Below are 111,924 nucleotides of genomic sequence, written 5' to 3'. Positions count from 1 at the left end.
GTGGTCGCCGGGCAGCATCGAATCGGGTACGCAGTGACCGAAATGCGTCGGGCAGCCCATGTCGACGGGATGGCGGGCGCAGTGCCCCAGGACCGGGGTGTCCTCGACGGGCGCGGTCAGCTGTCGGGCGGGGCTCGCCGTGTGGGTGTGCGTGGCGGCGAGCGCATCCGCGCAATTCAGCAGCGGCACAACGAGGGCGACCGCCGCAACCAGGATCAGCAGCGGGACGGCGAACCGCGTCCGACCCATGGAAGGACCTCCCGTCCTCGACACCACCGCACCGCGACTATTTTCGACTGCCCTGCTCGACCGCCCACGATACGTGGCCGTCATTCCCGCGCAACATACACCGACCCCAGGACCGGGGCTGTGACCGAGCACACCCGACCACTCCGCATGCCGCCGCCACACCCCGGCTACCATACCCCCCTAGTGTATTTAGTCAAACTGGTGGGCTACATCGGGTAGAGGCTGTGTTTGCGCGGATTCGGCGGAACCGTTGCCTCCTTCTCGCGCAGCAGGCGGAGGGCGTGGCGGATTTCCAGGCGGGTGCGGGCCGGCTCGATCACCGCGTCGACATAGCCGCGCTCGGCCGCGATCCACGGGGTGGCGACCGTGGTGTTGTACTGGTCGATCATGAACTCGCGCATGGCGTTTCGCTGCTCCGCCGGAACCCGCTGGAGCTGGCGCCTGCCGACGATGTCGACCGCGCTCTCGGCGCCGATCACCGCGATCCGGGCGGTCGGCCAGGCCAGGCTGATATCGGCGCCGAGCTGCTTGCACGCCATGAAACCGTATGCGCCGCCGTAGGATTTGCGCACTACGAGGTTGACGATCGGCACCGTCGCCTCGATGATCGCGCGGAATACCCGGCCGCCGCGGACGATCACCCCGTTGCGCTCCTCCTCGACCCCCGGCAGCACGCCCGGCGTGTCCACGACGAAGACCAACGGCAACCCGAAGGCGTTGCACAGCCGGATGAAATGCGTTGCCTTGTCCGAACATCGGGCATCGACGGCGCCGCCCAGCACCAGCGGCTGGTTGGCCACGACACCGACGGGATGACCGTCGACCCGGCTGAATCCGGTGATCAGGTTCGCCGCGGTGGCCGCGCGGATCTCCAGGAAATCGCCGTCGTCGAAGATGCGCAGCAGCACGTCGTGCATGTCGTAACCGGCCCGGTCGGAGTCCGGGATGATCGAGTTCAGCTCCAGGTCGGAGGCGGTGACCTCGGGCTCCAGGCCCGGATTCACGATCGGCGGGTGTTCCCGGCAGCTCGACGGCAGGAAGCTCAAATACCTACGGGCCCAGTCGAATGCCTCGCCTTCGGTGGCCGTCACGTGGTGGATGGTGCCGTTGGCGGCCTGGCTGTAGGCACCGCCCAGCTCCTCCATCGACACCTCCTCGCCCGTGACCGCCTTGATCACCTCGGGGCCGGTGACGAACATGTAGGAGCTCTCGGTCGCGACGAGCACATCGGTGTTCACGGGCCCGTACACCGAACCCGCCGCGCACTTGCCGAGCATGATCGACACCTGCGGGACGAAGCCCGACAGCCGTTCCTGATTGCGGCTCATATGCCCGAACCACGCCATCGAGGTCACCGCGTCCTGGATGCGGGCGCCGCCGGAATCGTTGATCGACACCACCGGGCAGGCCTTCTCGAAGGCGAACCGCAACGCGTGGGCGACCTTGCGCCCGAACATCTCGCCGACCGAACCGCCGAATACCGTTTGGTCATGGGCGATCACCACCACCGGCCGCCCGTCGATCAGCCCGCGACCGGTGACCACCCCGTCGCCGTACATCGCGTCCGAGGCGGCGGGGCGGCGCACCAGCGCGCCCATCTCGACGAACGTCCCGGGATCGAGCAGCGTGCGCACCCGTTCACGAGCACTGGGGATGCCCTTCTTCTTCCGCTTCTCGATCCCCGACTCCCCCGCGGGTTCCGCGGCGATCTCCAGGACATTCCGCAGCTCCTGCAACTTCTCCCGAGTACCGGTCATCGTCGACTACCCCTTCACCTCGCATGCCTGCGGGGACGATAGGAGCAGCGGACCGGCGGCAGCGTATACCCAGCGACCTTCTGGATACCTCACAGCCGCGGCGGCCGTCGCGTTGGCCACCTGCATCACGGCGCGGCTCAGACGTTCGGATAGGCCAGCTCGGCCCGGGCCTGCCGCAACGCCCGCGCCTCGACCCGCTCCCGCATCCACGAGGCCACGACGGGCCCGAACCGCCCCTCCCGCACACTCCCGCAAATCAGCGCGACCCGAACCGGTTTCGTATCCATGGACTACCTCCTGTGTCGATGATCGATACCGACCGTAGAACCGCGACCAAAGTTGAGGTCAACGATCGGGCGGCAAATTGGTCTGACCACTTGACCTCATACCAATTGCTGCTTAGGGTCGCCGTATGGCTTTGCGGCGGATCGATCGGCGGACGGTGCCCGATACCGTGTTCGAGCAGTTGGTGGGCGAGGTGCTGGGCGGAGAGTTGGCCCCCGGGGCGGCGCTGCCCGCCGAGCGGCAGTTGGCGGAGGCGCTGGGGGTGTCGCGGCCTACGGTGCGCGAGGCGCTGCAGCGACTGGCGCACAGCGGGCTGGTCGAGGTTCGCCAGGGTGGTGCGACCACAGTTCGCGACTTTCGCCGCTCCGCGGGGGTGGACCTGCTGCCGCGACTGCTGGTGCGCAACGGCGAACTCGACCACGCGGTGCTCCGCAGCGTGCTGGAGACTCGCCTGATAATCGGCCGGGAGGTCGCCGGACTGGCGGCCGAGCGCGCGGGCGCGACCATCGCGGCCGACCTCGACGACGCCGTGGAATCCCTTGCCGCCCAGCAGGAGCCGGTCGCCCAGCAATTGGAGGCGCTCGGTTTCTGGGACCACCTGGTCGATGCCGCCGACTCGATCGTGTTCCGCCTGCTGTTCAACAACCTGCGCTCGGTCTACGAACCGGCCATCGTCGCACTGGCCGGGGTGATGGCCGCCGAGGTCGGGCGGATCGACCACTACCGAGCCCTCGCCGACGCGGTCGTCGCGGGCGACGGCGCCGCCGCGCGCCGCGCCGCCGAGGGGCTGTTGCTGTCGGCGACAACGGAATTCGACGTCGTGATACGCCGCATCGAGGAGGACCGAAATGAGTGAGCAATCCCAGGACACCCGAGATCGGCAGCGCCGCAAGCAGGTCTCGCTGCGCGACGCCTTCGCCGTCTTCGTGCGCGGGCCGTCCTCCTGGATCATCGCCGGTCTGTTCGTCGCGGCGGTCGCGGCCCGGCTGGCGGTCGGTGACTGGCAGCCGACCGACGCGCTGGTTCCGGTGGTCATGCTGGCGCTGTTTCCGTTCGCCGAGTGGGTGATTCACGTGTGCGTGCTGCACTGGCGGCCGCGCACGGTCGGACGGGTGACGATCGATTCGCTGCTCGCCCGCAAACACCGCGAGCATCATGCCGATCCGCGCGTGACCGAGCTGGTGTTCATCCCGTGGCAGACCTTCCTGTGGCTGCTTCCGGTGCTGGTCGCCGTCGCGGCACTGGCCTTCCCGCGGATCGGGCTGGGCCTGACCTTCCTGGCCGTGCTCGGGGCGCTGGGCCTGGTCTACGAGTGGACCCACCACCTGATCCATACCGATTACACGCCGCGCACCCGAATCTTCAAGGCCGTCCGGCGCAACCACCGCCTGCACCATTTCAAGAACGAGCACTACTGGTTCACCGTCACCAGTTCCGGTACCGCCGACCGGGTGCTGGGCACCTGTCCGGATCCGGCCGCGATCACCAACTCCCCCACCGTCAAATCCCTGCACGCCCGCGCGGCCGCCGACTAGGACGCCGCCCGCGCTCAGCGGTGCCCCACCCCGAACCGTCGCCATTCGACGTCGAGTTGCCGAGCGCTGTGCCTGTTCACCACGAAACGCAGTGCCGCGCAGCCGAACCCACAGAGCACGGCGGTACCGACCACGATGGCGAACCCGGCGGCGATGCCGCCGACCGCGGCCGTCCCCGGCGGCGCGGGCGGCTGGGTCGGCGTGTGCCCGGCATCGAGCCACACGGTCATCTCCTGTCCGGGAGCGACGGTCTGGGTCACCGGGACGGCGGCGGCGCCGGTGCGGCCGTCGTATATCCAGCGCACCGGAACTCGCGAATCACCCCCTCGCGCACCCTCTTCCGTGGTTCCGGCGACAGTCGCGACAACCGGCGTCTTCGAGGCCTCGTCGGCGCGCAGGCGCTCGGCGTACCCGGTGTAGGTGGTCGTGCCGATCGCACCCGCGACGGGCACCGTGATCAGGCACAGCAGCACCGCGACGATCCGGGCCACGGCCAGGACCCGATCCGCCGGCCGCATCAGCGGGTTGCCGCTCCACGGCGCGGAACGCAGCATCCGGACTCCGATCGAGGGATATTCCGCCACCTCGATCACCTCTCTCGTCACTCGCTCCGGTCGCGCGAACCCGCATCGTCCGACCAGCGGCGCCGACGCACCGGCACCGATCGGAGCGCCCGGAACGTTCACCTATCCCTATGTCGTCCGGGGCCCGGTCGGCGCTACCGGCATTTCCCCACGAATCCGCCGCGGTCCGTCTGCCCTACCGTTAATCACGCGTACCCGGCGGTCGAGACCGCAAACGCCTAGCATGCGGCCCATGGGTAAGGGACCGCGCCTGGGCTTGCTGCATCCCACCCGGAATTCGGGTGAGGACGATTTCTCGTCCCTGGCCGAACGGAACCGACGTGTCGCAGGACAATTGGAGACGATCAGGAGGGTGACCGGGCCACCGGCGACGAGCACCTCGGCGGGATATCAGCAGGCGGCCGGCCACCTGGCGCTGCGCAGGGTGAGCCTGACATCGGTGTACCACCCTGGCCTATCGGCTCATCGCCGCTTCCTGGGTCAGCGGCTCCGGCAGCGGCTCGGCGTGCACGATGTGCAGGGTGCTGACGGCTCGCGTCAGGGCGACGTAGAGCCGTTGCAGGCCACGGTGTTCCGCCTGCGCGATGCGGACCGGTTCCGCGACGACCACGGTGTCGAACTCCAAACCCTTCGCCAGGGTGACCGGAACCAGCGTGAGGCGGGTGGCGTCGACACCGGCTCCATCCGTGCCGAGAACCGTGTATTCCAAACCACTTTCGGACAGGCTCCGGCACAAGGCAGCGATATCCCCGTCCGCCGCGACGAGTCCCACCGACCCCTCCTCCGCCAGCGCGGTGGCGCAGGCCTCGGCAGCCGTCTCGGCCATGTCACCAGCGGATGTCCGCGTGATACGCAGGGCGTCGACGGATTGCCGGAACGAGGACGGGCCACGCAGGTCCGGGGCGATATGCGGCAGCAGACGGGCGGCGTAGTCGATGACCTGGGCCGGGACGCGGTAGCCGCGAGTCAGCTCCTCGATCTGCCCGGTCGGCCGGTCCAGATGAGCGAGCACAGCGGACCAGTCCGCGACGGCCGAGGAACCGGTGGCCTGGGCCAGATCGCCCAGGACGGTGCATGAGCCGGTGACGCGGCGCGCGATCGCCCGCAACTGCATCGGGCTGAGGTCCTGGGCCTCGTCGATCACGATGTGACCGAGTTCGGCCGGTCGCTCGATCGCCGCACCGGCCTCATCGAGCAGCGCCAGATCGGCACTCGCCCAGGTCATTTCCTTCACGGTCCGGGGTCGCGGCGTGCGCAGAACGGCACGCTGCTCGGCGGCGGACAGGATGCCGTCGGCGGCGCGAGCGAGCTGGTAGGGATCGGTGAGGAGGTCGAAAACCACACGCTCGGAACCGATCTCGGGCCACATCCGGTGGACGGCACGCACGATCGCCCGATTCCGACGGAGCTGCCGCGGCGTGGCCGCCGTGGTCGGATATCCGGACCGCTCCATCTGGCGCAGCACCAGGTTGCCCAGGCGCTGGGCGAGCAGCTCGATGCCGACGCCGTAGTCGGTCCCGCGCTCGCGCACCTCCTCGAGTTCTTCGGCGATCTCGTCGGGGTCGACGTACCAGGTGCGCTGCTGATGCCGGACCCCGATCGTCTCCTCGAAGGGCCTGATCCGCGACCACAGCGAGCGGCGGATGACGCGGGCCATCCGCGCATCGCCCTTGATCCGCTCCACGTCCTCCTCGTCGACACGGGCGACGGTGACGCCCGCGCCGGTCAGCTCCTCGACGGTGGTTTGCAGAACCTCCACCTCGCCGAGGGCGGGCAGGACGTTGCGGACGTAGGAGAGGAAGGCCCGGTTGGGACCGATGACGGCGACCCCGCCCTCCCGCCGCAACCGGTCCCGCTCGGTGAACAGCAGATACGCCAGGCGGTGCAGACCTACCGCCGTCTTCCCGGTGCCCGGCGCCCCCTGAATACACAGCGTGCGTGACAACGGGGCCCGCACCAGACGCATCTGTTCGGGCTGGATCGTGGCCACGATGTCGCGCATCGGCCCCTTGCGCGGCCGTTCGATCTCGACGGCCAGCAGATCGCTCTCGCCCGCCGGTACGAGGCCGGGGTCGAGCGGTTCGTCCTCGAAGGCGGTCAGTGCGCCGTCGCGGTGGTCGAACCCGTACCGGCGGCGGACCCGGACCCGCATCGGGTCCCGCCGGTCGGCCTCGTAGAAGGCGCGCGACAGCGGGGCTCGCCAGTCGATGACCATGAGCTCGCCCGCCTTGTCCGTGACTCCGCGGCGCCCGACGTAGACGCGGTCGCTGTCGGGCGCCACCGACGGCGAACCGAGTTCGCGGACATCGTCGTAGACCGTGCCAGGCGGATAGTCCAGCCGCCCGAAGAACAGCGGCGCGTCCTCGAGATCGGACATCGACTCGATCTGCCTCCGGTGGAACCGCCGAGTCGCGAAGTTGTGGAACTTGTCGAAGACGTCGCCCTCGCCCATACCGGTGTCCAGGGCCGTGACGGCCTCTTCGCGCATCCGCGCCAGCTCCGCTCGGCAGCTGGCCAGGTAGTCGCGTTCGATGCGAATCTCGGGCTCGACGTGGTCGTTCTCAGCGTGGCGCATGGTCATGGCAACCCCCACCTCTAGGGACGTTAAAATCTAACTCGGTAAACTATAAGACCGAGTAAATTTGTTGACCAAATCGAGATTCGGTAGCCTGGCCCCATGGAGGCACTGCGCGAACGCAAGAAGCGCCGCACCCGGGACGCGATCCTGGCCGCGGCCTTCACCCTGTTCGAGGAGTCGGGTTTCGACGGCGTCTCGGTCGCGGAGATCGCCGCGGCCGCCGAGATTTCCAAGCCCACCCTGTTCGCGTACTTCCCGACCAAGGAAGACCTCGTCCTGCACCGGTTCCCGACAGATGGCCGGTGGCCCGCGCATATCGTCCGGGAGCGTCCGGCCGGAGTCTGTGCGCTGCGCGCCCTGCGCCGGAACTATCTCGAGCGGCTCGCGCAGCGCGATCCCCTGGTGGGCCTCGACGACAGCCCCGCGGCCGTCACCTTCCACAACCTGCTGTACTCGACGCCCACCCTCGTCGCGCGCATGACCGCCTACATGCTCGACCAGGAGCGAGAGCTGGCCGACGCGCTGCTCGAATCGGGTCGGCCGAGCGACGAGATCACCGCACACCTGCTCGCCGCGCAGGTATTCGCCACGCAGCGCGTACTGTCCGATCACAACGCCGCCGCGATCCGCTCCGGCCGCAGCGCCGACGAGGTCCACCCCACCGCGGTCGCCCGGGCGGAGATGGCCTTCGACCTCCTGGAGAACGGCTCGGCGGCAACGCCTTCCGCGTGACGCGCGGCTACCTGGTGGTCAGGTCCGGGTGTCGACCGACCTGCGGATCCTCGATGAATCCGTGACAACCGCAGCGCAGGTCGTGCGCGCAGAATGTCCAGGTGCCACTGTCGTGGCCGAAGCGCCCGTCCGCCCGTCCGCGACAGTCTCCGTTCACCGGATCGTGCGTGTAGTACATATGCCCGCAGAGCCCACATCGGTCGTGTAATACGTGTCTCGACGACACCACCACCCACACGATGTACGAGCATGCTGCGGCGACCACGGCAATCTCCAGCAGATGCGACGAATACATGTCTAGCCCTCACCTCATCGGGGCGCATGACACGGCATATGCGCCTCCTGTCATTCAGGGTGACCCATCGGGGACCCGCCCGGAGTGTCCGATTCGCACAACTTGACGATGTAGCATTGTCGGCGTCACACAGCGCTCGCGATCGGGCGTCGAAATCGTCGGGAGTTGCGGCCGGATACCCATGGTGAAGTTGGATCGCCTGATCAACATTCTGAGCAGGCACGGCACACGGCTGTACGGGGCGGCGGCGACCCGGGACATCGAGCTGTACAGCGTGACGGTGCACGACCCGATCCGCCCGCATTCGGCCGTCGGCGATGTCTTCCTCGCCGTGGGGATCGCGGATCTGGCCCAGGCCTTCGCGCTCGCGGCGGAGACTCGGGCCACGGTCGTCATCGCCCGCACCACCGAGCGCCCGAGGCGGGCGCTGCTCGATCAGCTCGAGGCCGCCGGGACCGCGCTGCTGCTCAGCGATCCGGCGGTGTCCTGGAGTCAGATCGCCTCGGTCGTCTACGGGTTGGTGCTCGAGGGTCGCGAGACCGAATCGGGACGGGGCCCCAGCGACCTGTTCGCCCTGGCCGACACCATCGCGGCCGCACTCGACGCCCCGGTGACGATCCAGGACGAACTGTTCCGGGTCATGGCCTACTCGAGCACACCGCGAGATACCGATCCGGTCCGCCTGGACACCATCCTCGGGCGGCGGACGCCGGACCGCGTGCGCACGCTGCTCGAACAGCAGGGCGTCTTCGAACACCTCGCCCGCAGCGATGCGCCGATCCATGTCGGACCGGCCCCGGAGCACGGGCTGCGCGGCCGGACGGTCGTGGCCGTGCGGGCCGGGCGCGAACTGCTGGGGTCGCTGTGGATCTCGTGCGACGAGGCCCCGGACCACACCCGCGGCCGGATCCTGAAGGACGGCGCCCACACGGTGGCACTACATCTGCTGCGCTCGCGCGTGAGCGCCGATCTGGAACGGCAGGTGGAGTCCGAACTCGCGATCCAGCTGCTCGAGGGCAGCGCGGACGCCGAGGCGGCGGTCGGGAAGCTGGGACTGCCCGCCGAGCATCTGCGCGTGATCGCCCTGCAGGCGCACACCGAACTCGAGCGGCACGCCGGAATCCTGCTCGCGTTCGAACGGGCCACCACCGGATTCGGCTGGTCCCGCGTCGGCCGCAGCACGTTGTTCGGCAATACCGTCTACACGGTGCTGCCCGCGGGCGACCCCGAACCGGCGTTGCGCTGGGTGCGCAACCTCGCCGCCGGACTGCCCCCGCACGTCCGAGTCGTCGCGGGTATCGGCGGGGTCGCCACCGTGCGGGAGGTACCGGCGAGCCGCCAGGAGGCCGACGAGTGCATGGCGCTGCACACCAGTCCCGCGGACGAGGCGGCGGTGTGTTATGACACGGCCTGGGACCGCGTGCTGATCCAGCGCTTGCAGTCGGTGGCCTCCAGCGGCCGCCTGCCGACGCGAGGTCCCTTGGCGCAGTTGGCTTTTCACGACGACCGCAACGACACCGACTACCTCCCGACCCTGAAGGCCTGGCTGGAGGCGCACGGCGATTCCGCGCTGGCCGCCGCCACGCTCGACATTCACCCCAACACCGTCCGCAACCGCATCAAACAGATGCGCCGCATCGCCGACCTGCCGCTGGACGACCCGCGCAAGCGAACCGCGATGCTGGTAGCGCTGTCCGTGCGCGTCCCCGACGATTCCGCCGGACGACCATAGCCCTCAGGACAGTTTCAGGCTGCGGCCGATGATCTCCTTCATGATTTCGGTGGTGCCGCCGTAGATGCTCTGCACGCGGGCGTCGGTGTAGGCCTTGGCGATCGGGTATTCGCGCATGTAGCCGTAGCCGCCGTGCAGCTGCAGGCACTTGCTGATCAGCTCGATCTGCTCCTCGGTGCTCCACCACTTGGCCATGGCGGCCTCCTCGGCGGTCAGCTTGCCCTGGTTGAGCAGTTCGATGCAGCGGTCCACGAAGACCTGCACCGCCGTGGTCTTGGTGGCCAGCTCCGCCAGTACGAAACGCGTATTCTGCTGCGCGCCGAGGGGTTTGCCGAAGGCCTTGCGGTCGCGCACGTATCGACAGGTGAGGTCCAGGCAGCCCGCCATCGCGGCGGCGGCCATCACGGCGATCGACAGCCGCTCCTGGGGCAGGTTCTGCATCAGGTGCACGAAGCCCTGGCCCTCGGTGCCGAGCAGGTTCTTGCCGGGAACCCGCACGTCGGTGAAGCTGAGTTCGGCGGTGTCCTGCGCCTTCAGGCCGATCTTGTCCAGGTTGCGGCCGCGTTCGAATCCTGGCATGCCGCGCTCGACCACCAGCAGCGAGAAGCCCATCGAGCCCTTCTCGGGGTCGGTCTGGGCGACCACGATGACGATGTCGGAGTTGATGCCGTTGGTGATGAAGGTCTTGGCGCCGTTGAGGATCCAGTCGTCGCCGTCGCGGACCGCCCGGGTCTTGATGCCCTGCAGATCCGAACCGGTGCCGGGCTCGGTCATCGCGATCGCGGTGATGATCTCACCGGTGCAGAAGCCGGGCAGCCACCGCTGCTTCTGCTCGTCGTCGGCCAACTCCAGCAGATACGGCGCGATCACATCGTTGTGCAGCGGGAAGCCCAGCCCCGAATACTGTCCGCGCGTGGTCTCCTCGGTGATGACCGAGTTGTAGCGGAAGTCCTTCACCCCGCCGCCGCCGAACTCCTCCGGCACCGCCATGCCGAGGAATCCCTGCTTCCCGGCCTCCAGCCAGACCTCGCGGTCGACGAGGCCCTGCTCCTCCCACTTCGCGTGGTTGGGCGCCACGTACTGCTCGAGAAACTTCCGGTACGACTCCCGGAACAGATCGTGTTCGGGTTCGAATAGAGTGCGCTCCACGCCAACCTCCTACGGTGACCACATCGGCCTCGTCGCCTGTCCCCCATACGGTACCCGGAAGTCGAATCGCCGTTCACTTCGAACCCTGTAAAACAGGTCCGAACCGCGTTACCTGCCGGAAGGTCGACGGCGTTGGCGACCTGAACCCCGGTAAACCTGACTACAGCCCCAGCGCCCCGCGCGCCCGGCCCAGCAGGGTGCGCCCGCGGTCGCGGTCCCGCTCGGCGAACAGGAAGGTCAGCTCCTCGTCGAGCGCCTTGCGCACCACCGCCTGCAATTCCTCGGCGGCCTCGTCGAGATCCTCGGCATCCGACCACGGCGTGGTCTCGATCGGGGTTCCGGCGGAGTAGTAGAACCGCTCCGGCTTCGGAATCCACGTCGGGCCGAGGCCCGTCACCAGCGGCGGGGTGAGATTCGGCTTCAACCCGATCGCCTGCACCAGCGAGCGCAGCGGCCGCATCGCCGAGTCCTGGCCGTCGAGGACGATATCGAAGGCGTCGTCGGCGCCGACCATGCCGATCGGCACGATGGGCGCCCCGGTCTCGATCGCCATCCGCGCGAAACCGGTGCGGCCTTCCCACTTCAGCACGTACTTCTCGCCCTTGCGGCGCACCGCTTCTCGCCCGCCGCCCGGGAAGACGAGCACCATCTCGCCCTGTTCGAGCAGCGCGCGGCAGTTTGCGCGGCTGCCGCGGACACACCCGATGCGATGCAGCGCGTGCCGCACCCCGGGGACGGTGATGAGGACGTTCTCGGCCAGCCCGCGAATGAGGCGGCCGCGGGTGCGCGCGATCTCCGGCCACAGCAGCGGGGTGTCGATACCCATGAAATTGTGGTTGCCTACCAGAAGCACGGGACCGTCGGCGGGTATGTTGTCGAATCCGTGGAATACCGGACTCGTCCACGCCCGCAACGGCGCCGTCAGGGCATCGAGCGCGCGAATATCGCTGTCGCGCAACGACATTCGTAGCGGCGCCCCATCCGATAGCCCGGCTTCGCCCCGACCCGGCGGGGCGGCATGATCTCCAGACAAAAGAACCCTCCCTGCAACTTGTTCTCGATGACAAAGCGTAACGAAAACAGCTGCCGGACACCGAGTCCACAAGATCATCTATAACAAGCGGGCGGTGTCAACCCCTACAGAGTAACGGCGACAGGACTTCGGCCCGGTAGTGTATCGGGGTTGGTGTGCCGCGGATTCGAGGAATAACCCCCGTCGTCGAATGACGGCGACTCAGCTCGGCAGGCCCGCCGTTCCCGCGTGCGCGTACTCGGCGAGCACCGCTGCCAAGGCTGCGGGGACTCGTGCCCGCACCCGGGTGCCGCCCTCCTCGTGTTCGGACTCGAGGATCCGGCCGTCGGCGTGCACACGGGCGAGCAGATCGCCGCGCGTGTAGGGCAGCAGCACGCTCACCTCGACGTCCAGGGCGCCCAAGGTGTCCCCGAGCCGGTCGCGCAGGGCGGTCAGGCCCTGGCCGGTGCTGGCCGAGACGAACACCGCCCGCGGCAGCTGGGCACGCAGGTGCGACAGTTCCGCCGGATCCAGCGCGTCGATCTTGTTGACCACCAGCAGCTCCGGCGGCGCCACGGCGTCGGACTCCCGCAGCACCTCGGTGACCACCTCGCGCACCGCCTTGATCTGCTCGGCGGGCAGCGGATCGGAGCCGTCGACCACGTGCAGCAGCAGATCGGCGCCGGTGACCTCCTCCAGCGTCGAACGGAACGCCTCGACCAGCTGGGTGGGCAAGTGCCGGACGAATCCGACGGTATCGGTGAACACGACCTCGCGGCCGTCCTCCAGCGCCGCGCGCCGGGTGGTCGGATCCAGGGTCGCGAACAGGGCGTCCTGCACCAGGATGCCCGCGCCGGTCAGCGCGTTCATCAGGCTCGATTTACCGGCGTTGGTGTAGCCGACGATCGCGACCGCCGGAATGCCGCTGTCGGTGCGCCGCGCGCGCTTGGTGTCGCGGGCGGTCTTCATCTCGCGAATCTCGCGGCGCAGCTTGGCCATCCGCTCGCGGATGCGGCGGCGATCGGTCTCGATCTTGGTCTCACCGGGGCCGCGCAGGCCCACGCCGCCGCCGCTGCCCCCGGCGCGGCCGCCGGCCTGCCGCGACATCGACTCGCCCCAGCCGCGCAGCCGCGGCAGCATGTACTCCATCTGGGCCAGCGACACCTGCGCCTTGCCCTCGCGGGAGGTGGCGTGCTGGGCGAAGATGTCCAGGATCAGAGCGGTGCGGTCGATGACCTTCACCTTGACGACCTTCTCCAGCGCCGTCAGCTGGGCGGGGGTCAGTTCGCCGTCGCAGATCACGGTGTCGGCGCCGGTCTCGAGCACGACGGCGCGCAGCTCGTCGGCCTTGCCGGAACCGATGTAGGTGGCCGGATCCGGCTTCATCCGGCGCTGGATCAGCGCGTCGAGCACCTGCGAACCCGCCGTCTCGGCGAGCGCGGCGAGCTCGGCCATGCTGGCCTCGGCCTGTGCCGAGGTGCCCTCGGTCCAGACACCGACCAGCACCACGCGCTCCAAGCGCAGCTGGCGGTATTCGACCTCGGTGATGTCGGTGAGCTCGGTGGACAGCCCGCTGACGCGGCGCAGCGCGCTGCGTTCGTCGAGCTGCAACTCGCCGACCGTCGGCTCCGGCGCCCAGCCGTTACCGGTCTTCTCGTCGTCGAGTTCCTCGACCGGTGTGAACTCGTAAGTCTCTGGTTTTCTCATACGCCTCCATAGTCCCACGACTCAACGGAAAGGCGCACCCGAGTTATTCCACCCACCGATGACAGACATACCGGACAGCCCCTTTGCGGTAACGAACACCCCACCCTGTCGTTCCGACATGCTTGTGGCCGGAATCAGACGTCGTACCACCAGGAACCGACCAGCCGCCCCGACGCGACCAGCACCGACGGTCCGCGCAGCCGGGCCGAGCCGCGCTCGAAGCCGACCGTGACCTCCCCGCCGGGCACCCGGACCCGTACCTCGCCGACATCGGACTCGAGATCGAAGCCCTCGCGCGCCAGTGCCGCGGCGGCCGCGGCGACGGTTCCCGTTCCGCAGGAACGGGTTTCGCCGACGCCGCGCTCGTAGACCCGCATATCCACCGCGCCGTCGCGCAGGGACGTGAGGATCTCGATGTTCACACCCTGAGGGAACACCTCCGGGTCGAATCCGGGCGGCACGGCCAGATCCAGCTGGGCCAGCCCCTCGGCCGTCAGCTCGGGATCCACGCAGGCCAGGTGCGGGTTCCCGACATCGATGCCGAGACCGGGCAGCCCGCGGCCCCCGATCGTCGCCGTCGACGTCCCGAGTCGGCGAACCGGCCCCATGGCCACGGTGACGTCGCCGTGCACCGCGTCAGCGGCGTGCACGGTGACCGGACGCGCGCCCGCGCGGCTGCCGACGACGAACTCGTCGCGCTTGTCCATCCCGGTCGCGACCAGGAAGTGCGCGAACACCCGCGTCCCGTTGCCGCACATCTCCGCGATCGAACCGTCGGCGTTGCGGTAGTCCATGAACCAGTCGTCGGCGGCGACGCCGGCGGGCAGTTCGTTCAGCACGCCGTTCTCGACGAGCGCCCCGGCCCGCGCGACCCGCAGCACACCGTCGGCGCCGATGCCGCGCTGCCGGTCGCACAGGGCCGCCACCCGCTCGGCGGGCAGCTCCAGCCAGGCGTCCGGATCGGGCAGCACGACGAAATCGTTCTGGGTGCCATGGCCCTTGGTGAACTCGATATCGGCCAGGGTCTCCCGCGCTTCGCTCCGCTCGGTCATCTCCACCGTCCTCACAACATCCGCCGCTGCCGGAAGATTTCGTACAGGGCCGTCGCGGCCGCGCACGGTGCTCGGACTCGTCGGCGATCACGATGATCGTCGCATTCGTGAAATCGTGTGCTTGCACCGGGAGGCTGCCGCGCGGCGGGCGGTACAGCAGCGCCTCCAGCGGCCGAGCGTGGGCGACGGCCTAGGTGATCGGTTCGGCACCCTGGATCAGGAAGCCGCCGTCGCGGTGCCGCTTGGTCCGATGGGTGAGATACGCCCGCCATTCCTGGACCGCGGCGTTTCGGCTGGTCACTGGCGGGCTCGTTCCTCGCTTACCGGGCGCGGGTCGACACGTAGGCCAGCGCCCGGTCCGCCAGGTGCGGGTCGGCGCCGTCCACCCAGCGGACCCGGGGGTCGCGGCGGAACCACGAGCGCTGCCGCCGCACGTAGCGCCGGGTGCCGATGAGGGTGCGTTCCTGCGCATGCTTCAGGTCGTATTCGTCGTCCAGGTACGCCAGGACTTGTGCGTAACCGATGGCTCGCCGGGCCGTCTGCCCCTCGCGCAGCCCGCGCTCGAGCAGTCCGCGCACCTCGTCGACCAGACCGAGCCGGAACATCGCCGCGGTGCGCTCCTCGATGCGTGCGTCGAGCGCGGCGGTCTCGCGGTCGACGCCGAGTATGACGGTCCCCCAGCGGGGCTCGCCGATCTGCGGCTGCGAGGCGGCGAACGGCCGCCCGGTCAGCTCGATGACCTCCAGGGCGCGCACCATGCGCCGTCCGTCGGTGGGCAGGATGGTGGCCGCCGCCATGGGGTCGGCCTCCCGCAGCGCGGCGTGCACCGCGGCCACGCCCTCCGCGGCCAGCAGCGCCTCCCACTTCTCCCGCACTCGTGCGTCGGTAGCCGGGAACTCCCAATTGTCCAGCAGCGCTTGGACATACATCATCGAGCCGCCGACGATCACCGGGGTGCGGCCGCGGGCCATGATGTCCTCCACGTCGGCGGCGGCCGTGCGCTGATAGGCCGCGACCGTGGCGGTCTCGGTGACGTCGAGCACGTCGAGCTGATGGTGCGGGATGCCACGGCGTTGCGCCACAGGCAGTTTCGCGGTGCCGACGTCCATGCCGCGATACAGCTGCATTGCGTCGATGTTGACGATCTCGCCGTCGAGCCGTTGCGCGAGATCCAGTGCCAGATCGGATTTCCCGGTGGCGGTCGGGCCGAGCACCGCGATCGGCGTGGTCGTCACGAGGACGCCCCGGGCCGCCAGACACTCACCTGATATCCCACTCCGAAAGGCGCTGCCGCGTACCGGGTTTCCACGTCCGGGTCGCTCCCGTCGGCCGCGAACAGTCCGGCCAGCACCTGGTAGGCGGCGCGGCCGCGCGCCTCGATATCCGCGCACAGCGCGGGGTCCAGCGCCGCCAGCGCGGACCGGTCGCCCGCGGCCAGCGCGGTGTCGATCCGCTGCTGCACGCCCTCGGCCCGCGGATCCAGATAGCCGGGCGCACGCGTGGACAAGGTGGCGGCGCCGTCGGCCACCACCAGCACGCCGCACGGCTCGGCGATCGCATCCATCTCCTTGCGGAGCGTGGCGCCCAGGTCCAGGCACTGCCGCGGGTCCGCCGCCGCATCCACGATCCGCGCCCGCGCCACCGCGTCGGCGGCCACCTGCCCCCGCAGCCATGCCCCGACGAGTACGGCGAGCGGCAGTTCGGGGTCGGCGGTGGCGTCGACGTGCGCGGCGTCCGACAGCGCGACGCGCACGTCCGCACCGAACCCTCGGAAGGTGCCGCCCGCGTCCGGGCCCAGCACGCGGTCCTCGTCGCCGACGCCCACCACCGTCCACGACCGCGCCCGGTTCGCCAGCGCCCGCCCCGCCGACACCACCGCCTCGCGCAGCGGAGGCACCTGCGCCGCCGGGTGCTCCGGGGCGTCGACCGGCAGCCCACCGCACAGTTCGGGAACCAGCACGGGTGGCGACGGAATCAGCACGGCGACGCGGAACACGCGTCCACCGTAGCGACAGCGCTGCCGGCCACGACGCGACAGCCGGGATTCCCCGGCGTCGACAGCACCGCGGCGATAAGCGGGTATGCGGCCCGGCCTGGGCGGACACGCCGACGATCGTGGAAAGGCCCGGAAACGACCGGTCGCTTTCCGGCGAGTCCGCCGCACCGTGGCACGTGAGCAGGGTGGGAGCGGCGTCGCCGCGGGGCAAAGCCACACACCGTAACGCGCGATCCGGCCCTCAGCAACCCGTCCGTGTCGCGCCACCCCCGGCAAGACACGGCAAATCCGTCGGCTGCCTGGTTGAATGGGATGAGCTAGGGCGTAACCAGGCAGCCGTGACGCGCGGCAGGGACGAGGAGCGATGACCGACACCAACGGAACCGAGAAGGCTACCCACCCGGATCCCGGCACCAGCCAGCGCGCCGATGCCGCCAAGCCCGGTCCCACGCCGCGTCCGTCGGCCGTGCCGAAGCCGGGCGCGCGCAAACCCGAACCCCCCAAGCCACATGCGGTCAAACCTGCCCCGGGGCCCGCGCAGGAGCACCCGCATCCGGTCGTCGTCCCCACAGTGAGCGATCCGAGCAAATGGGGCCGGGTCGACGAGGACGGCACGGCCTGGGTGAAGACCGCCGAGGGTGAGCGGGTCGTCGGCTCCTGGCAGGCCGGCGACGCGGCCGAGGGCCTGGCCCACTTCGGCCGCCGGTTCGACGATCTGGCCACCGAGGTCGCGTTGCTGGAGGCGCGGCTGGCCGCGGGCACCGACGCCCGCAAGACCAAGGCGTCCGCCCTCGCACTTGCCGAATCGTTGCCCACCGCGGCGGTGATCGGCGACGTCGACGGCCTGGCCCGGCGCCTGCAGGCGATCATGGAGCACTCCGACGAGGCCGCCGCGCACGCCAAGGAGGAGAAGGAGCGCACCCGCCACGAGCAGACCGAGCGCAAGGAGACGCTGTGCGCGGAGGCGGAGCAGATCGCGGCGGAATCCACCCAGTGGAAGGCCGCAGGTGACCGGCTGCGCGAGATTCTCGACGAGTGGAAGACCATCCGCGGCGTGGACCGCAAGGTCGACGACGCGCTGTGGCGGCGATTCTCCAAGGCGCGCGAGGCGTTCAACCGCCGGCGCGGAGCGCACTTCGCCGAATTGGACCGGGAGCGGGCGGCGGCCAAGGCGCGCAAGGAGGAGCTCTGCGTGCGCGCCGAGGAACTGTCCGGGTCCACCGACTGGGTGGGCACCGCCGCGGTGTTCCGCGAACTGCTGACCGAGTGGAAGGCCGCCGGTCGCGCCCCGCGCGAGGCCGACGAGCAGCTGTGGCGCCGCTTCAAGAGCGCGCAGGACGTGTTCTTCGCCGCCCGCAACGCCGCCGCCTCCGAGCGCGACGCCGAATTCGAGCAGAACGCGGCCGCCAAGGAGGACCTGCTGCGCCACTACGAGGACAAGATCCCGGCGCAACTCGATCCCGATTCCGCGGCCCTCGACACCGCCCGCGCGGCGCTGCGCGAGCTGCAGGACAAGTGGGACGCCATCGGCAAGGTGCCGCGTGAGCGCATCCAGGAGCTGGAGGGCAAGCTGCGCGCGATCGAGCGGCGGGTCCGCGAGGCGGTCGACACCCAGTGGCGGCGCACCGATCCGGAGGCGGTGGCCCGCGCCGCCCAGTTCCGGGAACGGGTGGCGCAGTTCGAGGAGCAGGCCGCCAAGGCCCGCGCGGCCGGTCGCACTCGCGACGAGGAGAAGGCCCTCGAACAGGCCAAACAGTGGCGAGAGTGGGCGGAGGCGGCCGAAGGGGCGGTCACCCGGCGCTAGGGAGTTTCCGAGATGGACATCCAGGAGATCAACAAGCGGGTGATCGAGCAGTTCCGCGCGGGCGGCGAGATCGACGGCATGCACCGCGACCGCCTGCTACTGCTCACCACCACCGGCCGCCGCTCCGGAACGCCACACACGACGCCGATGATGTTCCACCGCGACGGCGACCGAGTCGTGGTGATCGCCTCCAACCAGGGCGCACCCCGCCACCCGCAGTGGTATCTCAACCTGACCGCCAACCCGTCCGTCACAGTCGAACTCGGCGACGAAACCTATTCCGCCACAGCCCGACCGCTCACGGGCGCCGACTACGACAGGGTCTGGCAGGAAATCAAGCAGCTCTACCCCTTCTTCACCGACCACGAGGCCAAGGCGGGGCGCACTATTCCGGCAATCGCCCTGGAGCGCTGAGTAGTAGGTCCCCGACCGAGGCGCGCCTGAATCGTCTGCACGCTGGCCTGTGTCTGCAAGCCGCCCATCGAGCGAAACTCATTCGGGGAGTGGCAGTTTCGACGTCCACCAGGCACATCAGCGCATGCGGTTGGATTACGTCCAGATGACTGGGCGACCGCGTGATCACGGCATCGACATCGGCGGCACGCACCTGATCGACCAGCGGGATGACCCGCTACTGCTTGTCCTTGGGGTCGTCGCCGCGGAGCCAGGTGCGCTCGTGTTTTTCGCGTTCCGCGGCGGCCTGGCGGCGTTGTTCCTCGGCCTCCAGGTGCAAGGCGGTGCGGCTCCAGACGACCTTGATCCAGTGGAAGGTCAGGACGATGATCGCGAGGGTGGCGAGGATCAGGCCGATGCCCGGGCCCGCGCCCTCGTAGTTGCCCAGTCCGGGGGTTTGGCGGTGCCAGATCGACAGCACGCCGAAGACGCTGGCGATGGCGGATCCGGCGACCGCGATCCAGGCCAGCACCCACCGGCGGGTGACCAGCGCCAGGGACGAGAATCCGATGCCGAAGACGACGACGAACCATTCGAAGACTCGCGACGGCAGTCCGATGTGCTCGGCCTGGGCGGTGGCGTCGTAGAGCAACGCGTCCAGCCCGCGCGCGGCGCCGGCGTGCGGCAGCACCAGCGATAGCAGCAGCACGAACACCGCCACCGCCACCACCATGGCGCGCGCGCCCGGATCGATCTCGCCCGCGATCTTGCGCTCGACGGCCTCGAGGTCGTCACGGAACTCTTCGAATACCTTCGTCTCGGCCGGGTTCATCTGCTCCTCGTTCGGCTCGGCGGCCTGGCCCGCTGATTCGCCCTCGCGCGCGGACGCGCCCTCCACCGGAATACTACCGCCCGTCGTACCAACCTCGGCCGACCGGTCACCCGTGGACGCCGGCCGCGGGTCGCCGGTTTCGGAACTCGTCTCGCCGCGGTCGACGCCGCCGTTCTCCCCCGCCGCATGCGCGCCACCGCCCTGCCCCGCCTCTGTGCGCTCGGCCGGGCTCTCCCGCCGTGCCTCGTCTTCGCTGCGATCAACCACCGGTCACCACCGCTTCGTCGCCATATCGGATCATCCTCCGTGCGACTTCACCGTAGTCCGATGCTCTTGCGCTGCCCGCGGGCCGCCCGTCTCACACACTCGCAGCGGCCACCGCGGGGGTGCCATTCTCCCGACATCGGTCCGGCCACCGACTCCACCTCCGTCACCCCGGCACGCCACCTCCGTCACCCCGGCACGCCTTCTCTGTCATCCCGGCATGCCTTCTCTGTCATTCCGGCATGCTTTTGGCCGGAATCCACTGCGAGATCCCCGCCGAAAGCACGCCGGGAAATCAGAGGAGAGTCGCACCGGGCCGAGGTGGGTTGTTATGTGCCGCAGCCGGTGTCGCAGGTGGCGGAGGCGACCGGGGCGGGGGCGCCGATGGTGGGGAGGCCGAGGCCGACGCCTATGGGGGCAGTTTTGGGGGTGATGCCGCGTTCGTGGGCGTCGCCGGCGCGGGTGCGGCGGTGGGTGTGGACGGGGCTGTCGGCGATCAGGTGGTGGGGGGCGGCGCCGGTGATGTCGACTGTGACGATGTCGCCGGGGCGGATCGTGTTGTCGACGGGCGGACGGAAGTGCACGAGGCGGCCGTCGCGGGCGCGTCCGCTCATCCGGGCGGTGGCGGCGTTCTTCTTGCCCGCGCCCTCGGCGACCAGCAGTTCCACCTCGGTGCCGACCAGAGCGCGGTTGGCCGCCAGCGACACCTCCTCCTGCAGCGCGACGAGCCGGTCGTAGCGCTCCTGCACCACGGCCTTGGGCACCTGGTCGGGCATCGTCGCGGCCGGGGTGCCGGGCCGGATCGAGTACTGGAAGGTGTAGGCGCTGGTGAATCGCGCCTGCCGTACCACGTCCAGGGTCTCCTGGAAATCCTCCTCGGTCTCGCCAGGGAAGCCAACGATGATGTCGGTGGTGATGGCCGCGTGCGGCATGGCGGCGCGCACCTTCTCGATGATCCCGAGATAGCGGGCCTTGCGATAGGAACGGCGCATCGCCTTGAGCACGCGATCGGAGCCGGACTGCAGCGGCATGTGCAACTGCGGGCACACGTTCGGCGTCTCCGCCATCGCCTCGATGACGTCATCGGTGAACTCCGCCGGATGCGGTGAGGTGAATCGGACCCGTTCCAGACCGTCGATACCTCCGCAGGCACGCAACAACTTCGCGAACGCGCCACGATCGCGATGCTCGCCCGCGTCGGCGAAGTTCACGCCGTAGGAATTGACGTTCTGCCCCAGCAGCGTCACCTCCAGCACGCCCTGATCCACCAGCGCCTGCACCTCGGCCAGGACATCGCCGGGACGCCGGTCCACCTCCTTGCCGCGCAGCGACGGAACGATGCAGAAGGTGCAGGTGTTGTTGCAGCCCACCGAGATCGACACCCACCCGGCGTAAGCCGACTCCCGCTTGGCGGGCAGCGTCGACGGGAACGCCTCCAGCGATTCCAGGATCTCGACCTGTGCCTGTTCGTTGTGCCGGGCCCGTTCCAGCAGCACCGGCAGCGACCCGATGTTGTGCGTGCCGAAGACGACGTCCACCCAGGGCGCCTTGCGCACCACGGTGTCGCGGTCCTTCTGCGCCAGGCAGCCGCCGACGGCGATCTGCATACCCGGCCGCTCGGCCTTCACCGGGGCCAGATGCCCCAGCGTGCCGTAGAGCTTGTTGTCGGCGTTCTCGCGCACCGCACAGGTGTTGAACACCACCAGATCCGCGGTCGCGCCCGCGGCGGCCTTGACGTAACCGGCGTCTTCGAGCAGGCCCGACAGCCGTTCGGAGTCGTGCACGTTCATCTGGCAGCCATAGGTGCGCACCTCGTAGGTCCGCCCCGCCGCGGTGTCAGTGGTGGAACGCTGCCCGGCGACACGTACTCCAACCTGCGTAGACGAATTCACCCGTCCAGGGTATCGGCTGCCGGAAATCCCCGAACGACCCCGCCGACCTGGGGCTGACCGGGCGTGATACGGGTCACTGATGTCAAGCGATGGTTAAAGACAGGAGGCAACGGTGCGACGCATCTGCGAATATTGCGCATTTCCAGCACTTTCGCTCTAGGGTCTGTTTTCATGACCGACGCTGCCGACGCAACACCCGGCACTGCCACCGAGCCGACCACCGCCACCGACGCTGCCGCCGCGCCACCGATGATCTCGATGCGCGATGTGGACAAGCACTTCGGCGATCTGCACGTACTGCAGGACATCAATCTCGAGGTGCCCAAGGGGCAGGTCGTGATCGTCCTGGGTCCGTCCGGATCCGGTAAGTCGACGCTGTGCCGCACCATCAACCGTCTGGAGCCCATAGACTCCGGCGCCATCGCCATCGACGGCGTCGAACTGCCCGCCGAGGGCCGCGGCCTGGCCAAGCTGCGCGCCGACGTCGGCATGGTGTTCCAGTCGTTCAACCTGTTCGCCCACAAGACCATCCTCGAGAACGTGATGCTGGCGCCGATCAAGGTGCGCCGCATCGACAAGAAGCGGGCGCACGAGAAGGCCATGCAACTGCTGGAGCGGGTCGGCATCGCCAATCAGGCCGAGAAGTATCCCGCCCAGTTGTCCGGCGGACAACAGCAGCGCGTCGCCATCGCCCGCGCGCTGGCGATGAACCCCAAGGTGATGCTGTTCGACGAGCCCACCTCCGCCCTCGACCCTGAGATGGTCAACGAGGTGCTCGAGGTGATGGTGTCCTTGGCCAAGGAGGGGATGACCATGCTCGTGGTCACCCATGAGATGGGCTTCGCCCGCCGTGCCGGCGACCGGGTGCTGTTCATGGACAACGGCCAGATCGTGGAGGACCGTGCCCCGGAAACGTTCTTCACCGCGCCGGAATCCGAGCGCGCCAAGGATTTCCTCGGCAAGATCTTGAGCCACTGACCGGTGGCGACCACCTGAGTACACACCTTAGAGAGGGAATTAGATGAGGATCACCCGTGCGCTGCAATTCGGCATAGGCGCCCTGGCCGTCGCGATCGTCGCGGCAGGCTGTGGTGGCGGCAGTTCCAAGACTGCCTCCGAGCACGCCGCCGACGGCAAGCTCACCATCGGCATCAAATATGACCAACCCGGCATGGGCCTGCGTACCAAGGACGGTACGTTCTCCGGTTTCGACGTCGACGTCGCCAAGTACGTGGCGGGCAAGATGGGCGTCTCGGAGGACAAGATCACGTTCAAGGAGGCGCCCACCCCCCAGCGCGAGACGCTGATCCAGAACGGGCAGGTCGACTTCGTGGTCGGCACCTACTCGATCACCGACCAGCGCAAGGAGAAGGTCGACTTCGGCGGGCCGTACTACATCGCGGGCCAGGGTCTGCTGGTGCGTGCGGACAACACCTCCATCACCGGCCCGGAGTCGCTGACCGGCGGCAAGAAGCTGTGCTCGGTGAAGGGTTCCACCCCCGCGCAGAACATCCAGAAGAAGTACGCCAACGACGTGCAGCTGCAGGAGTACGACACCTACGCGCTGTGCGTGGAGGCGCTGAAGTCGAACGCGGTCGACGCGCTGACCACCGACGACATCATCCTGGCCGGGTTCGCCGCGCAGAACCCGGGCCAACTGAAGCTGGTGGGCAAGCCGTTCACCACCGAGAAGTACGGCATCGGCGTGAAGAAGGGCGACACCGAGTCGCGCGGCAAGATCAACGACGCGATCGAGGCGATGGTCAACGACGGCTCGTGGAAGGCCGCGATCGACAAGAACTTCGCGGGCACCGGCTTCGAACCGGCCGCGCCGCCGCAGGTCGACCGCTACTGATTCGCACTCGTCCGAGGGGCGGTCCTTCCCGGATCGCCCCTCGCCCCAAAAGATTCACTCCATGACGATCGGAGGGACACGTCCGCCGTGTTCGACATGATCTCCCGATACCAAGACCAGTTGCTCGACGCATTCTGGATGACCATCAAGCTGACCCTGCTGTCGGCTGTCGGGGCACTGGTCCTCGGCACCATCGTGGCCGCCATGCGGGTCTCGCCGGTGCCGGTGGCACGCTGGGTCGGCACGGCGTACGTGACCATCTTCCGCAATACGCCGCTGACGCTGATCCTGGTGTTCTGCTCGCTCGGCATCTACACCACCCTCGGCGTCAAGCTGGCCAGCGAGAGCAGCGGGCTGGACTTCCTGCCCACCAACAACTTCCGCTACGCCGTACTCGGATTGTCAATCTACACAGCGGCTTTCGTCTGTGAGTCGATCCGGTCCGGCATCAATACGGTGCCGATGGGCCAGTCCGAGGCGGGCCGCTCGCTCGGTCTGACCTTCGGCCAGAACCTGCGCTATATCGTGCTGCCGCAGGCGTTCCGGTCGGTGATCGCACCACTGGGCAGCGTGCTGATCGCGCTGACCAAGAACTCCACCATCGCCGCCGCGATCGGTGTGGCCGAGGCCGCCCTGCTGATGGCGGAGATGATCGAGACCGAGGCCGACGTCCTGGCCATCGGCGCGATCTTCGCCCTCGGCTTCGTGATCCTGACTCTCCCCACCGGGTTCGTCTTCGGTTGGCTGGCACAGAAATTCGAGGTGAAGCGATGAGCTCGGGCGCCTCCGTCCTCTTCGACGCGCCCGGGCCGAAGGCGCGGGTACGTCACAACCTCTACTCGGTGCTGGTCGCCGCCGTGATCGTCGCGGCGGTGTGGCTGGTCATCGACGCCCTCGGAAACAAGGGCCAGCTCACCGCCGACAAGTGGAAACCGTTCGTGGACGCGGAGGTGTGGGAGACCTACATCCTGCCGGGTCTGCGCGGCACCATCGTGGCGGCCGTGCTGTCGATCGTGTTCGCACTGATCATCGGCATGATCTTCGGCCTGCTGCGGCTGTCGGACCATCGCAGCGTGCGGATCGTGGCGGGGGCGATCGTCGAGTTCGCCCGGGCCATCCCGGTGCTGATCCTGATGATCTTCCTGTACGCGGTGATCGCCAAGTACGACCTCACCGACTCCAGCCAGTACGCGCTGACCGCGGTGGTGATCGCGCTGACGGTCTACAACGGCTCGGTCATCGCGGAGATCGTGCGCTCGGGCATCCGCTCGCTGCCCAAGGGCCAGTCCGAGGCGGCGGTGGCGCTGGGCATGCGCAAGGTCCAGTTGATGCGGATGATCCTGCTGCCGCAGGCGATCACGGCGATGCTGCCCGCGATCGTGTCGCAGATGGTGGTGGCGCTGAAGGATACGGCGCTCGGCTACCAGATCACCTACCAGGAGATCGTGCGGCAAGGTCAGCAGCTCGGCGCGGCCGAGCAGAACACCGTGCCGTCGCTGATCGTCGTCGCCGTCGTCATGATCGCGCTGAACTGGTCGCTGACCAGCTTCGCCACCTGGCTGGAGCGGCGCCTGCGGTCGCGTAAGAAGGGGCGCGCTGTCGTTCCGGCCGCCGCGGCCCTCACCGACGCGGCGCCGGGCATGGATCTGACCAAGTCGCGATAATTTCATCGATGTGTCGATCCGGGCCGCCGCCATCCACAGCGCCGTGGCCGCGGTGGGCACGCCGCCGGTGAGACCGAGTTCGCGGACCGGATCCTCACCGGCGACGATCGCGAAGACCGCGTCGAGCTCTTCGTGCCGTTGTGCCGCGGCGCTCAGCGCCGCGATCCCGCCGTAGGAGATGCCGGTCAGCGCGAGAGGGCGTTGCACCAGGGCTATCCGCGGATCCATTCCAGCACCTCGTCGTCGCGGTGTTCGCGCGGGCTGAAGAAGCTCCTCGGTAGCGGAAGCGGTGCGGCCACGGGAACGCCTCAATCGCCGCCCGCGTCCTCGTTGTCGATCCGCTCGCGGATTGCCCGCACGGACCGGTCTTTCGGCGTCCGCTGCGGCCAGCAGACCGCGATTATCAAGACGCCCAATGGAATACCGGTCACGAGGAGCAGACCGACCTGCCAACCGAGCCAATTCACGACGCCTCCGTCTGGCTCGAAACTCTTGTGCGCCACTCCATCGCGACTCCTGACCGCCGTTGGTGCGGCGACCCGGAGCCAGGTCCTTTCCGCCGATCCCGGGTGCCTGTTCCCACGCTAGGAACGCCCGCGGGCGCAAGCCACAGAGTTGACAAAAGTTGACGACGAATCGGTGGTCACCGTGGCCGCGAGCTGGGAAGATTACGAGGTCCTGGTTGGATCCCCGTAAAGGAGTGCCCTCGATGACAAGTCTGCGTCTTCTCGGCTCTGGATCCGGGAACAAGACGTGCCCCTGCCTGTACGAGACCGAATCGGGCGGCCTGGTGGTACAGGGCACCGGCGAGCGCGGGGCGGCCGCCGTCACCGTGCCGCACGTCCTGCTGGACTGGGTGGAGCCCGGTATGCGAATCACGGTGGACGCCACGGACATTCCCGGCAAGATCATCGTGCGCGGGGCTCCGGCGAGCGCGGAGATCATGCAGCAACTGATCCTCGGGGGCGATGAAACGGCAGTGGAGGTGCACCTATGCGAGTAATCGCGGCGGGCAACGACGACTCCTTCACCGGTCTCTTTCTCGCGGCACACCATTCGGCACGGCATCTGGAGGTCCGCGACAACTATGCCGTGTCCGAGGAGGCCGACGCGTTCCGGGCCTGGCGAGCGGACGGCCGCGTCGTCGAAACCGAGGCCGACCGCGAATGGACGAGCCTCGTGCGCACCCTCGCAGCCCGCGGCGTGACCGTGACCCGGCTGCGCATCGTGTCGATTCCGCCCAGCGAGTACATCCGGTGGCTCGTCGCGACGAGCACGCACAACATCGCGGCGGGTGAGGAGATCCGTTGGCTTCCGAGAGATCGGGCGGAAGGGCCGGTGCCACTGGACGATTGGTGGCTGTTCGACCGAAATACGGCCGGGTTCACCACGTTCGATGACAACGACGCGTATACCGGGCTCGCGGTAAGCGCGGACCCCGCGGTCGCGAAGGTATGCGTCGAGGCATGGGATCGGCTGTGGCCACAGGGCATCGATCACGCTCGATTCGCGAACAGCGAGTTCGCCCTGCGGTGAGCGATGTCGTCGCACAGGCGCAGGCGGCCCTCGGGGCTCGCCTGCGTGAGCTTCGCAGGGACGCCCGGCTGACCGGCAGGCAACTCGCCACCGGGTGCGGCTGGCACCCGACGAAGGTGTCGCATATCGAGAACGGCAGGCGCCGCCCCTCCGAGGCGGACCTGTTGGCGTGGTGCCGGGCGGTGGACAACACGCTCGTGTACGACGACCTGGTCGCCTCGTTGCGGAACCTGCGGTCGATGTATCTGGAATGGCGGCGCACGCTCACCGCGGGGCACGCCCACGCGCAGCGGCAGATCGGGCAGGAGTTCCGGGATGCCCGGCATATCCGGTGGTTCGAGGAATCCATCATCCCCGGCATCCTGCAGACCGAGGCCTACGCGCGGGCGATCCTGACCGGATGCTTGAGCGTGCTCCCCGGCGTTCGTGACGACGTCGACGCCGCCGTCCGCCAACGCACCGCCAACCGAGCGGTGCTGCGCACCGGCGACCGACGCTTCGCATTCCTGGTACATGAGGCCGCCCTCCGGCGAACGGTCGGCGGCGCACCCGTGATGCGCGAACAACTGACCCACTTGATCGACGACCTCGCCAACCCCCGCCTGTCCCTGGGCGTGATCCCGATGGCCGCCCGATGGGTATGCCCCACACACGGATTCACCATGTTCGACCGCTCCTCGGTCACGGTCGAAACCATCTCCGCGGAACTCACCGTGACCAGACCCAGCGAAATCGCCATCTACGAGGACACTTTCGCAGCCATGAACAGGGTCGCGATCCACGGCGCCAACGCAAACACCTTGATAGACAACATCTTACAGACCACCTGACCCGACCGAATTGGCAGCCGCAGGCCTCGGACGGTGCGTGCTACTCGCCTGGCTCGGCGGCGAGTTCCTCCTTCACCACCGTGTAGGCCGTGGACTGGTTGTAGCCGCGGCGGGCAAGCATGCCGACCAGGCGGCGGATTGTCTTCTCGCGGTCCAGGTTTCGGGGCATGGTGCGGAGTTTGCGGCGGACCAGTTCGGCGGCGCTGTCGTGGTCGTCCGCGGGGTTGTGGTCGGCAGGGACCACTCCGATATCGAGTGATTTCGACGCGTTGCGGGCCGAATCTGCTGTGCTGTCGTCGAACTCGATGTCCGACAGTTCCGCCTTCACCACGGTGTAGGCGGTAGATGGGTTGTAGCCGCGGCGGGCAAGCATGCCGACCAGGCGGCTCATTGCCTTGTCGCGGGTGAGGTGAGCGGGGAGCGAGTTGAGTGTGCGGCGGACCAGTTCGGCGGCACGGACGTTTTCGTCCTCGGCGGTGACGGAGGCGAGGGCGGGTTCGGCGTCGGCGGACGCCACGCCCTTGCGGCGCAGTTCCTGGGCGATCGCCTTCTTGCCTTTGCCGGAGTAGGTGTGGCGGGAATGCACCCACTGCTCGGCGAAGGCGGCATCATCGATGAGCCCAACCTCCGCGAGCCGGTTCAAGACCCGCTCGGCGACATCGGGAGTAAATCCCTTGGCCGCCAACTTATCCGCCAGCTCTGATCTGCTCCGCGCCCGATCGGTCAGCAAGCGGAGGCAGACATCCTTGGCCTGCGCCTCGGTGCCACCACCCTCGGGCACCGAACCAGACTTCTCGCCCCGCCTCCTACGCCCGCGGCGTCGACCGCGCGCCTCGTCGTCATCCGGCGGACCGGTTGCGGCCAGTTCCTCCCCCAGTGGCCCATCCCCGCTCGATTTCGCGCGTTTCGGCCGACGGCGGCCACGAGCAGGATCGGGAGCCTGGCCGCCACCCTCCAGCTGTTGGCGCAGCCGTTCCACCGCCTCGAGCCGAGTCGCGCCGGGGTCCTGCACAGGATCGGACCCCAGCGCGTCCCGGTCTGGCATCGGTTAGAAGTCGACGGGCGCCTCGGCGCCCGCGTCTGCGGTGACATCTGCTCCGATGCCGAGCTTTTCCTTGATCTTCTTCTCGATCTCGTCGCGCACGTCGTGGTTCTCGAGGAGGAACTTGCGGGCGTTCTCCTTGCCCTGGCCGAGCTGGTCGCCCTCGTAGGTGTACCAGGAGCCGGACTTGCGGACGAAGCCGTGCTCGACGCCCATATCGATGAGCGAACCCTCCTTGGAGATGCCGTGGCCGTAGAGGATGTCGAACTCGGCCTGCTTGAACGGCGGCGAGACCTTGTTCTTGACGACCTTGACGCGGGTGCGGTTGCCGACCGCGTCGCTGCCGTCCTTCAGCGTCTCGATGCGGCGCACGTCCAGGCGCACCGAGGCGTAGAACTTCAGCGCCTTACCGCCCGTGGTGGTCTCGGGCGAGCCGAACATGACGCCGATCTTCTCGCGCAGCTGGTTGATGAAGATGGCCGTGGTGCCGGAGTTGTTGAGCGCGCTGGTCATCTTGCGCAGCGCCTGGCTCATCAGGCGGGCCTGCAGGCCGACGTGGCTGTCGCCCATCTCGCCCTCGATCTCGGCGCGCGGTACCAGCGCGGCCACCGAGTCGATGACGATGATGTCGATGGCGCCGGAACGGACCAGCATGTCGGCGATTTCGAGCGCCTGCTCACCGGTGTCGGGCTGGGAGACCAGCAGCGCGTCGGTGTCGACGCCGAGCTTGCGGGCGTAGTCGGGATCGAGCGCGTGCTCCGCGTCGATGAACGCCGCGACGCCGCCCGCCGCCTGCGCATTGGCCACCGCGTGCAGGGCGACGGTGGTCTTACCCGAGGACTCCGGGCCGTAGACCTCGATGATCCGACCGCGCGGCAGGCCGCCCAGGCCCAGTGCCACATCCAGCGCGATCGACCCCGTGGGGATGACCGAGATGGGCTGGCGCGCTTCCTCTCCCAGGCGCATCACGGCGCCCTTGCCGAAGCTCTTCTCGACCTGCGCCAGTGCGAGTTCGAGCGCCTTGTCGCGGTCGTAAGCCTGTGGTGCCATCGTCTGGTTCCCCTTCTGGACGGGTGCGTCTCGTTATGTGGTTGGCGCCCACGTTAGAGGGCGGCACCGACAAGTTCTGCCGCACAGCTTAGACGAACACGTGTTCGAGGCAAGCGACGCGCCCGGAGATCAGCAGATGAGGTTCACCGCGGCGGCAGGATCGAAGGACACGTGGACATGGTCGTAGTGATTGGCGGTCGAGCCGCCGCGGTCCTCCATGACCGACCAGCCGCCGCCGTCGTTGTGCCGCTGCCGCCAGATCACGTAGTTCACGCCGAGGCGCTCCTTGTCGGCCAGGACGAAATCCGCGATCGCATCGCCCTGCGCGGCATCGGCGATCATGAAGTCCAGCGCCAGACCGGCGCCGTGGTCGTCGTTGCCGCGCCCCTCGGCGCCACCGATCTCGGCGACGGCGAAGGTCTTGCCGATCAGGTGGCCCACCTGCGCCACGTGGGGGCGAGTCCCGGCGAGTTCGGTCGGGCACAGGGAGTACTGCCGGGCCTGCTTGGCCAGCAGCGGGCCGTCACCGGCTGCCGCCGGGAGCGCCGGTGCGACCCGGGCCTGCGGCGGGGCGGGCGCCGGGGACGAGTGCGCGCCGACCGCGGACAGCGATTCGATCGCTGCGGCATCCTCGGCGGCCGAACTCGGCCGGGTCACGATCCAGACGATGGCGACGACAACGGCGACGACGGCGATAGCACCGACCGTCGGCAGGTTCGGACTCCGACCGGTAGCGGGTTTGCGATGTTGACCAGGCACGACGCCGACCACCACCTACACTCGGGAGCAAGTCACGAATAGATTACGGAGTTATCCCGAAAATATCACACCAGAGCCGACGGGGTGCCGGTACCGCAAGCTCAGGCGCGACTCGCCTGCGGCACCAGGGTGACGCGGTCGGTGTGCAGCAACGCCTGCGCCTGTTTGAGCACCCGCAGCGCCGGGGTGATCTCGATGTCGGTGATGCCGTCCAGCTGACCCAGCCGCTCGGTGACGTAGCGGTACAGGTGCGCGATATCGCGGCAGACGACCGAGTTCAGCAGATTCGTCGACCCGGTGGTGGCCGCGACGAAGGTGGTCTCCGGATGCGTCGCGAGTGCGCGCCCGACCGCGTCGAGTTCGCCGGGACGCACGCGCAGCCACAGCATCGCCCGCGTCGCGTAACCCATCCGCTCGATCGCGAAATCGAGATCGAAATACAGCACTCCGGCCTGCTCGAGCTCCGCCATCCGCCGTGCGACCCGAGTTGCGCTCCAACCGGTTTCGGCCGCCAGCTGGGCATACGAGGCGCGCCCGTCCCGGGCGAGCACGGCCAACATGACCTCGTCGCCCGCCGACAGATCGACCGCCACCTCCGGTCCGGCATCGCTGCCGCACCCGCGTTCCGGTCCCAACTCCTCTCGCTGCCACGCGGTGAGGAGGCGGCCGTGGCGCGGCCACTCCTCGTCCAGCGGGAACCGATACATGATCTCGTAGGCCGACATCCCGCTCACCTGGCTGGCCCGCGGAAGGGTGTTGAGCAGCAACCGATCTCGCTGATCGCCCGACCGCGGTCGGCTCACGCACGTCACCTCGGAACCGGTCGACAGCAGCGTCACCCAGCTCACATCGGGCAGCCTGGCCAGCGACTCGGCCAGCCGCAGCGCCTTGTCGGGCGTGGACCGCAGCCGCAGCATCCAGCGGGTGCTGCCCAGCGGCACCGCGTTCACCAGCCCGGAGATGTGGAGCATGTCGCGCTGGCGCAGCGATCGGTAGCGCCGCGCCACCGTCTGTTCGGAGACACCGAGGATCGCGGCGAGCCGCGCGAACGGAATACGGGGGTCGGTGACCAGGCCGTGCAGGATCTGCTTGTCGAGCAGATCCAGGACGGAGGATTCATTGATCTCTTCGAGGTCCATAGTCGGATTCCAACGTCCATAGGCGGCTGGGTAGGTAGATATTCAAGCATGCCGCACGCTTGGCGTCGATATCGTTCGCTCACTACTTGGAGGTCGCCATGCGAAAATGGCTCCCCTTGTTCGCGGCGTGCCTCGGCACGCTGATACTGCTCATCGACGTCACCATCGTCAACGTGGCGCTGCCCGACATCGCCGCCGACCTCGGCACCGGGCTGTCCGGATTGCAGTGGGTCGTCGACGGGTACGCCCTGGCGTTGGCGGCGCTGCTGCTGGTGCTCGGGTCGCTGGCCGACCGGATCGGCGCGAAGCCGACCTATCTGGCCGGGCTGGTCGTATTCGCGATCGCCTCGCTGGCCTGCGGGATCGCGGAGTCGTCGGCGATTCTCGTCGCGGCGCGGGCACTTCAGGGCGTCGGCGGTGCGGCGATGTTCGCGACCACGCTGTCGTTGCTGCATGCCACCTACACCGGCCGCGAACGCGGCGTCGCCTTCGGCGCCTGGGGTGCGGTGGCGGGCGCGGCGGCGGGCATCGGCGTGGTGCTCGGCGGAGTGCTGACCGATCTGCTGTCGTGGCGGTGGATCTTCTTCGTGAACCTGCCGATCGCCGCGGTCACGATCGCGTTGTCCGCCTTGGTGTTCGGGCCGTCGGCGCGGCATGCGGAGCGCCGGATCGATGTGGCGGGCATGGTGGCGTTCGCGGCGGCGGCGACGGCGGTCACCTACGGCGTCATCCGCGGCGGCGAGCACGGCTGGGCGGATGCGCAGGCGATCACATCGCTGCTCGCCGGAGTGGTCGCGGCGGTGGCGTTCGCCCTGATCGAATCGCGCACCGCGGCGCCAATGTTCCCGCTGGCGCTGCTGCGGCACCGCGAATTCGGCGCGACCATGATCGCGGCCACCGGCTTCAACTTCGCGGCCTTCGCGGCCAGCCCGCTGATCTCGCTGTGGCTGCAGCAACAGTTGCGTCTGACGGCGCTGCAGGCCGGTCTGTCCATGTTGCCGCTGGCGGCGACCGCCTTCGTGGTGTCGGGGGTCTTCGGCCGACTGCTGCACGATCTCGCGCCCAAGTGGACCATCGGCGGCGGTCTCGTCGTGATCGGCGCGGGCACCGGCCTGCTCGCGGCCATCGACACCGGATCGTCCTGGACCGCACTGCTACTCGGCTACATCGTGGTCGGCGTGGGAGTCGGTGTCATGGCACCGGCGCTGATGTCGGTCGGGATGGCGGCCGTGCCGCCGCAGCAGAGCGGTACCGCGGCGGGCGCGGTGAACACCGCCCGACAGTTGGGTCTGGCACTGGGAGTCGCGGTGCTGGGCACCGTCTTCCGCAGCGCGGCCGGGGATGGCGACCGAATCACGCTGCCGCAGTTCGTCAACGGCCTCGACGCGGCCGTGACGGTGGCGAGCGGGGTCGGAATCGGGCTCGGAATCATCGCCTTCGCCCTGTTCCACCGCCGGACGCGGGTACCGGCCGCGCCCGAGGCCACCGGACACGAGGTCCCGGTCGCCTGATCTCAGACCGTCGGATTTGACCGGGGATCGTGGCGATATTGCCCAGGGTGATGAACATGGAGTTGCCGCGATAGTCGGGCCAGCGCAGCCGCGTGGGCGAAAGCACGGGCCGCCCGCCACTACGCCCGGAGAACCTGAGTCACCAGCGGGTGCGCGGAACGTCGAATTCGGCGCACAACGCACGCCAGACGTCGCGGGGATCGACACCGGCCTCGATGGCCTGGGCGCCGGTGCGACCGCCCATGGACGGCAGCACATGGTCGGCCAGCAGGGAGTCGCCGCGCACCACTCCGAACTCGGCGTGCAACATTTCCCGGAAGTCAGTCAATCGCACTGGATCGAGGGTACCTGCCGCCTCGACGCTGTTCGTGTCCGCGTAGGCCGGATCGGAGGGCTCGTTCTCATCGCGCACGCGCCGTGTCGAGCACGCGGCGGCAGATGTCGATCGGATCGGCGACATCGGACACCGTCGCCGCGGCGGCCCGCGCGGCAGCCCGGTACGACGGATCGTCGAGCACCTGTCGCACCGCCGCCCGCACCGCTTCGCCGGTGAACGGCCGCACTACGACCGAACTCCCTTGCCGGGCAGCACGATTGGCCAGCTCCCACTGGTCGCCCCCGCCGGGAACGGTGACGATCGGCACTCCGGCCAGCAGGGATTTCGCCAGCAGGCCGTGCCCGCCGCCGCCAACCACCACGTCGGCGTGCCGGAGCAGTTCGTCCTGCCGACCCAAACCCGCGGTGGCCCAGTGCGGAACCTGCTCCGGAGGTGTATGAATCATCGACACCGCCGCCCGCACACCGGCGCCGTCGAGGGCCTGCAGCACGCCCTCGGCCATGTCCTGCACGCCCGTGTGCGCCGTCGACGGCGCCACCATGACGAGGGGTTGGTCGCCGGGCGGCACGGGCAGCACGTCGTCGGTGGGCTCCCACAGCAGCGGGCCGACCACGTGCGCGTCGTCCGGCCAGTCCGGCCGCGGCAGCTCCAGGGCGGGCAGGGTCGCGATCAGCCGCGCGTCCGGGCCCGGATCGTGCTCGGGCAGACCCACGCCCATACGGGCCTGAGCGCGCTGCCGGTCCCCGCGGTGGATCGCCCGAGCCGTCATACCGCGCAGCACCGCGTCCCGGGCGCGGCCGCGCAGCCCCTCCCCCGGCGCGAGACCACTTCCGATGGGAGGCAACGCCTTCGACGGCAGGTACAGCGGGTGCGGAGACAGCTCCACCCACGGCACGCCGAGCCGTTCGGCGGCCATGCCGCCCCCCGCCGTCAGAATGTCCGACACCACCAGTTCGGGAAGCATCGCGCTCAGTTCGGGCAGGATCTCCGAGGAGATGTGCGCGGCGCGCTCGTGGATCCGCCGACCGGCATCGCCGTCGTCGTCCTCCGGGCGCGGCGCCAGCCCCTTCAGCCGCCGCACCCCGATGCCCGCCGCGCGGGCGGCGTCGAACCAGACGGGCGCGGTGAACAGCACCGGTTCGTCGCCCACCGCGAGAAATCGCAGGCACAGCGCCATAGCCGGGAACGCATGACCGGGGTCGGGGCCCGCGACGACAGCCACTCGCATGAGCCCCAGGGTGCCACATCCGGGTCGCGCGCCCGCGCGGATGCCCCTGGACTACCCACCTTTCACAACCACCGATCCCGGGCGGGGCTATCCGGCGAAGTAGTACAGCTCGAAACCCACGGCTCGCTCGGCGGGGAAGCCCTCCCTCGGCGCGGTCGTCATCTCGATGACGGCGCGTGCCTGGTCGGCGACCGGCTCGGGGCTCAGGGCCGACAGGTAGCGGTCGTGGGCGGCGAGGGATTCCACCGCCACCTCGAAGGTGTCGGTGACGTCGACGGCGTGCGTGGCGGCCGGCCCCAGCACCGCGGCCCAGCGCGGCGACCAGATCGGCAGGTCGGCCAGTTCGGGGAAGATCCACTCGTTGCCCGCGTCGGAGACCGCGTCCAGACCGGCGCGCCCCACCGCGCGGTGGTCGGCGCTGTTGGCGAAGCCGGAACCCCACGCGTCGCCGAAATACGACAGCACCACCAGCTCCGGCCGATGCCGCCGGATCGCCGCCGCCAGATCCCGCCGCAGCGCCAGCGATTCCTCGACGCGCCCGTCGGGGTAGCCCAGGAACTCCACCTCCGACACCCCGACCACCTTCGCCGAGGCGATCTCCTCCGCCTCCCGCAGCGGTCCGGATTCGGCGGGCGGCAACCCGGCGATTCCGGCCTCCCCGCTGGTGACCAGGACATACCGGATGTCCTTGCCCTGCCTGGTCCAGCGCGCGACGGCCGCCGCCGCGCCGTATTCGATGTCGTCGGGATGCGCGACGATCACCAGGCCGCGCCGCCAGTCCTCGGGAAGCTGCTCCATCCCGCCATTGAAGCAGTCCGCGGTAGTCGGGCACCATGCGCGCGGGCCGCCCGGTCTCTCGACCGGACGGCCCGCATTCCCTGGCGCAGGGACGTCTACATCTTGCTCACCGTCGACTTGTTCGACCCCGACACCGCCTTGTACAGCAGGTACAGCCCGAATACCACGGCGCTGATCATCAGGATCGGGAACAGCGCTTTGAGCAGCCAGCCGACCACCATCAGCGCCAACCACACGAGCGCGACGACGCCCAGGATCTTCCAGAACATGTGCACTTCCTCCCGAAGGTTTCCGAACCGCGGTCAGCGCGACCCGACCTCTCCATACTGACTCGATCCGACCGGAAAATCACCAGGTCACACCCGATATCGGGGAAAGATCAGGGGTTACCCGGAGGCGGGTGCGGGTGCGGACGCGTCCGGCGCGACCGCACGCGCGCGGGCGCGTAGCCTCGAAGCGTGGAAGATCGAAAAGATATGACACCGCGCAACTTCCGGTTCGGCGTGGGCTTCGGGGAGGCCGGTACCCGTGCCGAATGGCGAGACCGGGCACGGCGGGCGGAGGATCTGGGGTACGACGTGGCCCAGATCGCCGACCACCTGGGCATGACCGCACCGTTCCCCACGGCGGTCACCATGGCCGAGGCGACGGACCGCCTGCAGGTCGGCACGCTGGTGCTCAATGCCGGTTTCTACCGTCCCGCGCTGCTGGCGCGCGACGTGGCCACCACCGATCAGCTGACGGAGGGGCGCTTCGAGTTCGGCTTGGGCGCCGGGCCGGATTTCGCCAGGCCCGAGTTCGAGGCAGCCGGACTGCCGTTTCCCAGCGGGCGGCAGCGCATCGACTACCTGGGCCAAACCATCACCGAGATCCGGGACCTGTTCGCCAAGGACCATGAGCCGCCGGTACACCGGCACATACCGTTGCTGGTGGCCGGGCTCGGCGATCGCCTGGTGCGGACGGCGGCCGAGCACGCCGACATCGTCTCGCTGGCCGGGGTGCCCGTCGGCCCGGACATCGGCTCCGAGGCGGAGGGCAACGCCGCGCTCGCCCGCCGCGTCGACTTCGTCCGCGCCGCCGCCGGTGCGCGTTTCGCGGATATCGAGCTCGGACTGATGCTGCAGGCGGTCGAGGTGGAGGGCCACGAGTCCAACCTGTCGCTCCCCCGAATGTTCAACCCAAACCTGTCCGACGCGCAACTGCGTCACCTGCCGGGCGTGCTGCACGGTTCCGCCGCCGAGATCGCCGACACCCTGCGGCATTACCGTGAGGCGTACTCCATCACCTATTTCACGGTCTCCAAAGACCAGCTGGTTCCCATGGGCGAGGTGATCGAGCAGCTTCGCTGACCTCAACACCCACTGGGACCGGTGAGCATCTGCATCTAGCGGCGCCCGCCGATTCCGTTGTGCCGTCTCCCGAGCACTCTCGCGGACGGTGGTGAATTCTCGGGAAGATCCGTGCGGGCCGGATCGATTCGAAATCGGCGGGCCTACTGTGTCATTCGCCGCGGCATACCAGATATCCCAAGTGACACAGGAAGTTCCCGCATGAACAACAGCACAGGCCGGAAAGCGGTTGCCGTTGCCGCACTCGTCGGATCCGCCGCTCTGGCATCGCTCGTCGGGGCGGGTGTGTCGAACGCCGACACCCCGCTCGCCGCGATCACCAGCAGCGGCAGCTCGGCGTCCGGCGAGAAGGATGCCACCGCACCCATCACCAGCAGCGGCAGCTCCGCCTCCGGCGAGAAGGACGCCGGTGGAGCCCTGCAGCAGATTGTGGCGCAGATCCAGCACGCGTTCTGACGCAGCCCATACGTTTCCCGCACCCCGTGCTCGTTCTCGCACCCCGGACAGCTACTGGAAGGGGTGCGAGAAAGGGCCGGGGGTGCGGGAACTGGATGTCTGCTCAGCGTTGGTCGGCGAGGTCGGCGAGGGCTTGAGCCCAGCCGTCGAGGCGGTCGGCGGCGTCGCGGAGTTCGATCATCGCCCAGCCCAGGTCGTCGGGCAGGGCGGGGCTTTCGGGGACGGCGAGGACGCGGCTCGCGGAGGCGACCAGCTCCTCGTATTCGACGACACCGGCCTCGAGCCGGGCGGTCGCGAGGCGGACATGGTCGGCCAGAACCGGGCCGGAGATCGAATTCACCTGTCCGACAACACCGGCCGCCTTCTCCATGGCGGCCACGTCGGCAGCCAGCGCGTGGAGCGCGGCGGCGCCCGAATCCGCCGTTTCGATGGTGTCGGCCAGGTCTTCCCCGGGCAGCCTGCCGCCCCGGGCGATCTGCTGCGCCAGCGTGTGCAGCGCTCGCTCGGCGCGCACCAGTCTGGCGATCGGCGCCCGGGCCGCGGAACGGATCGGCGGAAGCTTGCGGGGGACGAACGCGGCCTGCGGCAACGGATTTCGCCGCAGCTCGATATAGCGCCGGGTGGTGACGGCGGCGCCGGTCACAAGCGCCGCCGCGCCGCTGCCGACGACGATGACGGCCCACACCGGAGCCGAGATGGCCACCAGTCCGGCGGTCCCCAGCGCGGTGATACCCGACGCGGCGCCGAGACGCAGGCTCCGTCGCCGCACCCGCCGACGCCGCCGCAACTCCCGCTCACGCGGATCGGCCCACTTGCGCACCGTATGCAGCGCGTGCTCCCCGACCTCCCGCAACGCGTCCGGTATCCGCCGCGCCTGATCGATCTGCTCGTCCTCGACTCCGGACTGCGCCAGCACTTCCCGCACGAACCGCCCCGACCGCGGCCCAGTGCGCCCTCCCGAAGCATTCCGCCCCGCCGCACCACTCTCCGCCGAAGCACCACCCCCAGCCGCCGTACTGCGCCCTGCCGAAACACCACTCCCAGCCGTGCTGTGCCCTGCCGAAGCGCCACGCCCCCTTGACGTGCCGCCACCGTCCGTGGCGTTGTAGCGCGGTCGCTCAGGCCGGTTGTCGAAAGGCGAAGGGGACGCTCCGGCCTCCGTGGGCACCCAGCCGTAACGATCCGCCGCGGGCGGAGGAATACGTTCTGTCGCCGCACCAAAACCGTAGGAGTCGGGCTGATCTCGCGAACCGGCTTCATGTTCCCGCACTGCCGCGGGCGGTCCGCCCGGAGCGAGCCCGGTCTCGGCCGAGGTCGGTTCGTCCGGGCACCCGTGCGTGCGTTCGCCCGCCGTGCGCCGGAAGACGGAGGGGAACAACGATTTCCACTCCGAACCGGCCCCGCGGTCACGCTCGAGGACGGCGTCACCCGGACGGTCCCGTTCGATCGATCGCCCCGCAGAACTCTCGGGGGCATTGGGCGACGGGTGCCCGGATCCCCGCGCGGCAGCGGTTCCGACGGCGGACACCGGCTCCGAACCGCCCGATTCCGGGCGCCGGGCCGACGGCGGGAACTCCGGCTCGGTATTCGGTTCGGACGCGCGCGACCCGCGGCCACGGCGAAGCAGGGCACGGCCGACCGCGGGCTCGTTGCGGGCCCGCGATCTGCCCATCACATCAGTACCTTTCCGGCAGGCGACCGCTACTGCTGCGCGGTCTGACCCTTGTCGATCTGCGGTTGCGCGGCCGGGTTGGGGGTGGCCTGCGGCGCGGTCTCACCGGCGGGCAGCGCGTCGCCGCGCATGGACGCGCGGATCTGCTCCAGCCGGTTGTGGCCCGCCATCTGCACGCTGGCCTGCTGGACCTCCAGCATACGGCCCTGCACCGAATTGCCCGCGAGTTCGGCGGCGCCGAGCGCGTTGGCGTAGCGGCGCTCGATCTTCTCGCGCACCGCGTCCAGGCTCGGCGTGCTGCCGGGCGCGGACAGGGTGGAGTCCATCGACTGCAGCGATGCGGACACCTGCTCCTGCATCTTGGCCTGCTCGAGCTGAGACAGCAGCTTGGTGCGCTCGGCGACCTTCTGCTGCAGCGTCATCGCGTTCTGCTCGACCGCCTTCTTGGCCTGGGCGGCGGCCTGCAGCGACTGGTCGTGCAGCACCTTCAGGTCCTCGATGGACTGCTCGGCGGTGACCAGCTGCGCGGCGAACGCCTCGGCGGCGTTGGTGTACTGGATCGCCTTCTCCGAATCACCGGCCGCCTGCGCCTGGTCGGCGAGCATGACCGCCTGGCGGGCGTTGGCGTTGAGCTTCTCCACCTCGTCCAGCTGGCGGTTCAGCTTCATCTCGAGCTGGCGCTGGTTGCCGATGACCGACGCCGCCTGCTGTGACAGGGCCTGATGCTGGCGCTGGGCTTCCTCGATAGCCTGCTGAATCTGGACCTTCGGATCCGCGTGCTCCTCGATCTTCGAGTCGAAGAGGGCCATGAGGTACTTCCAGGCCTTGACGAACGGATTAGCCATCGATTGATCCCGCCTCCATCTGATGCGCCGCGCTCCAACGCGACTGTAGTGCGCGACCGTCACGCACCCCGTTTGTCCCTATCCTCCACCGTGCGGCACCGGCATGGGAGAACCGGCCGGTACCGACGCCTATAGAGAATCTATCCGTTTCCGCTCCGTCGTACAGCGTTGGATCACTTCGCCTGTACCAGTACCAGCTTTTCCGCCCGGGGCGCCGGAATGACGATCCGGGTGTCCTCGGCGATCGCGCCCAGCGGCACGGCCGACGCGGTCGCCACGGCGGTATCGGCGACCGGCTCGGCGGCGGGCGCGACCGGGACGGGCGCCGGGGTCGGGCCGTCGGCGCCGGCCATCGCCGCACCCACGTCGAACAGCACCTGCGACAGCGGCAGGTCCAGCGCCTGGCAGATCGCGGCCAGCAGTTCGCTGGAGGCCTCCTTGCGGCCGCGCTCCACCTCGGACAGGTATCCGAGACTCACCCGCGCCGAGGTCGACACCTCGCGCAGGGTCCGGCTCTGGGCGATCCGAGCACGCCGCAGACTTTCCCCGATGGCCTCTCGCAGCAGCGTCATCTCGTTCTCCTCTACGTTCTCTTCCTCGCCGGACCGAGCGTCTGCAGTGACAACGTCACAGGTCTCCCGGTTGGTTCCCGGACGTCCGCCGCCCCAGGCTGCGAACGAGCTCACAGACGGCCGCACGCACCGCGTCCATCCTGATCGTCCACCGGTCGCCGGACAGTTTCAACCGCAACACCTCGGTGCCCTCCGGCCCCGCCAGCCCGAGAAACACCGTGCCGACCGCGCGACCGTCCTGCGGTTCGGGCCCGGCGACGCCCGTGAGACCGATCCCCCAGTCGGCCGCGCAGACCGTGCGCGCGCCGACCGCCAGCTGTTCGGCGGTGCTCGCGGCGACGGGGCCGTCGGCGGTCAGTGTGTGTTCGCTCACGCCTGCCAGGGTGTGTTTGAGGTCGGTGGAGTAGACGACGAGGCCGCCGCGCAGCACCGTGCTGGCGCCGGGTACGCCCGCGATGGTCGCCGCCAGCAGGCCCGCGGTCAGCGATTCGGCCGTCGCCACGGTCAGTTTCGCCTGCTGCAGTGTGCGTACGAGTTCGGCGGCGGGAACGCCCGCGGTGAGCGGATCACCGTTCGAGGGAAACACTCAGGAACCCGGGTCGAACCGCAGCCGGGCCGCCTGCACCACGTAATCCAGGCCGGTGATCACGGTCAGCGCCACCGCCGCGTACATCAGCAGCAGGCCCGCGGTCTCGAACATCCCGGACAGCGGCAGCACCACCACCGCGATGGCCAGCGACTGCACCAGCGTCTTCAGTTTGCCCCCGCGACCTGCCGGGATCACCCCGCGCCGCACCACCGCCAGCCGCAGCAGCGTCACCCCGATCTCGCGGGCGCAGATCACCAGCGTGATCCACCAGGCCAGGTTGCCCAGCATCGACAGCCCGATCAGCGCCGACCCGATCAGCGCCTTGTCGGCGATCGGATCGGCCAGCTTGCCGAAGTCGGTGACCAGCCCGTATTTGCGGGCCAGTTGCCCGTCGATGCGGTCGGTGATGGCCGCGATCCCGAACAGGGCGGCGGCCGCGATCCGCCAGCCCGTCTCGTGCCCGTCCGCGGCGAACAGCGCCAGCAGGAACAGCGGCACGATCAGAATCCGGGCCACGGTCAGGATGTTGGCGATATTCATCAGCGGCACCGCCGACGGCTCCACCGTGCGGGCCGCGGCGGGCACCAGGTTCGCCCGGGCCCGGCCCGGCTCGACCCAGGCGTGGTCCATATCGTCGCTCCGCACGCTCACCGGCACCCCCGCCCGGTCTCCGCCCAGCCCCGGACCCCGGAAGGGTCGGGCTTGGAGGCGGGCTGGGAGTGCGGCACTCCACCAGACTATCGGTAAGCCCGCCGACTACTGTGCACCCCATGACAACACGGGCACCCCACAGTGATTCGATCGGCGGCGCGCCAGCGGGCACCCCGGTCGTGCGCCGTGCCCGGACCTCGGACGTGCCCGCCATCAAGTCGCTCGTCGACGCCTACGCCGGAAAGATCCTGCTGGAGAAGAACCTGGTGACGCTGTACGAGGCGGTGCAGGAGTTCTGGGTGGCGGAGGTGGACGGCCGGGTGGTCGGCTGCGGCGCCCTGCACGTGCTGTGGGCGGATCTGGGCGAGGTGCGCACCGTGGCGGTGCACCCCGGTGTCAAGGGCCGTGGCATCGGGCGGCTCATCGTGGACAAGCTGATCGAGACCGGGCGCGAACTGGAACTGGGCCGACTGTTCGTGCTCACCTTCGAGGTGGACTTCTTCGAGCGGCACGGCTTCGTGGAGATCGACGGCACCCCGGTGACCGCCGAGGTGTTCGCGGAGATGTGCCGCTCCTACGACACCGGTGTGGCGGAGTTCCTGGACCTCAGCTATGTCAAGCCCAATACCCTCGGCAATACTCGAATGCTGTTGACCCTGTAGACCTCGAGGGAGCCCCGTGCCGATCTTCGCCGTCCACTACACCTACTCCGAGGCGACCGTCCCCGGGCGCGACGAGCACCGCCCCGAGCATCGGGCATGGCTGTCCGGCCTGGTCGACCGCGGCATCGTGCTGACGACGGGTCCGTACCCGGACGGTTCGGGCGCGCTGCTGCTGTTCCGCGCCGACGATGCCGAGGCAATGGAGAAGCTGCTGGCCGAGGACCCGTTCGCCCGGCAGGGGCTGATCGATGACAAGCGGTTCATGGAGTGGCGACCGGTGCTGGGGGCGTTCGCGGGATGAACCGCCGCGCCCGAAATATTCGGTTTCCCACCGAAATTCGCGGTGCTACCGTCGAAATACGAACCTCGGACCCGCCGGAAAGGAGACAGCGATGATCGGGCAGTTCGCGCTACTTCCGGTATCCGGTGTCCGCTGGACGGACGTCCGCAGCGGTCCCTAGCGGTCCTGCTCACGGACCCGTTTCAGGGCCGCTCTCGGGCAATTCGCACGGGGCGGCCCTTTTCGTACCCGCGGACGAGTCCCCGTCCGCGCTCCCTCGTAGCCCAATCGGAAGAGGCACCGGTTTTAGGTACCGGACAGTGCGAGTTCGAATCTCGCCGAGGGAACCAGCCTCTCCGGCGCGGGCCACGGCTCCGCCCCGCGATAGCCCGGGGCAGTTGCTTCGCACGCGCCTTGTACTGGCGCCAGCGCCGCTTCTCGCCGAGGTCGCCGATCACCTTGTGATGAACATGGTCACCTGCCTCCTTCATGGAGCTGTTCGAGCCGTTCGGAGAGAAAGCTCCAGTTCTTCCAGAACTCGTCCAGGTATTCGCGCCCTCGCGCATTGAGCGAATACACCTTGCGCGGCGGCCCCTTCTCAGACGGGACCTTCTCCACATCCACCAGACCCCGCTTCTCGACCCGGACGAGCAGGGCGTATACGGTGCCCTCGGCGATATCGTCGAATCCCTGCCTCCGCAGCCACGCCGTGATCTCGTACCCGTACGCCGACCGCGCCGCCAGGATCGCGAGGACGATGCCCTCGAGCGTGCCTTTGAGCATCTCCGTTATCTGCTTGCCCACGGACCACCCCTCTACTACTCAATGTCGCTAGCTACTAGTAGATAGTAGCAATTAATACCTCCGCCGCAGCGGCATCCCGAACCTGGCGGCGAGCCGCGCGCTGCGGTTAGGATGCGAGAGACCTATACAACGAGTTGCATATGCGAGGTTGGGATGCATCCACTGCGGCAGGCGGTCGAATCACACGATCCGGCGGCCATCGAGGCGCTGTTGGCCGATGACGTCGTGTTCACCAGTCCGGTGGCGTTCAAGCCGTATCCGGGGAAGGCGATCACCGCGGCGATCCTCCGCGGTGTGATGCGGGTGTTCGAGGACTTCCGCTATGTCCGGGAGATCGTGGATTCGAACGGGCGCGATGCCGCGCTCGTCTTCGAGGCCACGGTCGGCGGAAAGCAACTCACCGGCTGCGATTTCGTGCACCTCGACGAGGCGGGCAGAATCGACAGCCTCACGGTCATGGTCCGCCCGCTCTCGGCGGCGACCGCGCTCGCCGAGGCGATGGGCGCCCAGTTCGACCGCATCCAGCGGGAGGCCGCCGAACAGCCGCAGGCCGAGGCGGCGGGCGCGTAGCGGCTCGGGTACGCCTAGCCTGGGTTCGTGCGGTTGGACGAACAGGAGGCGCTGCGGCGGTTCCGCGCGGCGCGGGTCGCGCGGCTCGCGACGGTGAGCGAGAGCGGGCAGCCGCATCTGGTCCCGGTCACCTTCGCCACGGCGCCGGACCTGTCGGAGGTGGTGATCGCGGTGGATCACAAGCCGAAGACCACCACGAACCTGCGCCGGTTGCGCAATATCGCGGCCGACGACCGGGTGTCTGTCCTGACCGACGCCTACGACGAGGACTGGACCCGGCTGTGGTGGGTTCGCCTGGACGGCACCGCGCGCATCCTCACCACCGACTCCGCCCGTGCGGAACCCGTGGCGTGGCTGACCGCCAAATACCCGCAGTATCACAGCAATTCACCGCAGGGGCCGGTGATCCGAATCGAGGTCGGCACGGTCTCCGGCTGGTCCTACAGCGAGTGACTCGCGCCCTCCGGCCAGAAACTCCTTGGCGGCGTCCAGGATTCGTTCCGACAGCTCGTCGCCCGCGCTCGCCCGGGACAGCATCAGCGCACCGGCCATGACCGAGAGTTCGGCCTGCCGGGGTTCTACGTGGTCGTGCTGTTCACCGAACTCGCGGAGTCGGCGTTCTTCGACGGCGGGCGCCCGGCGGGCAACACCGTGCGGATCGTCGTCGAGCACCTCGCCCCGCACCTGGACGATCCGGATCTGCGCACGCGGTCGACCGAGCGGCTCAACGCGACCATGGTGCCCTACACCCGAGATCGCGGACTACATTGGGAATTCCACACCTACGAATCCCGCGGGATCTGTGGATGATCGTCGGTATGTTTCCGCCGGGCCCCGGTACCGACGCCGAAAAGGTAGACGAGTAATTCCAGAGAACGGCGGAGTTCGGCGGCCTCAGCCGATCACGGCGTTCATGATGGTGCCCGCGCTGGTGGCGATGACGCCGCCGATCATCGCACCCGCCACCATCTTCGGGGCCCGCGAGCCGCCGCCGGTCCACTTCTCCCACGCGAACAGGCCGCCCGCGTAGGTGATGCCGAGGACGCCTGCGAGCAGGACGAACCAGGTGAAGTACCGGACCAGCTTCATCAGCTTGTCCGCGGCCGGAGGGGTTTCGGGGGTGGGGTTGCCGACCTGGGCGAGGATCGTGTCGTGAACAGCCGCGAGAATCATGGAGTGCTCTTTCCCAATCGGTGAACCAGCTCGTAACTACCGCGAAATCAATGGTGCCAGAAGAAGTTTGATGGGCGCATCCTCTCGCGGGAATCCGCCATCGAGAACCGACCGCTCCGGAACCCTCCGGCAGGCAGTGCGGCAGACGTGCGACGGCGAGCCGACGCGGTCGTCGGCTCGCCGCTTCGGGGTGGTTCAGGCGATCAGTTCATCGGTGATGGCGTCGACGAAATCGGGCAGGTCACCGGGGTTTCGGGAGGTGATCAGGGTGCGGCCGGCGCGAGCGCTGCGCACCACCGGCTCGTCCACCCAGGCGCCGCCCGCGTTCACGATGTCGGTGCGCAGCGACGGGTAGGACGTCAAGGTCATGTCGCGCACCGCCTCGGCATCGATCAGCAGCCAGGGGCCGTGACAGATCGCGGCGATCGGCTTGCCCGCGGCGCTCAGGGCACGCACCAGCTCGCGGGCGCGGTCATCGGTGCGGAGATTGTCGGCGTTGACGGTGCCGCCCGGCACGACCAGCACGTCGACATCCTCCGGATGGACGGCGTCGAGGGCCGCGTCGGGCCGTACCGTCTCGGCGGGCTCCAAGTCGTGCCGATAGGTGCGCACCGCCTCGCCTTTCGGGGACGCGTGCGTCACCCGGGCCCCGCGTTCGCGCAGCCGGTCTCGCGGCTGCACCAGCTCGTCGTGTTCGACACCGGCACCGGAGGTGACGATCAGAACGTGTGTGCCGTCGAGTCGTGGGGACACAGGTCGCTCCTTTCCTCGGCTACCTGTGCGCACTACCCCCCTCGGACCGGCCCAAACAGGGCCGGTCCGCTAGTGAGCGATCAGGCCGCGCTGCCGCTGAGGGCACCCATCATCGCGGCGAAGATGTTCGCGACCACTGCCAAGAGCTCCATGCGTATGCCTAACCTTTCGAACCGGATTGGAAGCCGCAAGCATGGTCGACCGATGTGGCCGGGAGGTTATGCGACAGTGAAACCCCTGCCGGATGTCACCGTTGCGCCACTCACTCCGCCATCGCGGGCGCCGACGCCGCCTGCACGGTCGGAATCTTGGGCAGTGCGTAGGGATAGCGGTCCGCGAGCCAGGCGAGCAGCTCCTCGCGAACCGCGCAGCGCAGGGTCCACACGTCGTCGGCGTTGCGGGCCGACATGGCCGCCCGCACCACGATGCTGGTGGGTGTGCTGTCGGTGACCAGCAGATTCCAGCTGCGGCCGTCCCAGTCCTCCCGCTGCCGCAGGAACTCGTGCAGATGGTCGCGCAGTTCGGGCACCGGGGTGCTGTGGTCCAGGTACAGGAACACCGTCCCGGTGATCTGCGCCCCGCCCCGCGACCAGTTCTCGTAGGGCTTGCTGTTGAAGTACGAGACCGGCATGGTCAGGCGGCGGTCGTCCCAGATACGCACGGTGAGAAAGGACAGCGTGATCTCCTCGACGGTGCCCCACTCGCCCTCGACCACGACCGTGTCGCCGATCTTGACCGAATCACCGAACGCGATCTGCAGTCCGGCCATGAGATTGCCGAGCGTGGACTGGGCCGCCACACCGGCGATGATGCCGATGACGCCCGCAGACGCCAGCAGCGACGTGCCCAGCGTGCGCAGGTTCGGGAACAGCAGCAGCATCGCCACCGCCGCGGTCACCACCGCCAATATCCCGGTGACGATCCGGCGCACGAGGGTGAGCTGGGTGCGCAGGCGCCGCACCCGCGCGATATCGGCGGCGCGGCGGGAGTACTTGTCGAGCGTGTTCTCGGCGACAGCGTCGACCGCGCGCACGGTGAGCCAGGCGGCCGCCATGATGGCCATGGTGGCCAGGATGTTGCGAATCACCGCGTCCTGGCGGAGCTCCAGGCGCGCCAAGGGGTAGACGATCTGTAATCCGGCCGTCGCCAACAGGATCTGCAGCGGCGTCTGCACCCGGCGCAGCAGGGTGAACAGCCGGGTGCTCGGATGCCGGTCCGCGCTGTAGCGCAGCAGCCGGTCGACCAGCAGGCCGACGGCCACGGTCACCGCGAGCGTGCCGCCGAAGACGATGAGCGGCCGTAGTACCTCCTCCAAGACGTCCAACTCCTTGCCACGCGTGAATCAGGTGCCTTCTCGCGACCATACATATCGATACCGGTATGCATGCAAGGTGAAATGGCGCTCAGCGCGCTCGCCCCCCCACGTGGCGCTACTCGTCGGCGTCCGGCTCCGGATCGCCCCCGCCTCGGATCGTGTAGAGCAGGCCCTCCAGCTCGTCGGGCTTGATCAGCACGTCGCGGGCCTTGGAGCCCTCGCTGGGCCCGACGACGCCGCGGGTCTCCATGAGGTCCATCAGGCGGCCCGCCTTGGCGAAGCCGACGCGCAGCTTGCGCTGCAGCATCGAGGTGGAGCCGAACTGCGAGGTCACCACCAGCTCCACGGCCTGGACGAACAGGTCCAGGTCGTCGCCGATATCCGGGTCGACGTCCTTCTTCTCGCCCGCCTTGGCGGCGGTGACGCCCTCCTGGTACTCCGGTTCGGCCTGGTTCTTGGTGAACTCGACGACCGCGTGGATCTCCTCGTCGGAGATGAACGCGCCCTGCAGGCGGGTCGGCTTATTCGCGCCCATCGGCAGGAACAGCCCGTCGCCCATGCCGATCAGCTTCTCGGCGCCCGGCTGGTCCAGGATGACCCGGGAATCGGTCAGAGACGATGTGGCGAAGGCCAATCGGGACGGCACATTGGTCTTGATCAGGCCGGTGACCACATCCACCGACGGCCGCTGGGTCGCCAGCACCAGGTGAATGCCCGCGGCGCGGGCCTTCTGCGTGATGCGCACGATCGCGTCCTCCACGTCGCGCGGCGCGGTCATCATCAGGTCGGCCAGCTCGTCGACGATGGCGAGGATGTACGGATACGGCCGATAGACGCGCTCGCTGCCCAGCGGCGTGGTGATCTGCCCCGACTTCACCTTCTTGTTGAAGTCGTCGATGTGGCGGACCTTGCTGGCCTGCATGTCCTGATAGCGCTGCTCCATCTCCTCCACCAGCCAGGCCAGCGCGGCCGCGGCCTTCTTCGGCTGGGTGATGATGGGGGTGATCAGATGCGGAATGCCCTCGTACGGAGTGAGTTCCACCATCTTCGGGTCGATGAGGATCATCCGCACCTCGTCGGGCGTCGCCCGCTGCAACAGCGAGACCAGCATCGAGTTCACGAAGCTCGACTTACCCGAACCGGTGGAACCGGCCACCAGCAGGTGCGGCATCTTCGCAAGGTTGGCGGCGAGGAATTCGCCCTCGATGTTCTTGCCGAGGCCGATCACCAAGGGGTGGTGGTCGTTTCGCGTCGACGGCGCCTTGAGCACGTCGGCGAGGCGCACCAGTTCGCGATCGGAGTTGGGCACCTCGATGCCCACCGCGGACTTGCCCGGAATCGGCGCCAGGAGCCGAACGTTCTCCGTCGCAACCGCATACGCGATATTGCGGGTCAAGGCGGTGATCTTCTCGACCTTCACGCCGGGGCCGAGTTCCACCTCGTAGCGGGTGACCGTCGGTCCGCGCACGAAGCCGGTGACCGCGGCGTCGATCTTGAACTGCACCAGCACCTCGGTGATCGCCTCGATCATCGACTCGTTGGCGGCGCTGCGCCGCTTGGGCGGATCGCCGTCGACGAGCAGGTTCATCGGCGGCAGCTGGTAGTCGCCCTCGATCTCGCGCTCGCGGACGAATTCCAGCTGCTGCGGCGCGGGCGGCTCGGGCGTCTGGTCGACGACCTTGGGCGCCTTCTTCGGTGTGGGCTTGGGCGCCGGTTTCTCGGGCGGGGCGTCGGCGGCGATCTCCTTGGCCTCGCGCAGCGGCGGCTCCCCGATGACCTCGGTGACCGCGTCGGAGCCGCCGAACTCGTCGGTCGGATAGTTCTCCGCGGGCGTGCGACCCTTGCGCTTGGATTTGCCCTGGTGGACCGGGAACCCGTCGGCGTCATAGTTTTCCGGGTCGTAGAGCCCGTATCGACCGTCGTAGGAGTCGTATTCGTCACCGTGGCCGCCGGTGCCGAACAGTTCGCGCACGCGGTTGGGCACCTCGCGCACGGTGGTGCCGGTGAGCAGCAGCACCCCGAACACCATGGCGATCAACAGCAGGGGTACGGCGAGCCAGCCGGTCAGCCCGTCTCGCAGCGGCCCGCCGACCACGTATCCGGCGAAACCGGCCGCGTGGGCGCGGCCGTGCGGATCGGTGGGCGACTCCGCGGCGATATGCCAGAGGCCGAGCGCGGGCAACCCGACCAGCAGACCGCCCAGCACCAGCCGCGGCCGGATCTCCGGGCGCGGCTCGGTGCGCATCAGGATGACCGCGACGAGGGTGGCCACGAAAGGCAGCGCGGCTGAGGCGGATCCGGTGATCCAGCGGATGGCCGTGTCGACGGCGTGCCCGACCGGGCCGCCCGCCGACAGCCACACGGCCGCGGCGATGATCACGCTGAAGGCGATGAGCACCAGGGCGATTCCGTCGCGCCGATGCCCGTGCTCGATCTCCCCGGCGCGGCTCACCGCGCGCGTCGTGGCGCCCACGCTGCGCGCGAGCATCGACCAGCCGCCGCTGATGCCGCGGCGCAGCACGGCGAGCGGGGCGGTATTGGACCGGGCCGGACGGCGAGCGGCGGCCGAACGCCCGCGCGGCGTCGCTTTCGCGCGCGAACCGGCCGCGCGAGAGCGTGGCTGAGCGCGTCCCCGGGCCGACCCCGACGACGCCCCCCGCCCCGTCCCCGCCCGCGAACGTGACGTCGTGGTGCCCCGGGACTTACCTGCCATGGTCATCAGGCTAGCCGCAACCGCCCCATCCAGACCATCCGCAACACCCATCCCACCCACATCACACCAAGTCACAAAAGCGTCGTGACCGGCCGAGAAAGGTGACGAACCGCCCTCCGACGACGGTGAAACACCACCCCGAACTGGGCAGATGTCTTATGTGGCACGCAACTCTCGCGGAGTCCTCGTCATTCCGGACGGTCCCGGATGCTCAGACGCTGCGATCGGTGGCGAAGACTGCCTGCACGTCCGCGTCCGGGCCGGTGGCGTCGAGGCGAACCTCGTTGCGACCGAAGGCGTGGAGCAGCAGTTCCGACGGCGGGCCGGTGAGGATCACCGCGTCGCCACCGGCGTTGTGGGCGGTGACGCGCTCGCCCTGCGGGGTGGTCAGCACCACTGTCACCGGCGACTTGCGATAGGCCACGCGTGCCATGCGGCGCACGGCGTGCCAGAGCTTGGTCTCGTCCGCGTCGCTCACTGTGCGTGGCTCCCAGCCGGGTTCGCCGCGGCGCACGTCCTCGTGGTGGACGAACATCTCGGTGAGATTGGCCACGGCGTCCACCGGAGACAGCGGCGACCACCACGGCGGACCGGTGCGGATCTGCTCCAGCAGGTCGGTGAACGGCCGCCGCGCGACCTGCGCCTGGATCGAATCCAGGTATCCGGCGAGGGGTTTCAGCAGGATGCCGGGCGCGGCGTCGGGCCGCCGCTCGCGCACCACCAGATGCGCGGCCAGATCCCGGACCGTCCAGGTACCGCACAGGGTCGGCGCGTCCGGGCCCGTCGCGGTCATGGTCACGACCAGCGCCCGCCGTTCCCGTTGGGCCATGCTCATGGCCTCGAGCGTACTGGAACGACCCACACCCGTCGTTCCGGCGAACGTCGGAACGAAATCAGACACCCAGGACAGTCGGCACGATCATCGGGCGGCGGCGGTAGACATCGGCGACCCAGCGGCCGACCACGCGCCGCACACTCTGCGCGATGCGGTGGGTGTCGGTGACGCCCTCCCCGGCCAGCCGCTGCAGTTCGGCCTCGACCAGCTTCTGGGCCTCGACGAGCGCGCCCGGATCGTCGGAGAAGCCGCGCCCGCTCACCTCCGGCGCGCTGACGGCCTTGCCGGTGGTCTCGTCGACGGCGACGGTGATCGCGATGAAACCGCCCTCGCCCAGCACCAAGCGGTCGGACAGCGTGGATTCGCCCACGTCACCGACCGACAGCCCGTCGACGTACACCTGACCCACCGGCACGCGACCCACGATCGAGGCGATGCCGTCCACCAGATCCACCACGACGCCGTTCTCGGCCAGCATCACCCGATCCTCGGGAACGCCGGTGGCGACGGCGAGCGCGGCGTTGGCGCGCAGATGCCGCCATTCGCCGTGCACGGGCATCGCATTGGTCGGGCGCACCGCGTTGTACAGGTACAGCAGTTCACCGGCCGAGGCGTGCCCGGAGACGTGCACCTTGGCGTTCTGCTGGGTCACCACGGTCGCGCCCAGCCGAGCCAGCCCGTTGACCACCGTGAACACGGCGTTCTCGTTACCCGGGATGAGCGAGGAGGCCAGCACCACGAGATCGTCGGCGCGGATGTTGATCTGGCGATGGTCGCCGCGCGCCATGCGCGACAGCGCCGACAGCGGCTCACCCTGCGATCCGGTCGAGATCAGCACCAGCTTGTGCACTGGCAGGTTGGCCGCTTGGTCCAGGTCCACGACCAGCCCGTCGGGCAGCTCGAGGTAGCCGAGATCCTGCGCGATCTGCATATTGCGCACCATCGACCGGCCGACGAAGCACACCCGCCGGTCGTAGCGCTGCGCGACGTCCACCACCTGCTGGATGCGATGCACGTGGCTGGCGAACGAGGCGACGATCACCCGGCCCTTGGCCTTGCCGATGACGTTGTCGAGCACGGGGCCGATCTCGCGCTCGGGCGTGACGAAGCCGGGCACCTCGGCATTGGTGGAGTCGACCAGGAACAGGTCGACGCCCTCGTCGCCGAGCCGGGAGAATCCGGCCAGGTCGGTGAGGCGGCCGTCGAGCGGCAGCTGATCCAGCTTGATATCGCCGGTGTGCAGGATCAGCCCGGCCGGGGTACGCACGGCCACCGCGATGGCGTCGGGTATCGAGTGGTTGACGGCGAAATACTCGCACTCGAACGGGCCGTGCGTGGTCTTCTCGCCCTCGCTGACCTCGATCAGCTTCGGCTGCAGCCGGTGTTCGCGGCACTTGGCGGCGACCAGCGCCAGGGTGAACTTCGACCCGACGACCGGAATGTCGGGCCGCTGGCGCAGCAGGAACGGCACCGCACCGATGTGATCCTCGTGACCGTGGGTGAGCACCACCGCCGCCACGTCGTCCATCCGGTCCTCGATGGGGCGGAAGTCAGGCAGGATCAGGTCGACGCCGGGCTGCTGATCCTCGGGGAACAGCACGCCGCAGTCGACGATCAGCAGCTTGCCGCCGAACTCGAAAACGGTCATGTTGCGGCCGATTTCGCCGATGCCGCCCAACGCGAAGACCCGCAGGCCCTGGCGCGGCAGCGCGGCGGGCAGGCCCAGCGGATGCGACCCCGCGGGCTGCGGCGGCTCGGCCGGGGCGTTCTGTTCGGACCGGCCGCGCGCCTGCTCGGCGCGGGCGCCGCGACCACCTTGGCGACCCCGGCCGCGGCGCTGGCGATCCGGCCGCTCGGACCGGCCGGGTCCGCCCGAACCACCCTGCGGCGCAGACTTTTCGGCCTCCCGCAGATCCTGCTCGGCCGCCTTGGCCAACTGCCGCTCCTCCCGAGCGGCGGCCTTGGCCTCCTGCGCGACCGCATCGGGCGGCGGTTGTTGTACGGACTGTCCGCCCTGCGCCTGCTGCACGGACCGTCCGCCCTGCGCCTGCTGCACGGACGGTCCGCCCTGCGCCTGCTGCGCGGGCCGTTCGGACTGCTCCTGCTGCGTGGGGCGTTCGTGCTGCGCCGACTGCGCGGGCGGTTCGGGACGCTGCTGCGGTTCCGGCGCGGGTGCCGGTGCTCCGGCAGGACGGGCGGCGGCTCTGCGGCGCGGACGGCGCTCCTGCGAATCACTCATGCGTACACCCCCGCCGCCTCCAAATCCGCCGCGATCGCGAGCAGCAACTCCCCGTCGGGCATCAGTTGCGGCAACCGCGGCTCACCCACGTCTATCCCCATCAGGCGCAACCCGGCCTTGGTCATGGCCACGCCGCCCACCCGGGCCATCGCCCGCATCAGCGGCAGCATGCTCACGTGGATCTCGCGGGCGCCCGCGACATCGCCCGCGAGGTAGGCCTCGCGCAGTGCCACCAGCCGTTCCGGCACGAGATGCCCGATGACGCTGATGAATCCGGCCGCGCCGACCGACAGCCACGGCAGGTTCAGCACATCGTCGCCGGAGTACCACTCCAGACCGGTCTCGGCGATCAGTTCCGCGCCGACGCCCAGGTCGCCCTTGGCGTCCTTGACCGCGACGATGCGCGGATGTTCGGCGAGGCGGCGAATGGTCTCGGGCAGAATCGGCACGACCGAGCGCGGCGGGATGTCATAGAGGGTCACCGGCAGGTCGGTGGCGTCGGCGACCGCGATGAAGTGAGCCAGCAGCCCCTCCTGTGCCGGACGCGAGTAGTACGGGGTGACCAGCAGCAGGCCGTGCGCGCCGGCGCGTTGCGCGTTGCGCGCCAGCTCGATGCTGTGCGCGGTGTCATAGGTGCCCGCCCCGGCTATCACCGTCGCGCGGTCGCCGACGGTATCGACGACGGCATGCAGCAGGTCGAACTTCTCCGACTCGGTGGTGGTCGGCGACTCGCCGGTGGTCCCGGAGATCGCGAGCAGGTCGACACCGCGCTCGACCAGGCGGTTGGCCAGGGCTACACCGGCGTCGACATCGAGCTTGCCCTCGGCGGTAAAGGGGGTCACCATCGCGACACCGACCGTGCCGGACGCGCGCAGCTCGCTTCGCGTCGGTTCACCGTTCGTCATGGTCAGCAAGGCTACCCGGTCGGCTCCGCATGTTTGCGCCGCCTCCGCTGCCGCCGTCGCCGTTGTGCCCGGGTGCGGGCGCGCGCGGGAGCAACCCGCCAGCACCGCGACTGCAGCTGTGACGTCAAATTGGCGGTGGCGTGACATCATCGGTGGTGTCATGCTGGTGTCATGGATTTGAACAAGTACACCGCGCAGTTGCGTGAGGACCTGGTCGCGGCCGCCGCGCTCGGCGACGAGAGGGTCCAGGCCACCGCCGCGGCCCTGGCCGCGGCCACCGAGAACTCCGCGCGGCTGGCGCTGCTGGCGGCGCTGTCCGACCTGGCCGCCGAGATCAGCGAGGCGCTGGGCGACCGCACCGTGCACGTCTCGGTGGACGGCACGGACGCCCACGTCGACGTCCGGCCCGCCGAACGGCGCGGCGAGCAGCCGAGCTTCGAGGACCTGACCGGCGATATCAGCCGCGTCACCCTGCGCATGGTGGACCAGATCAAATCGCGTGCCGAGCAGGCCGCCGCGCAGAGCGGGATGTCGTTGAACTCCTGGCTGTCCAGCACGGTCCAGGACGCGCTGCGCGACCAGATGCGCAAGGGCGGCCCGGGCCGCTGCGACGACTGAGGTCAGGTCGAGACCGAGACGTTCCCGTCGGTGTCGATCTCCGTGCGGCGGTCGTGGTCCGGTGCGTTCGCCAGCACCGTGGCCAGCACCCGGCGGCCCAGGGGCAGCACCCGCACGGTCACCGAGCCCGCGTTGGCGGCGTCCAATTCCCTTGTCGCCGCGTCGGTCACGCGCTGGCGCACCCACTGCGGCGCGCCGGCGAAGCCGCCGTCGTCGAGCAGCACCACCTCGACGCCCCGCGCGCGGGCGCCGCGGGCGGCGCAGCTCAGCTCCTCGCTCACCAGTTGCGGCGCGCGCAGGCCGTCGCGCAGTTCGGCCTCCAGCAGACGGCATTCCTCGCGTTCGGCCACCGTGAGTTCGGCGCCGTCGGCGATGCGCTCCAGGATCGGGCGCGCCACCCGGTCCAGCCGCGCCAACTGCCGGATCCGCTCGCCGTCGGCCGCGGCCATCGTCGCCTCCGCGGCGGCGCGAATCGTGGCCTCCTCCCGCAGGATTCGCAGCGAACGCTGGGTCGGGCGGATGATCACCGCGAATACCGAGATCGCGGTGACCGTGCCGACCGGGACGAGGGCGGCGGAGATCGCACCGTCCGCGGTGCCGATCCGCAGCGCGGCTATCGCGTCGACGGCCACCACCCCGACCACCCCCAGCCAGGCCGCCCCCATCCGGCCGCGCAACACCAGCACCGCCATCACGTAGGACGTGACGAAGGTCGTCCACACCATGTGGCCCGCGTGCTCGGAATCCAAGTGCGACACCGTGAGCGCGGTGGCCACCGGCCCCGCGGCCACGATGAATCCGGTCACCGGCCACGGCAGCGGATCGGTGGCCACCACTAGCGCCAGCGCACCGGCGACCACCTGCATCACGAGCGCGGCCAGCGCCGCCCACGGCGGCGACGCGGACAGGTTGCGCAGCATGTACAGCACGATGGTCAGTTCCAGGATCAGCAGGAACAACCAGGCCGTGCCGCCGCGCAGGCCGAGCAGCTCACGCAATCCGAAGCCCGCGTCGATATCGTTGTCCCGCAGGTCAATTCGAACCATCGCCGCCCCACACGAGCGTCACGGTCGTTCCCTCCCCCGGTTGTGACTCCACGAATCCGGCGCCGCCGGACAGCTGCCGCATCCGCCCGAGAATGCTCACCGAGATGCCCAGCCGATCGGCGGACACCCGCCGCACGTCGAATCCCGCGCCGTCGTCGGTGAACACCAGCCGGATGCTGCCCGCGCTGATGGTGCAGGTGACGGCCCGGTGCACCGGCTGTCCGGCCACCGAGGCGTGGCGCAGGCTGTTGCGGACCGCCTCCCCCAGCGCCGAGGCCACGGTGGTGGCGGCGTGCACGGGCATGCGCAGATCGTCGAAGCCGGGCCAGGTCCGGGTGGCGAAGCGGATGGCGGGATTGATCTCGTGCACCGCCGAGCGGAGGAAGATCACCGCCGCGCGCGCGTCGAGCACGTCGGGCTCGCGCGCGGCGACCCGGATCTCGTCGAGCTGTTCCAGGGTGTGCTCGGCCTGCCGGTGCAGCACCGCCGAGCGCTCGTTGCCGCGCGAGGCGTCGAGCAGGGTGGACAGCACGGCGTCGTGGATGAGCGCCGCGAACCGCGAGCGCTCGTGGTCGCGCGCGGACGCCGCGGCCGACGAGGCCGCCGCCCGGCTGGCCCGCGCCGACTCCCGGTCCACCCGGGCGGCGGCTCCGAGGGCGCTGACCACGCACCACAGCAGCAGCGTCGACAGCCCGAAGGCCCGCGCGAACGCGCTCAGCGCCGACATCGCCGTGAAATCCTCGACGAGATAGATATCGGTCAGCGCCACCGCCGCCGAGCCCAGCAGCAGATATCCGGCCGCAGCCAGCAGCGGCCATGCCAGCGCCGCGGTCAGCATGCCCAGCGGCAGCATCCGATACAGCCACACCGAGGTCGCGTCCACGCTGTGGGTGTCCAGGGCGAACGGCAGCGTGGCGAGCGCCGTCAGATAGCCGACCGCGGTCGCTCCGGCCACCGCGCGAATCGTCCGGGGCTCCCAGCGGATCGACACCGCGGCCAGCACCGGAAATCCGGCGAAGACCAGCAGCGCTGCCACCGGCGCCCACCACGCCGGCGCGACCCGGCTCTGGGTGACGATCTCGGGAAGATCGACCAGGCCCATGATCATCCCGCCGACCCCCATGGACAGGCCGAGCCGCCGAATGATCCGATCGAACGCCACCGCGCCCGTTTCTTCGCTCACCGAATGTCCGCGCCACCACGTTTCCGTCCGCACCAGCGGTCCCGTCCGGACGATCGGCGCGCTTACTGTGTTCGCAGCAATCATGCCCGGGGGTGGCGTTCGGGCACGGGCAGCCAGCCGTCCTCGACCGCGCGCTTGTACAGGTCGGTCTTGGTCGGCGCGGGCCGCCCGGCGTCGGCGTACTTCTGGCGGATGCGGCCCAGGTAGTCGTTGACGGTCTGTTCGGAGAGCCCGGTCATGCGCGCCACCCGCGACGCCTTCTCGCCCGAGGCGTAGAGCGTGAGCACCTCCTGCTGGCGCGGGCTCAGCCCGACGTCCGGCAGCTGCGGGTCGCCGTCGATGGCCGCGGCCCAGTCGGTCGTCACGACCTGCTCGCCGGAGGCCGCCGCGCGCACCGCCGCGACCACGGTCTGCACGTCCTCGGACTTGCGCAGCACGCCCAGCACCCCGGCCCGCGCCGCTGAGCGCACCAGGAACGGATTATCGGCGCCGGTGAACACCAGCACCTCCAGCCCGCGCCCGCGCAGCGCCCGCACATTGTCCTGCGGGGTGGAGCCGTCGGCCAGCCGCAGATCCAGCACCACCAGGTCCAATCGCGGTCCCGCGGACAGCAGTTCGGCCACGGTACCGGCCGTCAGCACGAGCTCGAGGTCGGGTTCGGGGGCCAGCATGGAGGCCAGGCCGAGCGCCACGGACTCGTGATCCTCGACGAGACCTATGCGGCGCGGTTGCGATGCCCCCGGCTGATCGGGTGTCCCCTGTGGTGTCGCTTCCACGGCCCTCTCACCTCTTCCCAGAATCCCGAACACCTCGCCCGGTGATCGACCCGCGCGCAATCGAACAGGCACCGGAACGTACTTCGTGTCGAGTATGCCGGGGCGGGGCTGTTCGAGTCAGCCACCAGAAATCGGGGGACCGAAATATCAGGACATCAGCTGCGCGGCGAGGGTGGCGCCCAGCTCCCAGCAGCGCTCACGGTCCTCCTTGGTCGGCGGGCCCATGACGATCACCGGTTCCGCGGCCTTCACCCAGCCGAGGCCGGTGGTGACGGTGTCGACGCTCTTCTCCGCACCTTCGGTCCCCTGATTGCCATGGATGAACAGCCCGTACGGCCGCCCGCCGGTCGAGTCCAGGCACGGGTAGTAGACGACATCGAACGCGTGCTTGAGCGCCCCGCTCATGTACCCCAGATTCGCCGGAGTGCCGAGCAGGTAACCGTCCGCCTCCAACACGTCGACCGGAGACAGGGTCAGCGCTGCCCGGCGCACCACCTCGACGCCCTCGATCTCCGGATCGGTCGCCCCGGACACCACCGCCTCGAATATGTCCTGCATATGCGGAGACGGCGTGTGATGCACGATCAGTAGTCGGGCCACGTTGCCGAGGGTAACCCGGCCGCGCGACAGCGGGCCGGGTGTGACACTCGCGCGGTCGCGCTAATTGCTGCCGATGTGGCCGGTGTCGGGGCCGTCGCCCTTGCCGTTCATGGAAGGTGCGGGAGCCACGCCGGGGGCGCCCGGTGTGGCGGCGGGCGGGAGTGGGACGGGAGCCGGGGTCGTCACGCCCGGATACAGGCCGCCGGGGCCCATGCCGGAGCCGACCGCGGGCGGCGGCGGTGCGACCGGGGCGGGAGCGGGCGCGGCGCCAGGGACCGGCGCGGGCGCGTTCGCCGCCGGTGGCGCCGGAGCGTAGGCCGGAGGAGGCGCGGCCGCGCGGCCCGACGGGACCGACTGCGACGCCGCACCCTCGGATCCGCTCGCCAGCCGCAGCTCTCCCTGCACGGCCTGACTGTCCGGAGATTTGGGTTCGGCATCGTGGCCTACGGCGGCCGGGCCGTTGAGGAAGGCCAGGGATAGACCGAAGGTCACTCCGCCCGCAGCCAGCAGTGGAGAAATAACACGAACAATTCGCTTACTTTCCAATGGACCCCACCTTTTCATGACGGGAATGCTAGCGAGCCAGGGCAATCCGGCGGCAAACGACACGCGTCGACGACGAATTGAATGGATCGTGATCCTTTCGAAACCTCGCGCCGCTCGTGCCGGCCGCGGTCGGCACGCGGGCGGCTACCGTACCGGGATGGCCTCGCGATCTCGACTCCCCCGGCTGCCCGAGCTGACGCCGCCCGCCGACGCCCGGCGCGGGTACTCCCAGCAGGAGATCCTGGCCGAACTGCGGCGGCTGATCCTGCAGGGCAGCCTGCCGCCGGGCACGGGGCTGCCGCTGCGCGAGTTCGCCCAGCGCTTCGACGTCAGCGCCATCCCCGTGCGGGAGTCGCTGCAGACGCTGATCGGTGAGGGCCTGGTCGAGCACCGCCCGAATTTCGGCTACACGGTGACCCGACTGACCGCGGCGGAGCTGCGCGAGCTGTATGTGGTGCGCGAGCAATTGGAGTCGGCGGCGCTGGCGGCCGCGGTGCGGCGCGCGGGCGCCGAGGACCACCGCCTCGCCGCCGAGGCGCACGCCCGGCTGGAACAGGCCGTGCTCGAGGAGGACCCGGCGGCCTACCACCGCGAGACCCGCACCTTCCATCTCGCTCTCACCCGGCCGTCCGGCATGCCGCGGCTGGTGCACATGCTCGAGTTCGCGTGGAACATCACCGAACCGGTGCAGCCGATGGTCCATGTGAGCGCCGCCGAGCGCGCCGTGCTGCACGCCGACCACAGCCGCCAGCTCGCCGCGTTCCTGGCCGGGGATGCCGAGGCGCTGCTGGCGGCGACCGAGCAACACCATTCCCGGCTCAACCACGTGGTCTCCGGGTTGCCGACCGATATCGGGCTTTTCGCCGAGCCCACCACCCCGGAAGATATATAGTTCTCGCAACAAACAGGCAATACCGGCTCGCTACGGTCGTCCGAATCACGCTCCACCCGCCGCCGCGGGACAGATCGATCGGATGTGCGACATGACCGAGACCGACGCACCGGCACTCGCCATCGGCCGCGAGACCGCGGCTCCCGCGAGCCTGTACGCCTCCCATCCCGACTACGACCCGCGCCTGACCAACGAGGACCTGGCGCCGCTGCGGAAACAGACCTGGGGCGTCTACAACATTTTCGCGTTCTGGATGTCTGACGTGCACAGCGTCGGCGGCTACGTCACCGCGGGCAGCCTGTTCGCCCTCGGCCTGGCCAGCTGGCAGGTGCTGGTCGCGCTGGTGGTGGGCATCGGCATCGTCTACTTCTTCTGCAATCTGGTGGCCAAGCCGAGCCAGCGCACCGGCGTGCCGTACCCGGTGATCTCCCGCGCCGCGTTCGGTGTGCTGGGGGCCAATGTGCCCGCCATCATCCGCGGCCTGATCGCCGTGGCCTGGTACGGGATTCAGACCTTCCTGGCCTCGGCCGCGCTCGATGTCGTGTTGATCAAGCTATTCCCGGGCCTGGCCCCGTACGCGGTCGTGGCGGATTACGGCTTCCTCGGCCTGTCGGCACTGGGCTGGGGCAGCTACCTGTTGCTGTGGGTGCTGCAGGCCTGTGTGTTCTGGCGCGGCATGGAATCCATCCGCAAGTTCATCGACTTCTGCGGTCCCGCGGTGTATGTCGTGATGTTCGCCCTGTGCGGGTACCTGATCGCCAAGGCCGGGTGGGGTGCGATCGACCTGAATCTGGGCGGGGTCACGAAAACCGGCTGGGCGTCGGTGCCGGTGATGCTGGGCGCGATCGCGCTGGTGGTGTCCTACTTCTCCGGCCCGATGCTGAACTTCGGCGACTTCTCCCGGTACAGCCGCTCCTACACCGCGGTCAAGCGCGCCAATCTGCTCGGCCTGCCGGTGAACTTCCTGGTGTTCTCGCTGCTGGTGGTGGTCACGGCATCGCTGACGGTGCCGGTATACGGCGAACTGATCACCGATCCGGTCGCGACGGTGGCCCGTATCGACAGTACGTTCGCGATCGTCTTGGGCGCCTTGACATTCACCATCGCCACGATCGGCATCAATATCGTCGCGAACTTCGTCTCCCCGGCCTTCGACTTCTCCAATGTCAATCCGCAGAAGATCACCTGGCGCGCCGGCGGCATGATCGCCGCCGTCGGTTCGCTGGTCATCACCCCGTGGAACCTCTACAACAATCCGGAGGTCATCCACTACACGCTGGAGACGCTGGGCGCGTGCATCGGCCCGCTGTTCGGCGTCCTGATCGCCGACTACTACCTGGTGCGCAGGCAGCGCGTGGTGGTCGACGACCTGTTCACGATGTCCGAGCGCGGGACCTACTGGTACCGCAAGGGATACAACCCCGCCGCGATCGTCGTGACCGTGATCGGCGCCGCCGTCGCGATGTTCCCGGTGCTCACCGCGGGGACACTCACCGGCATGCACACCGCCGCCCAGTACTCCTGGTTCATCGGCTGTGCGCTGGGCCTGCTGCTCTATCCGGTGCTGGCCACCCGCGGCCGCTACCGGCTACCCGCTGTCCACTTCGAAACCCGTTGAGGATCATGAGAATTCGTGTAATCAACCCGAACACCACGGCCGCCATGACGACGGTGATCGACCAGTGCGCCCGGGGCGTCGCCGCCCCGGGCACGGTGGTGGAGTCGGTCACCTCGAGCATGGGGCCCGCCTCCATCGAGAGCCATTACGACGAGGCGCTCGCCGTGCCCGGGCTGCTCGCCGAGATCGCGCGCGGCGAGGCCGAGGGCGCGGACGGCTACGTCATCGCGTGCTTCGGTGATCCGGGCCTGTACGCCGCGCGGGAGCTGGCGCGCGGGCCGGTGATCGGGATCGCCGAGGCGGCCATGCATACCGCGAGCCACCTCGGCCGCGGCTTCAGCGTGGTCACCACCTTGGCGCGCACGGTCGGGCAGGCCGAGGATCTGGCGGAACGCTATGGGATGCAACGGTTCTGCCTGGGCATCCACGCCACCGATATTCCGGTGCTCGAGCTCGAGGATCCGAAGGTGTACGGCGTGATCGCCGACGCCTGCCGCGCCGCGGTCGCCGCCGACGGCTCCGACGCGATCGTGCTCGGCTGCGCGGGCATGGCGGATCTGTGCGAGTACCTGACCGCCGAGGCCGGGGTACCGGTCATCGACGGCGTCGCCGCGGCCACCCTGTCGGTGCAGTCCCTGGTCACCCTCGGTCTGCGCAAATCCGGGCGGGGTGAGTTCGCGGCCCCGCTGCCCAAGCACTACACCGGTTTGCTGGCGGAGTTCGGCACCGACGCGGCGGGCACGTGAACCTGTCCATCGTCATGTTCACAATGGAGTCGAATACCGAGGAGGTGCAATCGTGACCCTGCCGCCGGATTTCCTGCACACCGTCGCGGCCCGCTTGCGGGAGGTGGATGCCGACCTCGCGCGCCACTATCCCGGCGATCGGCCCGGGCAGCCCGTGCATACCGTCTACGTGTCCGGGGCCGATGCCGCCAAGGAGCTGCCGCACGAATGGGGTACGGCCGCAATCGAACTGGCCGACCGTCAGGAGCGGTTGCTGACCGAGCTGGCCGGGTCGGACATGCTGGCCCGAGTGCGGAAAACCTTGGCGCAGCGGCCGATTCAGGATCTGCGGCTGGACTTCGAGGACGGGTACGGCACCCGCGGCGACGAGGTGGAAGACCGGGATGCGCTGCATGCCGGGCAGGTGCTGGCCGCGCTGCCCGCGACGGTGTCCTCCCGCGGCATCCGGATCAAGGGCCTGACCACTGCCGAACACGAGCGCGCGCTGCGGACGCTCGATCTGGTGCTGGAAGGCGCGGGGGGCGTGCCGGAGGGATTCGTCTTCACCGTGCCGAAGATTCGCGCCGCCGAGCAGGCCGATCTCGCGGTGCGGGTGTGCGAGGCGCTGGAGTCGACGCACGGATTGCCCTCCGGCGCCTTGCGTTTCGAGCTGCAGATCGAGAGCCCGCAGGCGGTGATCGCCGCCGACGGCACCGCCACCGTCGCGCAGGCCATCCACCGCAGCGCCGGTCGTTGCAGCGGATTGCATTACGGCACCTACGATTACAGTGCCGCCTGCGGGATCTCGTCGCGGTTCCAGTCGCTGGAACACCCGGTTGCCGACCATGCCAAGGCGGTCATGCAGGCCGCCGCCGCGCAGACCGGCGTATGGGTGTGCGACGGCTCCACCCAGGTGGCCCCGGTCGGCGCCGACGACGAGGTGGCCGCGGCCGTCTCGCGGCACTTCCGGCTGGTCACCCGGTCGCTGGAGCGCGGCTACTACCAGGGCTGGGATATGCATCCCGGCCATCTGGTCACCCGCTGGCTGGCGACCTTCACCTTCTTCCGGGACGCCCTGCGGTCCGCGGCGCCGCGCATCGACCGCTACCTGCGGCGCCAAGGCGGCGCCGTCGTCGACGAACCGGCGACCGCGCAGGCACTCGCCACGGTCGTGCTGCGCGGGCTGGACTGCGGCGCCTTCGGACCCGAGGACGTCACGGCGCTGGCCCCGGCCGCCACCGTCGACGTGCTGAACAGTTTGCGAGAAAGGAAACTCCCCACTCGATGACCACCGTGCCACACGATTTCACCCTGCTGCCCGATCTCGCCGTGCGTTCGCTCGGCGGCGCCGTCATCTGGGCCAACGACGAGTCCTTCGCGGAGAAGGAGAACCTGATCCGCCCCGAAGCGTCGAGCTTCTCCACCGAGACCTTCGGGCACAAGGGCAAGGTCTACGACGGCTGGGAGACCCGGCGCCGTCGGCGGTCCGGCGGCGGCGCGCCGACCACCGACGACTGCGACGAGGCCATCGTGCGGCTCGGCGTGCCCGGCGTGATTCGCGGCGTGATCGTCGATACCGCCTGGTTCAAGGGCAACTACCCGCCGGAGGTCGCGGTGGAGGCGATCGCGATCGAGGGTTACCCGCCCGCCGAGCAGATCGCGGCCCGGCCCGGGTGGACCACGATCGTCGCTCGCGCCAAGGTCGACGGCGATACCGCCAACGCCTTCACCGTCGAGTCGGAGCGGCGCTTCACGCACGTCCGGCTGCGGATGTTCCCCGACGGTGGCGTGGCCCGGCTGCGCGTGCACGGCGAGGCGAAACCCGATCTGCGCCTGCTGGGTTCGGGCCCGTTCGATCTGGCCGCGCTGGAGAACGGCGGCCGTGTCGTCGACTGCTCCAACCGCTTCTACTCCTCGCCGCAGAACCTGCTGCTGCCCGACCGCGCTCGCATCATGGGCGAGGGCTGGGAGACCGCGCGACGGCGCGACGGCGGCAACGACTGGGTGCGGGTGCGGCTGACCGGCGAGGGCGTCCCGGCCATGGTCGAGGTCGACACCTCGTACTTCCTGTTCAACAGCCCGGGCGCGGCGACCCTGACCGGCATCCGCGCCGACGGCACCGAGGTGGAACTGCTGGCGCGCACCGATCTACAGCCCGACACCCGGCACCGGTTCCCGATCGAGGCGGCCGAGCCGGTCACCGAGGTGCGGCTGGACGTCTTCCCGGACGGCGGCTTCGCCCGGCTGCGGGTCTTCGGCACGCTCACCGAGTCCGCGCGGGATCGGCTGCTGGCCGAACCGCTGTTCGGCGCGCTCGCCGACGATGCCGTCGATCGCCTGCGCGACGAACTGGAGTGATCATGTCCGAGGACCACATGGCCGGCCTCTACCCGCGCGACATGGTCGGCTACGGGCCCAATCCCCCGCATCCGCACTGGCCGGGGGACGCGAACGTCGCCGTGCAGTTCGTGCTCAACTACGAGGAGGGCGGCGAGAACAACGTCCTCGACGGGGACGAGGGCTCGGAGACCTTCCTTTCCGATATCGTTCCGGCCCAGGCGTTTCCGAACCGGCACCTGAGCATGGAGACGCTCTACGAATACGGTTCCCGGGCCGGGCTGTGGCGGGTGCTGCGGGCGTTCGAGAGCCGCGACATCCCGCTGACCGTCTTCGCCGTGGCGCGGGCGCTGGAACGCAATCCCGAAGCGGTGGCGGCGTTCCGGCGGCTCGGCTACGAGATCGCCTGTCACGGGCTGCGCTGGATCTCCTATCAACTGGTGGATCCGGAGACGGAGCGCAAGCACATGGCCGAGGCGGTGCGGATCATCACCGAACTGTTCGGCGAACCGCCGCGCGGCTGGTACACCGGGCGCGACTCGCCGCAGACCCGCGAGTTGGTGGTCGAGCACGGCGGCTTCACCTACGACTCGGACTCCTACGCCGACGACCTGCCGTATTGGGTCGAGGTGAGCGGCATCGACCACCTCGTGGTGCCGTACACGCTGGAGGCCAACGACATGCGGTTCTCCTCCCCCGCGGGCTTCGCCAACGGGGAGGAGTTCTTCGCCTACCTGAAGGACGCCTTCGACGTGCTCTACGCCGAGGGCGCCGCCGGGTCCCCGAAGATGCTGTCGGTGGGTCTGCACTGCCGCCTGATCGGCCGCCCCGCGCGGGCCGCGGCACTGGGCCGCTTCCTCGACTACGTGCAATCGCACGAGAAGGTCTGGCTGGCCCGGCGCATCGATATCGCCGACCACTGGGCGAAGGTGCACCCGCCGAGCTGAGGTCCGGGGTCGGCCAGTTCCGGTAGCCGACGGCGCATGTACGCACCGTCGGAGAGGAGCACCGTGGCCGGATTCCGCAGCGGCTACCTCGACGTGGGCAACTGCTGCTCACCCGCCGGTCGTGGCCCCCGGCCCGGCATGTCCGAACAGATGACGCAGCGCCGACTCGAGATCCGGGTTCCGGAAACGGTGACCGGCGGCGGCCAGCCGAGCCGGGCTCACGCGCTGGCTGGCGGCCGCCAGTTCGCTCGCCCCCTCGGCCCCCAGCAGCAATGCGGGGCCGAACCCGGGAATCGGCAGCAGGGCCGGGCGATGCAACACGCGGGCGAGAATCGTGGTGTAGTCACGATTGCGGACCGGTTGCGGCGCAACGCCGTTGACGGCGCCGGACAGTGTGGTATCCCACAGTGCCCGATGATAGATGTCGACCAGATCATCGATTCCGATCCATGACTGCCACTGTCGACCATCACCGAGCCTGCCGCCGAGCCCAGCGGCGAACAACGGTCGCAGCAACCGCAGGGTGCCGCCCCGCGGCGACTGCACGATGCCCGTCCGCACGGTCACCACCCGGGTGCCGGCAGCGGCGGCCGGACCGGTGGCGGCCTCCCATTCCGACACCACGTCGGCCAGGAATCCGCTTCCGCGAGAGCTGGATTCATCCAGCAGCTCGTCGCCGCGATCGGCGCCATAGCCGCCGATGGCCGAGGCACAGACGAATGTCGGCAGGCCCACCCTGGCAGCGAGTTCGGCCAGCCGCCGGGTCGGGCCGATCCGGCTCGCGGCGATGGACCGTTTGTGCGCGGCGGTGAACCGGCCCGCGATCGACGCTCCGGCCAGATGCACGACAGCGTCCACTCCGTCGAGCAGATCCGCCGCGGGCGCGTCCGGATCCCACTGCCGCTCACCGGGCCCTCCCGGAGGACGGCGGACCAGCCGGATCACGGTATGCCCGCCGGTGCTGAGGAATGCGGTCAGGGCCGAACCGACCAGGCCCGACGCCCCCGTGACAGCGATCGTCGACGGCCGCAGACCGGCGTCCGCTGCCGCCCGGTGCGCGGCCAGATCCCCGGCGAGCTGCCGGTAGCGGTAGTCGAACAGCGGGCGCAGGATCGCGGCCGGAACGGGAGTGTCGACTCGGTCCACCACCCGGGTGCGATCGTCGCCGACCTCCTCGAAATCGTGGACATGCCTCCAGGGCAACAGTTTTCCGACCGGCAGCGACGCGACTCCGGCCGAACCGGTCCGGTCCGCGAACCGCCGCGGTGGGTCGTAGTCGCCGGGCTGATGCTCCGCCACCCACCGCAGGCCACCGGGCAGCCGCAGCACGGCGCGGCCGTCGGCCAGGGACGCGGCCTCGGCAGCGACGTCCACCGGTTGCCAGGGCGGCGCCAGCCGACGCAGCGCGCCGGGCCGCTGGAACCACGCGAACACCTCTTGTCGAGATGCCGCGACCACGCTCGAACACTCGATGCTCACGGTACGACGGTAACCCCGATACGATCGGATGAAACGTCGAGGCATCTATTGACGCCTTGACGGCGCCTGAATGACCCGGAACAGGCTTCCGGGAGAACTGCCCTGATCACCGGCGCCGCTCGGGGATAGGCAAGGCGCCAGGTCCCGCTCCGACGGTAACGCGGGGCTACCGTCCCTCGCGCTCCCGGCGCTCCAATTCCACTGCGCGGCGCATGGTTTCGCGTGCTCGGGTGCGGTCGCCCGCGTAGTCGTAGGCGCGGGCGGCGCGGTAGTTGGTGCGCCAGTTCTCCGGGTCCGCCTCCCATTCCGTGCGGACCTGCTCGAAAAGCGCTTCGGCGGCGGCCTTTTCGATGCGGCCGGACGGCCGACGAGGCAGGTTGGAGACGTCCAACTCGCCGCCCTCCTCGTGCATGCGGCGGGCCAGCCGCTGGTGGGCCAATGCGGCACGAAGACTGGTAGCCACGATCCAGATGCCGAGGATCGGCAGGATCAGCACACCTATACCCATGGCTATCGCCGCGCCATTACCTGAACCGATGAGGCCCACCGCGATTCGGCCCAGCAGCAGAAAATAGAACGCCAGCGCCAGCACCAGGAAGCCGATGAACCCCACGGTGCGCAACGCCTGAGTCGAACCCCGCCCGCCGGAGGAACTCACGGCGTCACCCCACAGGCCCTCGGTTCTGCCGTGCGCAGTGCGCGCTCCGTCCTCGGCTCGCGCGCGAGGCCTCCGATGAGAGGGCGCGAACGGCGGTCGGCCCCACCGCATACCCGGCCATGCGGTTCGATCACTTGCCCGATCACAGGTCCAGCAGCGGGTCGAGGCCGACGGTCAGCCCCGGGCGGGCGCCGATCTGCCGCACACCCAGCAGCACACCCGGCGCGAAGGACGTGCGGTCCAGCGAGTCGTGGCGGATGGTGAGCGTCTCGCCCTGGGTGCCGAACAGCACCTCCTGGTGCGCGACGAGTCCGGCCAGGCGCACCGAATGCACCCGCACGCCGTCGACGCTCGCGCCGCGGGCGCCGTCGAGTTCGGTGGTGGTGGCGTCGGGGCTCGGACCCACACCGGCGTTCTTGCGCGCTTCGGCGATGATGCCCGCCGTGCGATAGGCGGTGCCGGACGGCGCGTCGGCCTTGTTCGGGTGATGCAGTTCGATCACCTCGACCGAGTCGAACCAGCGGGCGGCCTGCTCGGCGAACCGCATCGACAGCACCGCGCCGATCGCGAAGTTGGGCGCGATGAGCACGCCGACCTCCGGTTTGCCCGCCAGCCAGCCGCGCACCTGCTCCAACCGGGCCTCGTCGAATCCCGTGGTGCCGACCACCGCGTGCATTCCGTGCTCCACCAGCCACCGCAGATTCGGCATCACCACGCCGGGATGGGTGAAGTCGACGACCACCTCGGCGCCCGCGTCGGTGAACGCGTCCAGCGCGTCGTCCTTGTCCACGCGGGCGACCAGCTCCAGATCGTCGGCCGCCTCGGCCGCCGCGCAGATCGCCTGGCCGACCTTGCCGTGCGCGCCGAGCACACCCACGCGGATCCGGTTCGTGGTCACCCTGAACTCCTCACATACCCGTCGACAGTCTTCGCCGAGCCTACTGTTCCCCGGATCGGCGCGGAGCACCCCATCGGCTCGACGGCGCATGTCACACCACCCTCGCAACTTATCACCACATGCGCATGATTGCGCGTATGGGACGGTTGCGGTTACCGTCTCCCCGTGACTTCGATCCACGAACGCGCCGCCGCCTTCGAACGCGACCACGTCCGCCGCGAACTCGTTGCCGGGCAGCATGTTTGGAACTATCGTAGCGGCGGCGACGGCGATCCGGTGCTGTTGCTCACGGGCGGCGCCGGGATCGCGATCGCGTGGCTGGACCTGACACCCGCGCTGTTCCCGCACTTCCGCAGCGTGGCCGTCGACTACCCGGTGACGATCTCGCGCGGCACGGACCTCACCGACGGCCTGCTCGCCGTCCTCGATGCCGAGGGCATCGACCGGGCGCATGTGATCGGCCAGTCCGCCGGAGGGATGTTCGCCGAGTTGCTGGCGCAGCGGGCGCCCGACCGCATCCGCTCGCTGACACTCACCTCGACCGGCCTCTACGGCCCGGAGGATGTCGAGCGGCTGCGCGGGCGGATCGTCACCACCCGATCCACACCGTGGGAGCAGACCCGCGCCTCCATCCGAGCCGCCCTGCGCACCACCTGGGAGGATGCGGACGAGGCCGAGTTCTGGATCGGACAGGTGGAGGCGGCCACCGATCTCGCGGGCAGCGAGGGCACGGTCAACTCCTACCAGCGACTGCTGGAACTGGCCGAGAACGCCGAGGAGCTGCTGCGGCAGCCGTCCTGGCAGGGCCCGACCTTGATCGTGCGCGCCGACGACGACGCGCTGATCACCCCGGTGCAGACCCAGCGCCTCATCGATCTGCATCCGGGATGCGAGGTCCGCACCTTCGCCGACGGCGGCCATTCGCTGCTGCTGAGCCGCCCGGCCGACTATGCCGCCACGGTGACGGAATTCCTGCTGCGGCACAGCATTTCTCCGGCGAAAAGCGCGCCGGAATGACGGGAAGGCAGCGCCGACGTGCCGGAAAGACGGGAGGCAACACAGACGTACCGGAATGACAGGAGGGCAACACCGACGTGCCGGAAAGACAGGGGCAACACCGGCGTGCCGGAAAGACAGGGGCAAACACCGGCGTGCCGGAATGGCGGGAGGGCAGCGCCAACGTGCACCGAAAGACGGGGGGCAGCGCCAGAATGACGGGTATGGCGCGCTCAGTCGAAGACGATGACCTGACGCAGACCGTGTCCGGCGGCTAGTTCGTCCATGGCGTGGTTGATGTCCTCGAGCCGGATGCGCGACGACACCAGCCGCTCCACCGGTAGCCTGCCCTCGCGCCACATTCGCACGTATTCGGGGATATCGCGGGCGGGCACCGCGGAACCGAGATAGCTGCCGACGATCGACCGACCCTGCGCCACCAGCCCGAGCGGCGAAACGCTCGCTCGCGCTTCGGGATTGGGCAGTCCGACGGTGACGGTGGTACCGCCGGGCGCGGTGGCGGCCACGGCCGTCTCGAACGCCCGCACATTGCCCGCGGCCTCCACCACGACGTCCGCCGTCATGCCCTGCTCGGCCAGTTGCGCGGGGGTGTAGACCTGGGTGGCGCCGAGTTCGGTTGCCAGCGACAGCTTCTCGGGCAGAGTGTCCACGGCGATCACCTCGCTGCCGAGGTCCTCGCGCAGCGACGCCGCCACCAGCACCGCGGCCATCCCGACCCCACCCAGACCCACCACCATGATGCGGTCGCCCGGGCCGGGCCGGGCCGAATTCAGCAGTGCCCCACCGCCGGTCAGCACCGCGCAGCCGAGCACCGCCGCCACGTCCGGGGGCACGTCGTCGTCGACCGGCACCACCGAGCGGCGGTCCACCACGGCGTGGGTAGCGAACCCGGAGACGCCGAGATGGTGGTGCACCGGCTCGCCGCGGCGCAGCAATCGCCGCCCGCCGCCGAGCAGTTCGCCGGTGTTGTTGGACATGCTGCCGGTAACGCAGGGAGTGCGGCCGTTGGTGGCGCAGCCCGCGCAGTCCCCACAGCGCGGCAGGAAGGTCATCACCACCCGTTGCCCGACCTCGATATCGCCTCCGCCGGGGCCAACCTGCTCCACCCGCCCGGCCGCCTCGTGACCGAGTAGCATCGGCACCGGACGCACCCGGTTTCCGTCCACGACCGAGAGGTCCGAATGGCACAGCCCGGCCGCCTCGATGCGGACCAGCAGTTCGCCCGCACCGGGATCGCCGAGGTCCAACTCGTCGACGACGAGCGGTTTCGATTCGGCGTACGGCGTCGCTTCGCCGATTCGTTCCAGCACAGCACCGCGAATCCTCATTCATCAGACGCTACCGCGTGCGGGTCGCAAGTGTCTCGGACGGCTATCGCGAGACCGTCGCGGATCGGCGTCGACCGACACATGATAGCGGCAGACGCCGAGACCGATCGATGAGGCGAGCCCATGAAGACACCCTCCCCCACGCGCGGATTCAACGATCTGATCACCGGCTCCTTCGGCCGGATCGCCCGCACCTACGACAGCCCGCTGCTGCAGCACATCGTGTACCGCCCGCCCCAGGATCAGGTGATCGGCGAACTGCGCGCCGCGGGATCCCGTCGCATCCCCGATATCGGCTGCGGCACCGGCATTCTCACCACCCGCATCGAGCGCGAACTGCGGCCGGAGCAGGTGTTCGGGGTCGACGCCTCCCCGGAATGCTCGCCCAGGCCCGGCCGCGCTCGGCCCGGGTGACGTGGCTGTCCGCGCTCGCCGAATTCGCCCGCGTGCTCACAACCGGCGGTCTCGTCGCGGTGTCTACAGTGACTCCCACCGGTCGCGTCGGAGGTACGAAAGATGCTGCGCGAGGCCGGATTCGAGGTCGTAAACCAACGTCGCATCCACCGTCCCTTACCGCGCTGGCTGATCCCCGACGTAATCACCGTGGGCCGCAAGCTCTAGGCTGCCCTCCGCTTCCTGGACCTGCGGGAGCTCGAAGCGCCTGAGCTGGCCCGTTCGATCGACGTCATGCGCCCAGTCGACCACGGCGGGCGATGGTGGGCCTGCGCACAGTCTCCGACCGCACGAAAGGCCGGAGGCGGTGAGCCATCCGGCCGTTCGCTCATGAGTCAGCCCCTTACGAAGCGCAGCAGTGCCGTGTTGACCTGGTCGGCGTGCGTCCACAGCAGGCCGTGGGGCGCACCGTCGATTTCGACGTACTCCGCGTCCGGGACCAGCGCCGCGAACCGGCGGCCCGTGGCATCGATCGGCAGGATGTTGTCCTTCGTCCCGTGCAGGATCAGGGTCGGCAGCCCCGCGGCGCGCACCGCGTCGACATCCGCGCGGAAGTCCTCGAGCCACGCCGGGACGACGGCGTAGGCGGCGACCGGCGCACTGGCGGTAGCGGTGTTCCAGTTCGCCCGGACGACCTCCTCGCTGATGCGCGTGCCGAGGTTCTCCTCGAGGTTGTAGAAGTCCTTGTAGAACTGGGTGTACCAGGCATAGCGATCGGCCCGTGCCGCGGCGGCGATGCCGTCGAACACCTCCTGCGGCACGCCCTCGGGGTTGTCGTCGCGCCGCACCAGGAACGGTTCCAGCGACGCGAGGAACGCCAGCCTGGCGACTCGCCCCGGCCCGTACTCGGCGATGTAGCGGGCCAGTTCGCCCGTGCCCATCGAGAAGCCGACCAGAATGACCTCGCGCAGGTCCAGCGCCGTCAGCACCGCGTTCAGGTCGGCGGCGAAGGTGTCGTAGTCGTAACCCACGCCGACCTTCGACGACTGCCCGAACCCGCGGCGGTCGTAGGTGATGACCCGATATCCGGCGTCCAGCAGTTCGCGCGCCTGCAACTCCCAACTGTCGCCGCTCAGCGGGTAGCCATGGATCAGCACGACCGGCTGACCGGTGCCGTGATCCTCGTAGTACAGCTCGATGTCGGTGCTGTTCTCGGCGCCGACGGTGATGAAACCCATGACTGACTCCTCGCGATTCGGATGGCGTGAACACTCGATCCACCTCGCGGAGAACGATCGTTCTCCGCGATATCTGCTACCGTAGAGAACGCTCGTTCTCAGCGCAAGTACTCCGGAGGCGTGAGGTGGATCACCAGGTGCGGCGGCCTGCCGCGGATGTGCGTGAACAGGTCGTCGCCGCCGCCGACGCCCTGTTCTACGAGCGGGGGATTCAGGCGGTGGGCATGGACGCGGTGCGGGCCGCGGCCGGTGTCTCGCTCAAACGCATCTACGCGCTGTTCGGTTCGAAGGACGACCTGATCGTCGCGGTGCTGCGGCACCGGTCCGCCATGTGGGACGACGGTCTGGCCTCGGCCGTACGGCCGACGATGACCGCCCGGGAGCGGTTGCTGGCGATCTTCGACTTCCTCGACGAATGGTTCCGCTCACCCGACTTCCGGGGGTGCGCGTTCATCAACGCCTATGGCGAGCTGAGTTCGGGCTCACCGACGGTGAAAGACGCGGTGCGGGCGCACAAGCGGGCGTTCGGCGAGTACGTCGCGCGACTCGTGGCCGAGATCGGCGCACCGCCGGAGGTGGCGCCCCAGATCGCACTGCTCGCCGAGGGCGCCCAGACCACCGCCGCGATCGACGGCGCCCCGGAGCCCGCCCGGCAGGCCCGCGCCGCGGCCCGAATCCTGCTCGACTCCGCCCTGGAAACCGCGGCCCGATCCCAGCCCGCGGACCAGAGCTGACCGATGACGGCCGAATTGCGTTCTCTCACCGTTCATATCGACACGGGGCGATGGAGCGAAACGGTGCTCGACGCGGTGGATCTCGTCGTGTGCCCCAGGCAGATCACAGCACTGCTCGGCGCGCCGGGCGCGGGAAAGACGATGATCGCCTCGGCTCTCACGGGAACCTTGCCCGCCACGGCGAGGACTCGGGGCGACGTCCTGATCGAGGACGAGGTCGTCCGCGACCGGCAGTGGCCGACTCTGCGAGGCGGCATCGTCGGCTATGTGCCGCAGGACGGTATGACGGCCTTCGCGCCCGACACGACGGTGGGTGCGCAGCTGCAAACGCTGGCACTGCGACACCGGGCGTGGAGTGTCGAGCGGGCGTGCGCCGCAGTCTATTACCCGGCCGATGCCGCGGACCTGCTTCCGGGCCAGAACTCCGCGGGCCAGATCCAACGCGCGGCGTTGGCGGCGGCACTGCTACCGGCGCCACCCATCCTGATCGCGGACGGTCCCACCAATTCCCTCGACGCGGGAACGGCGTACGCCGTGTGGAAGTCGTTGCGCGCCTATGCCGACTCCGGGGCGGCGGTACTCGTCGTCTGTAACGAGGTGCGGATGCTGACCACCGGTGGTTTCGCCGACCGTATGGTGATCGTGCACGAGGGTCGGGTCCGCGCGGCGGGCTCGATCGCGCAGCTCGCCCGGTCGACCGACCCGTACGTTCGAGCGCTGCTCACCTCGCCTTTCTGAGAGAATTCTCGGACGCTCAGCGAGGGACTCAGTTCGGGCCGCATATGGTCGGCGAGCAGGATGGTGACGATTGGGTATGACACATGTCAGGACGCCGGATGCCATGGTCGGACGGCCTGGGCCCGTCCGCGGTGCCCGCGCCGCCCGGATCATGATCGCCGCGGTCCTGTCGGCCGCTCTCGCGGCGTGCGGCGGTACGGCGCAGCAGGGGCCCGATTCGACCGTGGTCTCCACCACTCGGACCAGTAGTCCGTCCGGGATTCCGGATCTGACCGCGGGCGCGGAGATCGCGCGCGGGATCCGGGTGCCCTGGGGATTGGCGTTTCTTCCGGATGGGGCGGCGCTCGTTGCCGAGCGCGATTCCGGTGCGATCCTGCGGGTTTCGCCCGGGTCGGCGCCGCGGCAGGTGTACCAGGTCCCGGATGTGGTGGCGCGCAGCGAGGGTGGGCTGCTGGGGTTGGCGGTCGCCCCCGACTACGCCGAAAGCCGTTATGTCTATGCGTATTTCACCGCCGCGAACGACAATCGGCTCGTGCGGTTCCGCCTCGACGGTCAGCCGGAGGTGATCTTCGGCGGAATCGCCAAGTCCGGGAACCACAATGGCGGCCGGATCGCCTTCGGGCCGGACGGCATGCTGTATGCCGGGACCGGTGACGCCGGGCGAGAGGATCGGTCCCAGGATCCCGCGAACCCCAACGGCAAGATCCTGCGCTTGACACCGGACGGCCTTCCCGCGCCGGGCAATCCGTTCCCCGGTTCACCCGTCTACAGCCTCGGCCATCGCAATGTCCAGGGGCTGGCGTGGGATCCGGCGGGCCGCCTCTACGCCGCCGAGTTCGGTCAGAACGACTTCGACGAGATCAATCTCATCGAACCGGGCCGCAACTACGGGTGGCCGGAGGTCGAGGGCACCGGCGACACCCAGGGCGGCCGCTTCACCAACCCGCTCGTCACCTGGACCACCCGGGAGTCCTCCCCCTCCGGCATCGCCATCACCGCGAATACGTTGTACGCCGCGGCATTACGAGGCGAACGACTCTGGGCGGTGCCGCTGCGGGACGGCAGGTTCAGCGAGCCCCGGGCGGAACTTCGAGGCTACGGCCGCCTCCGCACCGTCGAGGTCGCCCCCGACGGTTCCCTCTGGCTCACCACCTCCAACACCGACGGCCGCGGCGACACTCGCGACGGCGACGACCGCGTCCTGCGGTTCCCCGCGAGGTGACTCGCCTCTGGTGCAACCCGACCGACCAGTCGAGCAGCACCGGCGATCGTAGCGGGGTAGTTGCCGCGTGAAACCGAAGGAAGCTGAGGAATGGTTCAGTCCGCCCGGACGGGCGGCAGTTCCGCCGGGGCCGGGGGCCAGGCCAGCGGAGTCACCCGGGGCGGGCGCTGCAGCGGATTGTCGTCCCAGTCGACGCCGACGCCGACCCAGGCCTTGGGCCGATCGAACCGGGTCTCCTGCGCGGCGAACTTCGTGCGGCGGAAGGAGATCTCGCCGAAGAAGTCGCCGCCGGAGAAATCGCTCCGGCCGCCGTCGAACCGGGCGTCGGCGAAGGAGACGGCGCCGTGGTACTCGGCGCCGGAGAAATCGACGACCTCGGTGCCGGCCCGACGCCAGCGGGCACGAGCGCCCAACCGGGCGCCGTCGAAGCTGGCGCGCGCGCCGTAGAAGCGGGTTCCGGCGAACGAGACACGGGCACAATCGAACTCGGCGCCGTCGAGCCGTGCCCGAGCGCCCTCGAAGGTGGCGCCGTCGAAGGTCGTCGTCGCGGCGCGGAAACGGGCATCGGCGAAGGTGGTGTGGTCGCCGGAGAAGCTCGCGCCGTCGAATCGGAGACGGGGACCGCCGAATTCGGCGCCCTCGAAGGACACCCGGCCGCCGAAGCTCACGTTCGCGAAGCTCGTTCCGGCCCGGCCGAGATTCGCATCCTCCGCGCCGGTCCCGGTGAACTTGGCGCCCCGGAACAGCGCCGCGTCGGCGAAGGTCGCGGCGTGGAAGGTGACGTGTTTGCCCAGGAATTCGACCTGCTCGAAGTTCGCGGTCCTGGTCCCGGTGAACACCGCCCCGCGGAAATGGGTGTGCGCCCCCGCGAAAACCGCGTACCGGAAGTCGACATCCTCCAGCACCGCGTCGTCGAAGTTGAAATTGTAGGTGGACCACGATATTTCGGCCGACTGCCGCAGATGCGACACGATCACCGCGACAATCGTGCGGCGCACCTCGCTGTCGTTCTGCCGGATCTGGTAGACGTGCTCGACCTGGTCGGTACTCGGGAGCGGGTGCTCCGATTCGGTGACGGGGTTCCCGTTTCTGGTCTCCTTACGAGACACCAGATGATTCCCGCCGTCGTCCGGATCGTAGGGCAACCGCAGATATCCGCACAGCACATCGATGCACTGCTGGCGTCGCCCCCGCGCGCTGAATTCGTCTGCGACACCGGCCATCGCGTATACCCCGGCGATCCGCACCGCCACGTCCGGATCGCCGAGTTGTTTCGCCGCCGCCCCGAACAGCTCGGCGAACCGGCCACGCTCGTTGTCGCGCTGGCGGCGGTATGCGACGACGAGTGCCACCGCGCCGCCGATCCCCGCCGTCACCGAGAGCGCGATCTTGGTCAGGTCCACCTGATTCGGTGTCTCGGACTTCGCCCCGAGCAGCAACCACAATGCCCACCAGGCGAACCCGGCGATCAGCAGACCGCCCACCACTGCCGTCACCACCGACAGCAGCAGCGCCGATCGCCTCATCCGCTGGTTCAGTCGCCGACCGAAACGCCCCCGCCGCCACATAGCCGCATGGTAGCGGCAAATCGCCACCCATCGCAGGGCGGGCGGCGATTCCCCTTACCCCACCTGGGCTTTCAGGCACGCACCCGCTCCGCCGCGCTCGCGCGCGCCGCCACGCGGCTCCCCCGCACCCCGATACCCGCCGCCACCAGGCACGCGACCGCGACCACCGCCACGAACCACGGGAACACCGTCCCCATACCCCACGTGGTCGCCGCCCACCCGGCCACGATGGTCGGCAGCGCCATCGAGGTGTACGCGAGCAGGTAGTACGCCGACATGGTCTCACCCCGCTTGTGGTGCGGCACAACGTTGGACAGATGCCGCAGCGATCCGCCGAAGCCCAGCCCGAAGGTGCCGCCCAGCAGCACACCGGCGATCAGCACCACCACCCAGTTGTGCGTCGCCAGCGCCGGAATGGTCAGCACCAGCGCGATCGCCATGCCGGTATCGCCGCCGATGGCCGCGCGCCGGGCCGGAATTCCGGTGGCGAACAGTTGCGCCAGCGCGCCCGCGGTCGCGGTGGAGGCGACGACCGCGCCGCCGAACACCAGGTTGTGCACGCCGGTCTTGTCCGCGGCCAGCGTCGGATACAGCGACAGCAGCACGCCCAGCACCGACCAGGCCGCCATCACACCCAGCGCCGAGAACCAGAAATCGGCGCGGATCTCCTGCGGCACAGCCGGTTTGGCGATCCGGATGGGCCCGGAGACGCGCTTGGTGTGGGTCTCCTCCATCACCACCACGCCGACCCCGATCAGCACGCACAGCACGGTGATCACCAGGTAGGGGGTGCGGAGCGGATGCGGCACATACTGTGCCAGCAGCGCCGAGCCCAGAATCGCCACGGCCATACCGACGTTGAAGGCCACACCCGTCAGCTGCCCGGAGCGCGCGCCGTTCCTGGGCCGCAGATCCAGCAGCGCCGCCGCGCCGGACACCACGGTCGCCCCGACCGCGATGCCGTGCAGCGCCCGGGCCACCAGCAGCATGGCGACGTTGTCCGCCAGCAGGAACACCGCCAGGCCGACGATCATGGTGGCCAGCGCGCCCAGCAGCACCGGCTTGCGGCCTACCACGTCGGAGATCTTCCCCGACACGAGCACCGCGCCGAGCGCGGCGATCGCGTACACGGCGAACACGATCGTGGTCGTCAGCGGCGTGAAGTGCCACTCCTGCTGGTAGAGGCCGTACAGGGGCGCCGGCGCGCCGGACACTCCGAGCGCGACGCCGCTGGCCACCAGAATCAGGGCGTAGGCCCAGGGTTGTGACGTCCGCTCGACCGGGGAAACAGCCACAGTCGCTGCCATCGCTAGCTCTCCATCAGGTAGGTTTGATTACGATCGAACCCAACCACCCTAACGCCGGTACGATTCCCATCAAACCGCCGGTGAGGTAGATCATGACGGAAACCAAACGCACCGTGGAGGCATTCCCGGTCGGCTCGGTACAGGCCGTGCTCGACGCGCTGCACGATCCGGTGCGCCTGGAGATGGTGCGCCGACTGGCCAACGCCGGTACGGCGATGCGCTGCGGCCTGCTCTACGACACGATCAACAAGTCGACCGCGACCCATCACCTCAAGACGCTGCGCTATGCGGGGCTCACCGAGAAGATCGTCGAGGACGGCCAGACCTTCGCCCGGCTGCGCGCCGCGGAGGTGGACCGGGAGCTGCCCGGCCTGCTCGATGCGGTCGTCGGCGCGGCGAATCGGTCCGAGCAGGCCGAGAAGGCTTAGCCTGCCCAGATGTCGCCGATCTCCGAGCTGACCGACGTGGTCGTGGCACTGCACTCCGATCTCGCCGAATGGCTGGGCACCGACGCGGCGCCGAAGGTGTTCGACCGGTTCGCCAATGCCCTGGACGACAAGTTCTCGGCCGTGGTCACCACCGGCGACGCCGTGGACCGCGACGCCCTGCTGAGCGGCGTCTGGAAATCCCGCAACGCCCAGCCCGGCATGGAGATCGACATCTCCGATGTCGAGGAGGTCGCCCGCGCCTCCACCCTGGTCGTGCTCCGCTTCGTCGCCGAGAACCGCTACGGCGACACCCGAACCCGCCGCCGCGTCACCGCGACCCTGATCACCGACGGCCAGCTCTACTTCTGGCGATCGGTCCACGAAACCCCCATCCCCCCAACCGAATCCGTCACCCCACCGCCACCGAACTGACGCTGCAACAGCACGCGGTCCACCAACCATCACCCCGGCACGCCATCACCACCATTCCCAGCACGCCATCACCACGATTCCCGACATGCTTTTGGTCGGGATCCACACCGCCGTCGCAGTGGATTCCGGCCAAAGCGTGCCGGAATTGCGATACCGGGCCGGGGGCTACGCAGGTTTGCGCGGTAGCTCGATCAGGGCCGTAATAATCCGAGCAGTGCGGGCAGCAGCAAGTACGCACTGTCCTGTCGGATGCCTACCTCGAGGTAGGCGAACAGGTCAGTCGCGCACCAGCCTCCGGACCGCCGACGGCAGGTCCCGGGTGCGGCGGTACGGGCCCGCCACCGACGCCGCGAACGGGCGCGCGAGCAGTTGCCGCGCCACCGCCGACACCTCGTCGGTCGTCACGGCGTCGATCCGGGTCAGGGTGTCGGACACGCTGCGGTGATTGCCGTAGCTGAGTTCGCTGCGGCCGATGCGGTTCATGCGGGAACCGGAATCCTCCAGTCCCAGCACCAGTCCCCCGCGCAGCGAACCCTTCGCCCGCGCGCATTCGGCGTCGGTGATCCCGTCCGCGGCAACCTCTTCCAGCACCCCGCGCGCCAAACTGGTGACCTCCCCGAGGTTTTCGGGCTGGCACCCCAGATACACCGAGAACGCGCCCGTATCGGCGAAGGTGTCGACGCCGGAGTACACCGAGTACGCCAAGCCCCGTTCCTCCCGGATGCGCTGGAACAGACGGGAACTGAGCCCGCCGCCGAGCACCGTGTTCAGCACCGACAGCGGCCAGCGCTTCTCGCCCTCGTGCCGCCCGAACGCCCGCACCCCGAATACCAGGTGCGCCTGCTCGCTATCGCGGTAGATCCGCTGCAGCTGCGGCTGGGTGCGGGTGCGGAAGTGTCCCTCGCGCCGCGGCGCCGGGCCCCGCGCCGGATCGAGCCGCCCGGCGAACGCGCGATGGATCAGCTCCACCGTGTGCTCGTGCTCGACATTGCCCGCCACCGCGACCACCATCCGGTCCGGCCGGTACCGCCGCAGATGGAAGCCGCGCAGCTGCGCCGCGGTCATCTCCTCGATGGATTCGACGGTCCCGATCACCGGCCGCCCGACCGGATGATCGCCGAACAGCGCGCCGAGGAACGCGTCGCCGACCATGTCCTCCGGATCGTCGTCGCGCATCGAGATCTCCTCGAGCACCACCTGCCGCTCCACGGCGACGTCCTCCGCCCGGCACAGCCCGTTGAGCACCACATCCGACACCAGGTCCACCGCCAGCGGCAGATCCTCGTCCAGCACGTGCGCGTAGTAACAGGTCTGCTCCTTGGCGGTGAACGCGTTCAGCTCGCCGCCGACCGCGTCCATGGCCTGGGCGATATCCAGCGCCGACCGCGTCGGGGTTTGCTTGAACAGCAGATGTTCGAGGAAATGCGCGGCGCCGGCCACCGTCGGGCCCTCGTCGCGCGATCCCACGCCGACCCACACCCCGATGGAGGCCGACCGTACACCCGGCACATGTTCGGTCACGACTCGCAGCCCGCCGGGCAACACGGTGCGTCGCACGCCGGTATCGGCGAGCGGGGCGTCCGTAGGAGCGAGTCGGAGAGAAGAACCCCCCTGCTCGGTAAGGAGCGAGGGGGGTGTCGTCTTCTTCTTCGTCACACCGAAATGATTACTCGGCACCGGCCTCTACCGCAGCAGTGTTATCGGAAGTCGACGCGGCCGCCGCGTCCTCTTCCTCGACCGGAACCAGCGAGATCTTGCCCCGGTTATCGATATCGGCGATCTCGACGCGGATCTTGTCGCCGACGTTCACCACGTCCTCGACCTTGCCGACCCGCTTGCCGTTGCCCAGCTTCGAGATGTGCACCAGGCCGTCGCGACCCGGCAGCAGCGAGACGAACGCGCCGAAGGCAGTGGTCTTGACGACCGTGCCCAGGAAGCGCTCGCCGACCTTCGGCATCTGCGGGTTGGCGATCGCGTTGATCGCGTCGATCGCGGCCTGCGCCGACGGTCCGTCGGTCGCGCCCACGAACACGGTGCCGTCGTCCTCGATCGAGATGTTGGCGCCGGTGTCCTCGGTGATCTGGTTGATCATCTTGCCCTTGGGCCCGATGACCTCGCCGATCTTGTCGACCGGGATCTTGATCGCGGTGACGCGCGGCGCGTACGGGCTCATCTCGTCGGGGGTGGCGATGGCCTCGGCCATCACGTCCAGGATGGTCAGGCGCGCGTCGCGGGCCTGGTTGAGCGCACCCGCGAGCACCTTCGACGGGATGCCGTCGAGCTTGGTGTCCAGCTGCAGCGCGGTGACGAACTCCGGGGTGCCCGCGACCTTGAAGTCCATATCGCCGAAGGCGTCCTCGGCGCCGAGGATGTCGGTCAGCGCCACGTAGCGGACCTCGTCACCCACGGTGTCGGACACCAGGCCCATCGCGATACCGGCCACCGGCGCCTTCAGGGGCACACCGGCGTTCAGCAGCGACAGGGTGGAGGCGCACACCGAGCCCATCGAGGTGGAACCGTTGGAGCCCAGCGCCTCCGAGACCTGGCGGATGGCGTACGGGAAGTCGTCCTGCGAGGGCAGCACCGGGATCAGCGCGCGCTCGGCCAGCGCGCCGTGGCCGATCTCGCGGCGCTTCGGCGAGCCGACGCGGCCGGTCTCGCCGGTGGAGAACGGCGGGAAGTTGTAGTGGTGCATGTAGCGCTTGGAGGTCTCCGGGCCGAGCGAGTCGACCTGCTGCGCCATCTTCACCATGTCGAGGGTGGTGACGCCCATGATCTGGGTCTCGCCGCGCTCGAACAGCGCCGAGCCGTGCGCCCGCGGCACCACGGCCACCTCGGCCGACAGCGCGCGGATATCGGCCAGGCCGCGGCCGTCGATGCGGAAGCCGTCGGACAGGATGCGCTGGCGCACCAGCTTCTTGGTGACCGAGCGGAACGCCGCGCCGATCTCCTTCTCGCGGCCCTCGAAATCCTCGGCCAGGCTGGAGAGGACCTCGAGCTTGATCTCGTCGATCTTCTCCTCGCGCTCCTGCTTGCCGGGGATGGACAGCGCCGCGCCGAGCGGGTTCTTCGCGGTGCCCTCGACGGCGGTGTACACGTCGTCCTGGTAGGGCGGGAACAGCGGGAATTCCTCGGTCGGCTTGGCGGCCTTCTCGGCCAGGTCCTGCTGCGCCTTGCACAGCCGGGCGATGAACGGCTTGGCGGCCTCGAGGCCCTCGGCCACAATGGTTTCTGTCGGCGCCGACGCGCCGCCCTCGACCAGCGCGATGACGTTGTCGGTGGCCTCCGCCTCGACCATCATGATCGCGACGTCACCGTCGACCACGCGACCGGCGACCACCATGTCGAACACGGCCGACTCCAGCTGCTCGACGGTCGGGAACGCCACCCACTGACCCTCGATCAGGGCCACCCGCACGCCGCCGATCGGGCCGGAGAACGGCAGGCCCGAGATCTGCGTCGACGCCGAGGCCGCGTTGATGGCGACCACGTCGTAGAGATCCTTGGGATCCAGGCTCATCACGGTCACCACGACCTGGATCTCGTTGCGCAGGCCGTCGACGAACGACGGGCGCAGCGGGCGGTCGATCAGGCGGCAGGTGAGGATCGCGTCGGTGGAGGGGCGGCCCTCGCGCCGGAAGAACGAGCCGGGGATGCGGCCCGCGGCGTACATGCGCTCCTCGACGTCCACCGTCAGCGGGAAGAAGTCGAACTGATCCTTGGGGTGCTTACCCGCGGTGGTCGCGGACAGCAGCATGGTCTCGTCGTCCAGGTAGGCGACGACCGAGCCCGCGGCCTGCTTGGCCAGGCGGCCGGTCTCGAAGCGGATGGTACGAGTGCCGTAGCTGCCGTTATCGATCAGGGCTACCGACTCGAATACGCCGGGTTCGACCTCGACGGCAGAACTGGTCACTGTGTCTGACATTTTCTCTTCTCAACCTCTCGTCTCGCCGGATCCAGCGCAGCTCTGCGCGATCCGGCTGTCGTCAGCCGTACCCGGTTTGGGCGCGTACCAGCGCGCACACCCGGCCGAATTCCCGTTGGAGGCGGCGACGCGGAGGCGGTCAACGATCGAAGCCTTCCGGGCTGTCGTGCCGAAAAGCCACTACCGAAGACCGACGCCACGCGACGGGTGCGTACGGCTGTGTCGTGTCGCGCACGGGGACGTCTGTCCCTATACACGACCAGCCGACGGGGGGATTCTATGCTTCCCCGTCGGCTGCCATGCGAACTGCCCTGTGCAGATCGTGTGTCGCTAGTAGATCAGCGACGCAGTCCGAGCCGCTCGATCAGTGCACGGTAACGCTCGATGTCCTTGTCCGCCAGGTACTTCGACAGGCGCTTCCGACGGCCGATGAGCTGCATCAGGCCGTGGCGGGTGTGGTGATCGTGCTTGTGCTTCTTCAGGTGCTCGGTGATATCGGAGATGCGCTTGGTCAGCATCGCGATCTGGGCCTCCGGCGAACCGGTGTCCTTCTCGTGCACTCCGTAGTCGGCGAGGATCGCCTTCTTCTGCTCGGTGGTCAGCGCCACGAATTCACTCCTGCTTTCCAGTCCGCGCTCGGAAGAACCGGGAAACCCCGGGCGGGCGCCACCGCGGACCGCAGCAAACCCGACGAGCGAGTCTACCGGACCGCCCTCGACAAGCGAAAATGCCCCCGGTTCGCGTCGTGCGATCCCCGCCTCACGGCCCTAGGGGGCCGTGAGGCGGGGGAATGCTGGGACGACCAGTCCGCCTCATCATTCCTTGCCCACGCCCCGGCACCTCACATTCCTTGCCCACGCCCCAGCACCCCACATTCCTTGCCCACGCCCCAGCACCCCACATTCCTTGCCCACGCCCCAGCACCCCACATTCCTTGCCCACGCCCCAGCACCCCACATTCCTTGCCCACGCCCCAGCACCCCACATTCCTTGCCCCACGGCCCCCTGGGGCCGTGGGGCAAGGATCGGTTGCCGGGAACGATGGGGGCCAGGCTTACTCGTGGTCTGTGGTGGCCAAGATCTTGCGGGTCTGCTCCACGTCCCGGCCCATCGCCACGATCAATTCGTCGACCGAGGCGAATTTGCGCATGCCGCGGACGTGCTCGACGAAGTCGACTGCTACGTGCTGGCCGTAGAGGTCTATGTCGGCGTCGAGTACGTAGGCCTCGACGGTGCGGGTGCGGCCGGAGAAGGTCGGGTTCGTACCCACCGAGATGGCCGCCATGGCCCGCTTGCCCGGGACCGTGGTGCCGACCGTCTGGCCCGGGCTCAGCACGGTGAACCAGCCCGCGTAGACGCCATCGGCGGGGATGGCCGCGTGCATCGGCGGCGCCACGTTCGCGGTCGGGAAGCCGAGTTCGCGGCCGCGGCCGTCGCCGTGCACGACCACGCCCTCGACCCGGTGCGGACGGCCCAGCGCGTCGGCGGCCGCGGCCATATCCCCCGCGTCGACGCAGGCGCGAATGTAGGTGGAGGAGAACGTGACCGCGTGCTCGCTGACCAGCTTCACCCCGTCGACCTCGAACCCGAACCGGCCGCCCAGCTCACGCATGGTGTCGACGGTGCCCGCCGCCTTCTTGCCGAAGGTGAAGTTGTCGCCGATCACCACCTCGGTGACGTGCAGCTTCTCGACCAGCAGGTCGTGCACGTAGCGGGTCGGCGTCAGCTTCATGAACTCGTGGGTGAACGGCATCACGCAGAACACGTCGACGCCCAGTTCCTCAACCAGGTCGGCGCGCCGGGTCAGGGTGGTCAGCTGCGCGGGGTGCGAACCGGGCCGCACCACCTCCATGGGGTGCGGATCGAAGGTCATCAGCACCGACGGCACGCCGCGCACGGCGGCGGATTTCACGGCGCGGCCGATCAACTGGGCGTGACCGCGGTGCACTCCGTCGAACACTCCGATCGTGAGCACGCACCGGCCCCAGTCCGGGGGAATGTCCTCGAGACTTCGCCATCTCTGCACACCCGGCAGCCTACGCAAGCCGGGTCACGGACAGTATGCGGCGGTGGGGTTGTTCACGCGGCCGTCACCCGGGCCTGGGACTGCGCGTGCCGGTGTGGGAAAGCGGGCAAGGTATGCATAAGCTCGGAAACGTGCCCGGAAAACGAGACATCGCCACCCGCCGCGAGCTGGTCGATCCCTCCGCGACACAGGAATCCGAGGGTGAGAACAGCAGCGAGGCGGTCGACACCACCAGCGAGAACACGCTGGCCCCGGTGCTCTCCTCCGTCGCCCAGGACTATCTGAAGGTGATCTGGACGGCCCAGGAGTGGTCGCAGGAGAAGGTGTCGACGAAGCTGCTCGCCGAGCGCATCGGCGTCTCGGCGTCCACGGTGTCCGAGGCGGTGCGCAAGCTCGCCGATCAGGGTCTGGTCGAGCACGCCCGCTACGGTTCGATCACCCTCACCGGCCTGGGCCGCCGCGCCGCCGTCGCGATGGTGCGGCGGCATCGGCTGATCGAGACGTTCCTGGTCAACGAGCTCGGCTACGGCTGGGACGAGGTGCACGACGAGGCCGAGGTGCTCGAGCACGCGGTCTCGGAGACCCTCATGGCACGTATCGACGCCAAGCTCGGCCACCCCGACCGGGACCCGCACGGCGACCCGATCCCCTCGGCCGACGGCGCCGTCCCCACGCCGCCCGCCCGCCAGCTCAGCCACTTCCAGGCGGGCGAATCCGGGCGCGTGGCAAGGATTTCCGACTTCGACCCGGCCATGCTGCGCTACTTCGACTCGGTCGGCATCGCCCTGGACACCCCGATCTCGGTGGTGGAGCGCCGCGACTTCGCGGGCACCATCGCCATCCGAATCGGCGACCGCACCATCGATCTGGGCAGCCCGGCCGCGGACGCCATCTGGCTCATCCACTGAGTCGGTCCGGGCCGGGCCCGGCGAGCCGGTCGTCGATCGTCTCGCGCAGTCGCCCTACGAGAGTTTCGAACTGCTCGAGCAGTTCGGGCGGATACTCGGCCAGCACCGCGTCCTGTCGACGGTTGATCGGGCCGAAGAATTCCGCACCCGCCTGACCCACCTTCGCGGCGGCCCGCAACGTGACGATCCGCCGATCGCTGTGTTCCCTTGTGCGCGAGACCAATCCGGCCCGTTCGAGGCGATTGAGGGAGGCGGTCATCGCGCCCGACGAGAGCGCGATGCGGCGACCCAGCAGCGCGGGTGACAGCGGGGCGCCGCGACTCTCGGCCGAGGCGATCTCCAGCAGCGCGAAGGCGTCGGTGGGGTGCACGCCGAGCACCTCCGCGAAGCGGCGCCCCAGCTCGGTGAAGCTCGCGCCATAGGCCCTCAGCTCCTCGACCAGGCGCTCCCGCCGCGCCGCGACGTCCTCGCGCTCGCCCCTCGGCATCGCCGCCTCCTTCGTCACTGTCGCCACCACTCCGCCCGATCCGGATTGACCACTTACCCGCTTCCATTTACCTTCACCATAAAGTTACTTTACGATGGAGATACATTGCATTCCGAGGTGGATACACCTGCGCGGTGGCGGTGGTTCGGGCTCGTCGCCGTATCGCTCGGCGTGGCGCTGATCGTCGTGGACATCACGATGGTGAACGTGATCATCGCGCCGACAATCCTCGTCACCACCGCATTCGTCGCCCGCCCCACTCCCACACCGGCGGTCGAGCAACCAGTGGCCTGACACCCGGCCACCAACCACCTACCAGTCGGCAGAGCCGAACCCACGCACCCCGCATTCCTTCCCGCACCCCCTGCAACGCTCGCACCGGGTGCGGGAACTCGCAGGGGGTGCGGGGGTTGGGGCCTCTGCCGACCGGTAGGTGCGGTCAGGGGGTGGTGAGGTCGGTGGCGCGTTTAGCTATGGCGGTGCCCAGTTCGGTGGTGGTGCCGGTGCCGCCGAGGTCGGGGGTGCGGGTGGTGCCCTCGGCGAGGGTGTCGCGGACGGCGCGGTCGATGGCGGCGGCCGCGGTGTGCTCGCCCAGTTGCTCCAGCATCATTGCGGCGGCGAGGATTTGGGCCACGGGGTTGGCGATGCCCTCGCCCGCGATGTCGGGGGCGCTGCCGTGGACGGCCTCGAACATGGAAGGGGCGTCGTTGCGCGGGTTGATATTTCCCGACGGGGCGAGGCCCAGTCCGCCGGTGACGGCGGCGGCGAGGTCGGAGAGGATGTCGCCGAACAGGTTCGAGGCGACGATCACGTCGAGGCGGTCCGGGTGCAGCACGATCTCGGCGGCGAGGGCGTCCACGTGCATCCGGCGGGTTTCCACGTCCGGATACTCGGTGGCGATGCTGTCGAAGACGCTGTCCCAGTACGGCATCGAGTGGATCAACCCGTTGGACTTGGTGGCCGAGCACAGCCTGCCGTTGCGCTCGCGGGCCCGCTCGAACGCATAGCGGATGATGCGCTCGCAGCCCACGCGGGTGAACACCGATTCCTGCAGCACGAACTCCTCGGGGCGCCCCGGGTTGTGGGTGCCGCCGAGTTCCGAGTACTCCCCCTCGGAGTTCTCCCGCACGATCAGCATATCCAGTTCGTCGGCGGTACGGTTGCGCAGCGCGGATTCGGTGCCGGGCAGCAGTCGCACGGGCCGCAGATTCACGTACTGGCCGAAGGCTCGCCGCAGCGGAATCAGCAAGCCCCACAGCGAGATATGGTCGGGCACACCCGGAAAGCCCACGGCGCCCAGCAGAATCGCGTCGAATCCGGCGAGCTGCCGCACCCCGTCCGGCGGCATCATGGCGCCGGTGCGCAGGTATTGCTCACAGGACCAGTCGAATTCGGTCCACTCGATCCCAGGCAGCACGGCATCCACCACCTTGACCGCCTCCGCGGTCACGTCGACCCCGATGCCATCACCCGGGATGGTCGCTATGCGGTAGGTGCTCACCTGTACTCCCTCGTACCCGATCAGTTCTCGCCGTTGCCTTCCCGCGCGAAACGGCCGGAGCGAGAGCTGCCCCGGCCGTCCGCTTCCGACGTCACATTTGCACGCCGATGTACTTGGTTTCGAGGAACTCGTCGATGCCGGTGAGGCCGCCCTCGCGGCCGAGGCCGGATTCCTTCACGCCACCGAACGGGGCGGCGGGGTTGGATACCACGCCCTGGTTCAGGCCGACCATGCCGCTGTCGAGCGCCTCGCATACGCGCAGGCCGCGGCGCAGCCCCTCGGTGTACACGTAACCGACGAGGCCGTAAGGGGTGTCGTTGGCGCGCGTGACCACCTCGTCCTCGGTGTCGAAAGGTGTGAGGCTGGCGACGGGGCCGAAGATCTCGGTGTGGCACATCTGCGCATCGTCTGGGACATCGACGAGAACCGTTGCGGGATAGAAGTTCCCGGGTCCGTCGAGCGCCTCACCCCCGAGCAGCACGCGCGCGCCGCGGGCCCGGGCGTCGGCCACCAGTTCGGTCACCTTCGCCACGGCGGCGTCGTCGATCAGCGGACCGACGACGACGCCGGGCTCGGTGCCGCGACCGATCGGCAGCTCCGCCATCCGCGCGGCCAGCCGTTCCGCGAAGTCGTCGATGACGTTGCGCTGCACGAAGATCCGGTTCGCGGCGGTGCACGCCTGCCCGATATTGCGCATCTTCGCCGCCAGCGCGCCTTCGACGGCGGCGTCGAGATCGGCGTCGTCGAACACGATGAACGGCGCGTTGCCACCCAGCTCCATCGAGGTGCGCAGGACCGTCTGCGCGCACTGCTCGAGGAGCTTCTTGCCGACCGCGGTGGATCCGGTGAACGACAGCTTGCGCGAGCGCTCGTCGAGAATCATCGGCGTCATCACCGCGCCCGGATCGGAGGTGGTGACCACGTTCACCACGCCCGCGGGCACACCGGCCGCACCCAGGATGTCGGCGATCGCCAGCGTGCACAGTGGCGTCTGCTCGGCGGGCTTGACCACACTGGTGCACCCGGCGGCCAGGGCGGGGCCGATCTTGCGGGTGGCCATCGCCATCGGGAAGTTCCACGGCGTGATGAGCAGGCTCGGCCCCACGGGCTGTCGGGCTACCAGGAACCGCGACCCGCCCGCGGGGGCGGTCATGTAGCCGCCGTCGAGCCGCACCGCCTCCTCGGCGAACCAGCGGAAAAACTCTGCGGCATAGGCGACCTCGCCCCGCGCCTCCGCGAGCGGCTTGCCCATCTCGAGGGTCGCGATCAGGGCCAGCCTGTCGGCATCGTCCAGCAGCATCCGGTGCGCGCGCATCAGAATGTCGCTGCGCTCGCGCGGCGAGGTGCGGGCCCAGTCGGCCTGCGCGGCCGCCGCGGCGTCCAGTGCGGCGAGACCGTCTTCCGGCCTCGCGTCGGCGACCGTACGCAGCACCTGCCCCGTGGCCGGATCGGTGACCGGCATGGTCGCGGCCGTCTCGCGCCACTGCCCGCCGATGTAAAGGCCGGTGGGCACGCTGTCGATGGCGGCCCGCTCGGCCGGGTTCAGGTCCGTCTCGGCCCGATTCAGGCCCGCGTCGATCTGCGTCACCGCCTGCTCCTCACCTTGGTCGCCGCCGGTTCCGGCGGTCGGTTCGTGATCGGCCCCGCCTCGATGTCCGGGCGCCGCCGCCGCGGGGCCCATTGCTGTGGGCCCGCCCGCCATGTTATTCATATTGTCGACAATCCGACAATAGACAATCCGCGCGGGAACCGATCGCGGCACCCTCCACGCTCCGGAAGGCGGATCACGATGACGGCACTCTCCCCCGTCCTCAAGCAGGCCACACCGATCACCGTCGACCACGGCGAAGGCTGTTATCTCTACGCCACCGACGGCCGCCGCTATCTCGACTTCACCGCCGGGATCGGCGTCACCAGCACCGGGCATTGCCACCCGCGCGTGGTCGAGGCCGCGCAGAAGCAGATCGCCAGCGTCATCCACGCCCAGTACACGACCGTCATGCACAAGCCGCTGCTGGCGCTGACCGAGCGCCTGGGCGACGTGCTGCCGGAAGGGTTGGATTCGCTGTTCTTCTCCAATTCCGGCAGCGAGGCGATCGAGGCGGCGCTGCGGCTGGTCCGCCAGGCCACCGGGCGGCCGAATGTCGTGGTGTTCCACGGCGGTTTCCACGGCCGCACCGTCGCCGCCGCCACCATGACGACGTCCGGCACCCGTTTCTCCGCGGGCTTCAGTCCGCTGATGGCGGGCGTGCACGTCGCCCCGTTCCCGACCGCCTACCGGTACGGCTGGAGCGAGGAGCAGGCCACCGACTTCGCGCTGCGCGAGCTGGACTACCTGCTGACCACGCTGACATCCCCCGCGGAGACCGCGGCGTTCTTCGTCGAGCCGGTGCTCGGCGAGGGCGGCTACATCCCCGGCAACACCCGGTTCTTCCAGGGCCTGCGCGAACGCGCGGACCGGCACGGCATCCTGCTGGTGTTCGACGAGATCCAGACCGGCTTCGGCCGCACCGGAAAGTTCTTCGGCCACCAGCACTTCGACGTCCGCCCGGACATCATCACCATCGCGAAGGGTCTCGCCAGCGGCTTCCCGCTGTCGGGCATCGCCGCCTCCCGCGAGCTGATGGAGAAGGCCTGGCCGGGCTCGCAGGGCGGCACCTACGGCGGCAACGCCGTGGCCTGCGCCGCCGCGCTGGCGACCATCGACGTCATCGAATCCGAAGGGCTGGTGGGCAATGCCGCCGAGCGCGGGCGGCAGTTGCTCGCCGGAGCGCGCGAGCGCGCCACCAAGGCCGTCGGCGACGTGCGCGGCCTGGGTCTGCTGGTCGGCACCGAATTCACCACGCCCACAGGCGAACCCGACACCGCGACCGCGGCGGCCGCGCAGCGGCTCGCGCACGAGAATGGCCTGCTGTTGCTCACCTGCGGCGCCTACAGCAATGTGGTGCGGATGATTCCGCCGCTGATCGTGACCGCCGACCAGGTCGACGACGCCCTCGACATCTGGTCCACCGTGCTGGACGAACTGTAGGGAGACCCCGATGGCCCGCTACCTCACGATCACCCTCACCAAGGCCGGAGTGCGCTGCCGCGCAAGGCTTCTGGAGGACGAGGCACCGCTCACCTGCGCGGCGGTATGGGATGCGCTGCCGCAGGAGGGCGACGCCTTCCACGCCAAGTACGCCCGCAACGAGGTGTACACGCTGGTGCCGCGCATCGTCGCGGCACCGCATCGCGAAAACCCCACCGTCACACCGATTCCCGGCGACGTGTGCCTGTTCGACTTCGAACCGTGGGAGATCGGCAACCCCGCCTACGGCTACGAGCCCGACTCCGAGGCCCACCACGCCCAGGGCGCAACGGATCTCGCGCTGTTCTACGGCCGCAACAACCTGCTGATCAACGGCGACCAGGGCTGGGTACCGGGCAACGTCTTCGCCACCATCGAAGACGGCCTCGCCGACATCGCCGCGGCCTGCAACAATTTGTGGCTGCGCGGAGTGGAGGGCGAAACCCTCTCCTTCGCAAGGGAATCCGAGTAGCGCCTCGCCGCTGCTATTTCCAGCGAGGCCACTCGCCGGTCGGAATCGTGAAACCGAAGGGCTCCGGGAGTGCGATGTCGTCGCCGTAGTCGCCATCGTCGCAGACCTGGTAGCGATGCCAGCCCGGAGCCAGGGCGAACAGCGTCCATCGGCCCAGCTCCTGATCGACCAGCAGGTAGAACGGGATCCCGGCCTTGGCGTACTGCTTCGGTTTGAGCTGCCGGTCGTTGAGGACGGTGTCCTCGGAATCGGGAGATGTCACCTCGACGACGAGCTGGATCGCCGCGCGTTCGGCTTCCTTGGTTGTCGCGTCGGGATGAATGACGGTCAGATCCGGCACATAGAATCGGCGGCTGGCATCGGGCAGATCCCCCACTGATAGTTCTCGTTCGTCGCCCAGTCGAGCGCTTCCGACGCAGTCAGCGTTGCGGCCAGAATGGCCCGGACCATCATCCGGACAATCGTGCGGTGCTGGAACCCGGGTGGATTCTTGACGAGCAGTACCCCCTCCTCGACATATTCGACCCGGGCAGTCTCCAGCAGCCGATCGGCGAACTCTCGGAGATCCCCCTCGTACTGGATTTCCTCGCCGTAGCGAATCGCCTCACTCATCGCCGCGCTCCGTTCCTGCTCAGTGCCACCGCGAGCGGTACTCCAGGGTCTACGGCTTGGTTGTCGGACATCCACGCCGTCCCTCGCTCCAGCTCAAGCCCCCGGCTCGCCGGATCGGCGGTCTTCCTGCCCCACAGCGTATCCCGCCGACAGGTGGTCCACTACACCTGCCGACGGGATACGGGGATCGGCGCCGCTCAGCTCGCCAGCACCTGCTCAGCGAACCGCGCCAGCGCGAGCACCAGATCGTCGGAGTGCCGCGGCCCCACGATCTGCAGGCCCACCGGCAGCCCGTCCTCGGTGGTCCCCACCGGAATGCTGATGGCGGGCTGCTGGGTCAGGTTGAACGGGTAGGTGAACGGGGTCCACTGCGGCCAGCTGCGCAGCCCGCTGCCCGGGGGCACGTCGTGCCCGGCCTCGAACGGCCGGATCGGCATGGTCGGGGTGATCAGCACGTCGTAGGCGGTGTGGAAGGCGCCCATCACGATGCCGACCTCGGCGGCGACGCCACGCGCGTCCAGGTACGAGACGGCATCGAGGCTCGCGCCGCGATCCCACACCTCGCCCAGCCCCGGATCGACACGCTCGCGGCTGCCCTCGGGGAACTTCGACAGCATCGTCGCCGCGCCCGCCGCCCACATGTCCTCGAACGCCTCGAGCGGATCGCTGAAGCCCGGATCGGCGGTCACCACCCGCAGCCCCGCGTCGCCCAGCTGTCGCACCGCGGCCTCGACCACGGCCGCCACCTCGGGATCGACGTCGACATAGCCGAGCGTGGCCGAGTACGCGACGGTCGCCCCGCGCACATCGCGCTGCAGCTGGCCGCGGAACGTGGTGATGGTGGGCGCCAGCGCGGTGGGATCGCGCGGATCCTGCAGCGACAGGATGTCCATCAGCAGCGCCGCGTCCTCGACCGTGCGCGTCAACGGCCCCGCGTGCGCCAGCGGCCCGAAGGGGCTGGCCGGATACAGCGGAATCCGCCCGTGCGTCGGTTTGAAACCGACGACACCGCAGAACGACGCCGGAATGCGCACGCTGCCACCGCCGTCGGTGCCGACCGAAAGCGGTCCCATCCCGGCCGCCACCGCGACCGCGCTGCCGCCCGAGGAGCCGCCGCAGGTCTTGGTCGGATCGACCGGATTGCGCGTGATCCCGGCGAGCGGGCTGTCTGTGACCGCCTTCCACGCCAGCTCCGGCGTGGTCGTCTTGCCCAGGAACACCAGTCCGTCCTCGCGCAGCCGGGCGGTGACCGGACTGTCCAGTGGCCACGGCACATCCGGCTCGATGGAGGTGGACCCGCGGCGCGTCGGCCAGCCCTCGGTGAGGAAAATGTCCTTGATCGAAATCGGCACGCCGTCCAGTAGCCCCTGCACGTGACCGGAGTGCCAGCGCGCCTCGGACTCCTTGGCCTGCATCAGCGCCCGTTCGGGATCCACCAGACAGAATGCGTTCAGCTCACCGTCGCGCTCGGCGATCGCGTCGAGCACGGCCCGCGTCGCCTCGACGGGCGACAACGCACCGGCGGAGTACGCGGTGACCAGCTCGACCGCGGTCATCGCGGCCGGTTCGGTGGGGATATCGATATCTGGATGGGCCATGGCTGAATTCCCTTTCAGCTGGGGACGTACCCCAGCCTCTTATCGACCACGTTCTCCAGTGGCCGACCATCGATCCACTTCCGGAAATTCTCGGCGAACGCGGCGACGAGGTCACCGCGCCATCCGACGACATCACCGGAATTGTGGGGGGTGAGTCGGACATTCGGCAGATCCCACAGCGCGTGCCCCGGCGGCAGCGGCTCGGGATCGACGACATCGAGCGCCGCACCCGCGATGCTGCCGTTGCGCAGCGCGGCGACGAGATCGTCTGTCACTACTAGTTCCCCACGACCGACGTTGACGAAACGGGAATGCGGCTTCATGGCGGCAAAAGCCCGCGCGTCGAACAGGTGGCGCGTCTGCGGCGTGAGCGGGGCCACGGCGACGACGTAGTCGGCGCCCGGCAGCTCGGCGTGCAGATCGGTGCCGATCGTGCCGAAATCCGCGTCGGCGGCGGCGGGGCGGCGCCCCAAACCGCGCACGTCCATCCCGACCGCACGCAGCAGGCGGGCGATGGCCCGGCCGATGGATCCGGTGCCCACGACGAGTACCGTGGCGTGGGCGAGCCGCTCGGACTCCCGGTGCTGCCAGCGGTGCTCCCGCTGCAGCCGCCACGATTCGGGCAGATCCTTGGCGAAGTTCAGGATCTGCGCGAGCACGTACTCGGCGATCGGCATGTCGAAGATGCCGCGGGTGTTGGTGACGACGACCCCGCTGTCGATCAGCTCGTCGAACATCACCGAGTCCACACCCGTGGCGCCGACATGCACCCAACGCAGCCGGTCCGCCGACGCCCAGGCGCCGGGAACCGCTGTACTCGTGAAGTCGTACACGAACAACACGTCGGCACCACGCAACGCATCGGGAAGCTCCTGCGAGTCGGCGTAGCGGACGGTTGCCCGCTCGGCCACCGGACGCATGAGCCCCGCATCGGGCCTGGTGCCGTCGTGAAGGACGGTGACTATTTGGCCCTCAACCACATTGACAGGCTAGAAACGCATCGTATGATTGTCAACAATCCGATCGTGTGCGGAGGATTGCCTGGCTGAACGCGAGAGGGGCCGTCGTGGTGGACCTGAATTTTCCCGATATCGACGGGCCCGTGGCACAGCGGGGCATCGGGATAATCGCACCGTTCGACCTGGCCCTGGAGCGTGAGCTGTGGCGCTGGGCGCCGCTGGAGGTGAGCCTGCACCTGGCCCGCACTCCCTACGAACCGGTGCCGGTCTCGGTGGCGATGGCGGAGCTGGTGTCGAACGCGGCGCACCTCACCGCGGCCACCCGCGACGTGCTGCACGTCGACCCGGAGGTGATCGCCTACCTGTGCAGCTCCGGCAGTTTCATCAAGGGGCTGGCCTACGAGCAGTCGCTGCGCGACGCCATCTGCGCCGCGGGCGCGCCGGACGCGGTGACGACCTCCGGCGCGCTCGTCGAGGCGATCCGCAAGCTGGAGCTGAGCCGGATCTCGGTCCTCACGCCCTACGACGAGATCCTCACCCGCAAATTGCACGAATTTCTCGGCGAGGTCGGCTGCGAGGTCATCCGCTCCGATCACCTGGGGCTCGGCGGCGGCATCTGGAAGGTCAGCTACCGCACCATCGCCGAGCGCATCATCAACGCCGACGACCCGCAGTCCCAGGCGATCTTCGTCAGCTGTACCAACCTGCCCACCTACGACCTCGTGGAACCGCTCGAACAGGCCCTCGGCAAGCCGGTGCTCACCGCGAACCAGCTCACCATGTGGGCGTGCCTGGGCCGCATGAAACTACCCATGATGGGGCCCGGCAAGTGGCTCCAGGACGTCTTTTAGGGGAAGCACCATGCAGACACCGACCATCGGTTTCATCTACCCGGACCACGCCGCCGAGGACGATTTCCCGCGCGCGGCCGGGCTGCTCGGCGCGGATCTGCGGGTCGCCCACATCTACGGCACCGATCTGCACGCCGTCCCCGAACTGCTCGATCTGGGCAGCCCGGAGAAGCTGCGCCACGGCGCCGAATTGCTGGCCGGGTACCAGCCGAGCGCGGTGGTGTGGGCCTGCACCTCGGGCAGCTTCGTATACGGGCCGCAAGGCGCCCGCGAACAGGTACGCGGGCTGAGCGAGGCGGCCGGGGTGCCCGCGTCGAGCACCAGCTTCGCGTTCGTCAATGCCGCTCGGGCGCTGGGCGTCTCGTCCGTGGCGGTGTGCGCCAGCTACCCCGATGACGTCTCGAAGCTGTTCGTCGATTTCCTCGGCGCCGAAGGCATCCGGGTGCTGTCGATGTCGGCCGCGGATATCGACACCGCGGCCGAGGTGGGCACGCTCACCGACGAGCAGGTACTGAAACTGGCTGTCGCCAACGATCATCCGGACGCCGAGGCGCTGCTGATCCCCGACACCGCGATGCACACCGTGTCGGTGCTGCCGGAGCTGGAGGCTACCCTCGGCAAGCCGGTGCTCACCGCGAACCAGGTCACCATCTGGGAGGGCATCCGGCTCGCCGGGTATTCGCCCGGGGCCGAGCCGATCTCGGACGCGCTCGGTAAGCTGTTCTCGGAAAGGCAGATTCATGCCGGTCATTGAATTCGAGCCGGTGAATCGGCAATCCACGGCGGAGATGATTGCCGACCGGCTGCGCACGGCCATCATGCGCGGCACCCTGGAGCCGGGCGCCCAACTGGTGGAGGCCGATCTCGCGACACAGTTCGACGTGTCGCGCGGGCCGGTGCGCGAGGCCATGCAGCGACTGGTCTCCGAGGGGCTGCTGCACAGCATCCGGCACCGCGGGATCTTCGTCATCGAACTGACCCTCGACGATGTGCTCGACGTGTACCGGTCGCGCGCCGCCCTGGAGGGCGGCGCCCTCGAACTCGTTCTCGACGGGCGTCGCGAGATCGCCTACGACGCACTGGAACCCAGTGTCGCCGCGATGCGCGCCTGCGCCGAGAAGGGTGATCCGGCAGGTGTTTCCGATGCCGACCACGCCTTCCACGAGGCTCTGGTGGACAGCGCCGGGAGCCCCCGTCTGGCCCGCGCCGCGCGCACCCTGTTCATCGAGACCCGAATGTGCCTGGGCGCCTTGGAAACCACGTACCCGGATGTCTTCGTCCAGGTGCAGGAGCACACCGACCTGCGCGAGGCCATCGGCTCCGGAGCCCCCGGCCGCGCCCGCAAACTCCTGGTCGACCACATGCACGACGCCGTCGAACGGCTGGCGATCCGGGCGTAGCACGCCAGTGGCCCAGGTCGTTCCGGCGGTACTCCACCGTCACATCCGCGTTCAGCATGGCGTCACGACAGCACATCGTCATGCCGCAGATCGACAGGAACGCGATCATCATCGCCACCCCGATTACCCGCGGGTTGTGTATCAGTCGAGGAGGCCGCGGGGGCGGATGACGAAGGCCGGGGAGGAGCGTTTGCCCTTCTCCTCCAAGAGGGCGATGGCGCGGTGGTCGGGCGTGAGGGCCACGTGCACGCCGGTGATGCCGATGGGATCGAGCCAGCGGCCGTCGCGCAGGGATTGTTCCTCGGCGGCGGTGATCGTGCGATGCGGGAAGGCCAGGCGCGCGGCGGAATCGATGTCGAGGGCGAGGGCGGGGTCGTCGGCCAGTTGGTCGAGAGTGCGGGCGTGTTCGAGGGTGAACGGGCCGACCCGGGTGCGGCGCAGGGCGGTGAGATGCCCTCCGACGCCGAGCTTTTCGCCGAGATCGCGCGCCAAGGCGCGGATGTAGGTGCCCGACGAGCATTCGACGACCACATCGAGGTCCACGAACGACGCTGCGCCCGTGTCGATGTCGCGGCGCTCCAGGATGTCGAAGCGGCTCACGGTGACCGGGCGCGCGGCCAGTCGCACGTCCTCCCCCGCGCGGACGCGGGCATAGGCCCGCTGGCCGTCGACCTTGATCGCGCTGACCGTGGCCGGTACCTGCTCGATGTCGCCGGTCAGTTCCGCGGTGCCGGAGGCGATCTCGGCATCGGTGAGATGTCCGGCCGGAGTGGTCGCGACGACCTCGCCCTCGGCATCGTCGGTGACCGTCGCCTGCCCGAGGCGGATCGTGGCCGTATAGGCCTTGGTGGTGAGGCTGAGCAGTCCGAGCATCTTCGTGGCCCGCTCCACGCCCAGCACCAGCACCCCGGTCGCCATCGGATCGAGCGTCCCCGCATGCCCGATCTTGCGGGTGCGCAACAGCTTCCGGCATCGGGACACGACGTCATGGCTCGTCATGTCGCCGTCCTTGTCGACGACGAGGAGTCCGCCGAGCGCACTCACCAGCGGTGTCGGCCGCTCGCCCATCAGCCCGCCACGATCGCGGTCAGGATCAGCCCGTCGCTGATCAACCAGCGCCCGTCGAAGGAGGTCAGCGGCGCTCCGCCGTCGTTGGCCGATCCGGGTACCAACAGTTTGCTGTGGAAGGTCCCGGCGGTGCCGTCGTCGTCGATCGTGAAGGTGATGTGCGCGTCCTCGAAGCCCAGCCAGCGCAGCGTCAGCGGGAACCACGCCTTGTAGGTCGCCTCCTTGGCGCAGAACAGCAGCCGGTCCAGGTGCATGCCGGTAGCCGGGATCGCCCCCTTCAGCCAGTCGCGTTCGGGCGCCAGGCTCACCGAGTCCAGCACCCCCTCGGGCAGCGTGTCGTGTGGTTCGGCATCGATGCCCACCGAACGCCAGCGCAGCCGGTGCGCCAGCGCCGCCGCCCGGTAGCCGTCGCAGTGGGTGAGGCTGCCGACCACGCCGCGCGGGAACAGTGGCATCCCCCGCTCCCCCTTGCCGATGGCCACCTGCGGCTCCCCCAGCTCGGCCAGCGCCTGCCGCGCGCAGTGCCGAGCGCCGATGAAATCGCGCCGGCGCTTCTCCACCGACTTCGCGATCAGATGTTCCTCGCCGGGATGCGGCCGCAGGTCCTCCGGGTAACGCACCAGTTCGGCCGCGGCCACCCCAGCGGGCAGAATCCTGCCGAGGAGGTGTGGTCGCGCACTGTGTCCCTCGCCCACGCCGTGTACCGCCCGCTCCTCGATGACCGCCTCCTGGTTCGTCTTCCGCCGCACTACCCACCGAGACTAACGGAGGGCGGGCCGGGGACATGCAGCCCGGCGACGCGGCCACCTACAGTCGGTGAGCAGCCCGCCCGCTCGGGTGAGCCGGGTCAGGCCAGGCCGCGGCGCTTATCGGCCTGGCGGCGCATTTCCGCGGCGGCGGCTCGCATGGCGGGGGTGATCTTGAAGTGGCCGCCCCACTCGTTCAGGTCGTCGGGGCCGTACTCGGGCGCGGGCAAAATCTGGCGCAGCAGTTTGTGGGGCAGGCCGCGGCGCTGCCATTCGCGCGGATAGCCGAGCGACACCTCCTCGTGACGGACGCCGTCGTAGAAGGTGGTGCGCGGGATGTGCAGGTGGCCGTAGACGGAGCAGACGACGTTGTAGCGGGTGTGCCAGTCCGCGGTCAACTCCGTGCCGCACCACAGCGAGAACTCCGGATAGAACAGCATCCGGGTGGGCTCGCGGTTCAGCGGGAAGTGGTTGATCAGCACCGTCGCGGTGCCGGGAGCCAACTCGTCGAGGCGGCGCTTCGTGTACTGCACCCGGGCGTGACACCAGGCGTCGCGAGTCACGTACGGCTCCGGCGACAGCAGGAATTCGTCGGTGGCGACCACGTTGCGGTCGCGGGCGATCGTCATCGCCTCGGCCTTCGTGGTCGCTCCGGCGGGCCGCCACGAATAGTCGTAGAGCACGAACAGCGGCGCGAGCGTGACCGATCCGCCGTGCGCCTCGGCCCCGGCACCCTCCCATACCGGGAACGGATCCTCCGGCGTCAGCACGTCCAGATCCCGGCACAGCGAGACCAGGTAGTCGTAGCGCGCCGCGCCGTGCATCTGGACGGGATCCTTTGCGGTGGTCCACAGTTCGTGATTGCCCGGCACCCAGATCACCTTCGCGAACCGCTTGCGCAGGATCTCGAGCGCCCACCGGATGTCGTCGGACTTCTCCGCGACGTCCCCCGCGACGATCAGCCAGTCCTCGGGAGAGTCCGCCCGAATCTGCTCGACGACGGGCTTGTTGCCCTGGTGCCCGACATGGATATCACTCACGGCCATCAATTTCGGAACCACCAGGCACAATCCTCTCTACTCGCCTCACGCCTGCCTGCGGCAACCGCGACGGTCCACTCCACATTCCCACGGCCCCGGCTCCGGTGATCGACCGGCTGTCTTTCTACCCGGTCCCCTGCGGGATCTCCGCCCCGGCGCGAGCCCACCGCCCCGACAGTGCCCGCGCGCTGACGGCAACGAGACGGAGCACGACGAAAGCGGACAGGCCCGCCCAGATGCCCGCGATGCCCCAGTCGAACGCCAGCGACATCCAGATGACCGGCAGGAATCCGGTCAGGGCGGCGCCCATGGTCGTATTGCGCAGGTAGGCGGCGTCACCGGCGCCGAGTAGGACGCCGTCGAGCGCGAAGACCACCCCCGCCGCGGGGATCAGGGCGACGAAGAACCACCAGATGACGTGCGTGCGGTCGATCACCATCGGGTCGGTGGTGAACAGCGCCGGGACGGCGGCGTATCCGGCGGCGAAGAACGCGGCCAGCGCGACCGCGAACAGCGTCGACCACGCGGTGACCCGCCGCGCCAACCGCTCGGCCCCGAATACGTTGCCCGCTCCCAGCGCCGCACCCGTGAGCGTCTGGGCCGCGATCGCCAGGGAGTCCAGCGTCAGGGCGATGAAGTTCCACAGCTGTAGCACCAGCTGATGCGCCGCCACGGAGGCCGCGCCGAACCGCGACGCCACCGCACCCGCCGAGACGAAGCACGCCTGGAAGGCGAGACTGCGCACGATCAGGTCGCGCCCCAGCACCAACTGCGCCCGCATGATCGCCGGATGCGGCCGCAGCGAGACCCGGTCGGGATCGCCGGGCGCAAGCAGGCACCGGCGCACCAGCGCCGCCAGGAACAGCCCGGCCGCGACCGCCTGGCCGATCAGGTTGGCGATGGCCGAACCCTCCAGCTCCCACCGCGGCGCGCCGAGCAGGCCGTGCACCAGCACCGGGCACAGCAGGGCCGAAATCACCAGCCCCGCAACCACGTACGCCAGCGGACGCCGAGTCTGCTGCACCCCGCGCAGCCAGCCGTTGCCCGCCATCGTGAGCAGGATCAGCGGCACCCCGAACAGCGCGATCCGCAGCCACCCCAGTGCCGCGTCGGCGATATCGCTCCCGCCCGCGATGAGATCGGTGACCGGGCCCGCAACCGCCTGCAGCACAACGACGATCAGCAACCCGACCCCGATCGCGGCCCAGCTCGCCTGCACCCCCTCTTCGACCGCGCCGCGCCGGTCCCCCGCCCCGAACCGCCGCGCCGACCGCGCCGTGGTGCCGTAGGTGAGAAACGTCAACTGCGTACTGACCTGCCCCAGAATCAACCCGCCGACTGCGAGCCCGGCCAGCGCCAAAGCCCCCAGTCGCCCCACCACGGCCATATCCCACAGCAGGTAGATCGGCTCGGCGACAAGCACTCCCAGCGTCGGCACCGCGATCCCGAGAATCCGCCGCGGCCCCGCCTCGGACGGGTCCGCGGTCCGCGCGTTCACCGCGGCAGCCGCGCCGGACGACTCATTCCCCTCCAGATCCGTCATCGGGCCCCGGCCCGACAGCTCCCCAACCCGCAGCTCCTCACGCCACCTCCCGCTCGTCTCGTTGCGCCCCACCATCGCACAACCCACCGACAACATCGGACGAATCACGCCCAGCACCGGACGCAGCACGCGGTAGCACCGCACAGAGCGGCTCCGGTGGCTCACGCGCGCAGTGCCGCCAGCAGGGTTGCGACCAGGTCGTCCGGTGTGCCCGTCGTCGTGTAGCCCGCCGCGTAGCGGTGGCCGCCGCCGCCCAGGCGGGTGGCGACCTGTGCGACGTCGACGCCGTCGTCCAGGCCCACTCCGGTGTCGCGCGAGCGCAGCGATACCGTCCACAGGCCCGGCGTGCTGCGCGATTCCTTGAAAACCGCGGCGATGGCGGCCTCGGAGGTGGTGCGGACGACGTCGATGACGCTCTCCACCTCCTCCGAGCGCAGGCCCGCGATATCGTCGCGGCGGACGAACGCGTAGACCAGCCCGACACCGCCCGCGGCGGCGGGCTCCAGGCAGGCCGACCCCAGCACCCGCGACAACATCGGCAGCCAGCCGAACGGATGGGTGTCCATCAGCGTGCGGGTGATGCCCGCGCCGTCTATCCCGGTCGCCAGCAATCGCTCGGCAAGCTTATGCGTGCGGGGCCCGGCCCAGCGGAAACACCCGGTGTCGGTGACCAGGCCCGCGAACAGGCAGTAGGCGATCGGCCGATCGATCGGCTCGCCCCAAACGTCGAATACCCGGGCCAGCAGGCTGGTGGTCGACTCGGCCGTCTCGTCGATCACGTTGACCGTGCCGAACCGCGTATTGGAGCGATGATGATCGAGCACCAGAGTCGTTGCGGCGCCGGCGATCCGGTCGGCCAGCGCGCCCAGCCGCCCGGCGCTCCCACAATCGACGGCCACCAGCAGATCCACCTCGCGCGGCACCTGCGCGGGCGGCACCAGGAACTCGATGCCGGGCAGCGACCGCATCGAGGCGGGCAACTCGGCGGGTTCGGCGAACGAGACCCGCACCGGGATCCCGCGTCGATTCAGTACCTGTGCCAGCGCCAGCCCGCTGCCGACGGTGTCGGCGTCGGGCTGCACATGGCACAGCACCGTGACCGACCGCGCGGCGTCCAGTATCTCGACGGCCGCGGCGAGGTCTGCCGCCGGCGCTACAGCTGTCATCGCAAAGCTCACTTCTCTGGCGTCGGGATCGGGCCCCGCTGGGTTACACCGGCCGCCGGCGTGACCGCCCGGTGGCGGTCAGTCTTCCTCGTCGCTCTTGTACGGATCGGCGTCGCCGGCGTGGGTCGCGTTGGCCGCCACCTGCGCCACCTGCTCGTCCGAGGCGCGGGCCCGCGCCAGCAGCTCCTCCATCTGCCGCGCCGCGTCGGGGACGGTGTCCAGGACGAAACTCAGCGTGGGGGTGAACTTGATGCCGGTGGCGGCCCCCACCTTCGAGCGCAATACGCCCTTGGCCTTCTCCAGCCCGGCCGCGACGCCCGGGAAATCCGGCTCGGCGTCGATGGTCTCGCCCATCACCGTGTAGTAGACCGTGGCCTCCCGCAGGTCGCCGGTCACCTTCGCGTCGGTGACGGTGACGAAACGCAGCCGCGGGTCCTTGATTTCGTACTCGATCGCGGTACCGACGATGTTGACGATCCGCTTCGCGAGCCGGCGTGCCCTGGCTTGATCCACCATGGCCGACCCTCCTTTGTATGTGACTAGTCTTCGGGTCCGAAGATCCGGCGGCGCACTGCCAGCAACTGTAACTCCGGACGGGCCGCCACGTGGCGCTCACACCGGTCCAGAACCTCTGTGAGATGGCCCATCCCGGAACTGACCAAGGCGACGCCCAGCTGCGTACGGCGGTGCTGATCGTGGTCCCCGCCCTCGACCGCCGACACGCCGAAGCGCTGCAGTTCGGCCAGGACGGGACGAATAGCGGAACGCTTCTGCTTCAGCGAATGGACGTCGCCGAGCAGAATGTCGAACTCCAGCGCCCCGACGAACAAAGCTCACCTCGTTTGTGGGTTGATCCCGGCCAAAAGCATGCCGGGACCAGGATCAGAAACTACGCAAAGCGGTACCGGAAATCATGGAACCACACGTGGCGGAACCAGCGAATCATGGGACCACACACGGTGGAACCAGCAACTCGCGGAACCACACACGGCGGAACCAGCAACTCGCGGAACCACACACGGCGGAACCAGGAACCAAGGAACCACACGTGGTGGGACCCGGAACCAGGAACCACACGCGGTGGAACCAGAACCACTTGGCGGAACCAGGAACCACTTGGTGGGACCAGGGAATCAAGCGCGAGGTACGGCGGAACCGAGGCCGCTTCACCCCCGACGCCACCGTTTCCCGTCAGTCTGGTTCCGGCACGCTTTTCGCCGGAACCAGACTGACGGGATCCCTCGTACTCAGTCCCGCGGCTTCTCGCGAAGCTCGTAGGCCTCGATGATGTCGCCTTCCTTGATGTCGTTGTACCGCAACGTCATACCGCATTCGAAGCCCTCGCGGGCCTCCATGACGTCGTCCTTCTCGCGGCGCAGCGACTCGATCGTCGTATCGGCGATCACCACGTTGTCGCGGAGCAGGCGGGCCTTGGCGTTGCGCTTGACCAACCCGGAGGTGACCATGCAACCCGCGATATTGCCGAACTTCGAGGAGCGGAAGATCGCACGGATCTCGGCGCGACCCAGCTCGACCTCCTCGTAGATCGGCTTGAGCATGCCCTTGAGGGCCATCTCGATCTCATCGATGGCCTGGTAGATCACCGAGTAGTACCGGATGTCCACGCCCTCGCGGTTGGCCAGCTCGGTCGCCTTGCCCTCCGCGCGCACGTTGAAGCCGATGATGATCGCGTTGGACGCCGACGCCAGGTTGATATCGGTTTCCGTCACGCCACCGACGCCGCGGCTGATCACCCGCAGGCGCACCTCGTCGTCGATCTCGATGCCCATCAGGGCTTCCTCGAGGGCCTCGACGGTACCGGAGTTGTCACCCTTGATGATCAGGTTGAGCTCCGACGTCTCCTTCAGGGCCGCGTCCAGGTCCTCGAGGCTGATCCGCTTGCGACTGCGCGCGGCCAGCGCGTTGCGCTTGCGCGCGTTGCGGCGGTCGGCGATCTGGCGCGCGATGCGGTCTTCCTCGACCACCATGAAGTTGTCGCCCGCACCGGGCACCGAGGTGAAACCGACGACCTCGACCGGACGCGACGGCAGCGCCGCGTCCACATCCTCGCCGTGCTCGTCGACCATGCGGCGCACGCGGCCGTAGGCGTCGCCCGCCACGATCGAGTCGCCGACCCGCAGCGTGCCGCGCTGCACCAGCACGGTGGCCACCGGACCGCGGCCGCGATCCAGGTGCGCCTCGATGGCGACACCCTGCGCGTCCATCTCCGGGTTGGCCCGCAGGTCCAGCGCCGCGTCGGCGGTCAGGACCACGGCCTCGAGCAGCGCCTCGATATTGGTGCCCTGCCTGGCCGAGATGTTGACGAACATGGTCTCGCCGCCGTACTCCTCGGCGACCAGGTTGTACTCGGTGAGCTGCTGACGCACCTTCTCCGGGTTCGCACCCTCCTTATCGATCTTGTTGACCGCCACCACGATCGGCACGTCGGCGGCTTGCGCGTGGTTGATGGCCTCCACCGTCTGCGGCATGACGCCGTCGTCGGCGGCGACCACCAGGATCGCGATATCGGTCGACTTCGCACCGCGGGCACGCATGGCGGTGAACGCCTCGTGACCCGGGGTGTCGATGAAGGTGATCAGACGGTCCTCGTCGTTCACGTTCGTGAGCACCTGGTAGGCGCCGATGTGCTGGGTGATGCCGCCGGCCTCGCCCTCGCGGACGTTGGTCTTGCGGATGGTGTCCAGCAGTCGGGTCTTACCGTGGTCGACGTGACCCATGACGGTCACCACCGGCGGGCGGACCTGCAGATCGTCGTCGTTGCCTTCGTCCTCGCCGTAGGTGAGGTCGAAGCTCTCCAGCAGCTCGCGGTCCTCGTCCTCGGGCGAGACCACGTGCACGACGTAGTTCATCTCGCCGCCGAGCAGCTCGAAGATCTCGTCGTTCACCGACTGGGTCGCGGTCACCATCTCACCGAGGTTGAACAGCACCTGCACCAGCGAGGCCGGGTTGGCGTTGATCTTCTCGGCGAAGTCCGACAGCGAGGCGCCGCGGGCCAGGCGGATGATCTCGCCGTTGCCGCGGGGCAGCCGCACGCCGCCGACCGACGGGGCCTGCATCGAGTCGTACTCTTGCCGCTTCTGCCGCTTCGACTTACGGCCCTTGCGGGGCGCGCCGCCGGGACGACCGAACGCACCGGCCGCGCCGCCGCGGCCACCGGGACCGCCCGGACGGCCACCGCCGCCGGGACGACCACGGAAACCACCGGCCGCGGGTGCACCGGCACCGGCGCCACCGTCGCCACCGCGGTAGTTACCGCCACCACCGCCGCCGCCACCGGGACGACCGCCACCGGCGCCGCCGCCGGGACGACCGCCGCCCGGCCGACCGCCACCGGCCGGGCCGGGACGCGCGGCGCGCTGCGGCATGGCGCCGGGGTTCGGGCGCGGAGGCATGGAGCCGGGGCTCGGCCGCGGACCGGCCGGGCGCTGACCGCCGCCGCCCTGACCGGCCGGACGCGGGGCATTACCCGGAGCCGGGCGCTGACCGCCGCCCTGCTGCGGACCCGGGCGCGGGCCGGGGGCCGGACGCGGGGCGGGCCGCTCGGGAGCGGAGGTGAACGGGTTGTTGCCGACGCGCGGGGTCTTCGGGCCCGGCTTGGGACCGGAACGCTGACCGGGCTGTGCCCCCTTGGGCTGGCTCGGACGCGGGCCGCCCGGGGTCGGGCGGGAACCCTGCTGCTGCGCGGGTGCGGACTGCTGCGCCTGCGCCGGGGGCGGGGTGGACGGGCGCGGCGCCGCGGGCTTGGGGGCCGGGCCGGGTTTCACCGCCGGACCGGGCCGGGCATCCGTCGCCGGAGCGTCGGACTTGGCCGCCGGGGCGGACTGCTCGGCGGGCGACGCCGCCGGCTTGGCCTGCGCCGCCGGGCTGGGCGCGGCATTGCGCGGGCCCGGACGCGGGCCGGGGGTCGCGGTCCTGTCGGCCGCGCGGGCGGCCTGCCCGGAACCGGACTTGGCGGCCGATTTCGCGGTGCCGTTCGACGGGGCGGATTTCGCCGAGAACGACTCCCGCAAGCGACGCGCGACGGGTGCCTCCACCGTCGACGACGCCGACTTCACGAACTCGCCCTGCTCCTTCAGCCGTGCGAGTAGTTCTTTGCTCGTGACACCGAGTTCTTTCGCCAACTCGTGCACGCGGGCCTTGCCTGCCACTGCTCTCCTCACTGAGAGGTCGAGCGCGGCGGTCCGTCCCGGTGGACGGAAAGCCCGCACGACCTCCGATTATCTTCGATGGCCGATCATCGTTGGTACTTCACGGTGTGCTCATGAGTGCTCGTGCCTGTTCTCGATGTAGTGCTCCAGGGCTGAGATATCCAGTTTTCCGGACACTCGTAGCGCTCTGCCGAACGCTCGGCGCCGCTCTGCCGTGCTCAGACAAGCCTGAACGGGGTGCAACCAGGCACCCCGTCCGGGAAGTCTGTGCCGCGGATCGGGAACGATCGCAACGCCGTCCTCGTCGGACGAGTGCGCCACGACCCGCAACAGATCGGCGGCCAGCTCGCGCTTCCGGCATCCCACACATGTCCGCACGGGACCCGAGGGCGGTGCCTCGACCCGCGCAGAGCGCGTGGAAACCGGAGGCTCGTGCTGAGCCTGCGTCCACTCTACCGCTGCCATGTCCCGATCTCCGCATCCAGCCCTCTGGTTAGTTACCAACATGTCATCCCACCACGGTCGTTCCGGTCCCGCCCTCCATAATTTCCGGCGCGCTTTCGGCCGGAATCCTCAGGGCCCCGGCCAAAAGCGTGCCGGGGATGACGACGGCCGCGCGCCCGGCACGACGACCACCACACGCCCGGCACGACAATGGCCGCGCGCCCGGCACGACGACCACCACACACCCGGCACGACAATGGCCGCGCGCCCGGCACGACGACCACCACACGCCCGGCACGACGATGGCCGCGCGCCCGGCATGGCGATTGCCGCGCCAGGCATGGCGATGGCCGCGCCCGGTACGACGATGGCCACACGCCGGGATAACGTGGCCACGCGCCCGGATGACGCGGCGCGCCTAGTTGTGCTGGGCCTCCGTGCCGACGGAGCCCGAGACGTCGGGGGCCGCGTCGCTGCGGATATCTATGCGCCAGCCGGTCAGCCGTGCCGCGAGGCGGGCATTCTGGCCCTCCTTGCCGATAGCCAGCGAGAGCTGGAAGTCGGGGACGACGACGCGGGCCGCGCGGGCGTCTGGGTCCACGATCGTGACGGAGACAACTTTCGAGGGGCTCAGCGCATTCCCGACGAAGGCGGCCGGATCCTCGGCGTAGTCGATGATGTCGATCTTCTCCCCCGCCAGTTCGCTCATCACGTTGCGCACCCGCTGGCCCATCGGGCCGATGCACGCGCCCTTCGCGTTGACCCCCGGCACGTTGGTGCGCACCGCGATCTTGGAGCGATGCCCCGACTCCCGCGCCACGGCGACGATCTCCACCGAGCCGTCGGCGATCTCGGGCACCTCGAGGGCGAACAGCCGGCGCACCAGGTTGGGATGCGAGCGGGAGAGGTTGATCTGCGGGCCGCGCGGGCCCCGCGACACCGCGTACACGTAGCACTTGATGCGATCGCCGTGCTCGTAGGTCTCGCCCGGGACCTGTTCGGCGGGTGGGATCAGCCCCTCGGCGCCGTGTGCCTCGCTGCCGATGCGCACCACCACCGTGCCACGAGCGTTCATGCGGGCGTCGCGCTGCACCACGCCGCCGACGATATCGCCCTCGTGCGTGGAGAACTCGCCGAAGGACTTCTCGTTCTCGGCGTCGCGCAGCCGCTGCAGCACCACCTGGCGGGCGGTGGTGGCGGCGATGCGCCCGAAGCCCTCCGGGGTGTCGTCCCATTCGGAGATGACGTTGCCGTCGGCGTCGAGTTCACGGGCCATCACGCGGACCACGCCGGACTTCTGGTTGATATCGATGCGCGCGTTGGGCTCGTGGCCCTCGGTGTGCCGGTACGCGGTCAGCAGGGCGGACTCGATCGCGGAGATCACCGTCTCCATCGAGATCCCCTTGTCGGCGACGATCGCCCGCAGGGCTTCGATTTCGATGTTCATTCCACGATCCCTTCGGTCGACGCGGCTACTCGGCTGGGCACTGCTCCATCTGCTGGATCCTCCGCGGAGTCGGCGCCCGGCTCCGGTCGGCCGGGGGAGACTCCCCCCGCGAGCTCCATCTCCACCGCGCCGGGCGCGGAGAATTCCACCTGGACCACGGCTCTCTCGATATCGGCCAGCGGTACGGTGACGCGATGCGGTTTTCGTTTGCCGCCCAGCACCAGTGCCACCTCGGATTCGGTCGCGGCGCCGACGCGCGCGGCGAACCTGTCGGGACCGTCCGGGCCGGGCACACCGGGCCGCATGGTGACGCGCACCTTGCGGCCGCGCGCGCGGCGCCAGTGCCGCGGCGCGGCGAGCGGACGGTCGACGCCCGGCGTGGTGACCTCCAGCAGGTAGGCGGTGTCGCCGAAGTCACCGGCGTCGTCGAGGGCCTGGGAGATCTCCGAACTCAGCTCCGCGATCGTGTCCAGATCGATGGCCCGATCCCCGTCCACGGTCACCTGCACCCGCGCCTGCCCCCCGCTCGCGGCCGCGATCGATACGCCCTCGAGGTCGAACCCTCGGCGTTCGACGAGCCCAGCAACGAGCTGGCTCACCCTTTCCTCGGTAGGCATCGGCATGTGGGGCGGCTCCTGGTTCAGTTGTGACGAGGTGGAGTTGTCGGTATAGGTCCTGGTCGGCCATGGTCAGCGCGCATCGGCGGCGAAATACTCCGCCGCTGTTCCAGCGTAACGCGCTGCCAGAGTGTAAAGGACCAGCCAACCCTTTCCAGTTTCCGTCCCGCCCGAAATGCCGGGACATCCGCGCTGCCACCGCGTGTCGGCGGCGCGGGCCGGTGCCCCTCGCCGGACCCGGTCGCCACAATGCCTGGCACGATGTAGGCGTGCCGAGCACCTACCACCCCCCGCAGGCGCCTCGATTCGCGCCGGACCGGACAGCCTCGCCCGCCGCGCGCCCCGGGTCAGCGGGCCTTCCCGCGCTGAATCGCCGTTCGATGCTGCGGATCGCGGGCGGCGGCGCGGTCGCGGCGGTCGCGCTGGGGACCGCGGCCTGCGCCGAGGACAAACCCGCCGAGCCGGATGTGCTACTGGGACAGGAGCAGTCGGCGCGCGCCGACGCGGTGTGGGCACAGGCCGCGGTGGCCGTGGCGCCCGACCGCGCGCCCGCGCTGACCCTGGTCGCCACGCAGCGCACCGAGCACGCCGACGCGCTGCGCGCCGAAATCGACCGTGCCGTAGGCGTTTACGGCGACGGCACGAAGCCGGCGTCGGATACTCCCCCGGTTCCTCCGCCCCCGGCGCCGAACCCGCCGCCCACGGTCGCGGCCGTGCGCGAGCAGCTGACCCGATCGCAGCGGTCGGCCGCCGAACTGGCGGTGCGGCAATCCGGATACCGCGCGGGACTGCTGAGTTCGATCAGCGCGTGCTGCGCCACACACGCGGGAGTGCTGCTGGTATGAGTGGTCGATCCCGGAACGCAACCACGCAGGGCTGCACTCATGTCATGGAGGACGCGGCGTGACCACACCCGACCAGCAGGCGATCACCGATGCGCTCAACGCCGAGTACGCCGCCGTGTATGCCTACGGCGTGATCGCCGCCTACGCCGCCGCCGACCGCAACAAGATCGTCGCGGAGTTCACCGCGGCGCACCGCGCTCGCCGCGACGCCACCATCGACGCGCTGAAGGCGGTCGGCGCCCCGGTGCCCGCCCCCGCCGCGGCCTACCCGCCGCCGTTTCCGGTGAACGATCCCATTCCCGCCGCGAAATTGGCGGTCACGGTCGAATCCGATACCGCCATCGCCTGGCGCTCGGTCGTGGAACGCGCCGGATCGCCCGAAATCCGCCGCACGGGTATCGACGGGCTCACCGAATGCGCTGTGCGCCTGGCGACTTGGCAATCGATCCTGGGCACCAATCCACCGACGGCGGCATTTCCGGGCAAACCCTGAGCAGCAACCTCGGCGACCTACCGCGTTTCCGGTACGCTTTTGGCCGGAATCCGGTGAGGCGAGCGTGGATCCCGGCCAAAAGCGTGCCGGGAACGCAGGGCGACGGTGCCCGTGCCGGGAACGCAGGCCGATAGTGCCCGTGCCGGGAACGCAGGCCGATAGTGCCCGTGCCGGGGATGCAGGGGAATGGTTTCAGCCGCGGGCCTTGGCCAGCACTGCCTCGACCGCGTTGTCGGCCGGGATCTCCTCGTTGGTTCCGGCGAAGCGGTCGCGGAGTTCGACGTTGCCCTCGGCCCAGCCGCGGCCGACGACCAGGACCAGGGGCATGCCCAGGAGTTCGGCGTCCTTGAACTTCACGCCCGGGGAGGCGGTGCGGTCGTCGAACAGCACCTCCAGGCCCGCCGCGTCCAATTGGGCGGCAACCTGTTCCGCGCCCGCGCGGGCGGCCTCGTCCTTGTTGGCGATGACGACGTGGACCTGGAACGGCGCCACCTCCCGCGGCCAGCGCAGCCCCTTCTCGTCGTGCATCTGCTCGGCGAGCACCGCCACCATGCGGGAGACGCCGATGCCGTAGGAGCCCTGGATCAGGCGCACCGGCTTGCCGTTCTCGCCCAGCACGTCGACCTCGAAGGCGTCGGTGTACTTGTAGCCGAGCTGGAAGATATGGCCGATCTCGATGCCGCGCGCGGCGTGCAGCACGCCGCGGCCGTCGGGCGAGGGGTCGCCGTCGCGGACCTCGGCGGCCTCGATGGTGCCGTCGGGGGTGAAGTCGCGGCCCGCGAGCAGACCGACCACGTGCTTGCCGGGGGCGTCGGCACCGGTGATCCAGGACGTACCGGACACCACGCGCGGGTCGACGAGATAGCGAACCCCGTTGTCCTGCAGCCCCTTCGGACCGATGTACCCCTTCACCAGGAACGGGTTGGCGGCGAAGTCCTCCTCGGTGAGCAGTTCCACCTCGGCGGGCTCGAGCGAGGCACCCATCCGCTTGTCGTCCACCTCGCGGTCGCCGGGGACCCCGATGCCGAGGATCTCGGTCTTCCCGTCGGGGTGGCGCAGCTTCACCATCACGTTCTTGAGCGTGTCGGCGGCGGTCACCGGGCGGCCCAGCCGCGCATCGACGCCCGCGGAGTTGGCCCAGTCGACCAGCGTCGCGATGGTCGGCGTGTCGGGGGTGTCGTGCACCTGCGCCGGGAGCTGACCCTCGATCGCGATCTCCGGCGGCGCGGGCGTGACCACGGCCTCCACATTCGCGGCGTAGCCGGATTCGCGGCAGATCACATAGGTGTCCTCGCCGACCGGGCTGTCGGCCAGGAACTCCTCCGACGCGCTGCCGCCCATCGCGCCCGAGGTGGCGGCGACGATCACGTACTTCACCCCGAGCCGGTCGAAGATGCGCTGGTACGCGGCTCGGTGCGCGGCATAGCTGGCCTGCAGCCCGGCCTCGTCCAGATCGAACGAGTAGGAGTCCTTCATGACGAACTCGCGCCCACGCAGGATGCCAGCCCGCGGCCGCTCCTCGTCGCGGTACTTGATCTGGACCTGGTACAGCGTGACCGGCAGATCCTTGTAGGAGTTGTACTCGCTCTTCACGGTGAGCGCGAACATCTCCTCGTGGGTGGGGCCGAGCAGGTAGTCGGCGCCCTTGCGGTCCCGCAGCCGGAACATGTTGTCGCCGTATTCGGTCCAGCGGTTGGTGGCCTCGTAGGGCTCGCGCGGCAGCAGCGCGGGCAGCAGGATCTCTTGGCCGCCGATCGCGTTCATCTCCTCGCGCACCACGTTCTCGACGTTGCGCAGCACCTTCAGGCCCAGCGGCAGCCACGAGTAGA

115 protein-coding genes, 1 tRNA gene and 4 pseudogenes (2 of these 120 running past the window's edge) are annotated in these 111,924 nt (G+C 69.3%); 45 read left to right on the top strand and 75 right to left on the bottom strand.

All coding sequences use genetic code 11. The features are described from left to right. From lpqS to ACYVLQ_RS27075, 3 genes are all read right to left on the bottom strand, one after another. Positions 1-249, bottom strand: the 5' portion of a protein-coding gene (lpqS, locus tag ACYVLQ_RS27085; RefSeq protein WP_460700335.1) for a putative copper homeostasis (lipo)protein LpqS. 168 nt of this gene lie to the left of the window's left edge; the window shows 249 of its 417 coding nt (coding positions 1-249); its start codon is at positions 247-249; its stop codon lies off the left edge, out of view. 206 nt (positions 250-455) lie between these two features. After that, positions 456-2,006, bottom strand: coding sequence for an acyl-CoA carboxylase subunit beta (locus ACYVLQ_RS27080; protein ID WP_460700334.1), 1,551 nt, complete (start codon positions 2,004-2,006; stop codon positions 456-458). A 137-nt stretch (positions 2,007-2,143) separates the two neighbouring features. Beyond that, positions 2,144-2,293, bottom strand: a complete 150-nt coding sequence (locus ACYVLQ_RS27075) for a hypothetical protein (RefSeq protein WP_460700333.1) — start codon at positions 2,291-2,293, stop codon at positions 2,144-2,146. A 125-nt stretch (positions 2,294-2,418) separates the two neighbouring features. Here ACYVLQ_RS27075 and ACYVLQ_RS27070 point away from each other — a divergent pair, with 125 nt between their 5' ends. Next, complete coding sequence (locus ACYVLQ_RS27070; protein WP_460700332.1) at positions 2,419-3,147, top strand: FadR/GntR family transcriptional regulator; 729 nt, start codon at positions 2,419-2,421, stop codon at positions 3,145-3,147. Then, the gene (locus tag ACYVLQ_RS27065; RefSeq protein ID WP_460700331.1) at positions 3,140-3,826 is read left to right on the top strand and encodes a sterol desaturase family protein; all 687 of its coding nucleotides are present in this window, start codon (positions 3,140-3,142) and stop codon (positions 3,824-3,826) included. Before ACYVLQ_RS27070 ends, ACYVLQ_RS27065 begins: the two co-directional genes overlap by 8 nt. A 14-nt stretch (positions 3,827-3,840) precedes the next feature. On the opposite strand, the gene ACYVLQ_RS27060 is transcribed toward ACYVLQ_RS27065, so the two are convergent. Further along, complete coding sequence (locus ACYVLQ_RS27060) at positions 3,841-4,410, bottom strand: Rv1733c family protein (protein WP_460700330.1); 570 nt, start codon at positions 4,408-4,410, stop codon at positions 3,841-3,843. Between the two features lie 454 nt (positions 4,411-4,864). Beyond that, a complete protein-coding gene (locus tag ACYVLQ_RS27055) occupies positions 4,865-6,991 on the bottom strand; it encodes a HelD family protein (protein ID WP_460700329.1) in 2,127 nt (708 codons plus the stop codon). Between the two features lie 96 nt (positions 6,992-7,087). On the opposite strand from ACYVLQ_RS27055, the gene ACYVLQ_RS27050 reads away from it, so the two are divergent. Next, positions 7,088-7,720 carry a TetR/AcrR family transcriptional regulator gene (locus tag ACYVLQ_RS27050; protein ID WP_460700328.1) on the top strand — a complete coding sequence of 211 codons (633 nt, stop codon included), beginning with the start codon at positions 7,088-7,090 and terminating at the stop codon, positions 7,718-7,720. A 7-nt stretch (positions 7,721-7,727) separates the two neighbouring features. Here ACYVLQ_RS27050 and ACYVLQ_RS27045 read toward each other — a convergent pair whose 3' ends face one another. Then, on the bottom strand, positions 7,728-8,015 hold the full coding sequence (locus ACYVLQ_RS27045) for a hypothetical protein (RefSeq protein WP_460700327.1): 288 nt from the start codon (positions 8,013-8,015) through the stop codon (positions 7,728-7,730). Between the two features lie 181 nt (positions 8,016-8,196). On the opposite strand from ACYVLQ_RS27045, the gene ACYVLQ_RS27040 reads away from it, so the two are divergent. After that, positions 8,197-9,747: a PucR family transcriptional regulator gene (locus ACYVLQ_RS27040; RefSeq protein WP_460700326.1), complete on the top strand. Its 1,551-nt coding sequence runs from the start codon at positions 8,197-8,199 to the stop codon at positions 9,745-9,747. Between the two features lie 3 nt (positions 9,748-9,750). Here ACYVLQ_RS27040 and ACYVLQ_RS27035 read toward each other — a convergent pair whose 3' ends face one another. The 7 genes from ACYVLQ_RS27035 to ACYVLQ_RS27005 all read right to left on the bottom strand — a co-directional run bounded on the left by ACYVLQ_RS27035 (position 9,751) and on the right by ACYVLQ_RS27005 (position 16,663). Beyond that, on the bottom strand, positions 9,751-10,896 hold the full coding sequence (locus ACYVLQ_RS27035; RefSeq protein ID WP_460700325.1) for an acyl-CoA dehydrogenase family protein: 1,146 nt from the start codon (positions 10,894-10,896) through the stop codon (positions 9,751-9,753). 160 nt (positions 10,897-11,056) lie between these two features. Next, complete coding sequence (locus tag ACYVLQ_RS27030) at positions 11,057-11,860, bottom strand: lysophospholipid acyltransferase family protein (RefSeq protein WP_460700324.1); 804 nt, start codon at positions 11,858-11,860, stop codon at positions 11,057-11,059. A gap of 270 nt (positions 11,861-12,130) precedes the next feature. Further along, the gene (gene hflX, locus ACYVLQ_RS27025) at positions 12,131-13,615 is read right to left on the bottom strand and encodes a GTPase HflX (RefSeq protein ID WP_460700323.1); all 1,485 of its coding nucleotides are present in this window, start codon (positions 13,613-13,615) and stop codon (positions 12,131-12,133) included. A gap of 134 nt (positions 13,616-13,749) precedes the next feature. Further along, positions 13,750-14,628, bottom strand: coding sequence for a diaminopimelate epimerase (gene dapF, locus ACYVLQ_RS27020; RefSeq protein ID WP_460700361.1), 879 nt, complete (start codon positions 14,626-14,628; stop codon positions 13,750-13,752). A 229-nt stretch (positions 14,629-14,857) separates the two neighbouring features. After that, a complete protein-coding gene (locus ACYVLQ_RS27015) occupies positions 14,858-14,968 on the bottom strand; it encodes a hypothetical protein (protein ID WP_460700322.1) in 111 nt (36 codons plus the stop codon). A 19-nt stretch (positions 14,969-14,987) separates the two neighbouring features. Beyond that, complete coding sequence (gene miaA / locus ACYVLQ_RS27010; RefSeq protein ID WP_460700321.1) at positions 14,988-15,902, bottom strand: tRNA (adenosine(37)-N6)-dimethylallyltransferase MiaA; 915 nt, start codon at positions 15,900-15,902, stop codon at positions 14,988-14,990. Further along, positions 15,899-16,663 carry a class III extradiol ring-cleavage dioxygenase family protein gene (locus tag ACYVLQ_RS27005; protein WP_460700320.1) on the bottom strand — a complete coding sequence of 255 codons (765 nt, stop codon included), beginning with the start codon at positions 16,661-16,663 and terminating at the stop codon, positions 15,899-15,901. Before ACYVLQ_RS27005 ends, miaA begins: the two co-directional genes overlap by 4 nt. 364 nt (positions 16,664-17,027) lie before the next feature. Here ACYVLQ_RS27005 and ACYVLQ_RS27000 point away from each other — a divergent pair, with 364 nt between their 5' ends. Together ACYVLQ_RS27000 and ACYVLQ_RS26995 are read left to right on the top strand one after the other, a co-directional pair. Next, complete coding sequence (locus tag ACYVLQ_RS27000; protein WP_460700319.1) at positions 17,028-18,467, top strand: DUF349 domain-containing protein; 1,440 nt, start codon at positions 17,028-17,030, stop codon at positions 18,465-18,467. Between the two features lie 12 nt (positions 18,468-18,479). Further along, positions 18,480-18,881, top strand: a complete 402-nt coding sequence (locus ACYVLQ_RS26995; RefSeq protein ID WP_460700318.1) for a nitroreductase family deazaflavin-dependent oxidoreductase — start codon at positions 18,480-18,482, stop codon at positions 18,879-18,881. 217 nt (positions 18,882-19,098) lie between these two features. On the opposite strand, the gene ACYVLQ_RS26990 is transcribed toward ACYVLQ_RS26995, so the two are convergent. Next, the gene (locus ACYVLQ_RS26990) at positions 19,099-19,692 is read right to left on the bottom strand and encodes an Rv2732c family membrane protein (RefSeq protein WP_460700360.1); all 594 of its coding nucleotides are present in this window, start codon (positions 19,690-19,692) and stop codon (positions 19,099-19,101) included. 593 nt (positions 19,693-20,285) lie between these two features. After that, positions 20,286-21,767, bottom strand: a complete 1,482-nt coding sequence (miaB, locus tag ACYVLQ_RS26985) for a tRNA (N6-isopentenyl adenosine(37)-C2)-methylthiotransferase MiaB (RefSeq protein ID WP_460700359.1) — start codon at positions 21,765-21,767, stop codon at positions 20,286-20,288. 330 nt (positions 21,768-22,097) lie between these two features. Here miaB and ACYVLQ_RS26980 point away from each other — a divergent pair, with 330 nt between their 5' ends. From ACYVLQ_RS26980 to ACYVLQ_RS26965, 4 genes are all read left to right on the top strand, one after another. After that, positions 22,098-22,826 (top strand): amino acid ABC transporter ATP-binding protein, encoded by a 729-nt coding sequence (locus tag ACYVLQ_RS26980; protein ID WP_460700358.1) that lies wholly within the window; start codon positions 22,098-22,100, stop codon positions 22,824-22,826. A 43-nt stretch (positions 22,827-22,869) separates the two neighbouring features. Then, on the top strand, positions 22,870-23,703 hold the full coding sequence (locus ACYVLQ_RS26975) for a glutamate ABC transporter substrate-binding protein (RefSeq protein WP_460700317.1): 834 nt from the start codon (positions 22,870-22,872) through the stop codon (positions 23,701-23,703). Between the two features lie 96 nt (positions 23,704-23,799). Next, the gene (locus ACYVLQ_RS26970) at positions 23,800-24,477 is read left to right on the top strand and encodes an amino acid ABC transporter permease (protein ID WP_460700357.1); all 678 of its coding nucleotides are present in this window, start codon (positions 23,800-23,802) and stop codon (positions 24,475-24,477) included. Continuing rightward, complete coding sequence (locus ACYVLQ_RS26965) at positions 24,474-25,367, top strand: amino acid ABC transporter permease (RefSeq protein ID WP_460700316.1); 894 nt, start codon at positions 24,474-24,476, stop codon at positions 25,365-25,367. Before ACYVLQ_RS26970 ends, ACYVLQ_RS26965 begins: the two co-directional genes overlap by 4 nt. A gap of 54 nt (positions 25,368-25,421) precedes the next feature. Here ACYVLQ_RS26965 and ACYVLQ_RS26960 read toward each other — a convergent pair. After that, positions 25,422-25,595 (bottom strand): annotated as a pseudogene (locus tag ACYVLQ_RS26960) (CocE/NonD family hydrolase); the annotation flags it as partial. Positions 25,596-25,675: 80 nt separating this feature from the next. Beyond that, positions 25,676-25,834 (bottom strand): hypothetical protein, encoded by a 159-nt coding sequence (locus ACYVLQ_RS26955; protein ID WP_460700315.1) that lies wholly within the window; start codon positions 25,832-25,834, stop codon positions 25,676-25,678. Positions 25,835-26,076: 242 nt separating this feature from the next. Between ACYVLQ_RS26955 and ACYVLQ_RS26950 the strand changes: the two genes are divergently transcribed. Genes ACYVLQ_RS26950 through ACYVLQ_RS26940 form a run of 3 tightly spaced genes read left to right on the top strand, consistent with a single transcriptional unit; the run spans position 26,077 to position 27,733 of the window. After that, positions 26,077-26,370, top strand: coding sequence for a hypothetical protein (locus ACYVLQ_RS26950; protein WP_460700314.1), 294 nt, complete (start codon positions 26,077-26,079; stop codon positions 26,368-26,370). Beyond that, positions 26,361-26,903: a DUF6879 family protein gene (locus ACYVLQ_RS26945; RefSeq protein ID WP_460700313.1), complete on the top strand. Its 543-nt coding sequence runs from the start codon at positions 26,361-26,363 to the stop codon at positions 26,901-26,903. The genes ACYVLQ_RS26950 and ACYVLQ_RS26945 overlap by 10 nt, the downstream gene beginning before the upstream one ends. After that, the gene (locus tag ACYVLQ_RS26940) at positions 26,900-27,733 is read left to right on the top strand and encodes a helix-turn-helix domain-containing protein (RefSeq protein WP_460700312.1); all 834 of its coding nucleotides are present in this window, start codon (positions 26,900-26,902) and stop codon (positions 27,731-27,733) included. Before ACYVLQ_RS26945 ends, ACYVLQ_RS26940 begins: the two co-directional genes overlap by 4 nt. Before the next feature lie 40 nt (positions 27,734-27,773). Here ACYVLQ_RS26940 and ACYVLQ_RS26935 read toward each other — a convergent pair whose 3' ends face one another. The 5 genes and pseudogenes from ACYVLQ_RS26935 to ACYVLQ_RS26915 all read right to left on the bottom strand — a co-directional run bounded on the left by ACYVLQ_RS26935 (position 27,774) and on the right by ACYVLQ_RS26915 (position 31,723). Then, positions 27,774-27,977 (bottom strand): hypothetical protein, encoded by a 204-nt coding sequence (locus tag ACYVLQ_RS26935; RefSeq protein ID WP_460700356.1) that lies wholly within the window; start codon positions 27,975-27,977, stop codon positions 27,774-27,776. Positions 27,978-28,037: 60 nt separating this feature from the next. Beyond that, positions 28,038-28,598 (bottom strand): annotated as a pseudogene (gene recX / locus ACYVLQ_RS26930) (recombination regulator RecX); the annotation flags it as partial. 183 nt (positions 28,599-28,781) lie between these two features. Continuing rightward, complete coding sequence (gene recA, locus ACYVLQ_RS26925; protein ID WP_068032606.1) at positions 28,782-29,825, bottom strand: recombinase RecA; 1,044 nt, start codon at positions 29,823-29,825, stop codon at positions 28,782-28,784. A 129-nt stretch (positions 29,826-29,954) separates the two neighbouring features. Continuing rightward, a complete protein-coding gene (locus tag ACYVLQ_RS26920; RefSeq protein ID WP_460700311.1) occupies positions 29,955-30,584 on the bottom strand; it encodes a hypothetical protein in 630 nt (209 codons plus the stop codon). 101 nt (positions 30,585-30,685) lie between these two features. Then, positions 30,686-31,723, bottom strand: coding sequence for an Lrp/AsnC family transcriptional regulator (locus tag ACYVLQ_RS26915; protein WP_460700310.1), 1,038 nt, complete (start codon positions 31,721-31,723; stop codon positions 30,686-30,688). A gap of 98 nt (positions 31,724-31,821) precedes the next feature. On the opposite strand from ACYVLQ_RS26915, the gene ACYVLQ_RS26910 reads away from it, so the two are divergent. Then, positions 31,822-33,234: an MFS transporter gene (locus tag ACYVLQ_RS26910; protein WP_460700309.1), complete on the top strand. Its 1,413-nt coding sequence runs from the start codon at positions 31,822-31,824 to the stop codon at positions 33,232-33,234. A gap of 22 nt (positions 33,235-33,256) precedes the next feature. Here ACYVLQ_RS26910 and ACYVLQ_RS26905 read toward each other — a convergent pair. The 5 genes and pseudogenes from ACYVLQ_RS26905 to ACYVLQ_RS26885 form a co-directional block, all read right to left on the bottom strand. Next, positions 33,257-33,352 (bottom strand): annotated as a pseudogene (locus ACYVLQ_RS26905) (pyridoxamine 5'-phosphate oxidase family protein); the annotation flags it as partial. 21 nt (positions 33,353-33,373) lie between these two features. Further along, positions 33,374-33,568 (bottom strand): DUF3046 domain-containing protein, encoded by a 195-nt coding sequence (locus ACYVLQ_RS26900; protein WP_460700308.1) that lies wholly within the window; start codon positions 33,566-33,568, stop codon positions 33,374-33,376. A gap of 67 nt (positions 33,569-33,635) precedes the next feature. After that, positions 33,636-34,799 carry a glycosyltransferase gene (locus tag ACYVLQ_RS26895; protein ID WP_460700307.1) on the bottom strand — a complete coding sequence of 388 codons (1,164 nt, stop codon included), beginning with the start codon at positions 34,797-34,799 and terminating at the stop codon, positions 33,636-33,638. A gap of 87 nt (positions 34,800-34,886) precedes the next feature. Beyond that, on the bottom strand, positions 34,887-35,597 hold the full coding sequence (locus ACYVLQ_RS26890; RefSeq protein WP_460700306.1) for a PIG-L deacetylase family protein: 711 nt from the start codon (positions 35,595-35,597) through the stop codon (positions 34,887-34,889). Between the two features lie 95 nt (positions 35,598-35,692). Continuing rightward, positions 35,693-35,866, bottom strand: coding sequence for a hypothetical protein (locus ACYVLQ_RS26885; RefSeq protein WP_460700305.1), 174 nt, complete (start codon positions 35,864-35,866; stop codon positions 35,693-35,695). 189 nt (positions 35,867-36,055) lie between these two features. On the opposite strand from ACYVLQ_RS26885, the gene ACYVLQ_RS26880 reads away from it, so the two are divergent. Together ACYVLQ_RS26880 and ACYVLQ_RS26875 are read left to right on the top strand one after the other, a co-directional pair. Further along, entirely contained in the window at positions 36,056-36,946 is an 891-nt protein-coding gene (locus tag ACYVLQ_RS26880; RefSeq protein ID WP_460700304.1) for a TIGR03621 family F420-dependent LLM class oxidoreductase, read from the top strand. Positions 36,947-37,147: 201 nt separating this feature from the next. Then, complete coding sequence (locus tag ACYVLQ_RS26875) at positions 37,148-37,402, top strand: hypothetical protein (RefSeq protein ID WP_460700303.1); 255 nt, start codon at positions 37,148-37,150, stop codon at positions 37,400-37,402. A 103-nt stretch (positions 37,403-37,505) separates the two neighbouring features. On the opposite strand, the gene pspM is transcribed toward ACYVLQ_RS26875, so the two are convergent. From pspM to pgsA, 5 genes are all read right to left on the bottom strand, one after another. Continuing rightward, positions 37,506-38,327, bottom strand: coding sequence for a phage shock envelope stress response protein PspM (gene pspM, locus ACYVLQ_RS26870; protein ID WP_460700302.1), 822 nt, complete (start codon positions 38,325-38,327; stop codon positions 37,506-37,508). Between the two features lie 776 nt (positions 38,328-39,103). Continuing rightward, the gene (gene pspA, locus ACYVLQ_RS26865; RefSeq protein ID WP_460700301.1) at positions 39,104-39,919 is read right to left on the bottom strand and encodes a phage shock protein PspA; all 816 of its coding nucleotides are present in this window, start codon (positions 39,917-39,919) and stop codon (positions 39,104-39,106) included. 173 nt (positions 39,920-40,092) lie between these two features. Further along, positions 40,093-40,491, bottom strand: a complete 399-nt coding sequence (locus tag ACYVLQ_RS26860) for a helix-turn-helix domain-containing protein (protein ID WP_460700300.1) — start codon at positions 40,489-40,491, stop codon at positions 40,093-40,095. 55 nt (positions 40,492-40,546) lie between these two features. Beyond that, the gene (locus tag ACYVLQ_RS26855) at positions 40,547-41,077 is read right to left on the bottom strand and encodes a CinA family protein (protein WP_460700299.1); all 531 of its coding nucleotides are present in this window, start codon (positions 41,075-41,077) and stop codon (positions 40,547-40,549) included. Next, the gene (pgsA, locus tag ACYVLQ_RS26850) at positions 41,078-41,620 is read right to left on the bottom strand and encodes a CDP-diacylglycerol--glycerol-3-phosphate 3-phosphatidyltransferase (RefSeq protein WP_460700355.1); all 543 of its coding nucleotides are present in this window, start codon (positions 41,618-41,620) and stop codon (positions 41,078-41,080) included. A 230-nt stretch (positions 41,621-41,850) separates the two neighbouring features. Here pgsA and ACYVLQ_RS26845 point away from each other — a divergent pair, with 230 nt between their 5' ends. The 3 genes from ACYVLQ_RS26845 (at position 41,851) to ACYVLQ_RS26835 (ending at position 43,023) form a co-directional block, all read left to right on the top strand. Beyond that, positions 41,851-42,393, top strand: a complete 543-nt coding sequence (locus tag ACYVLQ_RS26845) for an amino-acid N-acetyltransferase (RefSeq protein ID WP_460700298.1) — start codon at positions 41,851-41,853, stop codon at positions 42,391-42,393. A 16-nt stretch (positions 42,394-42,409) separates the two neighbouring features. Continuing rightward, a complete protein-coding gene (locus tag ACYVLQ_RS26840; protein WP_460700297.1) occupies positions 42,410-42,694 on the top strand; it encodes a YciI family protein in 285 nt (94 codons plus the stop codon). A 252-nt stretch (positions 42,695-42,946) separates the two neighbouring features. After that, a tRNA-Leu gene (locus tag ACYVLQ_RS26835) sits at positions 42,947-43,023 on the top strand. Positions 43,024-43,147: 124 nt separating this feature from the next. On the opposite strand, the gene ACYVLQ_RS26830 is transcribed toward ACYVLQ_RS26835, so the two are convergent. Then, on the bottom strand, positions 43,148-43,477 hold the full coding sequence (locus ACYVLQ_RS26830; protein WP_460700296.1) for a PadR family transcriptional regulator: 330 nt from the start codon (positions 43,475-43,477) through the stop codon (positions 43,148-43,150). A 153-nt stretch (positions 43,478-43,630) separates the two neighbouring features. Here ACYVLQ_RS26830 and ACYVLQ_RS26825 point away from each other — a divergent pair, with 153 nt between their 5' ends. The 3 genes from ACYVLQ_RS26825 (at position 43,631) to ACYVLQ_RS26815 (ending at position 44,857) form a co-directional block, all read left to right on the top strand. Then, a complete protein-coding gene (locus ACYVLQ_RS26825) occupies positions 43,631-44,047 on the top strand; it encodes a nuclear transport factor 2 family protein (protein ID WP_460700295.1) in 417 nt (138 codons plus the stop codon). A gap of 27 nt (positions 44,048-44,074) precedes the next feature. Then, positions 44,075-44,500, top strand: a complete 426-nt coding sequence (locus ACYVLQ_RS26820; RefSeq protein ID WP_460700294.1) for a TIGR03668 family PPOX class F420-dependent oxidoreductase — start codon at positions 44,075-44,077, stop codon at positions 44,498-44,500. Between the two features lie 129 nt (positions 44,501-44,629). After that, positions 44,630-44,857: a tautomerase family protein gene (locus ACYVLQ_RS26815; protein ID WP_460700293.1), complete on the top strand. Its 228-nt coding sequence runs from the start codon at positions 44,630-44,632 to the stop codon at positions 44,855-44,857. An 84-nt stretch (positions 44,858-44,941) separates the two neighbouring features. Here ACYVLQ_RS26815 and ACYVLQ_RS26810 read toward each other — a convergent pair whose 3' ends face one another. The 7 genes from ACYVLQ_RS26810 to dapA all read right to left on the bottom strand — a co-directional run bounded on the left by ACYVLQ_RS26810 (position 44,942) and on the right by dapA (position 53,980). Then, the gene (locus tag ACYVLQ_RS26810; RefSeq protein WP_068032201.1) at positions 44,942-45,220 is read right to left on the bottom strand and encodes a hypothetical protein; all 279 of its coding nucleotides are present in this window, start codon (positions 45,218-45,220) and stop codon (positions 44,942-44,944) included. Between the two features lie 195 nt (positions 45,221-45,415). Then, positions 45,416-45,973 carry a type 1 glutamine amidotransferase domain-containing protein gene (locus ACYVLQ_RS26805; RefSeq protein WP_460700292.1) on the bottom strand — a complete coding sequence of 186 codons (558 nt, stop codon included), beginning with the start codon at positions 45,971-45,973 and terminating at the stop codon, positions 45,416-45,418. Positions 45,974-46,235: 262 nt separating this feature from the next. Then, entirely contained in the window at positions 46,236-47,288 is a 1,053-nt protein-coding gene (locus ACYVLQ_RS26800; protein ID WP_460700291.1) for a mechanosensitive ion channel family protein, read from the bottom strand. Positions 47,289-47,403: 115 nt separating this feature from the next. Next, entirely contained in the window at positions 47,404-50,052 is a 2,649-nt protein-coding gene (locus ACYVLQ_RS26795; protein WP_460700290.1) for a DNA translocase FtsK, read from the bottom strand. A gap of 160 nt (positions 50,053-50,212) precedes the next feature. Continuing rightward, on the bottom strand, positions 50,213-50,836 hold the full coding sequence (locus ACYVLQ_RS26790; RefSeq protein WP_460700289.1) for a TIGR03085 family metal-binding protein: 624 nt from the start codon (positions 50,834-50,836) through the stop codon (positions 50,213-50,215). Positions 50,837-50,894: 58 nt separating this feature from the next. Then, entirely contained in the window at positions 50,895-53,075 is a 2,181-nt protein-coding gene (locus ACYVLQ_RS26785; RefSeq protein ID WP_460700288.1) for a ribonuclease J, read from the bottom strand. After that, complete coding sequence (dapA, locus tag ACYVLQ_RS26780; protein WP_460700287.1) at positions 53,072-53,980, bottom strand: 4-hydroxy-tetrahydrodipicolinate synthase; 909 nt, start codon at positions 53,978-53,980, stop codon at positions 53,072-53,074. The genes ACYVLQ_RS26785 and dapA overlap by 4 nt, the downstream gene beginning before the upstream one ends. 171 nt (positions 53,981-54,151) lie before the next feature. Between dapA and ACYVLQ_RS26775 the strand changes: the two genes are divergently transcribed. Continuing rightward, positions 54,152-54,598 carry a hypothetical protein gene (locus ACYVLQ_RS26775; RefSeq protein ID WP_460700286.1) on the top strand — a complete coding sequence of 149 codons (447 nt, stop codon included), beginning with the start codon at positions 54,152-54,154 and terminating at the stop codon, positions 54,596-54,598. A 2-nt stretch (positions 54,599-54,600) separates the two neighbouring features. Here ACYVLQ_RS26775 and ACYVLQ_RS26770 read toward each other — a convergent pair whose 3' ends face one another. From ACYVLQ_RS26770 to ACYVLQ_RS26750, 5 genes are all read right to left on the bottom strand, one after another. Next, positions 54,601-55,644, bottom strand: coding sequence for a hypothetical protein (locus ACYVLQ_RS26770; protein ID WP_460700285.1), 1,044 nt, complete (start codon positions 55,642-55,644; stop codon positions 54,601-54,603). Further along, positions 55,631-56,827 carry a sensor histidine kinase gene (locus ACYVLQ_RS26765; RefSeq protein WP_460700284.1) on the bottom strand — a complete coding sequence of 399 codons (1,197 nt, stop codon included), beginning with the start codon at positions 56,825-56,827 and terminating at the stop codon, positions 55,631-55,633. The genes ACYVLQ_RS26770 and ACYVLQ_RS26765 overlap by 14 nt, the downstream gene beginning before the upstream one ends. Before the next feature lie 80 nt (positions 56,828-56,907). Beyond that, positions 56,908-57,603 (bottom strand): response regulator transcription factor, encoded by a 696-nt coding sequence (locus ACYVLQ_RS26760; RefSeq protein ID WP_460700283.1) that lies wholly within the window; start codon positions 57,601-57,603, stop codon positions 56,908-56,910. A 147-nt stretch (positions 57,604-57,750) separates the two neighbouring features. Then, entirely contained in the window at positions 57,751-58,203 is a 453-nt protein-coding gene (locus ACYVLQ_RS26755; RefSeq protein WP_460700282.1) for a flavodoxin family protein, read from the bottom strand. Between the two features lie 60 nt (positions 58,204-58,263). Next, entirely contained in the window at positions 58,264-58,767 is a 504-nt protein-coding gene (locus ACYVLQ_RS26750; protein ID WP_460700281.1) for a hypothetical protein, read from the bottom strand. A 139-nt stretch (positions 58,768-58,906) separates the two neighbouring features. Between ACYVLQ_RS26750 and ACYVLQ_RS26745 the strand changes: the two genes are divergently transcribed. The 6 genes from ACYVLQ_RS26745 to puuE all read left to right on the top strand — a co-directional run bounded on the left by ACYVLQ_RS26745 (position 58,907) and on the right by puuE (position 65,268). Further along, on the top strand, positions 58,907-59,641 hold the full coding sequence (locus ACYVLQ_RS26745; protein ID WP_460700280.1) for a GntR family transcriptional regulator: 735 nt from the start codon (positions 58,907-58,909) through the stop codon (positions 59,639-59,641). Positions 59,642-59,732: 91 nt separating this feature from the next. Then, positions 59,733-61,259: an NCS1 family nucleobase:cation symporter-1 gene (locus tag ACYVLQ_RS26740; protein WP_460700279.1), complete on the top strand. Its 1,527-nt coding sequence runs from the start codon at positions 59,733-59,735 to the stop codon at positions 61,257-61,259. Between the two features lie 5 nt (positions 61,260-61,264). Next, on the top strand, positions 61,265-62,005 hold the full coding sequence (locus tag ACYVLQ_RS26735; protein ID WP_460700278.1) for an aspartate/glutamate racemase family protein: 741 nt from the start codon (positions 61,265-61,267) through the stop codon (positions 62,003-62,005). 52 nt (positions 62,006-62,057) lie between these two features. Further along, positions 62,058-63,272 (top strand): DUF6986 family protein, encoded by a 1,215-nt coding sequence (locus ACYVLQ_RS26730; RefSeq protein ID WP_460700277.1) that lies wholly within the window; start codon positions 62,058-62,060, stop codon positions 63,270-63,272. Continuing rightward, complete coding sequence (gene alc / locus ACYVLQ_RS26725) at positions 63,269-64,342, top strand: allantoicase (protein WP_460700276.1); 1,074 nt, start codon at positions 63,269-63,271, stop codon at positions 64,340-64,342. The genes ACYVLQ_RS26730 and alc overlap by 4 nt, the downstream gene beginning before the upstream one ends. 2 nt (positions 64,343-64,344) lie before the next feature. After that, the gene (gene puuE / locus ACYVLQ_RS26720; RefSeq protein ID WP_460700275.1) at positions 64,345-65,268 is read left to right on the top strand and encodes an allantoinase PuuE; all 924 of its coding nucleotides are present in this window, start codon (positions 64,345-64,347) and stop codon (positions 65,266-65,268) included. A 108-nt stretch (positions 65,269-65,376) separates the two neighbouring features. Here the strand turns inward: puuE and ACYVLQ_RS26715 are convergent, their stop codons facing one another. From ACYVLQ_RS26715 to dapB, 3 genes are all read right to left on the bottom strand, one after another. Then, positions 65,377-66,747 carry a TIGR01777 family oxidoreductase gene (locus ACYVLQ_RS26715; protein ID WP_460700274.1) on the bottom strand — a complete coding sequence of 457 codons (1,371 nt, stop codon included), beginning with the start codon at positions 66,745-66,747 and terminating at the stop codon, positions 65,377-65,379. Positions 66,748-66,913: 166 nt separating this feature from the next. Then, positions 66,914-67,405, bottom strand: coding sequence for a hypothetical protein (locus tag ACYVLQ_RS26710; protein ID WP_460700273.1), 492 nt, complete (start codon positions 67,403-67,405; stop codon positions 66,914-66,916). Positions 67,406-67,547: 142 nt separating this feature from the next. Beyond that, positions 67,548-68,303 (bottom strand): 4-hydroxy-tetrahydrodipicolinate reductase, encoded by a 756-nt coding sequence (gene dapB / locus ACYVLQ_RS26705; protein WP_460700272.1) that lies wholly within the window; start codon positions 68,301-68,303, stop codon positions 67,548-67,550. 165 nt (positions 68,304-68,468) lie between these two features. Here dapB and ACYVLQ_RS26700 point away from each other — a divergent pair, with 165 nt between their 5' ends. Continuing rightward, on the top strand, positions 68,469-69,320 hold the full coding sequence (locus ACYVLQ_RS26700) for an alpha/beta fold hydrolase (protein WP_460700271.1): 852 nt from the start codon (positions 68,469-68,471) through the stop codon (positions 69,318-69,320). 212 nt (positions 69,321-69,532) lie between these two features. On the opposite strand, the gene ACYVLQ_RS26695 is transcribed toward ACYVLQ_RS26700, so the two are convergent. After that, a complete protein-coding gene (locus ACYVLQ_RS26695; protein WP_460700270.1) occupies positions 69,533-70,648 on the bottom strand; it encodes an alcohol dehydrogenase catalytic domain-containing protein in 1,116 nt (371 codons plus the stop codon). Positions 70,649-70,771: 123 nt separating this feature from the next. Between ACYVLQ_RS26695 and ACYVLQ_RS26690 the strand changes: the two are divergent. Beyond that, positions 70,772-71,269 (top strand): annotated as a pseudogene (locus ACYVLQ_RS26690) (class I SAM-dependent methyltransferase). Between the two features lie 167 nt (positions 71,270-71,436). Here the strand turns inward: ACYVLQ_RS26690 and ACYVLQ_RS26685 are convergent. After that, positions 71,437-72,279 carry an alpha/beta fold hydrolase gene (locus tag ACYVLQ_RS26685; protein ID WP_460700269.1) on the bottom strand — a complete coding sequence of 281 codons (843 nt, stop codon included), beginning with the start codon at positions 72,277-72,279 and terminating at the stop codon, positions 71,437-71,439. Between the two features lie 125 nt (positions 72,280-72,404). Here ACYVLQ_RS26685 and ACYVLQ_RS26680 point away from each other — a divergent pair, with 125 nt between their 5' ends. The 3 genes from ACYVLQ_RS26680 to ACYVLQ_RS26670 all read left to right on the top strand — a co-directional run bounded on the left by ACYVLQ_RS26680 (position 72,405) and on the right by ACYVLQ_RS26670 (position 74,973). Further along, positions 72,405-73,013 carry a TetR/AcrR family transcriptional regulator gene (locus ACYVLQ_RS26680; protein WP_460700268.1) on the top strand — a complete coding sequence of 203 codons (609 nt, stop codon included), beginning with the start codon at positions 72,405-72,407 and terminating at the stop codon, positions 73,011-73,013. Between the two features lie 3 nt (positions 73,014-73,016). After that, a complete protein-coding gene (locus ACYVLQ_RS26675) occupies positions 73,017-73,751 on the top strand; it encodes an ATP-binding cassette domain-containing protein (protein WP_460700267.1) in 735 nt (244 codons plus the stop codon). 151 nt (positions 73,752-73,902) lie between these two features. Continuing rightward, complete coding sequence (locus tag ACYVLQ_RS26670; protein WP_460700354.1) at positions 73,903-74,973, top strand: PQQ-dependent sugar dehydrogenase; 1,071 nt, start codon at positions 73,903-73,905, stop codon at positions 74,971-74,973. Positions 74,974-75,068: 95 nt separating this feature from the next. On the opposite strand, the gene ACYVLQ_RS26665 is transcribed toward ACYVLQ_RS26670, so the two are convergent. Then, positions 75,069-76,499 (bottom strand): pentapeptide repeat-containing protein, encoded by a 1,431-nt coding sequence (locus ACYVLQ_RS26665; protein WP_460700266.1) that lies wholly within the window; start codon positions 76,497-76,499, stop codon positions 75,069-75,071. Between the two features lie 113 nt (positions 76,500-76,612). Then, entirely contained in the window at positions 76,613-77,848 is a 1,236-nt protein-coding gene (locus ACYVLQ_RS26660) for an MFS transporter (RefSeq protein ID WP_460700265.1), read from the bottom strand. Between the two features lie 92 nt (positions 77,849-77,940). Here ACYVLQ_RS26660 and ACYVLQ_RS26655 point away from each other — a divergent pair, with 92 nt between their 5' ends. Both ACYVLQ_RS26655 and ACYVLQ_RS26650 read left to right on the top strand, forming a co-directional pair. Then, on the top strand, positions 77,941-78,276 hold the full coding sequence (locus tag ACYVLQ_RS26655) for an ArsR/SmtB family transcription factor (RefSeq protein ID WP_460700264.1): 336 nt from the start codon (positions 77,941-77,943) through the stop codon (positions 78,274-78,276). 9 nt (positions 78,277-78,285) lie between these two features. After that, positions 78,286-78,708 carry a hypothetical protein gene (locus ACYVLQ_RS26650; RefSeq protein WP_460700263.1) on the top strand — a complete coding sequence of 141 codons (423 nt, stop codon included), beginning with the start codon at positions 78,286-78,288 and terminating at the stop codon, positions 78,706-78,708. A 276-nt stretch (positions 78,709-78,984) separates the two neighbouring features. Here the strand turns inward: ACYVLQ_RS26650 and ACYVLQ_RS26645 are convergent, their stop codons facing one another. The 4 genes from ACYVLQ_RS26645 to ACYVLQ_RS26630 form a co-directional block, all read right to left on the bottom strand. Then, complete coding sequence (locus ACYVLQ_RS26645; RefSeq protein ID WP_460700262.1) at positions 78,985-80,265, bottom strand: M16 family metallopeptidase; 1,281 nt, start codon at positions 80,263-80,265, stop codon at positions 78,985-78,987. A gap of 109 nt (positions 80,266-80,374) precedes the next feature. Continuing rightward, positions 80,375-82,633 carry a polyribonucleotide nucleotidyltransferase gene (locus ACYVLQ_RS26640; protein WP_460700261.1) on the bottom strand — a complete coding sequence of 753 codons (2,259 nt, stop codon included), beginning with the start codon at positions 82,631-82,633 and terminating at the stop codon, positions 80,375-80,377. A gap of 338 nt (positions 82,634-82,971) precedes the next feature. Then, positions 82,972-83,241: a 30S ribosomal protein S15 gene (gene rpsO, locus ACYVLQ_RS26635; RefSeq protein ID WP_460700260.1), complete on the bottom strand. Its 270-nt coding sequence runs from the start codon at positions 83,239-83,241 to the stop codon at positions 82,972-82,974. A 446-nt stretch (positions 83,242-83,687) separates the two neighbouring features. Beyond that, the gene (locus ACYVLQ_RS26630; RefSeq protein ID WP_460700259.1) at positions 83,688-84,659 is read right to left on the bottom strand and encodes a bifunctional riboflavin kinase/FAD synthetase; all 972 of its coding nucleotides are present in this window, start codon (positions 84,657-84,659) and stop codon (positions 83,688-83,690) included. Positions 84,660-84,772: 113 nt separating this feature from the next. Here ACYVLQ_RS26630 and ACYVLQ_RS26625 point away from each other — a divergent pair, with 113 nt between their 5' ends. After that, the gene (locus ACYVLQ_RS26625) at positions 84,773-85,567 is read left to right on the top strand and encodes a metal-dependent transcriptional regulator (protein ID WP_460700258.1); all 795 of its coding nucleotides are present in this window, start codon (positions 84,773-84,775) and stop codon (positions 85,565-85,567) included. Here ACYVLQ_RS26625 and ACYVLQ_RS26620 read toward each other — a convergent pair. Next, positions 85,557-86,054 carry a MarR family winged helix-turn-helix transcriptional regulator gene (locus ACYVLQ_RS26620; protein WP_460700257.1) on the bottom strand — a complete coding sequence of 166 codons (498 nt, stop codon included), beginning with the start codon at positions 86,052-86,054 and terminating at the stop codon, positions 85,557-85,559. The two genes, ACYVLQ_RS26625 and ACYVLQ_RS26620, sit on opposite strands and share 11 nt — an antisense overlap. A gap of 117 nt (positions 86,055-86,171) precedes the next feature. Between ACYVLQ_RS26620 and ACYVLQ_RS26615 the strand changes: the two genes are divergently transcribed. After that, positions 86,172-86,348: a hypothetical protein gene (locus tag ACYVLQ_RS26615; RefSeq protein WP_460700256.1), complete on the top strand. Its 177-nt coding sequence runs from the start codon at positions 86,172-86,174 to the stop codon at positions 86,346-86,348. A 145-nt stretch (positions 86,349-86,493) separates the two neighbouring features. On the opposite strand, the gene ACYVLQ_RS26610 is transcribed toward ACYVLQ_RS26615, so the two are convergent. Continuing rightward, positions 86,494-87,555: a tartrate dehydrogenase gene (locus tag ACYVLQ_RS26610; RefSeq protein WP_460700255.1), complete on the bottom strand. Its 1,062-nt coding sequence runs from the start codon at positions 87,553-87,555 to the stop codon at positions 86,494-86,496. Between the two features lie 91 nt (positions 87,556-87,646). Beyond that, complete coding sequence (locus tag ACYVLQ_RS26605) at positions 87,647-89,266, bottom strand: NAD-dependent succinate-semialdehyde dehydrogenase (RefSeq protein ID WP_460700254.1); 1,620 nt, start codon at positions 89,264-89,266, stop codon at positions 87,647-87,649. Between the two features lie 78 nt (positions 89,267-89,344). Here ACYVLQ_RS26605 and ACYVLQ_RS26600 point away from each other — a divergent pair, with 78 nt between their 5' ends. Continuing rightward, entirely contained in the window at positions 89,345-90,586 is a 1,242-nt protein-coding gene (locus ACYVLQ_RS26600) for an aspartate aminotransferase family protein (protein ID WP_460700253.1), read from the top strand. A gap of 10 nt (positions 90,587-90,596) precedes the next feature. Next, positions 90,597-91,097 (top strand): DUF3830 family protein, encoded by a 501-nt coding sequence (locus ACYVLQ_RS26595; protein ID WP_460700252.1) that lies wholly within the window; start codon positions 90,597-90,599, stop codon positions 91,095-91,097. Positions 91,098-91,110: 13 nt separating this feature from the next. Here ACYVLQ_RS26595 and ACYVLQ_RS26590 read toward each other — a convergent pair whose 3' ends face one another. The 4 genes from ACYVLQ_RS26590 to ACYVLQ_RS26575 form a co-directional block, all read right to left on the bottom strand. Next, complete coding sequence (locus ACYVLQ_RS26590; RefSeq protein WP_460700251.1) at positions 91,111-91,473, bottom strand: Uma2 family endonuclease; 363 nt, start codon at positions 91,471-91,473, stop codon at positions 91,111-91,113. Continuing rightward, positions 91,425-91,709 carry a hypothetical protein gene (locus ACYVLQ_RS26585; RefSeq protein ID WP_460700250.1) on the bottom strand — a complete coding sequence of 95 codons (285 nt, stop codon included), beginning with the start codon at positions 91,707-91,709 and terminating at the stop codon, positions 91,425-91,427. The genes ACYVLQ_RS26590 and ACYVLQ_RS26585 overlap by 49 nt, the downstream gene beginning before the upstream one ends. Before the next feature lie 197 nt (positions 91,710-91,906). Next, positions 91,907-93,307, bottom strand: coding sequence for an amidase (locus tag ACYVLQ_RS26580; protein WP_460700249.1), 1,401 nt, complete (start codon positions 93,305-93,307; stop codon positions 91,907-91,909). Between the two features lie 14 nt (positions 93,308-93,321). Further along, entirely contained in the window at positions 93,322-94,287 is a 966-nt protein-coding gene (locus ACYVLQ_RS26575; RefSeq protein WP_460700248.1) for a D-2-hydroxyacid dehydrogenase, read from the bottom strand. Positions 94,288-94,376: 89 nt separating this feature from the next. Here ACYVLQ_RS26575 and ACYVLQ_RS26570 point away from each other — a divergent pair, with 89 nt between their 5' ends. The 3 genes from ACYVLQ_RS26570 to ACYVLQ_RS26560 are packed head-to-tail and all read left to right on the top strand — an operon-like array spanning position 94,377 to position 96,517. Then, positions 94,377-95,117: a maleate cis-trans isomerase family protein gene (locus ACYVLQ_RS26570; protein WP_460700353.1), complete on the top strand. Its 741-nt coding sequence runs from the start codon at positions 94,377-94,379 to the stop codon at positions 95,115-95,117. Positions 95,118-95,127: 10 nt separating this feature from the next. After that, positions 95,128-95,871, top strand: coding sequence for a maleate cis-trans isomerase family protein (locus tag ACYVLQ_RS26565; RefSeq protein WP_460700247.1), 744 nt, complete (start codon positions 95,128-95,130; stop codon positions 95,869-95,871). Continuing rightward, positions 95,858-96,517, top strand: a complete 660-nt coding sequence (locus ACYVLQ_RS26560) for a GntR family transcriptional regulator (protein ID WP_460700246.1) — start codon at positions 95,858-95,860, stop codon at positions 96,515-96,517. The genes ACYVLQ_RS26565 and ACYVLQ_RS26560 overlap by 14 nt, the downstream gene beginning before the upstream one ends. Positions 96,518-96,658: 141 nt before the next feature. On the opposite strand, the gene truB is transcribed toward ACYVLQ_RS26560, so the two are convergent. From truB to rimP, 11 genes are all read right to left on the bottom strand, one after another. Further along, positions 96,659-97,585 carry a tRNA pseudouridine(55) synthase TruB gene (gene truB, locus ACYVLQ_RS26555; protein WP_460700245.1) on the bottom strand — a complete coding sequence of 309 codons (927 nt, stop codon included), beginning with the start codon at positions 97,583-97,585 and terminating at the stop codon, positions 96,659-96,661. After that, positions 97,585-98,280 (bottom strand): 4'-phosphopantetheinyl transferase Npt, encoded by a 696-nt coding sequence (gene npt / locus ACYVLQ_RS26550; protein ID WP_460700352.1) that lies wholly within the window; start codon positions 98,278-98,280, stop codon positions 97,585-97,587. Before npt ends, truB begins: the two co-directional genes overlap by 1 nt. Positions 98,281-98,432: 152 nt before the next feature. Then, on the bottom strand, positions 98,433-99,392 hold the full coding sequence (locus ACYVLQ_RS26545) for a metallophosphoesterase family protein (RefSeq protein ID WP_460700244.1): 960 nt from the start codon (positions 99,390-99,392) through the stop codon (positions 98,433-98,435). Positions 99,393-99,495: 103 nt separating this feature from the next. Further along, on the bottom strand, positions 99,496-100,914 hold the full coding sequence (locus ACYVLQ_RS26540; RefSeq protein WP_460700351.1) for an MATE family efflux transporter: 1,419 nt from the start codon (positions 100,912-100,914) through the stop codon (positions 99,496-99,498). A gap of 161 nt (positions 100,915-101,075) precedes the next feature. Further along, positions 101,076-102,080 (bottom strand): DHH family phosphoesterase, encoded by a 1,005-nt coding sequence (locus ACYVLQ_RS26535; protein WP_460700243.1) that lies wholly within the window; start codon positions 102,078-102,080, stop codon positions 101,076-101,078. Between the two features lie 78 nt (positions 102,081-102,158). Further along, positions 102,159-102,596: a 30S ribosome-binding factor RbfA gene (gene rbfA, locus ACYVLQ_RS26530; RefSeq protein WP_068032912.1), complete on the bottom strand. Its 438-nt coding sequence runs from the start codon at positions 102,594-102,596 to the stop codon at positions 102,159-102,161. Positions 102,597-102,619: 23 nt separating this feature from the next. After that, a complete protein-coding gene (locus ACYVLQ_RS26525) occupies positions 102,620-102,910 on the bottom strand; it encodes a DUF503 domain-containing protein (protein ID WP_460700242.1) in 291 nt (96 codons plus the stop codon). A 417-nt stretch (positions 102,911-103,327) separates the two neighbouring features. Further along, positions 103,328-106,249 (bottom strand): translation initiation factor IF-2, encoded by a 2,922-nt coding sequence (gene infB, locus ACYVLQ_RS26520; RefSeq protein WP_460700241.1) that lies wholly within the window; start codon positions 106,247-106,249, stop codon positions 103,328-103,330. A 111-nt stretch (positions 106,250-106,360) separates the two neighbouring features. After that, positions 106,361-106,714 carry a YlxR family protein gene (locus tag ACYVLQ_RS26515; protein ID WP_460700240.1) on the bottom strand — a complete coding sequence of 118 codons (354 nt, stop codon included), beginning with the start codon at positions 106,712-106,714 and terminating at the stop codon, positions 106,361-106,363. Positions 106,715-107,111: 397 nt separating this feature from the next. Continuing rightward, entirely contained in the window at positions 107,112-108,140 is a 1,029-nt protein-coding gene (gene nusA, locus ACYVLQ_RS26510; protein ID WP_460700239.1) for a transcription termination factor NusA, read from the bottom strand. Next, positions 108,137-108,763: a ribosome maturation factor RimP gene (rimP, locus tag ACYVLQ_RS26505; RefSeq protein ID WP_460700238.1), complete on the bottom strand. Its 627-nt coding sequence runs from the start codon at positions 108,761-108,763 to the stop codon at positions 108,137-108,139. The genes nusA and rimP overlap by 4 nt, the downstream gene beginning before the upstream one ends. A 263-nt stretch (positions 108,764-109,026) precedes the next feature. Here rimP and ACYVLQ_RS26500 point away from each other — a divergent pair, with 263 nt between their 5' ends. Together ACYVLQ_RS26500 and ACYVLQ_RS26495 are read left to right on the top strand one after the other, a co-directional pair. Further along, positions 109,027-109,602 carry a hypothetical protein gene (locus ACYVLQ_RS26500; RefSeq protein WP_460700237.1) on the top strand — a complete coding sequence of 192 codons (576 nt, stop codon included), beginning with the start codon at positions 109,027-109,029 and terminating at the stop codon, positions 109,600-109,602. A 58-nt stretch (positions 109,603-109,660) separates the two neighbouring features. Beyond that, the gene (locus tag ACYVLQ_RS26495; protein ID WP_460700236.1) at positions 109,661-110,095 is read left to right on the top strand and encodes a ferritin-like domain-containing protein; all 435 of its coding nucleotides are present in this window, start codon (positions 109,661-109,663) and stop codon (positions 110,093-110,095) included. A gap of 192 nt (positions 110,096-110,287) precedes the next feature. Here the strand turns inward: ACYVLQ_RS26495 and ACYVLQ_RS26490 are convergent, their stop codons facing one another. Then, a protein-coding gene (locus tag ACYVLQ_RS26490) for a proline--tRNA ligase (protein ID WP_460700235.1) crosses the window boundary here: on the bottom strand, positions 110,288-111,924 show its 3' portion. 121 nt of this gene lie beyond the right edge of the window; 1,637 of the gene's 1,758 nt are visible here — the last part of the coding sequence; its start codon lies beyond the right edge, outside the window — the gene reads right to left on this strand; it ends in the stop codon at positions 110,288-110,290.

The organism is Nocardia thraciensis (assembly GCF_054782435.1).
Note: the sequence above shows the minus strand (reverse complement) of the source record. Positions and strands in the feature narration are given on the sequence as shown.

Bases quoted from the DNA above. Each gene is read 5' to 3' on its own strand.
- ACYVLQ_RS26670 (WP_460700354.1), top strand. From the start codon at position 73,903: ATGATCGCCGCGGTCCTGTCGGCCGCTCTCGCGGCGTGCGGCGGTACG.
- ACYVLQ_RS26695 (WP_460700270.1), bottom strand. From the start codon at position 70,648: ATGAGGATTCGCGGTGCTGTGCTGGAACGAATCGGCGAAGCGACGCCG.
- ACYVLQ_RS27045 (WP_460700327.1), bottom strand. From the start codon at position 8,015: ATGTATTCGTCGCATCTGCTGGAGATTGCCGTGGTCGCCGCAGCATGC.
- ACYVLQ_RS26585 (WP_460700250.1), bottom strand. From the start codon at position 91,709: ATGAGTGAGGCGATTCGCTACGGCGAGGAAATCCAGTACGAGGGGGAT.
- ACYVLQ_RS27040 (WP_460700326.1), top strand. From the start codon at position 8,197: ATGGTGAAGTTGGATCGCCTGATCAACATTCTGAGCAGGCACGGCACA.
- ACYVLQ_RS26605 (WP_460700254.1), bottom strand. From the start codon at position 89,266: ATGAATAACATGGCGGGCGGGCCCACAGCAATGGGCCCCGCGGCGGCG.
- pgsA (WP_460700355.1), bottom strand. From the start codon at position 41,620: ATGAATATCGCCAACATCCTGACCGTGGCCCGGATTCTGATCGTGCCG.
- ACYVLQ_RS26535 (WP_460700243.1), bottom strand. From the start codon at position 102,080: ATGACAGCTGTAGCGCCGGCGGCAGACCTCGCCGCGGCCGTCGAGATA.
- ACYVLQ_RS26560 (WP_460700246.1), top strand. From the start codon at position 95,858: ATGCCGGTCATTGAATTCGAGCCGGTGAATCGGCAATCCACGGCGGAG.
- ACYVLQ_RS26895 (WP_460700307.1), bottom strand. From the start codon at position 34,799: ATGCGAGTGGCTGTCGTCGCGGGCCCCGACCCCGGTCATGCGTTCCCG.
- ACYVLQ_RS27065 (WP_460700331.1), top strand. From the start codon at position 3,140: ATGAGTGAGCAATCCCAGGACACCCGAGATCGGCAGCGCCGCAAGCAG.
- ACYVLQ_RS26915 (WP_460700310.1), bottom strand. From the start codon at position 31,723: ATGGACCTCGAAGAGATCAATGAATCCTCCGTCCTGGATCTGCTCGAC.
- nusA (WP_460700239.1), bottom strand. From the start codon at position 108,140: ATGAACATCGAAATCGAAGCCCTGCGGGCGATCGTCGCCGACAAGGGG.
- ACYVLQ_RS26890 (WP_460700306.1), bottom strand. From the start codon at position 35,597: ATGGAGCAGCTTCCCGAGGACTGGCGGCGCGGCCTGGTGATCGTCGCG.
- ACYVLQ_RS26790 (WP_460700289.1), bottom strand. From the start codon at position 50,836: ATGAGCATGGCCCAACGGGAACGGCGGGCGCTGGTCGTGACCATGACC.
- ACYVLQ_RS26625 (WP_460700258.1), top strand. From the start codon at position 84,773: ATGCATAAGCTCGGAAACGTGCCCGGAAAACGAGACATCGCCACCCGC.
- ACYVLQ_RS26965 (WP_460700316.1), top strand. From the start codon at position 24,474: ATGAGCTCGGGCGCCTCCGTCCTCTTCGACGCGCCCGGGCCGAAGGCG.
- ACYVLQ_RS26735 (WP_460700278.1), top strand. From the start codon at position 61,265: ATGAGAATTCGTGTAATCAACCCGAACACCACGGCCGCCATGACGACG.
- ACYVLQ_RS26565 (WP_460700247.1), top strand. From the start codon at position 95,128: ATGCAGACACCGACCATCGGTTTCATCTACCCGGACCACGCCGCCGAG.
- ACYVLQ_RS26660 (WP_460700265.1), bottom strand. From the start codon at position 77,848: ATGGCAGCGACTGTGGCTGTTTCCCCGGTCGAGCGGACGTCACAACCC.
- ACYVLQ_RS26775 (WP_460700286.1), top strand. From the start codon at position 54,152: ATGGATTTGAACAAGTACACCGCGCAGTTGCGTGAGGACCTGGTCGCG.
- ACYVLQ_RS26910 (WP_460700309.1), top strand. From the start codon at position 31,822: ATGCGAAAATGGCTCCCCTTGTTCGCGGCGTGCCTCGGCACGCTGATA.
- ACYVLQ_RS26885 (WP_460700305.1), bottom strand. From the start codon at position 35,866: ATGTTCTGGAAGATCCTGGGCGTCGTCGCGCTCGTGTGGTTGGCGCTG.
- rbfA (WP_068032912.1), bottom strand. From the start codon at position 102,596: ATGGTGGATCAAGCCAGGGCACGCCGGCTCGCGAAGCGGATCGTCAAC.
- ACYVLQ_RS27070 (WP_460700332.1), top strand. From the start codon at position 2,419: ATGGCTTTGCGGCGGATCGATCGGCGGACGGTGCCCGATACCGTGTTC.
- ACYVLQ_RS27080 (WP_460700334.1), bottom strand. From the start codon at position 2,006: ATGACCGGTACTCGGGAGAAGTTGCAGGAGCTGCGGAATGTCCTGGAG.
- ACYVLQ_RS26995 (WP_460700318.1), top strand. From the start codon at position 18,480: ATGGACATCCAGGAGATCAACAAGCGGGTGATCGAGCAGTTCCGCGCG.
- ACYVLQ_RS27050 (WP_460700328.1), top strand. From the start codon at position 7,088: ATGGAGGCACTGCGCGAACGCAAGAAGCGCCGCACCCGGGACGCGATC.
- puuE (WP_460700275.1), top strand. From the start codon at position 64,345: ATGTCCGAGGACCACATGGCCGGCCTCTACCCGCGCGACATGGTCGGC.
- ACYVLQ_RS26745 (WP_460700280.1), top strand. From the start codon at position 58,907: ATGGCCTCGCGATCTCGACTCCCCCGGCTGCCCGAGCTGACGCCGCCC.
- ACYVLQ_RS26515 (WP_460700240.1), bottom strand. From the start codon at position 106,714: ATGGCAGCGGTAGAGTGGACGCAGGCTCAGCACGAGCCTCCGGTTTCC.
- ACYVLQ_RS26785 (WP_460700288.1), bottom strand. From the start codon at position 53,075: ATGAGTGATTCGCAGGAGCGCCGTCCGCGCCGCAGAGCCGCCGCCCGT.
- ACYVLQ_RS26970 (WP_460700357.1), top strand. From the start codon at position 23,800: ATGATCTCCCGATACCAAGACCAGTTGCTCGACGCATTCTGGATGACC.
- ACYVLQ_RS26975 (WP_460700317.1), top strand. From the start codon at position 22,870: ATGAGGATCACCCGTGCGCTGCAATTCGGCATAGGCGCCCTGGCCGTC.
- ACYVLQ_RS26685 (WP_460700269.1), bottom strand. From the start codon at position 72,279: ATGGGTTTCATCACCGTCGGCGCCGAGAACAGCACCGACATCGAGCTG.
- ACYVLQ_RS26580 (WP_460700249.1), bottom strand. From the start codon at position 93,307: ATGGCCCATCCAGATATCGATATCCCCACCGAACCGGCCGCGATGACC.
- ACYVLQ_RS26770 (WP_460700285.1), bottom strand. From the start codon at position 55,644: ATGGTTCGAATTGACCTGCGGGACAACGATATCGACGCGGGCTTCGGA.
- ACYVLQ_RS26825 (WP_460700295.1), top strand. From the start codon at position 43,631: ATGCATCCACTGCGGCAGGCGGTCGAATCACACGATCCGGCGGCCATC.
- ACYVLQ_RS26810 (WP_068032201.1), bottom strand. From the start codon at position 45,220: ATGATTCTCGCGGCTGTTCACGACACGATCCTCGCCCAGGTCGGCAAC.
- ACYVLQ_RS26950 (WP_460700314.1), top strand. From the start codon at position 26,077: ATGACAAGTCTGCGTCTTCTCGGCTCTGGATCCGGGAACAAGACGTGC.
- ACYVLQ_RS26845 (WP_460700298.1), top strand. From the start codon at position 41,851: ATGACAACACGGGCACCCCACAGTGATTCGATCGGCGGCGCGCCAGCG.
- rimP (WP_460700238.1), bottom strand. From the start codon at position 108,763: ATGCCGATGCCTACCGAGGAAAGGGTGAGCCAGCTCGTTGCTGGGCTC.
- ACYVLQ_RS26945 (WP_460700313.1), top strand. From the start codon at position 26,361: ATGCGAGTAATCGCGGCGGGCAACGACGACTCCTTCACCGGTCTCTTT.
- alc (WP_460700276.1), top strand. From the start codon at position 63,269: ATGACCACCGTGCCACACGATTTCACCCTGCTGCCCGATCTCGCCGTG.
- ACYVLQ_RS26595 (WP_460700252.1), top strand. From the start codon at position 90,597: ATGGCCCGCTACCTCACGATCACCCTCACCAAGGCCGGAGTGCGCTGC.
- pspA (WP_460700301.1), bottom strand. From the start codon at position 39,919: ATGGCTAATCCGTTCGTCAAGGCCTGGAAGTACCTCATGGCCCTCTTC.
- truB (WP_460700245.1), bottom strand. From the start codon at position 97,585: ATGGGCGAGCGGCCGACACCGCTGGTGAGTGCGCTCGGCGGACTCCTC.
- hflX (WP_460700323.1), bottom strand. From the start codon at position 13,615: ATGAGAAAACCAGAGACTTACGAGTTCACACCGGTCGAGGAACTCGAC.
- ACYVLQ_RS26795 (WP_460700290.1), bottom strand. From the start codon at position 50,052: ATGGGTGTTGCGGATGGTCTGGATGGGGCGGTTGCGGCTAGCCTGATG.
- ACYVLQ_RS26740 (WP_460700279.1), top strand. From the start codon at position 59,733: ATGACCGAGACCGACGCACCGGCACTCGCCATCGGCCGCGAGACCGCG.
- ACYVLQ_RS26665 (WP_460700266.1), bottom strand. From the start codon at position 76,499: ATGAGGCGATCGGCGCTGCTGCTGTCGGTGGTGACGGCAGTGGTGGGC.
- ACYVLQ_RS26620 (WP_460700257.1), bottom strand. From the start codon at position 86,054: ATGCCGAGGGGCGAGCGCGAGGACGTCGCGGCGCGGCGGGAGCGCCTG.
- ACYVLQ_RS26750 (WP_460700281.1), bottom strand. From the start codon at position 58,767: ATGAAAAGGTGGGGTCCATTGGAAAGTAAGCGAATTGTTCGTGTTATT.
- ACYVLQ_RS26540 (WP_460700351.1), bottom strand. From the start codon at position 100,914: ATGACGGATCTGGAGGGGAATGAGTCGTCCGGCGCGGCTGCCGCGGTG.
- ACYVLQ_RS26860 (WP_460700300.1), bottom strand. From the start codon at position 40,491: ATGACGCTGCTGCGAGAGGCCATCGGGGAAAGTCTGCGGCGTGCTCGG.
- ACYVLQ_RS27075 (WP_460700333.1), bottom strand. From the start codon at position 2,293: ATGGATACGAAACCGGTTCGGGTCGCGCTGATTTGCGGGAGTGTGCGG.
- ACYVLQ_RS27055 (WP_460700329.1), bottom strand. From the start codon at position 6,991: ATGACCATGCGCCACGCTGAGAACGACCACGTCGAGCCCGAGATTCGC.
- ACYVLQ_RS26640 (WP_460700261.1), bottom strand. From the start codon at position 82,633: ATGTCAGACACAGTGACCAGTTCTGCCGTCGAGGTCGAACCCGGCGTA.
- dapA (WP_460700287.1), bottom strand. From the start codon at position 53,980: ATGACGAACGGTGAACCGACGCGAAGCGAGCTGCGCGCGTCCGGCACG.
- ACYVLQ_RS26600 (WP_460700253.1), top strand. From the start codon at position 89,345: ATGACGGCACTCTCCCCCGTCCTCAAGCAGGCCACACCGATCACCGTC.
- ACYVLQ_RS26655 (WP_460700264.1), top strand. From the start codon at position 77,941: ATGACGGAAACCAAACGCACCGTGGAGGCATTCCCGGTCGGCTCGGTA.
- ACYVLQ_RS27000 (WP_460700319.1), top strand. From the start codon at position 17,028: ATGACCGACACCAACGGAACCGAGAAGGCTACCCACCCGGATCCCGGC.
- ACYVLQ_RS26980 (WP_460700358.1), top strand. From the start codon at position 22,098: ATGATCTCGATGCGCGATGTGGACAAGCACTTCGGCGATCTGCACGTA.
- ACYVLQ_RS26990 (WP_460700360.1), bottom strand. From the start codon at position 19,692: ATGAACCCGGCCGAGACGAAGGTATTCGAAGAGTTCCGTGACGACCTC.
- recA (WP_068032606.1), bottom strand. From the start codon at position 29,825: ATGGCACCACAGGCTTACGACCGCGACAAGGCGCTCGAACTCGCACTG.
- ACYVLQ_RS27030 (WP_460700324.1), bottom strand. From the start codon at position 11,860: ATGTCGTTGCGCGACAGCGATATTCGCGCGCTCGATGCCCTGACGGCG.
- ACYVLQ_RS26675 (WP_460700267.1), top strand. From the start codon at position 73,017: ATGACGGCCGAATTGCGTTCTCTCACCGTTCATATCGACACGGGGCGA.
- ACYVLQ_RS26875 (WP_460700303.1), top strand. From the start codon at position 37,148: ATGAACAACAGCACAGGCCGGAAAGCGGTTGCCGTTGCCGCACTCGTC.
- ACYVLQ_RS26650 (WP_460700263.1), top strand. From the start codon at position 78,286: ATGTCGCCGATCTCCGAGCTGACCGACGTGGTCGTGGCACTGCACTCC.